The organism is Arthrobacter sp. TJ-265, from assembly GCF_058269135.1.
Map to the genome: position 1 here is coordinate 1 of NZ_JBZCND010000005.1, position 112,948 is coordinate 112,948.

114 protein-coding genes and 1 tRNA gene (1 of these 115 cut by a window edge) are annotated in these 112,948 nt (G+C 70.5%); 92 read left to right on the forward strand and 23 right to left on the reverse strand.

Annotated features, from left to right (window positions below):
• The first annotated feature begins 231 nt into the window (after window positions 1-231).
• Window positions 232-1,749, forward strand: a complete 1,518-nt coding sequence (locus AC4D2E_RS15195) for an SDR family oxidoreductase (RefSeq protein WP_490953152.1) — start codon at window positions 232-234, stop codon at window positions 1,747-1,749.
• Window positions 1,750-1,781: 32 nt separating this feature from the next.
• On the opposite strand, the gene AC4D2E_RS15200 is transcribed toward AC4D2E_RS15195, so the two are convergent.
• The gene (locus AC4D2E_RS15200) at window positions 1,782-3,011 is read right to left on the reverse strand and encodes a multidrug effflux MFS transporter (RefSeq protein WP_490953232.1); all 1,230 of its coding nucleotides are present in this window, start codon (window positions 3,009-3,011) and stop codon (window positions 1,782-1,784) included.
• 305 nt (window positions 3,012-3,316) lie between these two features.
• Between AC4D2E_RS15200 and AC4D2E_RS15205 the strand changes: the two genes are divergently transcribed.
• The 7 genes from AC4D2E_RS15205 to AC4D2E_RS15235 all read left to right on the forward strand — a co-directional run bounded on the left by AC4D2E_RS15205 (window position 3,317) and on the right by AC4D2E_RS15235 (window position 10,112).
• Window positions 3,317-4,753: a sugar porter family MFS transporter gene (locus tag AC4D2E_RS15205; RefSeq protein ID WP_490953153.1), complete on the forward strand. Its 1,437-nt coding sequence runs from the start codon at window positions 3,317-3,319 to the stop codon at window positions 4,751-4,753.
• Between the two features lie 157 nt (window positions 4,754-4,910).
• Complete coding sequence (locus AC4D2E_RS15210) at window positions 4,911-5,717, forward strand: phage holin family protein (RefSeq protein WP_490953154.1); 807 nt, start codon at window positions 4,911-4,913, stop codon at window positions 5,715-5,717.
• A 97-nt stretch (window positions 5,718-5,814) separates the two neighbouring features.
• Window positions 5,815-6,438 carry a CDP-alcohol phosphatidyltransferase family protein gene (locus AC4D2E_RS15215; RefSeq protein WP_490953155.1) on the forward strand — a complete coding sequence of 208 codons (624 nt, stop codon included), beginning with the start codon at window positions 5,815-5,817 and terminating at the stop codon, window positions 6,436-6,438.
• Complete coding sequence (locus AC4D2E_RS15220) at window positions 6,426-7,301, forward strand: DMT family transporter (RefSeq protein WP_490953156.1); 876 nt, start codon at window positions 6,426-6,428, stop codon at window positions 7,299-7,301. Before AC4D2E_RS15215 ends, AC4D2E_RS15220 begins: the two co-directional genes overlap by 13 nt.
• Before the next feature lie 49 nt (window positions 7,302-7,350).
• On the forward strand, window positions 7,351-8,580 hold the full coding sequence (locus AC4D2E_RS15225) for a glycosyltransferase (protein WP_490910655.1): 1,230 nt from the start codon (window positions 7,351-7,353) through the stop codon (window positions 8,578-8,580).
• Between the two features lie 64 nt (window positions 8,581-8,644).
• Window positions 8,645-8,718: transfer RNA gene (locus AC4D2E_RS15230), tRNA-Ile, on the forward strand.
• Between the two features lie 203 nt (window positions 8,719-8,921).
• A complete protein-coding gene (locus tag AC4D2E_RS15235; protein WP_490953157.1) occupies window positions 8,922-10,112 on the forward strand; it encodes an acyl-CoA dehydrogenase family protein in 1,191 nt (396 codons plus the stop codon).
• Window positions 10,113-10,116: 4 nt separating this feature from the next.
• Here the strand turns inward: AC4D2E_RS15235 and AC4D2E_RS15240 are convergent, their stop codons facing one another.
• Window positions 10,117-10,776, reverse strand: a complete 660-nt coding sequence (locus tag AC4D2E_RS15240) for a M23 family metallopeptidase (protein WP_490953158.1) — start codon at window positions 10,774-10,776, stop codon at window positions 10,117-10,119.
• A gap of 432 nt (window positions 10,777-11,208) precedes the next feature.
• On the opposite strand from AC4D2E_RS15240, the gene rpsB reads away from it, so the two are divergent.
• The 6 genes from rpsB to AC4D2E_RS15270 all read left to right on the forward strand — a co-directional run bounded on the left by rpsB (window position 11,209) and on the right by AC4D2E_RS15270 (window position 16,327).
• The gene (rpsB, locus tag AC4D2E_RS15245; protein WP_490953159.1) at window positions 11,209-12,171 is read left to right on the forward strand and encodes a 30S ribosomal protein S2; all 963 of its coding nucleotides are present in this window, start codon (window positions 11,209-11,211) and stop codon (window positions 12,169-12,171) included.
• Between the two features lie 76 nt (window positions 12,172-12,247).
• Complete coding sequence (tsf, locus tag AC4D2E_RS15250) at window positions 12,248-13,084, forward strand: translation elongation factor Ts (RefSeq protein ID WP_104168306.1); 837 nt, start codon at window positions 12,248-12,250, stop codon at window positions 13,082-13,084.
• A gap of 176 nt (window positions 13,085-13,260) precedes the next feature.
• Window positions 13,261-14,001 (forward strand): UMP kinase, encoded by a 741-nt coding sequence (pyrH, locus tag AC4D2E_RS15255; RefSeq protein ID WP_104168305.1) that lies wholly within the window; start codon window positions 13,261-13,263, stop codon window positions 13,999-14,001.
• Window positions 14,002-14,118: 117 nt separating this feature from the next.
• On the forward strand, window positions 14,119-14,676 hold the full coding sequence (gene frr, locus AC4D2E_RS15260) for a ribosome recycling factor (RefSeq protein WP_043447395.1): 558 nt from the start codon (window positions 14,119-14,121) through the stop codon (window positions 14,674-14,676).
• A 74-nt stretch (window positions 14,677-14,750) separates the two neighbouring features.
• The gene (locus tag AC4D2E_RS15265) at window positions 14,751-15,674 is read left to right on the forward strand and encodes a phosphatidate cytidylyltransferase (protein ID WP_490953233.1); all 924 of its coding nucleotides are present in this window, start codon (window positions 14,751-14,753) and stop codon (window positions 15,672-15,674) included.
• Between the two features lie 77 nt (window positions 15,675-15,751).
• Window positions 15,752-16,327: a DivIVA domain-containing protein gene (locus tag AC4D2E_RS15270; protein ID WP_490953160.1), complete on the forward strand. Its 576-nt coding sequence runs from the start codon at window positions 15,752-15,754 to the stop codon at window positions 16,325-16,327.
• 1 nt (window position 16,328) lies between these two features.
• Here the strand turns inward: AC4D2E_RS15270 and AC4D2E_RS15275 are convergent, their stop codons facing one another.
• Genes AC4D2E_RS15275 through AC4D2E_RS15290 form a run of 4 tightly spaced genes read right to left on the reverse strand, consistent with a single transcriptional unit; the run spans window position 16,329 to window position 20,147 of the window.
• Window positions 16,329-17,828, reverse strand: coding sequence for a sodium/solute symporter (locus AC4D2E_RS15275; RefSeq protein WP_490953161.1), 1,500 nt, complete (start codon window positions 17,826-17,828; stop codon window positions 16,329-16,331).
• The gene (locus AC4D2E_RS15280) at window positions 17,821-18,204 is read right to left on the reverse strand and encodes a DUF485 domain-containing protein (RefSeq protein WP_490910648.1); all 384 of its coding nucleotides are present in this window, start codon (window positions 18,202-18,204) and stop codon (window positions 17,821-17,823) included. The genes AC4D2E_RS15275 and AC4D2E_RS15280 overlap by 8 nt, the downstream gene beginning before the upstream one ends.
• 16 nt (window positions 18,205-18,220) lie before the next feature.
• Window positions 18,221-18,940: a LytR/AlgR family response regulator transcription factor gene (locus tag AC4D2E_RS15285; RefSeq protein ID WP_490910647.1), complete on the reverse strand. Its 720-nt coding sequence runs from the start codon at window positions 18,938-18,940 to the stop codon at window positions 18,221-18,223.
• A 19-nt stretch (window positions 18,941-18,959) separates the two neighbouring features.
• A complete protein-coding gene (locus tag AC4D2E_RS15290) occupies window positions 18,960-20,147 on the reverse strand; it encodes a histidine kinase (RefSeq protein WP_490910646.1) in 1,188 nt (395 codons plus the stop codon).
• Window positions 20,148-20,358: 211 nt separating this feature from the next.
• Between AC4D2E_RS15290 and AC4D2E_RS15295 the strand changes: the two genes are divergently transcribed.
• Window positions 20,359-20,742 (forward strand): DUF485 domain-containing protein, encoded by a 384-nt coding sequence (locus AC4D2E_RS15295; RefSeq protein WP_104168298.1) that lies wholly within the window; start codon window positions 20,359-20,361, stop codon window positions 20,740-20,742.
• A gap of 8 nt (window positions 20,743-20,750) precedes the next feature.
• On the forward strand, window positions 20,751-22,376 hold the full coding sequence (locus AC4D2E_RS15300; RefSeq protein ID WP_490953162.1) for a solute symporter family protein: 1,626 nt from the start codon (window positions 20,751-20,753) through the stop codon (window positions 22,374-22,376).
• A gap of 85 nt (window positions 22,377-22,461) precedes the next feature.
• On the opposite strand, the gene AC4D2E_RS15305 is transcribed toward AC4D2E_RS15300, so the two are convergent.
• A complete protein-coding gene (locus AC4D2E_RS15305) occupies window positions 22,462-22,938 on the reverse strand; it encodes an Lrp/AsnC family transcriptional regulator (RefSeq protein WP_490910644.1) in 477 nt (158 codons plus the stop codon).
• A gap of 187 nt (window positions 22,939-23,125) precedes the next feature.
• Here AC4D2E_RS15305 and pdhA point away from each other — a divergent pair, with 187 nt between their 5' ends.
• From pdhA to AC4D2E_RS15320, 3 genes are read left to right on the forward strand one after another with little or no spacing between them, the layout of a single operon-like run.
• Window positions 23,126-24,316 carry a pyruvate dehydrogenase (acetyl-transferring) E1 component subunit alpha gene (pdhA, locus tag AC4D2E_RS15310; protein WP_258069944.1) on the forward strand — a complete coding sequence of 397 codons (1,191 nt, stop codon included), beginning with the start codon at window positions 23,126-23,128 and terminating at the stop codon, window positions 24,314-24,316.
• Window positions 24,316-25,350, forward strand: coding sequence for an alpha-ketoacid dehydrogenase subunit beta (locus tag AC4D2E_RS15315; RefSeq protein WP_490910643.1), 1,035 nt, complete (start codon window positions 24,316-24,318; stop codon window positions 25,348-25,350). The genes pdhA and AC4D2E_RS15315 overlap by 1 nt, the downstream gene beginning before the upstream one ends.
• A 2-nt stretch (window positions 25,351-25,352) precedes the next feature.
• A complete protein-coding gene (locus AC4D2E_RS15320) occupies window positions 25,353-26,723 on the forward strand; it encodes a dihydrolipoamide acetyltransferase family protein (protein ID WP_490910642.1) in 1,371 nt (456 codons plus the stop codon).
• 25 nt (window positions 26,724-26,748) lie between these two features.
• On the opposite strand, the gene AC4D2E_RS15325 is transcribed toward AC4D2E_RS15320, so the two are convergent.
• The 3 genes from AC4D2E_RS15325 to AC4D2E_RS15335 all read right to left on the reverse strand — a co-directional run bounded on the left by AC4D2E_RS15325 (window position 26,749) and on the right by AC4D2E_RS15335 (window position 28,503).
• The gene (locus tag AC4D2E_RS15325; protein WP_490910641.1) at window positions 26,749-27,288 is read right to left on the reverse strand and encodes an SRPBCC domain-containing protein; all 540 of its coding nucleotides are present in this window, start codon (window positions 27,286-27,288) and stop codon (window positions 26,749-26,751) included.
• Window positions 27,289-27,315: 27 nt separating this feature from the next.
• Window positions 27,316-27,783, reverse strand: a complete 468-nt coding sequence (locus tag AC4D2E_RS15330; RefSeq protein WP_104168293.1) for a GNAT family N-acetyltransferase — start codon at window positions 27,781-27,783, stop codon at window positions 27,316-27,318.
• Window positions 27,784-27,891: 108 nt separating this feature from the next.
• Window positions 27,892-28,503, reverse strand: coding sequence for a TetR/AcrR family transcriptional regulator (locus AC4D2E_RS15335; protein ID WP_490910640.1), 612 nt, complete (start codon window positions 28,501-28,503; stop codon window positions 27,892-27,894).
• 136 nt (window positions 28,504-28,639) lie between these two features.
• Between AC4D2E_RS15335 and AC4D2E_RS15340 the strand changes: the two genes are divergently transcribed.
• From AC4D2E_RS15340 to AC4D2E_RS15370, 7 genes are read left to right on the forward strand one after another with little or no spacing between them, the layout of a single operon-like run.
• Window positions 28,640-30,241, forward strand: a complete 1,602-nt coding sequence (locus tag AC4D2E_RS15340) for a carboxyl transferase domain-containing protein (RefSeq protein ID WP_490953163.1) — start codon at window positions 28,640-28,642, stop codon at window positions 30,239-30,241.
• A 4-nt stretch (window positions 30,242-30,245) separates the two neighbouring features.
• A complete protein-coding gene (locus AC4D2E_RS15345) occupies window positions 30,246-32,360 on the forward strand; it encodes an acetyl/propionyl/methylcrotonyl-CoA carboxylase subunit alpha (protein ID WP_490953164.1) in 2,115 nt (704 codons plus the stop codon).
• On the forward strand, window positions 32,357-33,529 hold the full coding sequence (locus AC4D2E_RS15350; RefSeq protein WP_490953165.1) for an acyl-CoA dehydrogenase family protein: 1,173 nt from the start codon (window positions 32,357-32,359) through the stop codon (window positions 33,527-33,529). Before AC4D2E_RS15345 ends, AC4D2E_RS15350 begins: the two co-directional genes overlap by 4 nt.
• Window positions 33,530-33,570: 41 nt before the next feature.
• Window positions 33,571-34,365: a CoA transferase subunit A gene (locus tag AC4D2E_RS15355; RefSeq protein WP_490953166.1), complete on the forward strand. Its 795-nt coding sequence runs from the start codon at window positions 33,571-33,573 to the stop codon at window positions 34,363-34,365.
• 2 nt (window positions 34,366-34,367) lie between these two features.
• The gene (locus tag AC4D2E_RS15360) at window positions 34,368-35,018 is read left to right on the forward strand and encodes a CoA transferase subunit B (RefSeq protein ID WP_490910635.1); all 651 of its coding nucleotides are present in this window, start codon (window positions 34,368-34,370) and stop codon (window positions 35,016-35,018) included.
• On the forward strand, window positions 35,015-35,545 hold the full coding sequence (locus AC4D2E_RS15365) for a MaoC family dehydratase (RefSeq protein WP_104168286.1): 531 nt from the start codon (window positions 35,015-35,017) through the stop codon (window positions 35,543-35,545). Before AC4D2E_RS15360 ends, AC4D2E_RS15365 begins: the two co-directional genes overlap by 4 nt.
• A complete protein-coding gene (locus AC4D2E_RS15370) occupies window positions 35,542-36,378 on the forward strand; it encodes an HpcH/HpaI aldolase/citrate lyase family protein (protein ID WP_490953167.1) in 837 nt (278 codons plus the stop codon). The genes AC4D2E_RS15365 and AC4D2E_RS15370 overlap by 4 nt, the downstream gene beginning before the upstream one ends.
• A 181-nt stretch (window positions 36,379-36,559) precedes the next feature.
• Here the strand turns inward: AC4D2E_RS15370 and AC4D2E_RS15375 are convergent, their stop codons facing one another.
• Window positions 36,560-38,173, reverse strand: coding sequence for an HNH endonuclease signature motif containing protein (locus AC4D2E_RS15375; RefSeq protein ID WP_490953168.1), 1,614 nt, complete (start codon window positions 38,171-38,173; stop codon window positions 36,560-36,562).
• A 180-nt stretch (window positions 38,174-38,353) separates the two neighbouring features.
• Here AC4D2E_RS15375 and dxr point away from each other — a divergent pair, with 180 nt between their 5' ends.
• The 9 genes from dxr (at window position 38,354) to AC4D2E_RS15420 (ending at window position 47,326) form a co-directional block, all read left to right on the forward strand.
• The gene (gene dxr, locus AC4D2E_RS15380; RefSeq protein ID WP_490953169.1) at window positions 38,354-39,628 is read left to right on the forward strand and encodes a 1-deoxy-D-xylulose-5-phosphate reductoisomerase; all 1,275 of its coding nucleotides are present in this window, start codon (window positions 38,354-38,356) and stop codon (window positions 39,626-39,628) included.
• Window positions 39,625-40,968 carry a M50 family metallopeptidase gene (locus AC4D2E_RS15385; protein ID WP_104168283.1) on the forward strand — a complete coding sequence of 448 codons (1,344 nt, stop codon included), beginning with the start codon at window positions 39,625-39,627 and terminating at the stop codon, window positions 40,966-40,968. The genes dxr and AC4D2E_RS15385 overlap by 4 nt, the downstream gene beginning before the upstream one ends.
• 39 nt (window positions 40,969-41,007) lie before the next feature.
• Window positions 41,008-41,613, forward strand: coding sequence for a MarR family transcriptional regulator (locus AC4D2E_RS15390; RefSeq protein ID WP_104168282.1), 606 nt, complete (start codon window positions 41,008-41,010; stop codon window positions 41,611-41,613).
• Between the two features lie 85 nt (window positions 41,614-41,698).
• Window positions 41,699-42,145, forward strand: a complete 447-nt coding sequence (locus AC4D2E_RS15395) for a hypothetical protein (RefSeq protein WP_490910629.1) — start codon at window positions 41,699-41,701, stop codon at window positions 42,143-42,145.
• A gap of 10 nt (window positions 42,146-42,155) precedes the next feature.
• Window positions 42,156-42,446: a YciI family protein gene (locus AC4D2E_RS15400; RefSeq protein WP_104168787.1), complete on the forward strand. Its 291-nt coding sequence runs from the start codon at window positions 42,156-42,158 to the stop codon at window positions 42,444-42,446.
• 99 nt (window positions 42,447-42,545) lie between these two features.
• The gene (gene ispG, locus AC4D2E_RS15405; protein ID WP_247828630.1) at window positions 42,546-43,712 is read left to right on the forward strand and encodes a flavodoxin-dependent (E)-4-hydroxy-3-methylbut-2-enyl-diphosphate synthase; all 1,167 of its coding nucleotides are present in this window, start codon (window positions 42,546-42,548) and stop codon (window positions 43,710-43,712) included.
• A 37-nt stretch (window positions 43,713-43,749) separates the two neighbouring features.
• Window positions 43,750-44,568 (forward strand): GNAT family N-acetyltransferase, encoded by an 819-nt coding sequence (locus AC4D2E_RS15410; protein ID WP_490953170.1) that lies wholly within the window; start codon window positions 43,750-43,752, stop codon window positions 44,566-44,568.
• Window positions 44,569-44,708: 140 nt separating this feature from the next.
• Window positions 44,709-46,508: a proline--tRNA ligase gene (locus tag AC4D2E_RS15415; protein WP_490953171.1), complete on the forward strand. Its 1,800-nt coding sequence runs from the start codon at window positions 44,709-44,711 to the stop codon at window positions 46,506-46,508.
• A 2-nt stretch (window positions 46,509-46,510) separates the two neighbouring features.
• Window positions 46,511-47,326 carry a sulfite exporter TauE/SafE family protein gene (locus AC4D2E_RS15420; RefSeq protein ID WP_490953172.1) on the forward strand — a complete coding sequence of 272 codons (816 nt, stop codon included), beginning with the start codon at window positions 46,511-46,513 and terminating at the stop codon, window positions 47,324-47,326.
• 16 nt (window positions 47,327-47,342) lie between these two features.
• Here the strand turns inward: AC4D2E_RS15420 and AC4D2E_RS15425 are convergent, their stop codons facing one another.
• Window positions 47,343-48,395, reverse strand: a complete 1,053-nt coding sequence (locus AC4D2E_RS15425; RefSeq protein WP_490953173.1) for an aminoglycoside phosphotransferase family protein — start codon at window positions 48,393-48,395, stop codon at window positions 47,343-47,345.
• Window positions 48,388-49,734, reverse strand: a complete 1,347-nt coding sequence (locus AC4D2E_RS15430; RefSeq protein ID WP_490953174.1) for a DUF4439 domain-containing protein — start codon at window positions 49,732-49,734, stop codon at window positions 48,388-48,390. Before AC4D2E_RS15430 ends, AC4D2E_RS15425 begins: the two co-directional genes overlap by 8 nt.
• Before the next feature lie 87 nt (window positions 49,735-49,821).
• On the opposite strand from AC4D2E_RS15430, the gene rimP reads away from it, so the two are divergent.
• From rimP to rbfA, 5 genes are all read left to right on the forward strand, one after another.
• Window positions 49,822-50,448, forward strand: a complete 627-nt coding sequence (gene rimP, locus AC4D2E_RS15435; protein ID WP_490953234.1) for a ribosome maturation factor RimP — start codon at window positions 49,822-49,824, stop codon at window positions 50,446-50,448.
• Window positions 50,449-50,458: 10 nt separating this feature from the next.
• Window positions 50,459-51,448 (forward strand): transcription termination factor NusA, encoded by a 990-nt coding sequence (nusA, locus tag AC4D2E_RS15440; RefSeq protein WP_104168275.1) that lies wholly within the window; start codon window positions 50,459-50,461, stop codon window positions 51,446-51,448.
• Between the two features lie 168 nt (window positions 51,449-51,616).
• Window positions 51,617-51,916, forward strand: a complete 300-nt coding sequence (locus AC4D2E_RS15445) for a YlxR family protein (protein ID WP_490953175.1) — start codon at window positions 51,617-51,619, stop codon at window positions 51,914-51,916.
• Window positions 51,917-52,026: 110 nt separating this feature from the next.
• Window positions 52,027-54,990 (forward strand): translation initiation factor IF-2, encoded by a 2,964-nt coding sequence (gene infB, locus AC4D2E_RS15450; protein ID WP_490953176.1) that lies wholly within the window; start codon window positions 52,027-52,029, stop codon window positions 54,988-54,990.
• Between the two features lie 107 nt (window positions 54,991-55,097).
• A complete protein-coding gene (gene rbfA, locus AC4D2E_RS15455; protein ID WP_104168272.1) occupies window positions 55,098-55,535 on the forward strand; it encodes a 30S ribosome-binding factor RbfA in 438 nt (145 codons plus the stop codon).
• 78 nt (window positions 55,536-55,613) lie between these two features.
• Here rbfA and AC4D2E_RS15460 read toward each other — a convergent pair whose 3' ends face one another.
• Complete coding sequence (locus AC4D2E_RS15460) at window positions 55,614-56,792, reverse strand: pyridoxal phosphate-dependent aminotransferase (RefSeq protein ID WP_490953177.1); 1,179 nt, start codon at window positions 56,790-56,792, stop codon at window positions 55,614-55,616.
• Window positions 56,793-56,847: 55 nt separating this feature from the next.
• On the opposite strand from AC4D2E_RS15460, the gene truB reads away from it, so the two are divergent.
• The 12 genes from truB (at window position 56,848) to AC4D2E_RS15520 (ending at window position 67,615) form a co-directional block, all read left to right on the forward strand.
• Complete coding sequence (gene truB / locus AC4D2E_RS15465; RefSeq protein WP_490953178.1) at window positions 56,848-57,750, forward strand: tRNA pseudouridine(55) synthase TruB; 903 nt, start codon at window positions 56,848-56,850, stop codon at window positions 57,748-57,750.
• Between the two features lie 2 nt (window positions 57,751-57,752).
• On the forward strand, window positions 57,753-58,121 hold the full coding sequence (locus tag AC4D2E_RS15470) for a hypothetical protein (protein WP_490910619.1): 369 nt from the start codon (window positions 57,753-57,755) through the stop codon (window positions 58,119-58,121).
• Window positions 58,122-58,210: 89 nt separating this feature from the next.
• The gene (locus AC4D2E_RS15475) at window positions 58,211-58,591 is read left to right on the forward strand and encodes a hypothetical protein (protein ID WP_490911091.1); all 381 of its coding nucleotides are present in this window, start codon (window positions 58,211-58,213) and stop codon (window positions 58,589-58,591) included.
• A gap of 106 nt (window positions 58,592-58,697) precedes the next feature.
• A complete protein-coding gene (locus AC4D2E_RS15480; RefSeq protein WP_490953179.1) occupies window positions 58,698-59,369 on the forward strand; it encodes a DUF4345 domain-containing protein in 672 nt (223 codons plus the stop codon).
• A gap of 130 nt (window positions 59,370-59,499) precedes the next feature.
• A complete protein-coding gene (locus AC4D2E_RS15485) occupies window positions 59,500-60,495 on the forward strand; it encodes a bifunctional riboflavin kinase/FAD synthetase (RefSeq protein WP_490953180.1) in 996 nt (331 codons plus the stop codon).
• A gap of 103 nt (window positions 60,496-60,598) precedes the next feature.
• Window positions 60,599-60,868, forward strand: a complete 270-nt coding sequence (rpsO, locus tag AC4D2E_RS15490; RefSeq protein WP_087072138.1) for a 30S ribosomal protein S15 — start codon at window positions 60,599-60,601, stop codon at window positions 60,866-60,868.
• Window positions 60,869-61,122: 254 nt separating this feature from the next.
• Window positions 61,123-63,375 carry a polyribonucleotide nucleotidyltransferase gene (locus AC4D2E_RS15495; protein WP_104168267.1) on the forward strand — a complete coding sequence of 751 codons (2,253 nt, stop codon included), beginning with the start codon at window positions 61,123-61,125 and terminating at the stop codon, window positions 63,373-63,375.
• A 110-nt stretch (window positions 63,376-63,485) separates the two neighbouring features.
• The gene (locus AC4D2E_RS15500) at window positions 63,486-64,856 is read left to right on the forward strand and encodes a M16 family metallopeptidase (protein WP_490953181.1); all 1,371 of its coding nucleotides are present in this window, start codon (window positions 63,486-63,488) and stop codon (window positions 64,854-64,856) included.
• A gap of 133 nt (window positions 64,857-64,989) precedes the next feature.
• Window positions 64,990-65,376, forward strand: coding sequence for a PadR family transcriptional regulator (locus tag AC4D2E_RS15505; RefSeq protein WP_490953182.1), 387 nt, complete (start codon window positions 64,990-64,992; stop codon window positions 65,374-65,376).
• Window positions 65,373-66,089 (forward strand): hypothetical protein, encoded by a 717-nt coding sequence (locus AC4D2E_RS15510; RefSeq protein ID WP_490953183.1) that lies wholly within the window; start codon window positions 65,373-65,375, stop codon window positions 66,087-66,089. Before AC4D2E_RS15505 ends, AC4D2E_RS15510 begins: the two co-directional genes overlap by 4 nt.
• Window positions 66,090-66,269: 180 nt before the next feature.
• On the forward strand, window positions 66,270-66,971 hold the full coding sequence (locus AC4D2E_RS15515; protein WP_490953184.1) for a DsbA family protein: 702 nt from the start codon (window positions 66,270-66,272) through the stop codon (window positions 66,969-66,971).
• 5 nt (window positions 66,972-66,976) lie between these two features.
• A complete protein-coding gene (locus AC4D2E_RS15520) occupies window positions 66,977-67,615 on the forward strand; it encodes a vitamin K epoxide reductase family protein (protein WP_490953185.1) in 639 nt (212 codons plus the stop codon).
• Window positions 67,616-67,697: 82 nt separating this feature from the next.
• Here AC4D2E_RS15520 and AC4D2E_RS15525 read toward each other — a convergent pair whose 3' ends face one another.
• Together AC4D2E_RS15525 and AC4D2E_RS15530 are read right to left on the reverse strand one after the other, a co-directional pair.
• On the reverse strand, window positions 67,698-67,934 hold the full coding sequence (locus AC4D2E_RS15525) for a hypothetical protein (RefSeq protein WP_490953186.1): 237 nt from the start codon (window positions 67,932-67,934) through the stop codon (window positions 67,698-67,700).
• 114 nt (window positions 67,935-68,048) lie between these two features.
• A complete protein-coding gene (locus tag AC4D2E_RS15530) occupies window positions 68,049-68,513 on the reverse strand; it encodes a Fur family transcriptional regulator (protein ID WP_490910612.1) in 465 nt (154 codons plus the stop codon).
• Between the two features lie 73 nt (window positions 68,514-68,586).
• On the opposite strand from AC4D2E_RS15530, the gene AC4D2E_RS15535 reads away from it, so the two are divergent.
• The 6 genes from AC4D2E_RS15535 to AC4D2E_RS15560 all read left to right on the forward strand — a co-directional run bounded on the left by AC4D2E_RS15535 (window position 68,587) and on the right by AC4D2E_RS15560 (window position 74,441).
• Entirely contained in the window at window positions 68,587-70,248 is a 1,662-nt protein-coding gene (locus AC4D2E_RS15535) for a catalase (protein ID WP_104168999.1), read from the forward strand.
• 215 nt (window positions 70,249-70,463) lie between these two features.
• Window positions 70,464-71,306 carry a universal stress protein gene (locus tag AC4D2E_RS15540; RefSeq protein WP_490910611.1) on the forward strand — a complete coding sequence of 281 codons (843 nt, stop codon included), beginning with the start codon at window positions 70,464-70,466 and terminating at the stop codon, window positions 71,304-71,306.
• 272 nt (window positions 71,307-71,578) lie between these two features.
• Window positions 71,579-72,046 (forward strand): DUF7793 family protein, encoded by a 468-nt coding sequence (locus AC4D2E_RS15545; RefSeq protein WP_490953187.1) that lies wholly within the window; start codon window positions 71,579-71,581, stop codon window positions 72,044-72,046.
• 54 nt (window positions 72,047-72,100) lie between these two features.
• Complete coding sequence (locus AC4D2E_RS15550) at window positions 72,101-72,484, forward strand: DUF7793 family protein (protein ID WP_490953188.1); 384 nt, start codon at window positions 72,101-72,103, stop codon at window positions 72,482-72,484.
• An 83-nt stretch (window positions 72,485-72,567) separates the two neighbouring features.
• Entirely contained in the window at window positions 72,568-74,073 is a 1,506-nt protein-coding gene (locus AC4D2E_RS15555; RefSeq protein WP_490953189.1) for a CYTH and CHAD domain-containing protein, read from the forward strand.
• A gap of 14 nt (window positions 74,074-74,087) precedes the next feature.
• Complete coding sequence (locus AC4D2E_RS15560; protein ID WP_490953190.1) at window positions 74,088-74,441, forward strand: hypothetical protein; 354 nt, start codon at window positions 74,088-74,090, stop codon at window positions 74,439-74,441.
• On the opposite strand, the gene AC4D2E_RS15565 is transcribed toward AC4D2E_RS15560, so the two are convergent.
• A complete protein-coding gene (locus AC4D2E_RS15565; RefSeq protein WP_104169011.1) occupies window positions 74,438-74,689 on the reverse strand; it encodes a MoaD/ThiS family protein in 252 nt (83 codons plus the stop codon). The genes AC4D2E_RS15560 and AC4D2E_RS15565 overlap by 4 nt on opposite strands.
• Before the next feature lies 1 nt (window position 74,690).
• Window positions 74,691-75,761: a GTP 3',8-cyclase MoaA gene (gene moaA / locus AC4D2E_RS15570; protein ID WP_104168993.1), complete on the reverse strand. Its 1,071-nt coding sequence runs from the start codon at window positions 75,759-75,761 to the stop codon at window positions 74,691-74,693.
• A 190-nt stretch (window positions 75,762-75,951) separates the two neighbouring features.
• Between moaA and AC4D2E_RS15575 the strand changes: the two genes are divergently transcribed.
• Genes AC4D2E_RS15575 through AC4D2E_RS15605 form a run of 7 tightly spaced genes read left to right on the forward strand, consistent with a single transcriptional unit; the run spans window position 75,952 to window position 81,540 of the window.
• Window positions 75,952-77,505: a molybdopterin-dependent oxidoreductase gene (locus AC4D2E_RS15575; protein WP_490953191.1), complete on the forward strand. Its 1,554-nt coding sequence runs from the start codon at window positions 75,952-75,954 to the stop codon at window positions 77,503-77,505.
• 46 nt (window positions 77,506-77,551) lie between these two features.
• Window positions 77,552-78,871, forward strand: a complete 1,320-nt coding sequence (locus AC4D2E_RS15580) for a molybdopterin molybdotransferase MoeA (protein WP_490953192.1) — start codon at window positions 77,552-77,554, stop codon at window positions 78,869-78,871.
• Window positions 78,868-79,353, forward strand: a complete 486-nt coding sequence (moaC, locus tag AC4D2E_RS15585; protein ID WP_490953193.1) for a cyclic pyranopterin monophosphate synthase MoaC — start codon at window positions 78,868-78,870, stop codon at window positions 79,351-79,353. The genes AC4D2E_RS15580 and moaC overlap by 4 nt, the downstream gene beginning before the upstream one ends.
• Window positions 79,350-79,835 (forward strand): MogA/MoaB family molybdenum cofactor biosynthesis protein, encoded by a 486-nt coding sequence (locus AC4D2E_RS15590; protein WP_104168989.1) that lies wholly within the window; start codon window positions 79,350-79,352, stop codon window positions 79,833-79,835. The genes moaC and AC4D2E_RS15590 overlap by 4 nt, the downstream gene beginning before the upstream one ends.
• Window positions 79,822-80,259: a molybdenum cofactor biosynthesis protein MoaE gene (locus AC4D2E_RS15595; RefSeq protein WP_490910603.1), complete on the forward strand. Its 438-nt coding sequence runs from the start codon at window positions 79,822-79,824 to the stop codon at window positions 80,257-80,259. Before AC4D2E_RS15590 ends, AC4D2E_RS15595 begins: the two co-directional genes overlap by 14 nt.
• A 10-nt stretch (window positions 80,260-80,269) precedes the next feature.
• Window positions 80,270-81,043, forward strand: coding sequence for a 4-hydroxy-tetrahydrodipicolinate reductase (dapB, locus tag AC4D2E_RS15600; RefSeq protein ID WP_104168987.1), 774 nt, complete (start codon window positions 80,270-80,272; stop codon window positions 81,041-81,043).
• The gene (locus AC4D2E_RS15605; protein WP_104168986.1) at window positions 81,040-81,540 is read left to right on the forward strand and encodes a hypothetical protein; all 501 of its coding nucleotides are present in this window, start codon (window positions 81,040-81,042) and stop codon (window positions 81,538-81,540) included. Before dapB ends, AC4D2E_RS15605 begins: the two co-directional genes overlap by 4 nt.
• Before the next feature lie 28 nt (window positions 81,541-81,568).
• Here the strand turns inward: AC4D2E_RS15605 and AC4D2E_RS15610 are convergent, their stop codons facing one another.
• Complete coding sequence (locus AC4D2E_RS15610) at window positions 81,569-82,750, reverse strand: heparan-alpha-glucosaminide N-acetyltransferase domain-containing protein (RefSeq protein WP_490953194.1); 1,182 nt, start codon at window positions 82,748-82,750, stop codon at window positions 81,569-81,571.
• Window positions 82,751-82,852: 102 nt separating this feature from the next.
• On the opposite strand from AC4D2E_RS15610, the gene dapA reads away from it, so the two are divergent.
• The 6 genes from dapA to AC4D2E_RS15640 all read left to right on the forward strand — a co-directional run bounded on the left by dapA (window position 82,853) and on the right by AC4D2E_RS15640 (window position 90,121).
• On the forward strand, window positions 82,853-83,791 hold the full coding sequence (gene dapA, locus AC4D2E_RS15615; RefSeq protein WP_104168984.1) for a 4-hydroxy-tetrahydrodipicolinate synthase: 939 nt from the start codon (window positions 82,853-82,855) through the stop codon (window positions 83,789-83,791).
• Window positions 83,788-85,488: a ribonuclease J gene (locus AC4D2E_RS15620; RefSeq protein WP_490953195.1), complete on the forward strand. Its 1,701-nt coding sequence runs from the start codon at window positions 83,788-83,790 to the stop codon at window positions 85,486-85,488. Before dapA ends, AC4D2E_RS15620 begins: the two co-directional genes overlap by 4 nt.
• Window positions 85,489-85,565: 77 nt before the next feature.
• Window positions 85,566-88,466 (forward strand): FtsK/SpoIIIE family DNA translocase, encoded by a 2,901-nt coding sequence (locus tag AC4D2E_RS15625; RefSeq protein WP_490953196.1) that lies wholly within the window; start codon window positions 85,566-85,568, stop codon window positions 88,464-88,466.
• A 9-nt stretch (window positions 88,467-88,475) separates the two neighbouring features.
• A complete protein-coding gene (gene pgsA / locus AC4D2E_RS15630) occupies window positions 88,476-89,063 on the forward strand; it encodes a CDP-diacylglycerol--glycerol-3-phosphate 3-phosphatidyltransferase (RefSeq protein WP_043447543.1) in 588 nt (195 codons plus the stop codon).
• A complete protein-coding gene (locus AC4D2E_RS15635; RefSeq protein WP_490953197.1) occupies window positions 89,060-89,557 on the forward strand; it encodes a CinA family protein in 498 nt (165 codons plus the stop codon). Before pgsA ends, AC4D2E_RS15635 begins: the two co-directional genes overlap by 4 nt.
• Before the next feature lie 123 nt (window positions 89,558-89,680).
• Window positions 89,681-90,121: a helix-turn-helix domain-containing protein gene (locus AC4D2E_RS15640; RefSeq protein ID WP_043447546.1), complete on the forward strand. Its 441-nt coding sequence runs from the start codon at window positions 89,681-89,683 to the stop codon at window positions 90,119-90,121.
• A 64-nt stretch (window positions 90,122-90,185) separates the two neighbouring features.
• Here the strand turns inward: AC4D2E_RS15640 and AC4D2E_RS15645 are convergent, their stop codons facing one another.
• Window positions 90,186-90,695 carry a MarR family winged helix-turn-helix transcriptional regulator gene (locus AC4D2E_RS15645; protein WP_052274503.1) on the reverse strand — a complete coding sequence of 170 codons (510 nt, stop codon included), beginning with the start codon at window positions 90,693-90,695 and terminating at the stop codon, window positions 90,186-90,188.
• Window positions 90,696-90,893: 198 nt separating this feature from the next.
• Here AC4D2E_RS15645 and AC4D2E_RS15650 point away from each other — a divergent pair, with 198 nt between their 5' ends.
• From AC4D2E_RS15650 to dapF, 6 genes are all read left to right on the forward strand, one after another.
• Complete coding sequence (locus tag AC4D2E_RS15650) at window positions 90,894-91,112, forward strand: DUF3046 domain-containing protein (RefSeq protein WP_104168980.1); 219 nt, start codon at window positions 90,894-90,896, stop codon at window positions 91,110-91,112.
• A 216-nt stretch (window positions 91,113-91,328) separates the two neighbouring features.
• Window positions 91,329-92,372, forward strand: coding sequence for a recombinase RecA (gene recA, locus AC4D2E_RS15655; RefSeq protein ID WP_104168979.1), 1,044 nt, complete (start codon window positions 91,329-91,331; stop codon window positions 92,370-92,372).
• A gap of 5 nt (window positions 92,373-92,377) precedes the next feature.
• Window positions 92,378-93,313, forward strand: a complete 936-nt coding sequence (locus AC4D2E_RS15660) for a regulatory protein RecX (RefSeq protein WP_490953198.1) — start codon at window positions 92,378-92,380, stop codon at window positions 93,311-93,313.
• Window positions 93,314-93,378: 65 nt separating this feature from the next.
• On the forward strand, window positions 93,379-94,935 hold the full coding sequence (gene miaB, locus AC4D2E_RS15665) for a tRNA (N6-isopentenyl adenosine(37)-C2)-methylthiotransferase MiaB (RefSeq protein WP_490953199.1): 1,557 nt from the start codon (window positions 93,379-93,381) through the stop codon (window positions 94,933-94,935).
• Window positions 94,932-95,843 carry a tRNA (adenosine(37)-N6)-dimethylallyltransferase MiaA gene (gene miaA / locus AC4D2E_RS15670; RefSeq protein WP_490953200.1) on the forward strand — a complete coding sequence of 304 codons (912 nt, stop codon included), beginning with the start codon at window positions 94,932-94,934 and terminating at the stop codon, window positions 95,841-95,843. Before miaB ends, miaA begins: the two co-directional genes overlap by 4 nt.
• Before the next feature lie 4 nt (window positions 95,844-95,847).
• Window positions 95,848-96,798 carry a diaminopimelate epimerase gene (dapF, locus tag AC4D2E_RS15675; protein ID WP_490953201.1) on the forward strand — a complete coding sequence of 317 codons (951 nt, stop codon included), beginning with the start codon at window positions 95,848-95,850 and terminating at the stop codon, window positions 96,796-96,798.
• Between the two features lie 32 nt (window positions 96,799-96,830).
• On the opposite strand, the gene AC4D2E_RS15680 is transcribed toward dapF, so the two are convergent.
• On the reverse strand, window positions 96,831-97,439 hold the full coding sequence (locus tag AC4D2E_RS15680) for a class I SAM-dependent methyltransferase (RefSeq protein WP_104168975.1): 609 nt from the start codon (window positions 97,437-97,439) through the stop codon (window positions 96,831-96,833).
• A 121-nt stretch (window positions 97,440-97,560) separates the two neighbouring features.
• Here AC4D2E_RS15680 and hflX point away from each other — a divergent pair, with 121 nt between their 5' ends.
• Window positions 97,561-99,141, forward strand: coding sequence for a GTPase HflX (gene hflX, locus AC4D2E_RS15685; RefSeq protein WP_104168974.1), 1,581 nt, complete (start codon window positions 97,561-97,563; stop codon window positions 99,139-99,141).
• A complete protein-coding gene (locus AC4D2E_RS15690; RefSeq protein WP_490953202.1) occupies window positions 99,134-101,203 on the forward strand; it encodes an ATP-dependent DNA helicase in 2,070 nt (689 codons plus the stop codon). Before hflX ends, AC4D2E_RS15690 begins: the two co-directional genes overlap by 8 nt.
• Before the next feature lie 53 nt (window positions 101,204-101,256).
• Here the strand turns inward: AC4D2E_RS15690 and lexA are convergent, their stop codons facing one another.
• Entirely contained in the window at window positions 101,257-101,973 is a 717-nt protein-coding gene (gene lexA / locus AC4D2E_RS15695) for a transcriptional repressor LexA (protein ID WP_490953235.1), read from the reverse strand.
• 380 nt (window positions 101,974-102,353) lie between these two features.
• Here lexA and AC4D2E_RS15700 point away from each other — a divergent pair, with 380 nt between their 5' ends.
• From AC4D2E_RS15700 to AC4D2E_RS15740, 9 genes are all read left to right on the forward strand, one after another.
• On the forward strand, window positions 102,354-102,824 hold the full coding sequence (locus AC4D2E_RS15700; RefSeq protein ID WP_490953203.1) for a LysM peptidoglycan-binding domain-containing protein: 471 nt from the start codon (window positions 102,354-102,356) through the stop codon (window positions 102,822-102,824).
• A gap of 75 nt (window positions 102,825-102,899) precedes the next feature.
• Window positions 102,900-103,994: a histidinol-phosphate transaminase gene (locus tag AC4D2E_RS15705; protein ID WP_490953204.1), complete on the forward strand. Its 1,095-nt coding sequence runs from the start codon at window positions 102,900-102,902 to the stop codon at window positions 103,992-103,994.
• An 86-nt stretch (window positions 103,995-104,080) separates the two neighbouring features.
• Complete coding sequence (locus AC4D2E_RS15710; protein WP_490953205.1) at window positions 104,081-104,770, forward strand: DUF2461 family protein; 690 nt, start codon at window positions 104,081-104,083, stop codon at window positions 104,768-104,770.
• 118 nt (window positions 104,771-104,888) lie between these two features.
• Window positions 104,889-105,506 carry an imidazoleglycerol-phosphate dehydratase HisB gene (hisB, locus tag AC4D2E_RS15715; RefSeq protein ID WP_104168970.1) on the forward strand — a complete coding sequence of 206 codons (618 nt, stop codon included), beginning with the start codon at window positions 104,889-104,891 and terminating at the stop codon, window positions 105,504-105,506.
• Window positions 105,503-106,141, forward strand: coding sequence for an imidazole glycerol phosphate synthase subunit HisH (hisH, locus tag AC4D2E_RS15720; protein ID WP_490953206.1), 639 nt, complete (start codon window positions 105,503-105,505; stop codon window positions 106,139-106,141). Before hisB ends, hisH begins: the two co-directional genes overlap by 4 nt.
• A 15-nt stretch (window positions 106,142-106,156) precedes the next feature.
• Window positions 106,157-106,315: a hypothetical protein gene (locus AC4D2E_RS15725; RefSeq protein ID WP_167398985.1), complete on the forward strand. Its 159-nt coding sequence runs from the start codon at window positions 106,157-106,159 to the stop codon at window positions 106,313-106,315.
• A gap of 65 nt (window positions 106,316-106,380) precedes the next feature.
• Entirely contained in the window at window positions 106,381-107,139 is a 759-nt protein-coding gene (priA, locus tag AC4D2E_RS15730; RefSeq protein WP_104168968.1) for a bifunctional 1-(5-phosphoribosyl)-5-((5-phosphoribosylamino)methylideneamino)imidazole-4-carboxamide isomerase/phosphoribosylanthranilate isomerase PriA, read from the forward strand.
• The gene (locus AC4D2E_RS15735) at window positions 107,136-107,990 is read left to right on the forward strand and encodes an SseB family protein (RefSeq protein WP_104168967.1); all 855 of its coding nucleotides are present in this window, start codon (window positions 107,136-107,138) and stop codon (window positions 107,988-107,990) included. The genes priA and AC4D2E_RS15735 overlap by 4 nt, the downstream gene beginning before the upstream one ends.
• 26 nt (window positions 107,991-108,016) lie before the next feature.
• Window positions 108,017-109,318, forward strand: coding sequence for an MFS transporter (locus tag AC4D2E_RS15740; RefSeq protein ID WP_490953207.1), 1,302 nt, complete (start codon window positions 108,017-108,019; stop codon window positions 109,316-109,318).
• Between the two features lie 100 nt (window positions 109,319-109,418).
• Here the strand turns inward: AC4D2E_RS15740 and AC4D2E_RS15745 are convergent, their stop codons facing one another.
• Window positions 109,419-109,871, reverse strand: a complete 453-nt coding sequence (locus AC4D2E_RS15745; protein ID WP_490953208.1) for a DUF1844 domain-containing protein — start codon at window positions 109,869-109,871, stop codon at window positions 109,419-109,421.
• 334 nt (window positions 109,872-110,205) lie between these two features.
• Between AC4D2E_RS15745 and infC the strand changes: the two genes are divergently transcribed.
• The 4 genes from infC to AC4D2E_RS15765 all read left to right on the forward strand — a co-directional run.
• The gene (infC, locus tag AC4D2E_RS15750; protein ID WP_490953209.1) at window positions 110,206-111,291 is read left to right on the forward strand and encodes a translation initiation factor IF-3; all 1,086 of its coding nucleotides are present in this window, start codon (window positions 110,206-110,208) and stop codon (window positions 111,289-111,291) included.
• A gap of 106 nt (window positions 111,292-111,397) precedes the next feature.
• Entirely contained in the window at window positions 111,398-111,592 is a 195-nt protein-coding gene (rpmI, locus tag AC4D2E_RS15755) for a 50S ribosomal protein L35 (protein ID WP_104168964.1), read from the forward strand.
• A 95-nt stretch (window positions 111,593-111,687) separates the two neighbouring features.
• A complete protein-coding gene (gene rplT / locus AC4D2E_RS15760; RefSeq protein WP_104168963.1) occupies window positions 111,688-112,077 on the forward strand; it encodes a 50S ribosomal protein L20 in 390 nt (129 codons plus the stop codon).
• Between the two features lie 45 nt (window positions 112,078-112,122).
• Window positions 112,123-112,948, forward strand: the 5' portion of a protein-coding gene (locus tag AC4D2E_RS15765; RefSeq protein ID WP_490953210.1) for a TrmH family RNA methyltransferase. The gene runs 134 nt beyond the window's last position; the window shows 826 of its 960 coding nt (coding positions 1-826); it begins with the start codon at window positions 112,123-112,125; its stop codon lies off the right edge, out of view.

A 112,948-nucleotide genomic window follows, 5' to 3' on the forward strand; every position in this document is an offset into this window, starting at 1 on the left:
GGGAATCCCCAATGAGCCACTGACAAGCATGAATAGTGTCGAGCGTGTTCGGTAGGGACGAACCGGAAACCCCTGACCCTGTATCGAAGGGTTACTGGTTCAAGTCCAGTCGGAGGAGCAACAAAGGGTCGGCGACCAGGGGGTACCCAGGTCGCCGGCCCTTCTCCTTTTTCCTGGGTGAGGGAGGACAGGCTCCAGGGAGCTGTCAGAGGGCGGGCGTAGGCTTCGGCCATGAACACTGAAGGCAGTGACGGCAAGCTCATCCTGGTTACCGGGGCCACGGGGTACATCGGCGGTCGGCTCGTGACGAAGCTCGTCGCCGAGGGCCGCCGGGTCCGCGTCATCGTGCGGTCTCCGCAGAAGCTCAAGGACGTCCCCTGGGCCGGGTCCGTCGAGATCGTGGAGGGTGACCTGCAGGACCGCGAGGCCATGCGCACGGTCACCCGGGGCGTCGATACGCTCTACTACCTCGTCCACTCCATGGGCTCCGGACGGGACTTCGACAGGCGCGAGGCGGACATCGCGACCATCGTCTCCGAGGCCGCCGGCGACGCCGGAGTGCGCCGCATGGTCTACCTGGGTGGACTCCACCCCGAAGGCGTCGAACTGTCCACCCATATGCGCTCACGCACCCAGGTGGGCACCATCCTCCTCGGGTCCGGCACGCCGACCATCGCCTTCCAGGCCGGAGTGGTCATCGGGTCGGGGTCGGCATCGTTCGAGATGATCCGGCACCTCTCGGACGTCCTCCCCGTCATGCCCGCGCCCAAGTGGGTCCTGAACCACATCGAGCCGATCGCGGTCCGCGACGTCATCCACTACCTCCTCGGAGCGCTGGACCTCCCCGAGGGCCTGAACCGGACGTTCGACCTCGGGTCCCGCGAAGTGCTGACCTACGCCGAGATGATGAACCAGTACGCCGAGGCCGCCGGGCTGCCCCGCCGCAGGATCCTGGCGCTGCCGGTCCTGACGCCGCGCCTGGCCGGGCACTGGGTCAACCTCGTCACTCCCATCCCGCGAGCGATGGCCATGCCGCTCATCGAATCACTGCAGCATGACGCCGTCACCTCCGAACACGACATCGACCAGTACATCGCGGTGCCCGAGGGCGGGCTCACGGGCTACCGCCGCGCGGTGGACCTGGCGCTCGGCAAGATGCGCGGGGGAGAGGTGGAGACGAGCTGGGCCGGGGCGACACAGGTGGACTCCGAAGCCGATCCGCTGCCGTCGGACCCGCAGTGGGCCGGCCACACGGTCTTCACCGACGTCCAGACCTACAGCTCGAGCGCCTCTCCGGACAAGCTGTGGAGCGTCGTCGAGGGGATCGGCGGCGAGAACGGCTGGTACTCCTGGCCCGTGGGCTGGGCGGCCCGCGGCTGGATGGACAAGATCGCCGGTGGCGTGGGCCTCCGGCGTGGACGGCGGGACGCCAAGGAACTGCTCACGGGCGAGGCCCTGGACTTCTGGCGGGTCGAGGAGATCGTGCGCGGCGAGCGTCTGCGGCTCCGTGCGGAGATGAAGGTACCCGGCCGGGCGTGGCTCGAGTTCAGGGTCGAACCGGACGGCTCCGGCAGTTCCTTCTACCAGCGGGCGGTGTTCTTCCCGCAGGGGCTCTCCGGGCGCCTGTACTGGCTGGCGGTGCTGCCCTTCCACGGCTTCATCTTCAAGTCCATGGCCCGCAATATCGCCACGACGGCGGAGGCCCTCCCCTCGGACACCGATCCGGGGTCGAAGGCCTCGGCGGCCTGAGCCCGGATGCCCTGCGGTGGCGCGACACGGCGCTACTGCAGGGCGGGGACGGTCCTGGGCCGGACGACCGTCCAGAGGAAGACCACGCCCAGGGCGATGCACGCGGCCATGACGAGCGCCATGGGGGTGGCCGATTCGATGCCTTCGCCCAGCAGGCCGACGAGCGGCGAGATCAGGCCCGCCGTCCCGAAGGTCACCGCGCCCAAGAGGGACGCCGCCGTGCCGGCCTGCGCCCCGTTGTTGATGAGCGCCAGCACCTGCACGCACGGGAAGACGAAGCCCGTCGCCATGATGTAGAACCACAGCGGGACGGCCGTCCCCCAGAAGCCGAGACCCAGCTGGTCGAAGGCGATGATGAGCATCGCCATGGTGAGCTGGACGATCGTCGCCGCCGCGATGACCCACTGCGGACCCACGCGCCGGAGCACCCGCGCACTGATCTGCACGCCCGCGACGATGCCGAGTGAATTGACGGCGAACAGCAGTCCGTACTGCTGCTCGTTCAGTCCGTACGGTCCCTGGAACAGGAAGGGCGACGCCGAGAGGTAGGAGAAGAGCCCGGAGAAGTTCATGCCGCCGACCAGCAGGATGCCGATGAAGATGCGGTCGCTGAGGACCGTGCGGTACCGCTGGGCGACGGTGAGACCGGACTGGCGGCGGTTCTCCCGGGGGAGGGTCTCGACGATGAAGAGCGAGACCGCGGTGATCACCAGGAGGCCGTAGCCGGCGAGGAACCAGAAGATGCCCGGCCAGGGGAAGAGCAGCAGCAGCTGGGACCCGATCACCGGGGCGAAGATGGGTGCCATCCCGTTGACGAGCGCCATGTAGGACAGCATGCGCACGAGGGTGTAGCCGCCGAAGAGGTCGCGCACCATGGCCATCGCGACCACGCCGCCGCCCGCGGCGCCGATGCCCTGGAGCACGCGGAACAGCATGAGCATGTTGATGTCCTCGGAGGACGCTGCGCCGATGGAGGCCCCGACGTGCAGCGTGGTCGCGAAGATGAGGGGCAGGCGCCGCCCGATCTTGTCGCTGAGCGGTCCCACGAGGAGTTGTCCGCCGGCGAACCCGATGATCGTTCCCGTCAGCGTCAGCTGGATGGCCGCTTCGGAGACACCGAGGTCCGACCGCAGGGCCGGGAAGGCGGGCAGGTACAGGTCGATCGTGAACGGTCCGAGGGCGGTCAGGGTGCCGAGGATGAAGACGTAGATGATCTTCTCGCGGCGGGAGAGGGCGTCGCCGGGATGGGTGATGGTGCTCACGGTGGTGCTCAAGATGCTGCCTAACGGGAACGGTGGTGCGGCCAGGGTGCGGATCGGGTGGAGCAGGGGATGCATCGACTGCGGCGGCGGCCCGGCGACGACGGCGGAGCGGCTCGCGACGTGCAGCAGTCCGTCCCGATCGGACGAATTGGTTGCTGCGGCGAATCAATGGTGTTCCTATCCTACGACCCCCCGTCAAGTGTTGCCCCGTCCCTCCGGCGCTGGCCGAACGGCGGACGGGCTGCTAAGCAGGCTTCGGACTGACGTAGGGTGTTGAAGGGCCGAACGAGCAGGGAGAACCGAGCATGAGCGAGCACGACGTCGACACGGAGACCGCCGGACCACCGCGGCACCTCGCGCGGGTCATCGGCATCACGATGGCCGCCGCCGTCGGAGGCCTCCTCTTCGGTTTCGACACGGCCGTCATCAACGGTGCGGTCGATTCGATCCAGGCCGACTTCGAGCTGAGCGCGAGCGTCCTCGGGTTCACCGTCGCCATCACGCTGCTCGGCTGTGCCGCCGGTGCGTGGTTCGCCGGCGGGCTCGCCGACCGGTGGGGGCGCAAGAAGGTGATGGTCGCGGCAGCCTTCCTGTTCGCGATCAACTCCGCCGGATCCGCGTTCGCCTTCTCCGAGTGGGACCTCATGGCCTGGCGTCTCGTCGGGGGCCTGGCGATCGGTATCGCCTCCGTCATCGTGCCCGGGTACATCGCGGAGATCGCGCCGTCGAAGTGGCGCGGGGGACTCGCCTCGGTGCAGCAGCTCGCCATCACGATCGGCATCTTCGTCGCACTGCTCTCCGACGCCTCGTTCGCCAACGCCGCCGGCGGCGCCGCGAACGAGTTCTGGTGGGGGCTGTCCGCCTGGCGCTGGATGCTCCTCGTCGGAGTGCTCCCGGCCGTCGTCTACGGCGTCCTCGCGCTCATCATCCCCGAGTCGCCCCAGTTCCTCGTCCGGGCCGATCGGGACGAGGACGCCGCCCGCATCCTGTCGCGGGTGTCCGGCGTCCGGGACACCGAGGGCAAGATCCGCCAGATCCGCGAGAGCTTCGAACGTGAGGACCGGGCCGGGTACCGCGACCTGCGCGGTCCCGCGCTGGGGTTGCAGCCCATCCTGTGGGTCGGCATGGCCATCGCGGCGCTCCAGCAGCTCGTCGGCATCAACGCGATCTTCTACTACTCCACGACGCTGTGGAAGTCCGTGGGCTTCAGCGAGAGCGATTCCTTCACGACGTCGGTGATCACCTCGATCATCAATGTCACCATGACGTTCGTCGCCATCTTCTTCGTCGACCGCATCGGTCGCCGGAAGCTGCTCCTCGCCGGTTCGATCGGCATGACGGTCGGGCTCCTTGCAGCGACCCTCGCCTTCCTCCAGGCGGAGGGGACCGGCGACGACGTGGCCCTGCCCGGGGTCTGGGGTCCGATAGCCCTCGTGGGCGCGAACCTCTTCGTCATCTTCTTCGCCGCGACCTGGGGCCCGGTCATGTGGGTCACGCTCGGCGAGATGTTCCCCAACCGCATCCGTTCGATCGCCCTCGGCGTCGCGACGATGGTCAACTGGGTCTTCAACTTCATCGTCACCCTCACCTTCCCGTGGGTCAGCGCGAACCTCGGCCTGTGGGTCATGTACGCGGCCTTCACGGTCTTCGCCGTGGTGTCCTTCGTCTTCGTCCGGACCAGGCTCCCCGAGTTCGCCGGCAGGGACCTCGAGGACAACGCCGAGCTCGCGCCGGCACGATGACGGGCACCGTGGGAGCATGGCGGGCGGCAGTACCGCATCGCGGCATATCCCGCTCCCGACGGCACCGCCGCCCGCAGGCGGCTGACGTGCCCGGGCCCGATGGTAATTTTGGTTCAGCGAATGTCCAGCAAGACACCTACGAATGGAGGCAGGGCCTATGAACAGCTCGGCTAGTACGCGCGGCAAGCGGTCCACAGGCTCACTCTCGATCGTCGGACTGATCAGGCTGCTCGCCCGCCTGACGCCGCGGCAGGCCAGCGACGAGTTCTCGATCGCCGTCGCACAGCTGAAACAGAAGGGCACCAAGGCCGGGATCGCCGCCGCACTCCTCGTCGTCGCCCTGGTCTTCGTCCTGTTCTTCGCCGTGGCGCTCGTCGTCGCGGCCATCATGGGCCTCGCCGAGATCATGCCGGCATGGCTGGCCGCCCTGCTGGTCGCGCTGGTCTTCCTCGTCATCGGCGGCATCCTCGCGCTGATCGGGGTCTCCCGCCTCAAGAAGCAGCTCCCGCTGCTGCCCGAGGACGCGATCCGGGGCATCCGCTACGACCTCGGTGTGCTCAAGGAGGGCCGCAGCTTCGACCCGGCCACGCTGGACGTCAAGAAGCCCAAGGAGGAGAAGAAGCCCAAGGACGCCGACAAGGACACCCGGCCGAAGGAACCGACGCCCTCCTACGAGGAGCTGCGCGGCCGCACCGGGGAGCGCCGGACGCACATCGCCGACGCCCGCGATTCGCTCGGTGCGCGCGTGGACGTCAAGTCACGCCTCGACGGCGCCCGCCACCGCTCGCCCCAGGGCACGCCGACGGCCGGCAGCTCGACCGCCGGCGGCAGGACCGGGGCGGTCGCCGTCCGGCGCGACGTGCCCCTCAACACGAGCCTCGCCGACCGCTGGAAGCCGCTGAGTGTCCTCGCTGCGTCCGTCGCCGCGATGCTCGTCATGCTGCGCCGCCTCCTGAGCAAGTAGCAGGCAGCCCGACGACAGACGGCCGGTCCCCGATCCCCGCGAGCGGGGGACTGGGACCGGCCGTCTGCCTGCATAATGGGACCGGGAGGCACGGGTGATGAGACTGATCGGGGCTGGAGGACGGCCGGGTGGCGAGGGCCCGGTGCTCACGACGGCCTGGACCCTGCCCAACCTCGTCACGATCGTCCGGTTCCTCGGGGTCCCGCTGTTCGTCTGGTTCATCACGCAGCAGCGCTACGGAGCCGCCGTGACCACCCTGGTGGTGATCGGTTCGACCGACTGGGTCGACGGATACCTCGCGCGGCGGCTCAACCAGGTGTCCGTCGTCGGGAAGTGGCTCGATCCGGTCGCCGACCGCACCGCCATGATCGTCGTCGCCGTGACCTTCGTCGTCGACGGCATCGCCCCCGCATGGCTCGTCTGGACCATCGTCATCCCGGACCTCATCCTCATCGTCAACGCCCTCGTCCTCTTTCGCGGGCCGCTGCACCTCCCCGTCATCACGGTCGGGAAGATCCGGACCGCGCTGCTGCTGGTCGGGGCGCCGCTGCTCCTGCTGCACGAGGTCGAGGGCTTCGAGCAGGAGTGGATCTTCGTTCTCGCCCAGGCCATGCTCGCCGTGGGATGCGTCCTGCACCTCGTCGCCTTCGGGGCCTACTTCATCGCAGCACACCGCAAATACCGTCTGGAGCGGGCCGAGCAGCAGTCGTGCCCGCCCTAGCCATCGCGCTGGCGCTCCTCGGCGCGGTCTTCCTCGCGTTCGGAGCGCAGCGGCAGGGCAGTGCCGTGCGGGCGAACACGGGCGGCCTGAACCTGAGTTCCTCGGGCTTCACCCGCCTCCTCACCAACCCGCGCTGGCTGTTCGGGCTCTTTCTGCTCGTCACGGGGACGGCGCTGAACGTGATCGCCCTGTCGCTCGCCAGCCTCACCGTGGTGCAACCCATCGGGGCCATCGCGCTCGTGATCACCACGATCGTCAACTCCCGCGACCAGGGCATCCGCCTCAACCGTCCCACCGTCGCCGCGATCACCGCCTGCGTAACGGGGAGCGCCCTCTTCGTGATCCTCGCCGTGAACGTCACCCGCGAGAACCACGCGGTCGAACCAGCGCAGGAACTGTCGGTGGTGCTCCTGCTGGGGGCCGCGGTCCTGCTGTTCGGCTCCCTGGCCGTGGTGGGCCGGCACCGCCTCAACGCGTTCGCCTACATCCTCGGGGCGGGCGTCCTCTTCGGGTTCGTCGCCGTCCTGACCAAGATCGTCGCGGGCCACCTGCTGGACCCGAACGGGCGGTTCCTGCTCAACGTCCCGATCGCAACCCTGCTGGCCCTCGCCGCCGCCGTGGCGCTGGGGATCTGGTTCGTGCAGAGCGCCTACGCGACCGGCCCACCCGACCTCGTCATCGCGGGCCTCACCGTGATCGACCCGATCGTCGGCATCGCCGTGGGCATCACGATCCTCCAGGAACTCCAGCCCGATGTGCGGACGGTGACCGGGTTGGGCATGGGGGCCGCAGCCCTCGTTGCTATTGTTGGGGTCGTTGCCCTGGCCCGACACCACCCCGACGTCGTGAAGCGGCAGCGCTGATCCGAGCCATCGAAGTACTTGTCCAGCACACCGACGTAGGGATCCCTCCGTGAGTTACCCGGCTGATTTCAAGCCCCTGACCATCCTGATCGCCGCGGATACATACCCGCCCAACGTGAACGGCGCGGCTCAGTTCGGCTACCGGCTGGCGAAGGGGATGGCGGGACGAGGCCACGCGGTGCACGTCCTCGCTCCGCGCCCGTCCAACGGCCCGAGCGTCACCGAGCCGGACGGTGACTGGTCCGTCCACCGCCTCCGCTCGCACAGCGTCCCCACCCACGACTACTGGCGCATCTGCCTCCCCTGGGAGATCAAGCGGGACATCAGCCTGCTGTTCGACCGGGTCCGGCCCGACGTCGTCCACATCCAGTGCCACTACATGGTGGGGCAGTACGCGCTGTACGAAGCCGTGAAGCGGGGCATCCGGGTCGTGGCCACCAACCACTTCATGCCCGAGAACATCAACCCCTTCCTGCCCTTCCCCGAGTGGTTCAAGCGGATCGTGGCGAAGAACTCGTGGAGGGACATGGGCAAGGTGATGGGCAGGGCCGCCGCGGTCACCACCCCGACGCCGCTGGCCGCGAAGGCCATGCACGACCACGCCTTCCTGCGGGAGGTGCTGCCCGTCTCCAACGGCATCGATGCCGCAGCCTACGAGGTCCGGCCGGGCGAGGTCATCGAACCGAACGAGCACCCGACGGTCCTCTTCGTGGGCCGGCTCGCCGAGGAGAAGCACATCGACGTGCTGATCGACGCCGTCGCCCGGACCCCCGAGCACCTCGGGGTGCACCTCGAGATCGTGGGCGGCGGCGAGGTGAAGCCGGCGCTGCAGGCGCAGGCCGCCCGTCTCGGTATCAGTGACCGCGTGCGCTTCCGCGGCCTGATCGACGACGAGGAGCTGCGCCGGAGCTACATCCGGGCGTCGCTGTTCTGCCAGCCGGGTACCGCCGAACTGCAGTCGCTCGTCACCCTCGAGGCCATGTCCGCGTCCACGCCCGTGCTGCTCGCCAACGCCATGGCCCTGCCGCACCTGGTGTCCGACGGCGAGAACGGCTACCTGTTCGAGCCGGGCGACGCGGACCAGCTGGGCAAGCGCATCACGGAGATCCTCAGCCTCTCCCGGGAGGAGCAGCAGGCGATGGGCGCCGTGAGCCGGGCCATGGTGGGCAAGCACGACATCAACGCGACGCTGGAGACGTTCGAGGGCCTGTACTACGGGACCCTCTCCTCGCAGCCCCCCGCCCCCCGCGAAGCGGATCTCGCCGGCCGCATACAATGAAGGCTGCGTCCGGCGCCGGGGCGGTCGTCCCGGCGCCGGTGCACCAGGGGCCGTGCGCTCCCTGGGGGCTGTAGCTCAGCTGGTTAGAGCAGCGGACTCATAATCCGTTTGTCCTGGGTTCAAGCCCCAGCAGCCCTACGCACCCGGTCGGCGACGACCCACGAATGCGCCGCCCTCCCGGGGCGGCGCATTCGTCGTCCTCCGATCCGTCGGCCACCACCCCCGGTGCCACTGGCGCCATAAGTTACCGGCGGGTAACATAGAGCCGTGGGCTCATGCCCACAGGACTCAGAGGTCGAGGAACAGTGCTGGTCGCCGACGACCAGAGTGAGGGGCATCCCATGAGCAGGACGACGATCGACATCGACAACCTTCCGTACGCCGACGGCGACTTCCTCGCCTTCGAGGAGTTGCTGTCCGACAAGGAGCGCTCCAGGCTGCAGGAGATCCGAGGCTGGCTCACCCGCGAGGTCCGCCCGCATGCCGCCGACTGGTGGAACAAGGGTGTCTTCCCCCAGGACCTCATCCCGAAGATCGCCGAACTGGACCCGATGAGCCCGGTCTACCGCCAGGGCTACTCGAACCTCTTCGCGGGCATCACCCATGCCGAGATGACCCGCGCCGACACCTCGTTCGCCACCTTCATGGGCGTCCACGACGGGCTCTTCACGGGGTCCATCGAGGCCCTCGCCTCGAAGGAGCAGCAGGAGGAGTGGCTGCCGGACATCTACGCGATGAAGAAGATCGGCGCCTTCGGCCTCACCGAACCGCTCGGCGGCTCCGACGTCGCCGGCGGGACCCGGACGACGGCGCGCCGCGACGGAGGGTCGTGGGTGCTCAACGGCGCCAAGCGCTGGATCGGCAACGCCACGTTCTCCGACTGGGTTGTCATCTACGCGCGGGACCTCGCGGACAACCAGGTCAAGGGCTTCCTGGTGGACACCACGCTCCCGGGCTTCTCCTCGTCCAAGATCGAGAACAAGATCGCCCTCCGCACCGTCGAGAACGCGGACATCGTCCTCGATGACGTGGTCGTGCCGGACGACTTCCACCTGAAGGGGGCCAACAGCTTCCGCGACGCCAACAAGGTCCTCAAGGTCACGCGCCTCGCCGTCGGCTGGCAGGCCGTCGGCCAGCAGCTCGCGGCCTTCGACGTCGCCCGCCGGTATGCCGTGGAGCGCGAGCAGTTCGGACGGCCGATCGCCGGCTTCCAGCTCGTGCAGCAGCAGCTCGTGCAGATCCTGGGCAATGCCATGAGCTCCATGGGCATGATGGTGCGGCTGTCCCAGCTCGAGGACGCGGGCAAGGCGAAGGACGAGCAGTCGGCCCTCGCCAAGGCGTTCACCACGGCCCGCATGCGCGAGAGCGTCGCAGCGGGGCGCAACATCCTCGGGGGCAACGGGATCGTCGTGGACTACGAGATGGCGAAGATCTTCTCCGACGCCGAGGCGATCTACTCCTACGAGGGCACGCAGGAGATCAACACCCTCGTCGCCGGCCGGTCCATCACGGGCATCGCCGCGTTCGTCTAGCGCTCTACCGCCGGATCCGCACGCCGTCACCGAGCGGAAGCAGCACCGACGGCCGCCGGTCCGTCACGAAGGACAGCGGGTCCACATACTCGCCGTCCTCGCGGACGCCCCAGTGGAGGCACGGCTGACCGCAGTGCTCCCGGGCAGGTCCGTCCGCGGGTCGGCGGGCAGGGGAGGCGTCGAGCGTCGCCACCACCTGCCCCCGGCTGACGTGCTCGCCCCGGGACAGATCCGTGGAGACGGGTTCGAAGCTGCTGATCCGACCCTGGCCGTGGTCGATGGACAGGACACCCCGGTCCACCACCCTTCCCGCGAAGGACACGACGCCGTCCGCCGGACTCACCACCCCGACGGGACCGCCGGCACGGGCGGACAGGTCGACGCCCCGGTGCCCCCGCTTCCACGTCTGCGGCGGCTTCTCGAAGGGACGGAGGACCTCGGGCGCAGGGTCCAGGGGCCAGGTCCACTCGGGCACGAACGGTGCCGGAGTGGACCCCACGCCGGCAGCGGAAGCAGGGCGGGAGGTGCCGGCTCCGGACGGGACGCAGAGCAGCACCGTGAGAAGGGCCACCGCGACGGCGGGGGCGGCGCCCTCCCGGACGCCAGCGCGACGGCGGCCCGGCTGGTGCATCGGGGGATCGAGGGAATCGAGGGGATCGCTCATGGCCCCAGCCTGCATCTCCCGTCCGCCGGGCGCGCACCCCGGGCCCGTATGTGGACATCACGCGTCGGAGCCGAGGGGTGGAGGCACCCCCGGAGCGTCGCCGGGACCGCTCCCCGACCGCCGTCGCCGGCCCGATCCGCCACCGCCGCTGTAGTACACTGGATCCAGCAGTCTGCTGCTCCCACATCCGTATGCCACTGGCATCAATGGGTCGTGGAATCCGCAGGCTGACTACGCGTACCTGCGATTCTGCGCCGACGAACGGCGCCGAAGTGCCCACCCTGCGGTCCGGACCAGTCCGGTTGGGGAGGGCGCGTCCATCGGACGACCCGGTACCAGGACGTACCGGCCACCCCGGCCGGCACCGAGACAACCGTCAACAAGCTTCAGGCGGCGCTCCGCGCCCGAGCCGAAGCTGAGGAAAGGCAGAACATGCCAGTCGTAACCATGCGCCAGCTGCTCGACAGCGGCGTCCACTTCGGTCACCAGACCCGCCGTTGGAACCCGAAGATGAAGCGCTTCATCTTCACCGAGCGCAACGGCATCTACATCATCGATCTCCAGCAGTCGCTGGGCTACATCGACCGCGCCTACGAGTTCGTCAAGGCCACCGTCGCCCACGGCGGAACCGTGCTCTTCGTCGGCACCAAGAAGCAGGCCCAGGAAGCGATCGCCGACCAGGCCACGCGCGTCGGCCAGCCCTACGTCAACCAGCGTTGGCTCGGCGGCATGCTCACCAACTTCCAGACGGTCTCCAAGCGCATCCAGCGCATGAAGGAACTCGAAGAGATCGACTTCGACGACGTCGCCGGTTCGGGCCACACCAAGAAGGAGCTCCTGCTCCTCAAGCGTGAGCTCACCAAGCTGCAGAGCAACCTCGGTGGTATCCGCAACCTGACCAAGGCCCCTTCGGTCGTGTGGGTCGTCGACACCAAGAAGGAGCACCTCGCCATCGACGAGGCGAAGAAGCTCAACATCCCCGTCGTCGCGATCCTCGACACCAACTGCGATCCCGACGAGGTCGACTTCCCGATCCCCGGCAACGACGACGCCATCCGCGCCGTCAACCTGCTGACCCGGGTCATCGCCGACGCCGTGGCCGAAGGCCTCATGGCCCGCCACAACCGCTCGGGCAACAACGAAGCCACCGCCGACGAGCCCATGGCCGAGTGGGAGCGTGAGCTGCTCCAGGGCACCTCGGACGCCGCCGCTGCCGCGCCCGAGGCGACCGAAGCCGCAGCTCCGGAAGCCGCCGCCGAAGCACCCGCCGTCGAAGCACCCGTCGTCGAGGCTCCCGTCGTCGAGGAGGCGCCTGCAGGCCTGCAGGCTCCCATCGCCGAGGAAGTCCCCGAAGCAGTAGCTCCCGCCACGGAAGCCGCCAGCGACACCAAGTAGTCCTCGATGCGTAAGGGGTGTGGGTCAAACCATGCCCCTTACGCATGTTCCGATCCACCTCAACTTAGGAGTTCATATGGCAAATTTCACTGCCGCTGACATCAAGGCCCTGCGCGAGCGCACGGGCGCAGGCATGATGGACGTCAAGAAGGCCCTCGACGAGGCCAATGGCGACGCCGACAAGGCCCTGGAACTGATCCGGATCAAGGGTCTCAAGGGCGCGACCAAGCGCGAAGGCCGCTCGACCGCCGAGGGCCTCGTCGCCGCTCGCGTCGACGGCAACGTCGGGGTCATGATCGAGGTCAACTGCGAGACCGACTTCGTCGCCAAGGCCGGCCCCTTCATCGAGTTCTCCAACAAGGTGCTCGGCGCAGCCGTCGCGTCCGGCGCCACCGACGTCGAGACCCTCCTGGCCTTCGAGCTGGACGGCAAGCCCGTCTCGGAGCACGTCATCGAAGCTGGTGCGCTGCTCGGCGAGAAGGTCGACGTCCGCCGCATCGCCCGCGTCGAAGGGCAGATCGTCGACGCCTACCTGCACAAGACGTCCAAGGACCTCCCCGCCCAGGTCGGCGTGCTCTTCGCCGTCGAGGGCTCGGGGGACGCCGCCGTCGCTGCGACGCACGACGTGGCCGTCCACATCGCCGCCTACTCGCCCACCTACCTGACGCGCGAGGATGTCCCCGCCGAGCTCGTCGAGTCGGAGCGTCGCATCGCCGACGAGACGGCCCGCGCCGAGGGCAAGCCCGAGCAGGCCCTCGCGAAGATCGTCGAAGGACGCCTCACCGGCTTCTTCAAGGAGGGTGTCCTGGTGGACCAGGCCTTCGCCAAGGACGCGAAGAAGTCCGTCGCCGCCGTCCTCACCGAGGCCGACGCCAAGGCCACGGCCTTCGCGCGGTTCCGCGTCGGCGCCTAGTACCTCAGGCCAGGTCGACAGCACAACTGTGAAGGGCGGCCACCCTCGAGGTGGCCGCCCTTTCCTGCGCCCGGGAGGCGCGCCGTATCCTGTAACGGGTCCGGCACCATCCCACCTTCGCACCATCGGCCGTCCGCCCAGGACCGGCCCACAGCACTATGCCCGGGAGGCACTTCATGGACACCACATCCACTGCTCCGACGGGTGGTCCCACGGGGCGGCGCCGGGTCCTGCTCAAGCTCTCCGGTGAGGTCTTCGGCGGCGGCAAGCTGGGCGTGGACCCGGACACGGTCCGCGGTATCGCCCAGCAGATCGCCGCGACCGTCGGCGACGTCGAGGTGGCGATCGTCGTCGGCGGCGGCAACTTCTTCCGCGGCGCCGAGCTGTCGCAGAGCGGCATGGACCGCTCCCGCGCCGACTACATGGGCATGCTCGGCACGGTCATGAACTGCCTGGCCCTGCAGGACTTCCTCGAGCAGGCCGGTGTCGAGACGCGCGTGCAGAGCGCGATCACCATGGGCCAGGTCGCCGAGGCGTACATCCCGCGGCGCGCCATCCGACACCTCGAGAAGGGCCGCGTGGTCATCTTCGGCGCCGGCGCGGGCCTGCCCTACTTCTCCACCGACACGGTCGCGGCCCAGCGTGCGCTGGAGGTGCACGCGGACGAGGTCCTCATGGCGAAGAGCGGCGTCGACGGCGTCTACACCGCCGACCCGCACAAGGACCCGACGGCGGAGAAGCTCCAGACCCTGTCCTACGACGAGGCCCTGCGCCGCGACATCCGCGTGATGGACCAGACGGCCATGACCATGTGCAAGGACAACAACCTGACGATGGTGGTCTTCGGGATGCAGGGCGAGGGCAACGTGACGCGTGCCATCCGGGGGGAGAAGCTCGGCACCCTCGTCACCACCTAGCCCCCGGGCGGGAACGGCGGTGCCGCCCGGGCCGCGCCCGGGTGCGGCGCGCCGTTGAACTAGGATTGACCACTGGAACGGTTGCCGTGCAGCCGACTGCGGATCGAAGGAGACATTGTGATCGAAGAGACCCTGCTGGAAGCCACCGACAAGATGGACAAGGCCGTGGAGGTCGCAAAGGAGGACTTCGCGACGGTCCGCACCGGCCGAGCCAACGCCTCCCTGTTCTCCAAGGTGGTCGTCATGTACTACGGCGCCCCCACCCCGCTGCAGCAGCTCGCGTCCTTCCAGAACCCGGAGGCGCGCACCCTGCTCATCACCCCGTTCGACCGCGCCTCCCTCAACGACATCGAGCGTGCGCTGCGCGACTCCGACCTCGGAGCCAACCCGTCCAACGACGGCAATGTGATCCGGGTGGTCCTGCCCGAGCTGACGCAGGAGCGCCGCAAGGAGTACGTGAAGCTGGTGAAGACCAAGGCCGAGGACGCCAAGATCTCCATCCGCAACGTCCGCCGCAAGGCCAAGGACGGCATCGACAAGGCCGTGAAGGACGGCGACGCCGGTGAGGACGAGGGCTCACGCGCCGAGAAGGAACTCGACGCCATGACCAAGGCGCGCGTGGACCTCATCGACGAGCTCCTGAAGCGCAAGGAAACGGAGCTGCTCGAGGTCTGATGGCAGATCCTAATCCAGCCGGTCCCGGCGTCGGGCCCGTCCCGAAGCCCGACGCCGGGACAGCGACCGCCGCGGTGCCCGAGGCAGGTGCCGCCCCTGCGTCCCGCCGATCGCGGCGTACCGGCTGGACGCCCGGTCCCGGACTGCTGAAGCGGCGACGATCCGCCCGGGAGCCCGGTGCGCCGTCGCGCGCCGGCCGCAACCTCCCCGCGGCCATCGGTGTGGGCGCCGGCCTCCTCATCCCGGTCCTGGTCGGCCTGCTGTTCTTCCCGGTCGTCTTCGCGGGCATCGTCACCCTGTTCGCTGCCGTGGGCGTCTGGGAGATCTCCCGGGCGCTGGGGCTGCGCCGCATCCGCGTGCCGCTCGCGCCCACCCTGGCGGGAACGCTCGTGCTCCCGTTCTCCGCCTACTTCGGCGGAGCGGAGGGGCTCGCCGTCGCCACCGTCGCCGCCGTCGTCGGCATCTTCCTGTGGCGCTCGCTCGACCCCGCCCCGGATGCCGCGAAAAGCCTCATGGCCGGTACGTTCACGCTGCTCTGGGTGCCGTTCATGATGAGCTTCGCGATGCTCCTGATGCGCGCCGAGGGAGGCTACCTCGTCATCGCCACGCTCCTGCTGCTCGTGGTCGCGAACGACACCTTCGGGTACCTGGTCGGGGCGTTCTTCGGGAAGCACCCCATGGCGCCCAAGATCAGCCCGAAGAAATCCTGGGAGGGTTTCGGCGGCTCCATCGGCGGCGCGATGATCATCGGCGGGCTCTGCGCGGTGCTCCTGCTCGGGCAGCCGCTGTGGATCGGCCTCGCCCTCGCCGTCGTCGTCGTCGCCTCCGCCACCGCCGGCGACTTCGCCGAATCGATGATCAAGCGGGAGCTCGGCGTCAAGGACATGGGCACCATCCTCCCCGGCCACGGCGGCGTGATGGACCGGCTGGATTCGATCGTGCTGGCCTGCCCGGTCGCCTATCTGCTGTCCGCTACATTGGTACCGGGACTGCTCTGACGACGGGCCGACGGCGGAATCCCGGGGCCCGCGGGTTCCTGAACTGTCCCTCGACGGCCTAGGCGGAAGGATCATCCATGGACCTCGCTCGGCCCGGCACCTCCCCGTTCACGCGTGTCGGACGGCGGGAGTTCGGCTACAACACCCGCCAGGTGGACCGGTTCCTGGCCAGGGCGCGCGGCTACTACGACGCCGAGGATCCGGCGGCGGCCATCACGAGCAGGGACGTCCGGTCCATGGCCTTCGACCCGGCCCGCGGCGGGTACGACCCGCAGGCCGTCGACGCCGCGCTGGACCGCCTCGAGGACGTCTTCGCGCAGCGGGAACGCGACCACCTGATCCGGACCGAGGGCGAGGACGCGTGGCTCCGGCAGATCGGTCGGACCGCCGCCGTACTGCGCCGCAGGCTCCACCGCCCGGCCGGCGAGCGTTTCCGCCGGCCCGCGAAGCAGGGCAGCCCGAGCTACGACATCGAGGACGTCGACCGCCTGTGCGACGACCTCCTGCAGTACCTGGAGAACCATGTGCCGATGAGCGTCGACGTCGTCCGCCGTGCGGTGTTCCGCGAGGCCCGGGGAGCGGACGGCTACGAGGAGACCCAGGTGGATGCGTTCCTGGACCGCGTCATCGAACTGATGGCCGGGATCGACTGACCTAGCGCGGCTCGGGGGTGTGGAGGCGCGCCAGCACGCGCGACGCCGTCGTCGGCCGCCGTCCCGCCGTCGCGCGCGACACGAGCACCATGGTGAGGAACGCCGCCGGTACCGTCCACAGGGCCGGCTGGCCGAGCCAGACCCAGCGGTCGCCCGCCCCCGCTCCCAGCGCCGCTGTGGCGGCGATCGCGCCGCCGCACAGGATCGCGCCGACGGCCATCCCCGCGATCGCGCCGGCGTCGGTGAGGCCCCGCCACCAGATGCCCAGCAGCAGCAGCGGGCAGATGGTGGAGGCGGTGAACGCGAAGACGGACCCGACGCTGCCGGCCAGTGCCAGGGTGTCGGTGAGGAGGGCGATCACCAGGGGGACGATCGTGGACAGCAGCGCGGCCCGCCGGAACCCCGTCACGCTGCCCTGGAAGAACTCCTGGCTGATCACACCGGCGAGGGAGACCACGAGGCCGCTCGTCGTGGACAGGAACGCGGCGAACGCGCCCGCCGTCACCAGGGCAGACAGCAGGTCGCCGGTCGCGCCGTCGAAGATGCGGCCGGGGAGCAGGAGGACCGTCGCGTCCGCGGCGCCGCCCGCCGCGAGCTCCGGCGTGTGGATGCGCCCCAGGATGCCGTACACGGTGGGGAACAGGTAGAAGACCGAGAGCAGGCCGAGCACGAGCACCGTGGTCCGCCGCGCCGACGCCCCGTCCGGATTCGTGTAGAAGCGCACCAGCACGTGGGGGAGCCCGAGGGTGCCGAACAGGAGCGCGATGACCAGCGAGATCGTGCCGTAGAGGGAGGCGTGCGCCGTCGTGTTCAGGTCGGTGGTGAACACGCTGCCGCCCGCCGTGACCGACGCGCCCTCGGCGCCCAGGCGGAACAGGATGAACACCGCCGGGACGGCGAGGGCCGTCAGCTTGAGCCAGTACTGGAACGCCTGGACGAACGTGATGGAGCGCATGCCGCCCGTGACCACGCTCAGGCACACCACGACGACGACGGCGAGCGGTCCCACCCACGACGGCAGGCCCGTGGTGATCTGCACCGTCAGGGCGGCGCCGTGGAGCTGCGGCACGATGTACAGCCAGCCGACGACGACGACGAGCATGCTCGTCACGCGGCGCACCAGCAGCGAGTCCAGCCGCGCCTGCGCGAAATCGGGGATGGTGTAGGCACCCGAGCGGCGCAGGGGAGCGGCGACGAACAGCAGGAGCATCAGGTACCCGGCGGTGTACCCGATCGGGAACCAGAGGGCGTCCACGCCCGAGATGAGGATGAGCCCGGCGACGCCGAGGAAGCTCGCGGCGGACAGGTATTCGCCGCCGATCGCGGAGGCGTTCCACCAGGGGCGCACCGTCCGGGAGGCGACGTAGAAATCCCCGGTGGTCCGGGAGATCCGCAGACCGAAGATGCCGATGAGCACGGTGCTGAGGGCCACGAGGAGCAGGGCCGTGTAGCCGACGGCGGGGCTGAGGTGCAGGCTGCCGGCGTCGAGCGCGTCAGTCATCGTCCACGAGGTCCTGGAAGCGCCGCTCGTTGCGGGAGGCGCTGCGCACGTACAGGATCGCGCAGCCGATGACGAGCGGGTACACCCCGAGGCCGAGGATCAGCCACGGGAGGGGCACCGTCAGCACGGTCATCGACTCGATGTCCGGGAACACCGCGAGCAGCACCGGGATGCCCATCAGGATGACCAGGAAGCCGCCCGCCACCACGAGGGCGAGGCGCAGCTGCGACCGGATCAGCGAGGCGACGAACAGCTGGCCCAGTTCGGACTGTTCGGCCATCTCGCGGGCCACGGGGAAGGACGCACCCGTCGCGCGGGCGGCCGTCCGCGGGGCGGTCACCCGGACACGGCGGGGCGGCTCGGACGGCTGCGTCATCGGCGGTCGTCGGGGGTCACTGGCCCGGCCGGAGGCGGGTGGCCTCCAGCTTCTCGCGGACGTCGGGCAGGTGCCGCCGGCTGACCGGCAGCTCGGCGTCGCCGACGAACAGGCTCGCCCGGCCTGCGCTGATCCGGACCTTCCGGACCTGGTCCATCGCCACGAGGTAGGAGCGGTGGGTGCGGAGGAACCCCGCGGTGGCCCACTGGCGCTCGAGGTCGTTGAGCGGGATCCGGATGAGGTAGCTCGCCTCGGAGGTGTGCAGCCGCGCGTAGTCGCCCTGCGCCTGGACGTAGCGCACGTCGTCGCGCCTGATCATGCGGCTGATGCCGCCCTGGTCCACGGTGATGACCTCCGGCGCGGCCGTCGAGCCCTCCATCAGCTCGCACACCCGGCGGACGGATTCCGCGAGGCGTTCGGTGCGCACGGGCTTCAGGAGGTAGTCGACGGCGCGCAGTTCGAAGGCCTCCAGGGCGCGGTCCTCGTCGGCGGTGACGAACACGACGGCGGGCGGACGGCTGAAGCGGGAGATCTCCCGGGCGATGTCCAGCCCCGAGAGGGACGGCATGTGGATGTCGAGGAACAGGGCGTCGACGGTGTGCTGCTCGAGGACCTTCAGCGCCTCCGTGCCGCTCGAGGCGCGGTGGATGGTCCCGACCCGCGCGTCCCTGCCGAGCAGGAACGCCAGTTCCTCGACGGCGGGGAGTTCATCGTCGGCGACGAGCACAGAGAGCATGCTCCCTAGATTACGCGCCTCACGCCCGGTGGTCGGGCTGCGACTTGGGGACGCGCATCGTGATGAGAGTGCCGGCGCCGGGCGCGGTGTCGATGATCAGCCCGTGGTCGTCGCCGTACACCTGCCGCAGGCGGGAATCGACGTTGCGCAGGCCCACGTGCACACCCTCGGTGTGCCCGGCCAGCACGGACCGGAGGTGCTCGGGCTCGATGCCCACGCCGTCGTCCTCGATGGTCACCTCCGCGAAGGGACCGACGTCGTGAGCGGTGATGGTGATGTTCCCGATGCCGTCCTTGGAGTCGAGGCCGTGGCGGACCGCGTTCTCGACGAGCGGCTGGAGGCTGAGGAACGGGATGACGGTGCTGAGGACCTCCGGGCCGATCTCGAGGCTGACCTTCAGCCGGTCGCCGAACCGGGCGCGTTCCAGCAGCAGGTAGCGGTCGATGCTGCGCAGTTCCTCCGCCACGGTCGTGAAGTCGCCGTGGCGGCGGAACGAGTAGCGCGTGAAGTCGGCGAACTCGACCACGAGGTCGCGGGCACGCTGCGGGTCGGTGTTGATGAAGGACGCGATCGCGTTGAGCGAGTTGTAGATGAAGTGCGGGCTGATCTGGGCCCGGAGGGCACGCACCTCCGCCTCCGCGAGGAGCCGGCGCGAATAGTCCAGTTCGGCGAGTTCCACCTGGGTGGACACCCACCCGGCGAGCTCGTTCGTGGCCCGGACGAGGCCGGCGTTGACGTCCTCGGCCACCGCCCCGACCGTGCCGACGACGCGGTCGTCCACGCGGATGGGGGAGAGCACCAGTTCGCCGGGTTCCGCCAGCCCCGCGGCCTCGAGGCGCTGGCGGCGGAAGATCTGCGTGCGGCCGCTCTCGAGGACCTGCCGCACCAGGGGCATCACGTCCGGCGGCGTCCCGCGCCCGCCGTCCCAGGCGAGCACCCCGGCGTCGTCACTGATCATGAGCACGTCGCACCGCAGGAGTCCGTGCAGGTAGCGGCTCGCCTTCGAGGCCCCCGACGGCGTCAGGCCCTCGCGCAGGTGTTCGGAGGCGAGGGCCGCGGTGTGGAGGGTGGCGTAGGTGGCGCGGTCGGCGTCGGACCCGAGGTCCCGGTACGAGCGCGACAGGCGGAAGCCGAGCGAGGCCACGACGGCGAGGGTGACGACGACGACGGCGCACACCAGGGCGGTGTCGACGGCGGCGCTGAACATTGCTCCAGAGTATCCGCCCGGACCTGCCGCTCATCGCGCCCGCTGACCGTTCACCGCACCCACCCGCGCGCTCGGCGACGAACGGCCGTGTCCGGCTGGTGGAGTCGGCGGCCGTCCAGCACAGTGATGGGAGTCACACCGACATGCCTTCCTGCGCTGCGACGGTGCCGCCCTCGCGGCTGGAGTGACTCCCGACCAAGAAGGAGGAACCATGGGCTCGCACCCAGGAGAGCCGGCCGCCGGCTCCGGTCCTGCTGTCGACTTCACCGAAGTCCAGCAGACCGAGCAGTTCAGGGAACTGCGCAAGCGCCACCGCAGTTTCGTCTTCCCCATGGCAGTGTTCTTCCTGCTCTGGTACTTCGCCTACGTGCTGCTCGCCGCCTACGCGATCGACTTCATGGCCACGCCGGTGTTCGGCAACATCAACATCGGCATCATCCTCGGGCTGCTGCAGTTCGTCAGCACCTTCGCCATCACCATGTGGTACGTCAGCTACGCCAACCGGCGCCTCGACCCCATCGCCGCGAACCTCCGGCACGAGCTCGAGGAAGCGGCACCCGAAGCGTTCATCGACCCGTCAGGCGGAAAGAAATGATCCCTCTCATGAGTGCGGGCGTCCGCGTGCCGCTCCAGACCACCGAGACGACGACGGTCGGCTCGCCGCTGCTCAACATCACCATCTTCGGACTGTTCGTCGCCGTCACCCTGGTGATCGTGCTCAGGGCGAGCCGCAACAACAAGACCGCGGCCGACTACTACGCCGCCGGCCGCTCCTTCACCGGCGGGCAGAACGGCACCGCCATCGCGGGGGACTACCTCTCGGCGGCGTCGTTCCTCGGCATCGTCGGCGCGATCGCCATCAACGGTTATGACGGGTTCCTGTACTCGATCGGGTTCCTCGTCGCGTGGCTCGTGGCGCTGCTGCTGGTCGCGGAACTCCTCCGCAACACCGGCAAGTTCACCATGGCGGACGTGCTGTCCTTCCGCCTGAAGCAGCGTCCCGTCCGCATCGCGGCGGCCATCACCACGCTGGCCGTCTGCTTCTTCTACCTCCTCGCGCAGATGGCGGGCGCCGGCGGGCTCGTCTCGCTCCTGCTCGGCATCGACGACCGCCTCGGCCAGTCCCTCGTCATCACCGTCGTCGGCGTGCTCATGATCATGTACGTCCTGATCGGCGGCATGAAGGGCACCACCTGGGTGCAGATCATCAAGGCCTGCCTGCTGATCTCCGGCGCGTTCATCATGACCGTCTGGGTCCTCGCCCTGCACAACTTCAACTTCTCCACGCTGCTCGGCGCGGCGATCGAAACCTCGGGCAACGCGGCCATCACGAGCCCCGGCCTGCAGTACGGCCTCAGCGCCATCACGCGCCTCGACTTCCTGTCGCTGGCGCTCGCGCTCGTCCTCGGTACCGCGGCCCTGCCGCACGTGCTCATGCGCTTCTACACCGTCCCGACCGCGAAGGAGGCCCGCCGGTCCGTGGTCTGGGCCATCTGGCTCATCGGTGCGTTCTACCTCTTCACGCTCGTGCTCGGCTACGGTGCCAGCGCACTGATCGGTTCGGAGCGCATCCTGGGCGCTCCGGGCGGCGTGAACTCGGCGGCCCCGCTGCTCGCCTACGAGCTCGGCGGGTCGATCCTCCTCGGCCTCATCTCGGCCGTCGCCTTCGCCACGATCCTCGCGGTCGTCGCGGGCCTGACCATCACGGCCGCGGCCTCCTTCGCCCACGACATCTACGCGAGCGTCATCCGCAAGGGCAAGGTCAACCCGGACGGCGAGGTCAAGGTGGCCCGCCGCACCGTCATCGTGATCGGCCTGCTCTCGATCGCAGGCGGCATCGGCGCGCAGGGCCAGAACGTCGCGTTCCTCGTGGCGCTCGCCTTCGCCGTGGCGGCCAGCGCCAACCTGCCGACCATCCTCTACTCGCTGTTCTGGAAGAAGTTCAACACCCAGGGCGCGGTCTGGAGCATGTACGGCGGCCTCGGCTCGGCGATCCTGCTGATCGCCCTCTCGCCCGTCGTCTCCGGCGGCGAGAAGTCCATGATCCAGGGCGCCGACTTCTCCCTCTTCCCGCTCAGCAACCCGGGCATCGTCTCGATCCCGCTGGCGTTCTTCCTCGGCTGGCTGGGCACCACGCTCTCCCGGACCCCGGAGGACCCGATGAAGCAGGCCGAGATGGAGGTGCGCTCGCTGACCGGCGTCGGAGCCGAGAAGGCCACCGACCACTGATCGGTCGACCCACGCACGATCGAGGCCGCCCCACCGCACGGTGGGGCGGCCTCGTCCGTTCCGGGCGGGCGGTCAGGACCGTTGATCAGGAAGGCGGTCGGGGTCCGCGGGCGAGCAGCGGCTCGACCCGGAACGGGATGAGTTCACCCATGGCCAGGGAGGTGTCGCAGCGCTCCACGCCGTCGCAGGCGAGGATCTTGCCGTTGATCCGGAAGAGGTCCTCGGCGTCCACGGCGACCACGCGGACCAGGATGTCCGCCTGCCCGGTCAGGCCGAAGGCCTCGATGACCTCGGGCACCGCGGCGATGCTGCGGGTGACGGCCGCGAGCTTCTGCTGCTGCACATGGACGTGGATGAACGCCGTCAGGGGGTAGCCCAGGGCCACGGTGCTGATGCGCCGCTCGAAGGAGAGGAAGACCCCCTTCTTCTCGAGCTGCGCCATCCTCGCCTGGACCGTGTTCCGGGAGAGGCCGAGCTTCTGGGCGAGGGCGACGACGGTGCGTCGGGGGTCCTTCGCCAGGGCCTGCAGCAGGCGTGTGTCGGTGAGGTCGAGGGGGTGCATAGTGCGCAACGCTAACACGGTCGTCGAGGCTCCTACAGGGCACTCTGCTCAGTCGGAAGCGCTACGGTTGTGCCGCCTGTGCGGTGTGAGTAGGGTCACAACCACTCCGGGCAACGGCGCCCGGGGCCCTTCCAGCCGTGCGGACCGCCGGCGGAAGGGTCCTCTGCAAATGCGAAGGTTGCGTGCAATGGCTCAGGACGGCACCCGGCCAGGACCGGGATCCACCGGCGGGAACGACGACGCCGGGCCCGCGAGCGGGACCGTGCTCCCGGGCCCCGCCCATGCCGGGGCGGACGACCTCGTCCAGCTCATCGACCACCACGGCGTCCGGCACCCGCACGGACACTACGACGCGCTCGTGGCCGACGTCGACGGCGCCGCGCTGCAGAGGCTCTACGAGGACATGGTGGTGGTGCGGCGCATCGACGCCGAGGCCACCGCGCTCCAGCGCCAGGGCGAGCTCGCCCTCTGGCCGCCGCTGCTGGGACAGGAGGCGGCGCAGATCGGGTCCGGACGCGCCCTGCGCTCCGACGACTTCGTGTTCTCCAGCTACCGGGAGAACGCCGTCGCGTACTGCCGCGGCGTGGACCTCGCCGACATCCTGCGGGTCTGGCGCGGCAACGCGTCCTCCGGCTGGGACCCCTACACGATCAACATGGCCACCCCCCAGGTGATCATCGGGGCGCAGACCCTCCACGCCACCGGGTACGCGATGGGCATCGTCAACGACGGCGCCGACTCCGTGGCCGTCGCCTACTTCGGCGACGGCGCCACGAGCCAGGGCGACGTCAACGAGGCCATGGTCTTCGCCGCGAGCTATCAGGCGCCGGTGATCTTCTTCTGCCAGAACAACCACTGGGCCATCTCCGAACCGGTAGGGCTGCAGGCGCACGTGCCGATCGCGCGCAGGGCGCCGGGCTTCGGCATCCCGTCGGTGCGCGTGGACGGCAACGACGTCCTCGCGTGCCTCGCCGTGACCCGGGAAGCCCTCGCCCGCGCCCGCTCCGGCGGCGGACCCACTTTCATCGAGGCCGTCACCTACCGCATGGGTCCGCACACGACGGCGGACGATCCCACGCGCTACCGGGACGCCAACGAACTCGAGGACTGGGCGGCGCGCGACCCGCTGGCCCGCCTCGCGACCCTGCTCGACTCCCTCGGCCTGCTGGACGCCGGGTACACGGACTCCGTGAAGGCCAGGGCCGACGCCGTGGCCGCCGAACTGCGGGAGGGCTGCCTGTCGATGCCCGAACCCGCGCCGTCGGACGTGTTCAAGCACGTGTACAGCACGCCGAACTCCTGGCTGGACCGCCAGCAGGACCACTACGAGCGCTACCTCGCCTCCTTCGCCCAGGCGCCCCAGGAAGGACCCCGCTGATGTCCACCATGACCTTCGGCCGCGCGATCACCGCCGGTCTCCGCCGCGCCATGGACGAGGACCCCAAGGTGATCCTCATGGGAGAGGACATCGGCAAGCTCGGGGGCGTCTTCCGCATCACCGACGGACTGCAGAAGGACTTCGGGCCGCACCGCGTCATGGACAGCCCGCTCGCCGAGGCCGGCATCATGGGCACCGCCGTCGGCATGGCGTACCGCGGGTACCGGCCCGTCGTCGAGATCCAGTTCGACGGTTTCATCTACCCCGCCTTCGACCAGATCGTCTGCCAGGTGGCCAAGCTGCACTACCGCACGCAGGGCGCCGTGAAGATGCCGATCACCGTCCGCGTGCCCTTCGGCGGCGGCATCGGATCCCCGGAGCACCACTCCGAGTCGCCCGAGGCCTACTTCACGCACACCTCAGGCCTGCGGGTGGTCAGCGTCTCCGACCCGCAGGACGCCTACACGATGATCCAGCAGGCCATCGCGAGCGACGATCCCGTCCTCTACTTCGAGCCCAAACGGCGCTACCACGTCAAGGGCGAGGTGGACGAGGGCGTGGATCCGGCGTCGTCGGACATGGGAGCCGCGCGCGTGGTCGCTCGTGGCACCGACGTCACGCTCGTGACCTACGGCCCGCTGGTCCCGACGGCCCGCGACGCCGCCGTCGCGGCGTCCGACGACGGCATCTCGATCGAGGTGATCGACCTGCGCTCGCTCGCACCGATCGACTTCGCGACGGTCGAGGCCTCGGTGCGGAAGACGGGCCGGCTCGTCGTCACGCACGAGGCCGCGCAGTCCGGCGGGCTCGGGGCGGAGATCGCCGCGAGCATCACCGAGCGGTGCTTCGACTACCTGGAGCACGCGCCCGTGCGCGTCACGGGCTTCGACATCCCCTACCCGTACTCGAAACTCGAATTCCACCACCTCCCGGACCTCGACAGGATCCTCGACGGAGTGGACCGTGCCCTGCGCCGGCCGAACTCCCTCAGCGGACTCGACCGCCCGGACAGCAGCCAGGGAGCAGGACAGTGACCGTGACCGCGTCGAGGACGAACACCAGGATCCGCGAGTTCCGCCTGCCCGACCTGGGGGAGGGGCTGACGGAGTCGGAGATCGTCCAGTGGCACGTCGCCGAAGGCGACACCGTGGAGCTCAACCAGATCATCGCCGACGTCGAGACCGCGAAGGCCGTCGTCGAACTGCCGTCGCCCTACGCCGGCGTGGTGGTGCGGCTGCACGAGGCGGCGGGAACCGTGGTCGACGTCGGAGCCCCCATCGTCTCGTTCGAGGTGGCGGCCGGGCCCGACGACGCCGTCCCGGTCCCGGCGTCGTCCCCCGACGAACCGGTGCCCGACGAGCCGGCGCCCGCCCGGCGTGAGCCGAACCTCGTCGGGTACGGAGCCGCGGTGGAGAAGGGCGGGCGCCCGCAGCGGCGTGGTCGTTCGCTCCCGGCGGCGAACGCCCCGCAGCCCCCTGCAGTCCTCCAACCGGCAGCGGCCCCGCAGCCACGCGAGCGGCCGCGGTCGACGCCGCCCGTCCGCAAGCTGGCGCGTGACCTCGGCCTCACCCTCGACACCCTGACGGGAACCGGTCCCGGCGCGCTCATCACCCGGGCGGACGTCCTGGCCGCACTCGCGGGAACCCCTTCGTCCGCGGCGGAGCCCGCCTCCCCGGGGCCCCACCCTCGGGCGGTCCGCTCGAGCACCGGAGAGATCCGGACGCCGATCCGTGGCATGCGGAAGCACACGGCCGCCGCCATGGTGGCCAGTGCGTTCTCGGCCCCGCATGCAACCGAGTTCCTCACCATCGACGTCACGCCGACCATGGAGCTGCTCGCGGAGCTGAAGGCGGGCCGCGCCTTCGAGGGCACCCGGGTGACGCCGCTGACCGTCGTGTCGAAGGCGGTGTGCATCGCGATCGCGCGCAATCCGACCCTCAACTCGTCGTGGGACGAGCAGGCGCAGGAGATCGTGCAGTACGCGGACGTGAACCTGGGGATCGCCGCCGCGACGCCGCGAGGGCTGCTCGTGCCGAACATCAAGGCCGCGCAGTCGCTGACCCTGAAGGACCTCGCGCAGGCCCTCGGTGCGCTGACCGAGACCGCACGTGCCGGCCGGACGCCGCCGGCAGATCTCGCGGGCGGCACGATCTCGATCACGAACATCGGTGTCTTCGGCATCGACGCCGGCACGCCGATCCTCAATCCCGGGGAGGCGGCGATCCTCGCGATGGGCGCCGTCCGCAGCACGCCCTGGGAGTACCGGGGCGAGATCGCCCTGCGCTCCGTGATGACGCTCAGCCTGTCCTTCGACCACCGGCTCGTGGACGGCGAGCAGGGTTCGCGCTTCCTGGCGGACGTCGGCACCATCCTCAGGAATCCGGCGATGGTCCTGACGATGGTGTGACGCGGTCCGACGAGTGGGCCGGGCGCTAGGAGAAGAGGTCGCGGTACCCGTCGGAGCGCTCGAGGTAGGGCTCCCACAGGATCGCGTCGGGGTCGGCGCCGCCGATCGCGGCAGCGAGCCGGTCCAGGTAGTAGTCCCAGCCCGGTCCTACGCTGCCGGCCAGCGCCGCTCCTACCGGCCCGTCGGGGACGGCCTGGGTGAAGGTGAGGGTGGTCGAGCCCGCTGCCTCGGTGAGCTCCAGGGTGTGCTGCCAGGTCACGCGCGGGCCGGATCCGTCGGCCGAGAACGGAGCACTGTCACGGCTGCGCACCACGAGCCGGCGCGGCGGCTCGCAGGCCTCCACGAGGTAGACCTCCTCGGGGACGTCGTCACCTTCGGCGGTCATCCGGAACACGACCTCGCCGGCGGCCGGGTCCCCGCTCCAGGTGCCGATCCAGCGCTCCATCCGCCGCGGCTCGGTGCAGGTGGCCCAGACGTCGGCGATCGGCGCGGCGAACGAGCGGGTGAGGACGAGCTGCTCCTCGCCGTCGCGTGTCGCGCGGCGGCCGAGCGGTGTGGTGTCCATGCGGTGTCCTCCTGGGAATCGGTGGGGCTACGGCAGTTCGAGGATGAGCTCCCTGACCACGGCGCCGCGGGCGGGAGCGAAGCCCTGCGTCTCGCCGACCTGCCGGAATCCCCAGCGCTCGAGGATGCGGATGGAGCTCACGTTGTCGGCGACCGCACGGGCCCGGATGGGCCGCTGCGTCACCTCGCTCAGGAACTGGCCGACGGCGGCGGTGGTGATGCCCTGCCCCCAGCGGGAACGGTCGATCCAGTAGCTGATCTCGGGTGTCTCGTCGTCGTGATAGGCGAGGATGCTGCCCACGACGTCGCCGTCGGAGAGGATGGTCCGCACCGTGATCCGGCTGTCGTTGAGGATGTCCTGCCAGTGGTTGTCGAACACCCCGCGGTCGGAGGGGTTCTTGGCGCCGAAGGCGGCCATGTGGTTGGCGCTCGGGTCCAGCTGGTGCGAGAAGAACTCGTCGAGGTCGGTGGCTTCAACGGGACGTAGCGTGATCACGGCGGTACCTTCAGTCGGTGGAGTGGCCGGGCGGTCGGCGCGGCGGGAACTTCTCGTGCTTCAGCGTACTAGGCGGCGCGGCCCGCGGAGCGGGTGGGACGCGGTCCCTCATACCGTCAGCGCCGCCCACGCCATCTGCTCCAGCAGGTCCCGGAACAGGGCCAGTTCACGCGCGGAGCTGGGTCGGTGGGTGGTGTGCGGGGTCGAGTTGATCAGCCCGAAGACGGCGTGCACCTTGCGGCGCAGCAGCGAGAGGTCGGCGTCCGGCCGATAGGCGGCGAGCTCGTCGACCCACACCTGCACGTAGGTGCGCTGCAGGGACCGCACGGCGCGCTGGTCGTCGGCCGCCAGCGCGCCGAGGTCGCGGTCCTGGACGCGGATGACGTCGGCGTGGCTCACGGCGAACTCCACCTGGAACCGGATGAGGCCCTTCAGGGCCTCCTCGGGTGACGCGGCCGCCCCGGCGACCTCCCGTCCGCCGTCGAGCAGGTCCTCGCTGACCCCGGTGAGCAGGGCGGAGAGCACGGAGGGCTTGCCCGCGAAGTGCCGGTAGACGGCGGGCCCGCTCACGCCCGCTGCGGCGCCGAGGTCCTCGATGGACACACCGTTGTAGCCCCGTTCCGCGAACAGCTGGGCGGCGGCCTCCAGCAGCGCGGCACGCCGCGTGGCCTTCGCGATGCTCCGGCCGGTCACGCGCTCTTCGATGGGCGATGCCTCCATGCGGGTCCTCGTCTGCTGTGGTTCCGGTCTTGTCCAGGGGAACGTCTCCCTCATTCTGATGGACTTCCGGGTTAATGACCACTAACCTGAAACCGGTTAGCGCGTGCTAACTGAACCGTGCTCGAGGAAGTTGTCGATGGAGACCCTCACGTCGAAGGTGGATCCGCTCTCACCGGCGTTCACCGCGAACCATGCCGCCCAGACCGCGCTCGTCGAGGACCTCCGCTCGCGCCTCGCCACCGCCGCCCTCGGCGGGCCCGAACGGTCGCGCGAGCGGCACGTCGCCCGCGGCAAGCTCCTGCCGCGTGAGCGCATCGACCGGCTCCTCGACGACGGCAGCCCGTTCCTCGAGATCGCGCCGCTGGCCGCGAACGGCATGTACGACGACGAGTGCCCGGGGGCGGGCGTGATCGCCGGGATCGGCCTCGTGCACGGTCGCCACGTCCTCGTGATCTCGAACGACGCGACCGTCAAGGGCGGCACCTACTACCCGATGACGGTGAAGAAGCATCTCCGCGCACAGGAGATCGCCCTCGAGAACAACCTGCCGTGCGTCTACCTCGTGGACTCCGGCGGAGCGTTCCTGCCCCGCCAGGACGACGTGTTCCCCGACCGCAACCACTTCGGCCGCATCTTCTACAACCAGGCCACCATGTCCGCGCGCAAGATCCCGCAGATCGCCGCAGTGCTGGGGAGCTGCACCGCCGGCGGCGCCTACGTCCCCGCCATGAGCGACGAGACCGTGATCGTCCGCAACCAGGGCACCATCTTCCTGGGCGGACCACCGCTGGTGAAGGCCGCGATCGGCGAGGTGGTGACGGCCGAGGAGCTCGGCGGTGGCGAGGTGCACTCCCGGATCTCGGGCGTCACGGACCACCTGGCGGATAACGACCAGCACGCGCTCGAGATCGTCCGCGACATCATCGCCACTTTGCCGCCCGCCACCACCGTGCCGACCGCGCCGGCCCCCGAGCCGGCCGTCGTGGAGGACGAGCTGTACGGGGCCGTGCCGACGGACGTCAACGCCTCCTACGACGCCCGCGAGATCATCGCGCGCATCGTGGACGGGTCGCTCTTCCACGAGTTCAAGCGCGAGTACGGCACCACGCTCGTTACGGGCTTCGCGACCATCCACGGCCACCGGGTGGGCATCGTTGCGAACAACGGCGTCCTGTTCAGCGAGTCCGCGCTCAAGGGAGCCCACTTCATCGAGCTCTGCGACCAGCGCGGCGTCCCCCTGGTCTTCCTGCAGAACCTCTCCGGCTTCATGGTCGGCAAGGACTACGAAGCCGGCGGCATCGCGAAGAACGGCGCCAAGATGGTCACCGCCGTGGCCACCGCGCGGGTGCCGAAACTGACGGTCGTGGTCGGCGGGTCCTTCGGTGCCGGCAACTACTCCATGTGCGGCAGGGCGTTCTCGCCGCGGTTCCTGTGGATGTGGCCCGCCAGCCGCATCTCCGTCATGGGAGGCAACCAGGCGTCCTCGGTCCTCGCCACCGTCCGCCGCGACCAGCTCGAGGCCCGCGGCGAGGAATGGGCGCTCGAGGACGAGGAGGCGTTCCGTGCGCCCATCCGCGACCAGTACGAGGCGCAGGGCAACCCCTACTACTCGACGGCGCGGCTCTGGGACGACGGCGTCATCGATCCCGCCGACACCCGCACCGTCCTCGGCCTCGCCCTCGAGGTCTGCGCCAATGCGCCCCTGCCCGATACCTCCTTCGGCCTCTTCCGGATGTGACCCGATGATCTCCAGCCCGACCTCCAGCCCGATCTCCAGCGCCATCCCCACCACGGCCGCGTGGCCCTTCGACACCGTCCTCGTGGCCAACCGGGGGGAGATCGCCTGCCGTGTCATCCGCTCCGTCCGTGCGCTGGGCCTGCGCTCGGTCGCCGTGTACAGCGACGCCGACGCCGGTGCCCGGCACGTCCTCGAGGCGGACGTCGCCGTCCGTCTCGGTGCCGCAGCACCGTCGGAGAGCTACCTCTCCATCCCCGCCGTCGTCGACGCCTGCCGCCGCACGGGAGCCGGGGCGGTGCACCCCGGGTACGGGTTCCTCAGCGAGAACGCCGCCTTCGCGGACGCGCTGCAGGAGGCCGGGATCGTCTTCATCGGCCCCAGCGTCCACTCCCTCGACGTCATGGGGGACAAGATCCGGTCCAAGAACCACGTGGCCGGGTTCGGGGTGCCGGTGGTCCCGGGCATCGCCGAGCCGGGACTGACGGATCCGGACCTCCTCCGCGCGGCCGACGACGTCGGGTTCCCCCTCCTCATCAAGCCGTCCGCGGGAGGCGGGGGCAAGGGCATGCACGCCGTCCACCGCGCCGAGGACCTGCCGGAAGTGCTCACGACCGCCCGCCGCGTCGCCGCCCGCGCCTTCGGCGACGACACCCTGTTCCTGGAACGCCTCATCGAGAGGCCCCGCCATATCGAGGTGCAGGTCCTCGCCGACACCCACGGCACCGTGATCCACCTCGGCGAGCGCGAGTGCTCGCTGCAGCGCCGTCACCAGAAGGTGATCGAGGAGGCGCCGTCGGCCCTGCTCGACGAGGCCACGCGCCGGAGGATCGGCGAGGCCGCGTGCAACGCCGCCCGCAGCGTGGACTACACGGGAGCAGGGACGGTCGAATTCCTCGTCTCCGATGCCGCACCGGACGAGTTCTTCTTCATGGAGATGAACACGCGCCTGCAGGTCGAGCATCCCGTCACGGAGCTCGTCACCGGGGTGGACCTGGTCGAGTGGCAGATCCGCGTCGCCGCGGGGGAGCGCCTACCGCTCGCGCAGGACGACGTCGTCCTCACCGGCCACGCGGTCGAAGCGCGCGTCTATGCGGAGAACCCGGAGGCGGGCTTCCTGCCGTCCACGGGCAGTATCCTGGCACTCGCCGAACCGGCGGGGGACGGGATCCGTGTGGACAGCTCGCTGCTGCCCAGCGGGACCGTCTCGTCGTCGTACGATCCGATGCTCGCCAAGGTGATCGCCTGGGGAACCGACCGTGCACAGGCGCTGGACCGTCTCGACGCGGCGCTCGCCGGCACCGTGGTGCTCGGTGTGGACACCAACATCGAGTACCTGCGCCTGCTGATCGGGGACGACGACGTCCGGGCCGGACACCTGGACACGACGCTGATCGAGCGGAAGCTCCCCGCGCTGGCCTTCCGGCACGTCTCCGCGCAGGACCTGGCGCTCGCAGCCGTCCTCCTCGTCGAGGGCGAGGGCGAGGGCGAGGCCGGGTCCGGACTGGGCAGCGGGTCCCCGTGGAGCCGCGGGGACGGCTTCCGCCTCGGCCCGGCGCGCCCGCGCTCCGTGCCCCTCGAGTACGACGGCGGGACGGCGACCGTCTCGTTGCTGCGCCACGGCGCCGGATGGACCGCGACGGTCGACGAAGTCACCGTCGCCGTCGCCGTCCCGACCGGCGAGGGCGCCCCCGGCGCGACGATCGACGGCGTCCGGTCGCTCCGCCCGTACGCGGTCGAGGGGGACACCGTCTGGATCGGCGACGCCGGGTGGTCCACACGCCTCCGCCGTCCCGGCCGCCGCGAACTCGTCGATGCCGCACGGTCCCGCATCACGCGGGAGGAGGGCGCCGCTGATCCGTTGGTCCGCAGCCCCATGCCCGGGACGGTCGTGTCCGTCGCGGTCGCGGACGGAGCCACGGTCGAGGCCGGCGACGTCCTCGTCGCCGTCGAGGCCATGAAGATGGAACACCAGCTCACCGCCGGCCTGTCCGGCGTCGTCCGCCTGTCCCTCAAGCCCGGGGACCTCGTGAAGGCACAACAGATCGTCGCGACCATCGAGGCCGCCACCACCTCCAAATCCAGCACCGCACCCGGTTCCACGGAAGGGAACGCAGCATGAACTTCGAACTGAGCGAGGAATACCAGAGCCTCGTGGATACCGTCCGCGAGTTCGCCGACGAGGTGGTGGCACCGGTCTCCGCCAAGCACGACGCCGAACACAGCTTCCCGTACGAGGTCGTCAAGCAGATGGGCGACATGGGCCTCTTCGGGCTCCCGTTCCCCGAGCAGTACGGCGGCATGGGCGGCGACTACTTCGCGCTGTGCCTGGCCCTCGAGCAGCTGGCCCGCGTGGACCAGTCGGTCGCCATCACGCTCGAAGCCGGTGTCTCCCTCGGGGCCATGCCCGTGTACCGGTTCGGCACCGAGGAGCAGAAGCAGCAGTGGCTGCCGTCCCTCGCGTCGGGTTCGGCCCTGGGCGGCTTCGGCCTCACGGAGTCAGAGGCAGGCTCGGACGCGTCCGGCACGAAGACGACCGCGAAGCTCGAGGAGGGGGTCGACGGTTCCGAGTGGGTGGTCAACGGCACGAAAGAATTCATCACCAACTCCGGCACCGACATCACCTCCCTGGTGACCGTCACGGCCGTCACGGGCACCTCCGACCGGCCCGACGGCACGGTGAAGAAGGAGATCTCCACCATCCTCGTGCCCACGGACACGCCCGGGTTCACCGCGGAGAAGGCCTACAACAAGGTGGGCTGGAACGCCTCCGACACGCACCCGCTGACCCTGAAGGACGTCCGCGTCCCGGAGGCGAACCTGCTCGGCACCCGCGGCCGCGGCTACGCCAACTTCCTGCAGATCCTCGACGAGGGCCGCATCGCCATCGCGGCACTCGCCACCGGCGCGGCCCAGGGGTGCGTGGAGCAGTCCATCCGGTACGCCGGGGAGCGCATGGCCTTCGGCAGCAACATCGGCGCCTACCAGTCCATCCAGTTCAAGATCGCCCGCATGCAGGTCCGCGCCCACACCGCGCGCCTCGCCTACTACGACGCCGCGTCCCGCATGCTCGCGGGCAAGCCGTTCAAGACGCAGGCGTCCATCGCGAAGCTCGTGGCCGGCGAGGCCGCCATGGACAACGCCCGCGATGCGACACAGATCTTCGGTGGTTACGGCTTCATCAACGAGTTCGTGGTGTCCAGGCACTACCGTGACTCGAAGATCCTCGAGATCGGTGAGGGGACCACCGAGGTCCAGCTCATGCTCATCGCGAGGGAACTCGGCCTCTAGGTCCATCCAGCCGACGACGGCGGCGACACGAAGGAGAAGCAGTGATCAACAAGGTGGTTGGCAGCGCGGCGGAGGCCGTGGCGGACATTCCCGACGGCGCGTCGCTCGCGGTCGGCGGGTTCGGCCTCTGCGGCATCCCGGCGACCCTGATCGGTGCCCTGCACGCGCAGGGGACGGCGGAGCTGGAGACGGTGAGCAACAACTGCGGCGTGGACGACTGGGGGCTCGGGATCCTCCTCTCCGACCACCGCATCCGCCGGACCATCAGCTCCTACGTCGGGGAGAACAAGGAGTTCGCCCGCCAGTACCTCGCCGGCGAGCTCGAGGTGGAGCTCACACCGCAGGGCACCCTCGCCGAGAAGCTGCGCGCGGGGGGCGCGGGCATCCCGGCGTTCTATACGACGGCTGGCGTCGGCACCCAGGTCAGCGAGGGCGGCCTGCCGCAGCGCTACGACGCCGAGGGGAACGTCGCCCTCGCTTCGGAACCCAAGGAGGTGCGGTCCTTCGACGGCGTCGACTACGTGCTCGAGGAGTCCCTGCGTCCGGACTACGCGCTGGTCCACGCGTGGAAGGGCGACCGCCACGGCAACCTCGTCTTCCACGCGACCGCCACGAACTTCAACCCGCTGTGCGCCCAGGCCGGGCGCATCACCATCGCGGAGGTGGAGGAGCTCGTCGAACCGGGCGAGCTCGACCCCGGCGAGGTCCACACGCCCGGCATCTTCGTCCAGCGCGTCGTCGTCGCGCCGGACCCCGAGAAGCGCGTCGAGAAGCGGACGGTCTCGCTGGCCGTACCCGCCGGATCCGCTGCACCCGCCGCCTCCGAAGGAGCATGACCATGGCACTGACACGCAACGAACTCGCGGCCAGGGTCGCGCAGGAGCTCGAGAACGGCCAGTACGTGAATCTCGGGATCGGCATGCCGACCCTCATCCCCAACTACATCCCGGACGGCGTCGAAGTGGTGCTGCACTCCGAGAACGGCATCCTCGGCGTCGGGCCGTACCCGGCGGAGGACGCCGTCGATCCCGACCTCATCAACGCCGGCAAGGAGACCGTGACCGCCAACGCCGGGGCCGCGTTCTTCGACTCCGCGTCCTCCTTCGGCATGATCCGCGGCGGGCACGTGGATGTCGCAGTGCTCGGCGCCATGGAGGTGGCACGGAACGGCGACCTCGCGAACTGGATGGTGCCCGGCAAGATGGTCAAGGGCATGGGCGGCGCCATGGACCTGGTGTTCGGGGCCAAGCGCGTGATCGTCATGATGGAGCACGTGGACCGTGCCGGGCGGCCGAAGATCGTCGAGTCCTGCTCCCTGCCGCTCACCGGCAAGGGCTGCGTCGACAGGATCATCACCGACCTCGCCGTGATCGACGTCGAGGCCGACGGCCTCGTGCTGCGCGAGACGGCGCCCGGCGTCAGCACCGACGACGTCCTCGCGGCCACCGGCGCGCCGCTGCGCGTGGAGCTCGGGGGAGCCGCGGCGTGAACGATCAGGAGAGCGGTGCTCGGGATCCCGCGCCGTTCAGGCACACTGTGATCGAGCAGCGCGGCCTGTACTTCGACGAGCTCGAGGTCGGGTCCGTGTATGCGCACCGGCCGGGCCGCACGCTCACCGAGGCCGACAACGTCCTGTTCACCACGCTCACCATGAACACGCAGGCGCTGCACCTGGACGCGGCGTGGTCGGCGGGGCAGCCGTTCGGGCAGCGGCTCGTGAACTCGATGCTGACCCTGGCGACGCTCGTCGGGCAGTCGGTGTCCCAGCTGACGCAGGGCACCATCGTGGCGCAACTCGGGCTCACCGACGTCGCCTTCCCGAAGCCGCTCTTCCACGGGGACACCCTGTACACCGAGACCGAGATCACCGGCGTGCGTCCGTCGTCGTCCCGACCGGGGCAGGGCATCGTCACCATGGCCCACACCGGGCGGAACCAGCACGCGGACGTCGTGGCGACGGCGACCCGCAGCGTGCTCATGTGGTCCTCGACGGCGCCCCGGGACGGCCTGGCATGAGCGCCACCGTTATCCCCATTGCACTGGGCCCGGCCCTGCTGTTCTGCCCGGCGGACCGCCCGGAACGCTACGGGAAGGCAGCAGACCGCTCCGACACCGTCATCCTCGACCTCGAGGACGCTGTCGCGCCGACGGCGAAGGACGCCGCTCGGGAGGCGCTCGTCGCGTCCGCCCTCGACCCCGAACGCACCGTGGTGCGTGTGAACGCCGTCGGCACACCTGATTTCGCACTCGACTGCGACGCCGTCCGCCGCACGCCCTACCGCACGGTCATGCTCGCGAAGACGGAATCGCCCGACGACGTCGCCGCCGTCCGAGGGGCGCTCGGCGCCATGGACGTCATCGCACTGTGCGAGACCGCGCGCGGAGTCGTGAACGCGGTGGAGATCGCCCGCGCCGAGGGCGTCGTCGCTCTCATGTGGGGCGCCGAGGATCTCGTGGCCTCGCTCGGCGGGACATCGAGCCGGTATCCGGACGGTGCCTACCGTGCAGTGGCCCTCCACGCGCGCTCGCAGGTGCTGCTCGCCGCCGGGGCCGCGAACCGGAAAGCTATCGATGCCGTGTACGTGGACATCGCCGATCTCGAGGGCCTCGCGGCCGAGACCGACGACGCCGTCGCCTCGGGTTTCGCGGCGAAGGCCTGCATCCACCCCGGCCAGGTCGCGGTGGTCCGGGCAGCCTTCGCCCCTGCCGAGGCCGACGTGGCCTGGGCCCGCGAGCTGCTCGCTGCGGCCGAGAACGAGCGAGGGGTCTTCACCTTCGGGGGGCGCATGGTGGACGAACCCATCCTTCGCCACGCCCGGAGTGTCCTGGGCAGGGCATCGGGCAGCTGACAGTCCTTGCCGCACATGCTGCGGCGCGGGTCGTGCTCCGCGGTGATCGTCGTCCGCCGGGGCCGGACGGTCCGGGGCCCGCGTGGACCGAGCCCATCGCCCGCATCATCGATGCGGCGACAGGTGATCGGACGGCGCTGCGCTCGCCAGACCTGCCGTGGTGCCGCCGTCCGCCCGACTGTCAGAAGGGTGGCAGGGCTTCCGCGTCTGGCACCCGCCCAGTGCGCATCGCTGTCTCGAGCTCGTGCAGTATCCGGGCGGTCGCCGACGAGTGCGGGTCGCCCGGCGGCGGTTCGGGCGGCGTCGTATAGGTCCGACCGCCAGGTGACAACCAGCTCAGGCCGCCGCCGGGATTGGGCATCGGCGTCCAGTCCGTCCGGTGCTTCATCATGTGGTGCCGCTTGCAGGCGGGGTAGAGATTGTCCGCACTGGTGGATCCGTCGTCGGCCCAGGACACCAGATGATCGAGATCGCACCGGCTCGCGGGACGGGGACACCCGTAGAAGCTGCAGGTCTTCTCCCGGAGCTGCACCCAGGTCCGCAGGTCCTCGCTCGGGCGGTACCGGGTCCGGTCCAGACCGAGCACGGCACCCGTGTACGGATGGGTGAGCAGGCGCATCCACGACGTGGCGTCGGCAGCCAGATGGCGGGCCGCGTCGGCCGGGATCGGGCCGTAGCCCTCGAGCTCGGCCGGTTCCTCGGTGAGCCCCATCAGCGAGAACACCGGGACGGTGACCACGATCTTCGCCGTGGAAGGACGCACGCCCTGGCCGGCGCTGCTGCCCGCGGCGCCACGTTGGCCGACATTGCTGCCCGCGGCGCCACGCTGGCCGACATTGCTACCCGCGGCGCCGCGCCCTTCGCTGCCTCCGCAACGGCAGCTGCCGTTGGTGGACGGCATCCCGGCGGGCCGGCCGGCGCCGAGCAGCATGTCGGCCAGGACATCGGCCCGCAGCTGCGGCAACGTCCGCGGATCATCGCCACTGCGGAGCGTCCGGGCAACCGCGTCCACCGACGTGTGGAGCGCCAGGGCCTGTTCGGCCGGCAGATAGGCACTGAACCACGCCATGCCGTCGCGGTCCGGCTCGAACGCGACGCACCGGTCCGCCGCCGCCCTCATCCGGCGTGCGGTCAGCGTCTCGGGGTGGAGCTTCTCCCGCAGCCGACGGCACCGTGCGGTGAGTTTCGGCCGGTTCAGGCTGCCTGCGACCTTCAGGATCTCGGTCTCGAACGCGGGCACGGCCTCGTCGGGGAGGGTGCGGGACTGCTCCACGATGACCGACGCGCGCGCGGGGCAGATCGTGCCCTTCTCCAGGGCCGCCAATGTGGTCGTCAGGTCACCGGTCAACGCCAGCGACTCCGAGACGAGCCGTGCGGCGGACCCTTCGGACATCGTGAGCAGCGCTGCGGTCTCGGCGACCGTCTCGGTGAAGGCCAGGGACGAGGCAGAGCCCGACCAGGAATGATGGTAGGGATTGCTGAAGGTGTGGACCCGGGCGACCAGGCGGGCCCGCTGCGCGGCGGCCCATGACGTGAGCCGGTCCGCAGCCCGCACCAGATCGAGGATGGCGGCGAGACTGGAGGGATCGAGCGCACCGCGCGCCGCGCCATCCAGGTGGCCGACGAGGCCGTACGGCGATGCATTCTCAATGCGCGCGCGGGCATGCTCGTCGACCCCGTCGTCGTTGAACTCCCCGTCAGAACCGAGGAACTCCTCGAACGCATCCACGGGCCAGCCCTCGAGCGCCTCGCTGTACGCGTCCTCGAGGGTCAGCAGCACCGCCTCGGTGGTCATGGCTCCAGCCAATCACCTCGCACGGACAAAATAAGGGGCCATCGCGGGCCCGGAAAAGCGCTGATTCTTGGACTTGAATGCCTGACCGCGGAGTGAAGAGGTCGACTGCCGTACACCCCGAACGACCACCACCGCGCAGCCTGGACGGTCAGCGTCGGCAGTCTGCGGGATACTGGGGCCATGGATTTCAGCAACCCCACCCGCGGGCACCGGCGCGTCACCATCCTCGGTTCGACCGGCTCGATCGGCACCCAGGCGCTCGACGTCATCGCCGCCGCCCCGGACCGCTTCAGCGTTGCGGGTCTCACGGCGGGTGGACGGAACCTCGGACTCCTCGCGCGCCAGGCCGTCGCCGTCCGTGCCGCCGCCGTCGGCGTCGCGTCCGGAACCGAAGCAGACCTCGAGCATGCCATCGCCCGCGCTGCCGACGACGCCGGTGTCACCGGCTACGCACCGCACCTGTTCGCCGGCGACCGCGCCGCAGCGGATGTCGCCGCCTGGCCTGACGCCGACGTCGTGCTCAACGGGATCACCGGGTCGATCGGGCTTGAGCCCACCCTCGCCGCGCTCGGCGCGGGGCACCTCCTCGCGCTCGCGAACAAGGAGTCGCTGATCGCCGGGGGAGCCCTGGTGCGGGCGGCGGCCGCCCCGGGGCAGCTCGTCCCGGTCGACTCCGAACACTCGGCGATCGCGCAGGCGCTCCGCGGGGGGACGGCGGACGAGGTGGACCGGCTCATCCTCACGGCGTCGGGCGGACCGTTCCGCGGCATGACCCGCGCGCAGCTGCAGCACGTGACCCCCAGCCAGGCCCTCGCCCACCCCACCTGGGACATGGGGCGCGTGGTCAGCACCAACTCGGCGTCCATGGTCAACAAGGCCCTCGAGCTGGTGGAGGCTCATCTCCTCTTCGACATCCCGCTGGAGCACATCGACGTCGTCGTGCACCCGCAGTCCGTGATCCACTCGATGGTCCAGTTCGTCGACGGGTCCACCCTGGCGCAGGCTTCGCCGCCCGACATGCGCCTCCCGATCGCCCTGGGCATGGGCTGGCCGTTCCGCGTACCCGGGGCCGCGAGGGCCTGCGACTGGAGCCGCCCCGAGGAGTGGACCTTCGAGCCGCTCGACGACGACGCCTTCCCGGCCGTCGCCCTGGCCAAGCGGGCAGCAGCCGAGGGCGGCACCCGCATGGCCGTCTTCAACGCCGCGAACGAGGAGGCCGTGGATGCCTTTCACAGGGGGGTCATAGGTTTCACTGACATCGTGGACACGGTCTCCGCGGTCGTCGACGAGCAGCGTGCCCACGACCCGGGCACTGCCGGTGGCGAGCTCACCCTGGACGCCGTGCTGACGGCGGAGCGCTGGGCACGCCGGAGCGCCCGCGCCCGTTGTGGGCTCGAGGAGTCGTCCCTGCCGGACGGTGCAGGGGATATGCAAGGCCAGAAGGAAACGCTGTGACTGTTCTGCTGTTCATCATCGGAGTGCTCGTCGTCGTCGTCGGCATCGCCGCGTCGATCGCGCTGCACGAGGTGGGCCACCTGGTGCCCGCGAAACTCTTCCGGGTCCGCGTCACCCAGTACATGGTCGGGTTCGGCCCCACCCTCTGGTCGAGGCGCCGCGGCGAGACCGAGTACGGGCTCAAGGCGATCCCGGCCGGTGGCTACGTCGCCATGGTGGGCATGTTCCCGCCCGCGACGACGGAGGCCGGCGCCGTCCGCCAGTCCAGCACCGGCGTCTTCCAGCAACTGTCCGACGACGCGCGGCGCGCCGCTGCCGAGCAGCTCCAGCCCGGCGACGAGGACCGCGTGTTCTACAAGCTGCCCATCTGGAAGCGCATCATCATCATGCTCGGCGGGCCGCTCATGAACCTCCTGATCGGGACCGTGCTCTTCGCGGTCCTCATCATGGGCTTCGGCGCCGCCCAGGCCACCACCACGGTCTCCGAGGTGTACCGCTGCGTCGTGCCCGCCAGCCAGCAGGCAGCCACGGGCCAGACCGACTGCGGACCGGACGACCCTGCCGCACCGGCGTTCGAGGCGGGCCTGGAACCCGGCGACCGCGTCGTCGCCTTCGACGGCCGGGAGGTCACCGACTGGGACGAGCTGTCGGGCTGGATCAGGGACGCCGCCGGGCGCGAGGTCGCCATCTCCTACGTCCGCGACGGCGAGACCATCGACTCCAGGATCACGCCGCTGCTGACGGAACGGCCCGTCGCGGCGGAGGACGGCACGCCGGCGGTCGACGACGACGGCACCGCGCTGACCCAGGAGGTCGGCTTCATCGGCGTCGGCTCCACGCAGGAGCTCGTGCCCCAGCCGGCCACCGAGGTGCTGCCCGCCGTCGGCGACTCCCTGGCGCGCGTGGCCGGCGTGGTGCTGAACCTGCCGCAGCGCGTGGTCGAGGTGGGCCAGGCGGCGTTCTCGGACGCCCCCCGCGACCCCGAGGGGCCCATCAGCGTGGTCGGCGTCGGCCGGATCGCAGGGGAGATCTCCGCGATGGAGGAGGTCCCCGTGGCCTCCCGCGCCGCGACCCTCATCGGACTCGTCGCGGGCGTGAACCTCGCCCTGTTCGTGTTCAACCTGATCCCGCTCCTGCCGCTCGACGGCGGCCACGTGGCAGGGGCCCTGTGGGAGGGGCTCCGCCGCGGCATCGCCCGCCTGTTCAAGCGCCCGGATCCGGGACCGTTCGACATGGCGAAGCTGCTACCCCTCACCTACGCCGTCGCGATCCTGCTCATGGGCATGGGCGTCCTGCTGATCTACGCCGACATCGTGAAGCCGGTCGATCTCTTCGGCTGATCGGTTGTAAATCGAAATTCAACCCCATACGGTTGAAGAATGTTCGTCCTCACGATCGATCAGGCCGCAAGCCGCACCTCCCCGGACCGGATCCCCGAGTTGCTGGACCTCCTGCAGCCCTTCCGGGCCGTGCTCCCCTGGGAGCGCTCGGTGGGGGACGAGGCGCAGGGCGTCCTGGCCGATCCGGCCGACGTCGTCGACGCCGTGCTGCTCTGCCTGCGCGCGGGGGGCTGGTACGTGGGGATCGGCGTCGGCGGGGTCGAGGAGCCGTTCCCGTCCTCTCCACGGGAGGGCCGCGGCTCTGCGTTCGTCGCCGCCCGGAAGGCCGTGGACCGCGCCAAGAAGACCGGTGACCGCGCGCCGCTGGCCGTCGAGGGGCCGGACGGCCGCACTGACGTGGCAGCGGAGGCCGAGGGCGTGCTCGCGCTGCTCGGCCGGCACGTCATGGCGCGGTCCGAGGCAGAGTGGCGCATCCTCGATCTCCTGCAGCCCGGCGAACGCGGCACCCAGACCGTCGTCGCGCGGAGCCTCGGCATCAGCCCGCAGGCCGTGAGCAAGGCGGCCGCCCGTGCGGCCTGGCACGAGGAGCGCGCGGTCCGCCACGCGGCCGCACGCCTCCTGGCCTGGACCGACCGGCCCGGTTGAGTCCTCGCTCCCGCAGGGGGTGGCGTGCGATAGACATGACGGACGACGGTGAGCGACACGGTCGACGACGGTTCGGGAGGTATCGGTGGACGCACTGTGGATCGCGGTGGCCCTCGTCGCAGCGGGAGGCCTGGGCTCGCCCGTCACCATGCTCGTGCTGCGCCTGGCGCGATCGGTGGACACCGCGGAACGGCGCCGGGAACTCCCCGAGCCCGCGGACCAGCCGCAGCTCGAACTCCCGGAGCCCCCGGCCCACCCGCCCCAGGCTCCGATCGACGCGCTGCCCCCGGGCGTGCTCCGCGGCGGACTGGTCATCGGCGTGCTCGAGCGACTCTCCGTCACCCTCGCGATCCTCGGCGGCGAGCCCGTCGCCATCGCCTATGTCGTGGCGGTCAAGGCCCTCGGACGCTACGCCGAGCTGAAGGAAACCCCTGCCGCGGCGGAACGGTTCATCATCGGCACGCTGACCTCCCTGCTGTGGGCCGCCGGCGTCGCGACGATCGTCAAGGTCTACCTGCTGGGAGTCACGTAGGGTGAAACCCATGAGTATCTACGCCGTCGAGTACGTGTACAACCCCGACCATGACCACCTCCGTGCCGAGCACCGGCCGGCACACCGCCAGTGGCTCGAAGGACTCGTCGGCGACGGCCGCGTCCTCGCCTCGGGTCCCTTCGCCGACGGCACCGGGGCGCTCCTGCTCTTCGCCTCCGAGACCGAGGCGGACCTCAACCAGCTCGTGAGCGAGGACCCGTTCGCGCAGGCCGGGGCGATCTCCGCCGTCAAGACCACCGCCTGGAACCCCGTGATCGGAGCCTTCCGGGACCTCGTGTGACCTGTGTCCCGGCAGGACGACGCAGCGCCACGCCGGGTGGATAATGAAATCAAGTATGTCGTCACACGTGCGGCCAGGGCCGCCAGCATGGAGGATGTTTTGACCTCGGTCAACCTAGGAATGCCAGCAGCACCGCCGCCCGTCCTCGCTCCCCGGCGCAAGACCCGCCAGATCAAGGTCGGCTCGGTGGGCGTGGGATCCGATTCCCCGATCAGCATCCAGTCGATGACGACGACGCCGACCACCGACATCAACGCGACGCTCCAGCAGATCGCCGAACTGACGGCCACCGGCTGCGACATCGTCCGGGTCGCCTGCCCCTCGGCGGACGACGCCGCGGCGCTGCCGATCATCGCGAAGAAGTCGCAGATCCCGGTGATCGCGGACATCCACTTCCAGCCGAAGTACGTGTTCGCCGCGATCGACGCCGGCTGCGCGGCCGTCCGCGTCAACCCGGGCAACATCCGCAAGTTCGACGACCAGGTCAAGCAGATCGCCGACGCCGCGAAGGCCGCCGGGACCTCGATCCGCATCGGCGTGAACGCCGGGTCGCTCGATCCGCGCCTCATGGAGAAGTACGGGAAGGCCACCCCGGAAGCGCTCGTCGAATCCGCCGTCTGGGAGGCGTCCCTGTTCGAGGAGCACGACTTCCACGACTTCAAGATCTCCGTGAAGCACAACGACCCCGTGATCATGGTCCGGGCCTACGAGCTCCTGGCCGAGCGCGGCGACTGGCCCCTGCACCTCGGCGTGACCGAGGCCGGGCCCGCCTTCCAGGGCACCATCAAGTCCGCCACCGCGTTCGGCGCGCTCCTGTCCAAGGGCATCGGCGACACCATCCGCGTGTCCCTCTCCGCGCCGCCGGTCGAGGAGATCAAGGTGGGCAACCAGATCCTGCAGTCCCTCAACCTGCGCCCCCGCAAGCTCGAGATCGTGTCATGCCCCTCGTGCGGCCGGGCGCAGGTCGACGTCTACACCCTCGCCGAGGAAGTGACCGCCGGCCTCGAAGGCATGGAGGTCCCGCTGCGCGTGGCCGTGATGGGCTGTGTCGTCAACGGACCCGGTGAAGCCCGCGAGGCCGATCTCGGTGTCGCCTCCGGTAACGGCAAGGGACAGATCTTCGTCCGGGGCGAGGTCATCAAGACCGTGCCCGAGGACCAGATCGTAGAGACGCTGATCGAGGAAGCCATGCGGCTCGCGGAGGAGATGGGGGAGGCTGATGGCGAAACTGCTGGCCAGGGTGGCCCCATGGTTACCGTTAGCTAGGCCCCAGCCAGACCCGGAAGGGCCGTGGTCCTTCCGGGTGCTCGGCGAGGCGGACACCCCGGACCTCTGGACCCTCGTCAACGCGGATCCCGTGGCCAACGTCTTCGTCGCCTCGCACCTCGAAGTCACAGGCAGCGCCGCGCCGTCGTTCGCCGGCGGCGAGGTCATCGGTATGTTCCGCCACCACGAGCTCCGCGCCGCCTGCTGGGCCGGCGTCAACCTCGTCCCGGTGGGCGTGACGGACGAGACCGGTGCCATCTTCGGTGACCACCTCGGCCGGTCGGGGCGCACCTTCTCCTCGATCTTCGGCCTGTCCGAGGGTGTCATGGACCTGTGGTCCACCCTCGAGGACTACAGCGCCGAGCCGTTCGACGTCCGGCCCACCCAGCCCCTCATGGCCATCGACACGGACCCCCTCATCAGCCCCGCTCCCGATCTGCGCTTCACGCGCCCTGATGAGCTCGACCGCCTCCTGCCCGCCTGCGCCGCGATGTTCGAGGAGGAAGTGGGCTACTCGCCGTTCATCGGAGGGTCCGACCACTACCGCCGGCGGGTCGCCTCGCTGATCGGCCGCCGGCATTCGCTCGCGGCGTTCGACGACGACGGCACCGTGATCTTCAAGGCCGAGCTCGGCACCGTGTCCTCGCAGGCGGTCCAGGTGCAGGGAGTCTGGGTGAACCCCGATCACCGGGGCAGGGGACTCAGCGCCGCCTACATGGCCGGCGTCGTCGTCGCCGCCCGCTCCCTGGCACCCACCGTGAGCCTCTACGTGAACTCCTACAACGCGCGCGCCATCGCGGCGTACAAGCGCGTGGGATTCGAGCAGGTGGACACCTTCGCGACGATCCTCTTCTGAGGGCGGGTCCTCCGCGCAGGTGACGGCGGCGGGGCAGGCGGACCGGCTAGATTGGTACCTGTTGTTTCCCGCCGGACGGCGGGGGAGTGAATGGCAGTGCTCGATTCAGCAGTGCTCGATGAATACGAACGGACACCCGCGTGGTCTTACGACTCTCCACCCTTTTCCTGCGCACCCTGCGTGAAGATCCAGCCGACGCCGAAGTCGCCAGCCACCGCCTGCTGGTCCGGGCCGGCTACATCCGGCGCGCTGCCCCGGGCATCTACAGCTGGCTGCCCCTGGGCCTGAAGGTCCTCGCACGCGTGGAGGGCATCATCCGTGAGGAGATGGAGGCCATGGGCGCCCAGGAGGTCCACTTCCCGGCGCTGCTGCCCAAGGAGCCCTACGAGGCGACGAACCGCTGGACGGAGTACGGCGAGGGCCTGTTCCGGCTCCAGGACCGCAAGGGCGCGGACTACCTCCTGGCGCCGACGCACGAGGAGATGTTCACGCTGCTCGTGAAGGACCTGTACAGCTCGTACAAGGACCTGCCGCTGAACCTGTTCCAGATCCAGACCAAGTACCGCGACGAGGCACGCCCACGGGCCGGGCTCCTCCGGGGCCGCGAGTTCATCATGAAGGACTCCTACTCCTTCGACATCGACGACGAGGGCCTCGAGGCCAGCTACCACCTGCACCGGGCGGCCTACCTGCGCATCTTCGAGCGGCTGGGCCTCGAGGTGATCCCCGTGACGGCGACCGCCGGAGCGATGGGCGGATCGAAGAGCGAGGAGTTCCTGCACCCGACGCCCATCGGCGAGGACACCTTCGTCCGCTCCGCGGGAGGCTACACCGCGAACGTGGAGGCCGTCACGACCGTGGTCCCGGACGCCGTCGACTACTCCGACGCTCCTGCGGCCGAGGTGCGGGACACCCCGGACACGCCGACCATCGACACGCTGGTGGCCGGCGCCAACACCATGGCCCCCCGCGGGGACCGTCCCTGGACGGCCGCCGACACCCTGAAGAACGTCGTGCTCGCCGCCGTCCTTCCCACCGGGGAGCGCGAGATCGTCGTCGTCGGCGTGCCCGGCGACCGCACCGTGGACCTCAAGCGCATCGAGGCGAACATCGCGGGCCACCTGGAGACCGGCGGGGAGGTGGCCGTCGAGGCCGCCACCGACGAGGACCTCAGGAAGCACCCGGGCCTCGTGAAGGGCTACATCGGCCCGGGCCTGACGCCGGACGCCGCCGTCCTCGGTGCCGGGTCCACCACGGGCCTGCGGTACCTCGTGGACCCCCGCGTGGTCAGCGGCACCCCGTGGATCACCGGCGCCAACGAGCACGGGAAGCACGTGTTCGGCCTGGTCGCCGGCCGCGACTTCACCTGGGACGGCGTCGTCGAGGCCGTCGAGGTGCGCGAGGGCGACGAGGCACCCGACGGCTCCGGGCCCCTGGTCGCGGCCCGCGGCATCGAGATGGGCCACATCTTCCAGCTCGGGCGGAAGTACGCCGACGCGCTGGGCCTGAAGGTCCTCGACCGCAACGGCAAGCTCGCCACGGTCACCATGGGCTCCTACGGCGTCGGCGTGACACGCGCCCTCGCCGCCCTCGCCGAAGCGAACCATGACGACCGCGGCATCATCTGGCCCCGCAACGTCGCGCCCGCTGACGTGCATATCCTCGCCACGGGCAAGGGGTCCGAGGTGTTCGAGGCGGCCGAGAAGCTCGCGGCCGAGCTCGAGTCCTCCGGCCTGACCGTGCTGTACGACGACCGTCCCAAGGTTTCCCCGGGGGTGAAGTTCGGCGACGCCGAGCTCATCGGCGTGCCCACCATCGTGGTCGTCGGGCGCGGGCTCGCCGACGGCGTGCTCGAGGTCAAGGACCGGCGCACGGGCGAGGCGCAGAACGTGGCCGTCGACGAGGCCGCCGCGCTGCTGCGCGAACTCACCGCGCACTGACCTTGGGGGGTTCGGGACTCGAGGAGCTGCACCTCGCCACGATCCTGCTGGTGCTCGTCGCCGGGTTCGCCGCCGGCTGGGTGGACGCCGTCGTCGGCGGGGGCGGCCTGCTGCAGCTGCCGGCGCTGCTCCTCGTGCCCGGCATCGCGCCCGTGGAGGCCCTGGCCACCAACAAGATGGGGTCCATCTTCGGGACGACGACGAGCGCCGTCACCTACTACCGGCGCGCCCACCCGGACCTGCGGACGGCGCTGCCGATGGCGGGGGTCGCGCTGCTCGGCAGCTTCGGCGGGGCCGTCCTCGCGTCGTCGCTGCCCTCGTCGGTCTTCAAGCCGATCATCGTGGTGGCGCTCATCGGCGTCGCGGTGTTCACCGCCCTGAAGCCCTCCGTCGGGACGCTCACCAGGCTGCGGTACGAGGGCGCCCGGCACTACGGGACGGCGTGCGCCATCGGCCTCGTCATCGGCTTCTACGACGGGCTGATCGGCCCCGGCACCGGGTCCTTCCTGATCATCGCGATGGTCACGCTGCTGGGCTACAACTTCCTCGGTGCCAGCGCCAAGGCCAAGATCGTGAACATGGCGACCAACTTCGGAGCCCTTCTGTTCTTCCTGCCCAACGGGTCCCTCCTGTGGGGCCTCGGGCTGCTGCTCGGCGTCGCCAACATGGCCGGCGGCTACACCGGGTCCCGCATGGCGATCAGCCAGGGCAGCCGGTTCATCAGGATCGTGTTCCTCCTGGTCGTCGGTGCCTTGATCGTCAAGCTCGGCTACGACGTCTGGGTCGAGAACCTCCGCCCGCTGGTCGCCGGAGGCTGACGCCCGGCCGGGCCCGTCAGAGGGACGGCAGCGCTCCGACGGGCGGCAGTCCGTCCAGCGTCCGGCCGAGCACAGAGCTCGCCACCCACAGCGACCGGTCGGCGTCGCCTTCGTGTCCGTGCGCCAGGTAGGACAGGGCGTTGCGGACCTCGCGGACCACGGTCCACCCCCGGGCCAGCTCGGCATCGAGGCCCGCGGCCGCCGCCAGCGCCCGGCAGTGCGCCTGCAGGTGGCCGGCGGGGTCGGCAGGATCGAGTTCGGTGAGCCTGTTCCACAGCATGGGGGCCACCGCGTACTCCGCGTCACCCAGCACGGGCTTCGGATCGATCGCGACGAAGTCCCCGAGGCGGTCCGGCGAGGACGGCAGGAGATTGTCGTAGTGCAGGTCCGAGTGCACGAGGACGTCGCGCTCCGACCGCCGGCCGAGGACTCCGCGCGACTGGCAGACCTCCAGCGCGGCCTCCATGAGCCAGCGGGGGAACGGCTCGCCGAGGTCGTCCCACTGCGCGGGCAGCGTGTCCGTCCACTGCTCGGCCTCCGACGCCAGGTGGGGGAAGACCGCCCAGGACGCACCGACGTCGGGCCGGACGCACAGCTGCCGCAGCACCGCCCCCCACGGCGCGGGGGTCTCGTCGAGCGGCACGTCCCGCAGCGAGTGGTCCCCGTCGAGGCGCTGCAGCAGCAGCGCGTAGTCGGGGCGCGACGACGCCAGCAGGCGGACCGCGCCCGTCCCGTCCCACAGCGTCAGCGCATCGGGCTCGGGCAGGGCCTCGTCGTGGGGGATGCTCAGTTTGAGCACGGCGTCGGGCGCACCACCGGTGCGTTGCAGCACCGGCACGACGACGGCGCACCGGCCCGCCCAGGCGGCCTGTCCCGGACGGAGGTCGAGGTCCAGGTTCCAGGCGTCGAGTCTCTCCGCGAGGAGACCGTGCCACGTGCGCGTCCATCGGGCACCGCCCTCGATCGTCCTCGCGGAGTGGACCAGGGCCGGCGGGAGGTCCGGGAGGTCCGCGAGCCGGCCGGCGGCCGACGACCGCCCGCTCGTCCCGGCCCCGGCGTCGCTACCCACCGGGCTGCTCCGTCGCCCGCGCGGGGACCTTCTCGGGAGTCTGCGCGGGGGCGGCGTCCGGTGCCGGAGCGCTGCCGGCCAGGCCGGGGAGGGTTTCCAGCGGCGCGCCGGCGTCGAGGCTGCGCTGGGCGGCAGCGCTGAACGAGGTGACGGCCCAGGCCCGGGCTTCCGGACCGACCGTCGCGATGAGGCCCGCGTACAGCTCGGTGTGGTCCTGCTCGATCGCCTGCATCGCGGCGACGGGATCGTCGCGGAAGTCCGGCCCGATCGCATAGCCGGCCGGCGTCGGGCCCGTGGGCACGCACAGGGCGGCGAGGCGGTCGGCCGCGGCATCCGCTGCCTCCCGGTGGGTGGACGCCGCGTCCAGGGCCCGCGCGGGCTCCGGGATCAGTGCTGCAGCGACCTCGTACGCGTACCGCGCCTGATCCTCCGCGGTCCTGGCATTGAGGAGGGCCTGGCGGTCGGCGTCGGGGCCGAGCGGGGTCCCGGCGCACTCGGCGGGAGCCGTGGAAACAGGAGCCGTGGGAACAGGAGCGGTGGGAACAGGAGCGGTGGGAACAGGAGCCGTGGGGACGGCGGACCCGGTGGGTGCGGCGCCGGCCTGTCCTACCGGTGCGGCCAGGGCCGCGAACGGGCCGGTGCCGGCGGTGAGGTCGACGGGGGACAGCGAGCCGGCCGCGGGCAGTCCGGGGTCCATCCCCAGGGTGTGGCCGAGCTGCAGGGCGTGCCGCCATTGGTTCACGCCGGCGGCCGCGAGCACGCGGCCGGGACCGGGGTCGGCGAGGGCTGCATCCCGGAGGCTCCGGAGTGCGCTGTCGCGCAGGGCCGTCAGCACGGCGGGCGCATCGGCAGGCGCGGCGTCGGCCGAGCCATCGGTGCCCGCTGCCGGGGCCGTCGCGGGACCCGGGCGGTCCGACTGACCGTCCGGATGCGGGGTGGCGTGGGGCGAGGACCCGTCCTCCGTCGTCGGACCGGAGGAGCGCGGGAGGGCGACGGCGTCCGCCTGCTCGTCGAGGTCGACGGCGACCGCGGCCAGTTCCGCCGTGGTCTCCGGGGGCAGTCCGGGGTCCGCAGCCGCCCTGCGCGCCCGGTCGGCGGCGGCACGGTAGCGGTACTCGGCGTCGAGCTGCGCCTGTTCGGGGACGGAGTGGACGCGCTCCTGCGGCTCCGGGGACCGGACGCCCAGCCCGACGCCGACCACGAGGAGCATCACGGCGAAGAGACCGACGAGGCCCAGGGAGCGCCGCGCCAGGCGTCCGGCGCGGGATCCGCGGCGTCCTCCGCCGCCCTGCTGCCTGTCCGTCTCCGCCCGCTTCATCACAGTTCCCGATGATGTCATGGCGCTCCCCGTTTCGGCCGCCGATACCGCCGGTGCCGCGGAATGTCGGTACTCTTGGAGCACAACATCATCGAGTGGGAGGCAGCCATGGCGGTCCGGTCCGGGAACGAAAATCATGCCTCGACCAGCAGGTCGGCCTCAGAGGTCGAACTGCAGGCCGAAGCGCAGCGCCTCAGGACCAGACTGAAGCCGGTGGTCGACCAGCACAACCTGTACCTGGAGGACGTCGAGGTCAAGGTCGCAGGGTCCCATCGCACGGTCCACGTCGTCGTGGACCTGCCCGAGGAGAGCACGGGGAGCGTCGGTTTCGATGTGATCTCCGCCATCTCCACGGACCTCTCCACGGCGATGGACAGCCTGGAGGACGACGATCGTCCGTACAACCTCGAAGTGTCGTCCCCCGGGGTCTCCCGTCCCCTCACCGAACCGCGGCACTGGCGCCGCAACGTGGGGCGCATGGTCGAGGTGAAGCCCGTGACCGGCGACGTGATCCTCGGCCGCCTGCAGGAGGTGTCCGACACCGGGATCCGGCTGACCCCGCAACTGCCGGTCAAGAAGGGCATGAAGCCCAAGCAGGGCGAGCCGCTCGCCCTCGAGTTTTCCAAGATCCGCAAGGGGACCGTGCAGGTCGAATTCGCGCATCTCGAGGATGAACACCACGATGACAGCGATGGGGCCGATCCGGAGATCTCCGGCGCCGTGCACCACGCGTAAGGAGACCCACATGGATATTGATATGAGCGCGCTGAGACTCCTCGAGCACGAGCGCGAGATCCCCCTCGACAAGCTGGTTCCCACGATCGAGCAGGCACTGCTCATCGCGTACCACCGCTCGCCCGGCTCCCACGAGACCGCCCGCGCCGAGCTCGACCGCCGGACCGGGCACGTCACCATCTGGGCGACGGAGAAGGACGAGGACGGCGCCCCCGTCGGCGAATTCGACGACACGCCCACCGGCTTCGGACGCATCGCGGCGAGCACCGCACGCCAGGTCATCCTCCAGCGCCTGCGGGACGCCGAGGACGACAACATCCTCGGGGAATTCCGCGGCAAGGAAGGCGAACTCGTCGCCGGGATGATCCAGCAGGGCACCAACCCGCACATGATCCAGGTCAACCTCGGCTCGGTGGAGGCGGTCCTGCCTCCGCCGGAGCAGGTACCGGGGGAGAAGTACCTGCACGGCACCCGGTTGCGCGCGTTCGTGGTCGACGTGCACCGCGGCATGAAGGGACCCTCCATCACCCTGTCACGCTCGCACCCCGGCCTCGTGCGCAAGCTCTTCGAGCTGGAGGTGCCCGAGATCGCCGACAGGACGGTCGAGATCGTCGCCCTCGCCCGCGAAGCCGGGCACCGCACCAAGATCGCGGTGAAGGCGAACATCCCGGGCGTCAACGCCAAGGGGGCCTGCATCGGCGAGATGGGCAGCCGCGTCCGTGCGGTCATGAACGAGCTGAACGACGAGAAGATCGACATCGTGGACTACAACGACGACGCCGCCGCCTTCATCGCGAGTTCACTCTCGCCGTCGCGCGTGACCTCCGTGACGATCACCGACGAAGCCACCCGCTCGGCGCGCGTCGTCGTCCCGGACTACCAGCTCTCCCTGGCGATCGGCAAGGAAGGCCAGAACGCCCGCCTCGCCGCCAAGCTCACGGGCTGGCGGATCGACATCGTGTCCGACGCCGCGCAGCAGGCCGCGTCGGCGAAGGCCTAGGCCGGCGGGTCGGGCAGCGGCATCGGAAGGGGTAGAATGGAAGGGACTGCTGCCCAGTCGCGCCCGGAAGTGGCTGTACGCCGCAACGATTCCGGGCACCGACCGATGGACGCACATCCGATACGCACCTGCGTGGGATGCCGCCGGCGGGACCGCCAGTCACACGTGATGCGGGTTGTTGCACGACCGATCGACGGCCAGATTACTGCCGTCATCGATGAGCGGCGCCGGCTATCCGGACGGGGTGCTTGGCTGCACCCCGACCCGGCATGCATGGAAACAGCGGTCAAGCGGAAAGCCTTCAACAGGGCCTTCCGCGGGCCGGTGGACACTGCCCAGTTCGCAGCGTCCTTCCACGCATACCTGGAGCGTCGAGACGGACGCCCCGTACCCACCGTCCTCCCTGAAAGCGGGTCAGTACCCTCATGGAAACCCGATGAGCACCCAGCGATGAGTGCGCAACGATGATCAATCCGTTGCGCTCGGCATTCGATCTGCCAGACGCGCTTGCGACTGGGATCAGCAGTAGGAAATAGACGGTTCGTGCCTGACTCGGTGCGGACCGAGACAGGAGAAATGTGGCCAAGGTCCGCGTACACGAGCTCGCGAAAGAGCTCGGTATAACCTCGAAGGACGCAGTTGCAAAACTGCAGGAACTGGGCGAATTCGTCCGTTCCGCGTCATCCACCATCGAAGCCCCCGTCGTGAAGAAGCTTCGCGGCGCCTTCCCGAATGCCGGCGCCTCCCAGGCCGCGGCAGCCCCCGCACCGACGCGACCCTCGGCGCCTTCGCCGGGTCCGAAGCCCGGTGCCGCGCAGGCGGCTCCCGAGACGCCCGCACCGGCTGAGCCCGCAGCACCGCCCGCCCCGGCCCCGGCCGCGCCGGCTGCACCCCAGGCGTCGCCGTTCTCCAACGGCTCCGTTCCCGCTCCGGCAGCACCGGAAGCCCCGGCTCCGGCCGCACCGAGCACCCCTGCACCGGCAGCGCAGGACGCACCCGCGTCGGCGCAGCAGACCCCCCGGGCCGAGGACTCGAGCGAGGGCACCCGTCCCGCGCCCCGTCCGGCAACCCCTCCCGCCGCACCGTCGGCGGGGACGACGCGCCCGTCGGGTGCCCGTCCCGGCGGCGCACCCCGTCCCGGCAACAACCCGTTCGCGCCCTCGCAGGGCATGGGCTCGCGCCGCGGCGACACCGATCGTGGTGCCGAGCGCGGGTCGGATCGTCCCCCGCGTCCGGGCAACAACCCGTTCGCCCCGTCGCAGGGCATGCCCCGCCCCGGTCGTCGTGACGATGCACAGCAGCGTCCCGCCGCCGGCGCCGGTGGACCCCGTCCGGCAGCCGGTGCGGGTGGACCCCGTCCGGCCGCCGGTGCCGGTGGACCGCGTCCCGGCGCTCCGCGTCCGGGTGCACCCCGACCCGCAGGAGCCCCGGGCTCGCGTCCCACTCCCGGCATGATGCCGAACCGCACCGAGCGTCCCGCCGCCCCCGGCCGTGGAGCCCCCGGTGCCGGAGCCGGTCCGCGCCGCGGACCCGGTGGAGCACCCAACAGCCCGAGTGGGGCACCCGCCGGCGGCGGCTTCGGCAAGGGCGGCCGCGGACGCGGCGGCACGGCCGGCGCCTTCGGCAAGGGTGGCGCCGGTCGCGGCAAGCAGCGCAAGTCGAAGCGTGCCAAGCGGCAGGAACTGGAGCAGATGTCGGCTCCTTCGCTGGGTGGCGTGAGCGTACCCCGTGGAGACGGCAACACCATCGTCCGCCTGCGCCGCGGTTCGTCCATCACGGACTTCGCCGACAAGATCGAGGCGAACCCCGCCGCACTGGTCACCGTGCTGTTCCACCTCGGTGAGATGGCGACGGCGACGCAGTCCCTCGACGAGGACACCTTCCAGGTGCTCGGCACCGAGCTGGGCTACCTGATCCAGGTCGTCTCGCCCGAGGACGAGGAGCGCGAGCTCCTCAGCAGCTTCGACATTAACTTCGATGCGGAGCTGGAAGCCGAGGGCGACGAGCAGCTCGAGGCACGTCCGCCGGTCGTCACGGTCATGGGCCACGTCGACCACGGTAAGACGCGACTGCTCGACGCCGTCCGCAACACCAAGGTCGTCGAGGGCGAGCACGGTGGCATCACCCAGCACATCGGTGCCTACCAGATCCAGCACGTCCACGAGGACGCGACCCGCGCCATCACCTTCATCGACACCCCCGGCCACGAGGCGTTCACCGCCATGCGTGCCCGTGGTGCGAAGGTCACGGACATCGCGGTGCTCGTCGTCGCGGCCGACGACGGCGTCATGCCGCAGACGGTCGAGGCGCTGAACCACGCACAGGCGGCCAACGTGCCGATCGTCGTGGCCGTGAACAAGATGGACAAGGAAGGCGCGAACCCGGACAAGGTGAAGGGCCAACTCACCGAGTACGGCCTCGTTCCCGAGGAGTACGGCGGCGACACCATGTTCGTGCACGTCTCGGCGCTGCAGGGCATGGGTATCGACGAACTCCTCGAGGCCGTCCTGCTCACCGCCGACGCCGCGCTGGACATGCGGGCCAACCCGAACAAGGACGCCCGCGGTATCGCGATCGAGGCGAACCTGGACAAGGGCCGCGGTGCGGTTGCCACCGTCCTCGTCCAGTCCGGAACGCTGCACGTCGGTGACACCATCGTCGCCGGCACGGCCCACGGCCGTGTGCGGGCGATGTTCGACGAGAACGGCGACGTCGTCACGACGGCGGGACCCTCGCGTCCGGTCCAGGTCCTGGGCCTGTCCAACGTGCCCCGTGCAGGTGACACGTTCTTCGTCACCGACGACGAGCGCACCGGCCGCCAGATCGCCGAGAAGCGTGAAGCGGCGGACCGGAACGCGGCCCTCGCGAAGCGCCGCAAGCGCATCAGCCTCGAGGACTTCGACCAGGCGGTCGCCGAGGGCAAGGTCGACACCCTCAACCTCATCCTCAAGGGTGACGTGTCGGGTGCCGTCGAGGCCCTGGAGGACTCGCTGCTCAAGATCGACGTAGGAGAAGGCGTGCAGCTGCGCGTCATCCACCGTGGCGTCGGTGCCATCACGCAGAACGACGTCAACCTGGCCACTGTCGACAACGCGATCATCATCGGCTTCAACGTGAAGCCGGCGGAGCGCGTGGCGGACCTCGCCGAGCGTGAAGGCGTCGACATGCGCTTCTACTCGGTCATCTACGCCGCGATCGACGACATCGAGCTGGCCCTCAAGGGCATGCTCAAGCCGGAGTACGAGGAGGTGCAGCTCGGTACCGCAGAGGTCCGCGAGGTGTTCCGCTCCTCGAAGTTCGGCAACATCGCCGGTTCGATCGTCCGTTCGGGCATCATCCGACGCAACACCAGGGCCCGTGTCCTGCGCGACGGCAAGGTCATCGGAGACAACCTCTCCGTGGATTCGCTCAAGCGCTTCAAGGACGACGCCACGGAGGTCCGTACGGACTTCGAGTGCGGTATCGGCCTCGGTTCGTTCAACGATGTCAAGGAAGGCGACACCATCGAGACCTTCGAGATGCGGGAGAAGCCCCGCGCCTAGCAGGTAGGCAGGTCGGGCGCCCTGGTCCTCCAGGGCGCCCGACCCGTCGGACCGCCGGAACCCCTCGCGGATTCCTCTTCAGACCAGCTTCAGTAGGAGTAACAGCAATGGCAGATCCGGCCCGCGCCGCGCGGCTCGCGCAGCGCATCAAAGTCATCGTCGCCGAGGCGCTGCGGCGCCGCGTGAAGGACCCCCGGCTGGAAGCCGTGACCATCACGGACTCCCGCGTCACGAACGACCTCCAGCACGCGACCCTGTACTACACCGTGCTCGGCGACGCGGAGGAGCAGCAGGCCACGCGGATGGCGCTCGAGTCCGCCCGCGGCGTCCTCCGGTCCGAGGTCGGCAAGAACATCACGGCGCGCCTCACGCCGACCCTCGAGTTCGTCCCCGACGAGGTGCCGGTCAACGCCAGCCACCTCGAGGAACTCCTGCAGAAGGCGCGCGAGCGCGACGCCGAAGTGGCGGCGATCGCGCAGGGCGCCAACTTCGCGGGTGACGCCGATCCGTACCGCACGTCGGAGGACGACGAGGCAGCGCGCTAGTCCCTGACCCGTCCGGGATGACGACGCACAAGGCAGCCGACCCCACGGGGCGGCTGCCTTTCGCGTCCTCGGAGCCGGTCAGGTCCGCGGCGGGGAGGGGAGCCGGGAGAGTCCTTCCACGAGCTCCTCCGTCCGGCCGCAGAGGGCGATCCTCACCCATCCCTCGCCGCGGGCGCCGAAGGCCGTGCCGGGGGCGAACGCCACCCCGTGGTCCGCGAGGAACGAGCGCGTCCAGGCACGGACGTCGCCGCCGGTCGCGTGCGAGAGGTCGGCCCACAGGTAGAAGGCGCCGCGGGCGTCCAGATAGCCGATGCCCAGACCGTCGAGGACCGCGGTTGCCGCGTCCCGGTTGGCACGGTAGTGCCGCAGCGCCGTGGACACGTAGTCCTGGGGCCCGGTGAGGGCGGCCACGGCGGCATACTGCGACGCCGCGGAGACGCAGGACACCGTGGCCTCCATGATGTTGCTGAGCAGCGGCTCCATGCCCGGCGGAGTGACGAGCGCCCCGATCCGCAGGCCCGTGAGGCCGTAGGTCTTGGACAGCGTCAGCGACGTGATGACGCGTGGCTCTCGGGCCTCCGGTACCGCCTCCGGCCCGCCGGCGTCGAAGCGTGCCGGGCTGACGTGGGGGACGTCGTAGGTGAAGGCCTCGTAGCATTCGTCGGACACGACCCACAGATCCTGTTCGTGCGCGAACCGCACGAGCTCGCGCGTGAGTTCGTGGTCGAACACCGAGCCCAGCGGATTCGAGGGGGAATTCAGCAGGAGGACCTTCGTCCGTCCGGTGACGAGTCCCCGCAGGTCCTCGATCCGCGGCTGGAAATCGTGCTCGGGCACCAGGGGGTAGGGCACCGGCACGCCGCCGAGCAGGCCGACGGTCATGGTGAACGTGGGATACCCCGGATCCGGGAGGAGCACCTCGTCCCCTGCCCCGATCAGCGTGCTCAGCGCCAGGTGCAGTCCCTGCTGCGCGCCGGCGACGACGAAGACGCGCGACGGATCGTCGTCGACCCCCGACGATCGCGCGAACCGTCCGGCGAAGGCAGCCCTGGCCGGCGCGATCCCGGCGTTGGGGGTGTAGTTGGTGTCGTCCCTGTCCAGCGCGGCCATCCCCGCCTCGAGGACGTGCCGTGCCACCGGGAAGGCCGGCTCGCCGATGCTGAGCACGATGGCGTCGGGTGTGGCCCAGGCCGCCTGCGTGATCTCGCGGATCTGGTTGACCGGGACGTTCACCACGTGGGCTGGAGGGGAGGGCATACGGAGGATGCTATCGCGCACAGGGGGTCCCGATACGGACCATATACTGGGAGGCGTGAATGCCGGGCAGGTCCACTCAGGGCTGATTATCGTGGACAAGCCGCAGGGCTGGACCAGTCATGACGTCGTCGGGCGCCTGCGCCGACTCGCCGGGACGCGGAAGGTCGGCCATGCCGGCACCCTCGATCCGATGGCCACCGGGGTCCTCGTCGTCGGGATCAACCGCGCCACCCGGCTCCTGACCTTCATCGTGGGCACCACCAAGACGTATACCGCCACCATCCGGCTGGGACAGTCCACCCTCACCGACGACGCCGAGGGCGAGGTCACCGGCGGGAGTATCGCCGCAGCGGTGACGGAGGAGGAGATCCGCACCGCCGTCGCCGCGCTCACGGGCGAGATCCAGCAGGTCCCGAGCAGCGTGAGCGCCATCAAGGTCAAGGGCGAGCGATCGTACGCACGGGTCCGCTCCGGCGAGCAGGTCGACCTCCCCGCGCGTCCGGTGACCATCCACCGCTTCGACATCCACGCGATCCGCCGCGTGAGCAACGGCCGCCTCCAGGACGTCGACGTCACCGTCGAGTGCAGCTCCGGGACCTACATCCGTGCCCTCGCCCGGGACCTGGGTGCGGCGCTCGGGGTGGGCGGCCACCTCACGGCCCTCCGACGGACCCAGGTGGGCCCGTACACCATCGGGCAGGCACGCACCCTGGAGCAGCTGGCCGAGGAGCTGGAAGTCCTCCCGCTCGACGACGCCGGGCGGGCCCTGTTCCCGGTCAGGGAACTCTCGGACACCGAGACCGCCGACGTGTCCCACGGCCGGAAGGTGGCTCCGAACACGGACCCGGACGAACCGGTCGCTGCTTTCGCGCCGGACGGCACGCTCGTTGCGTTGCTCGAGAACCGCGGGGGAGCGGCCCGGACCGTCCTGGTCTTCGCTCCGGGCGGCAAGGAGTAGGCGTGGATCCCTTCCTCCTCGTCGGCGTGATCGTGTGCGCCGTCTCCGCGGCACTCTGCCTCGGGGCCGGTGTGCTGCGCCGGCCGCCCAACGACATCACGATCCTCTCGATCGCCGCCGTAGAACTCTTCCTCCTCGCCTACGCCGTCGGAGCCGTGATCCGGCAGCTCGCGGGGGAGCCGGTCCTCGGGGAAGCCTGGGAGTTCTGGGGCTACCTCCTCACCGCGCTCCTCGTGCCCGTCGGGGCGTTCTGGTGGGCCATCCTCGAGAAGACCCGCTGGAGCAATTTCGTGCTGGCCGCGGCGGGGCTGACGGTCTTCGTCATGCTCTTCCGCATGGAGCAGATCTGGGACGGGGTGGCTGGACTGTGACCAGGCAGAGGAGCAGGCAGGGGAACGGGGCAGCATCCGCCGCGACCGCTCCGGACGGCGCCGGCCGCGCGAGCGGGCCCGGGCGGCTCCTGATCGCCGTGTACGGCGTGTTCGCCCTCGCGGCGACCGCCAGGGCCGGGTTCCAGATCGCGACGAAGTTCGGTGAAGCCCCGCTCGCGTACCTGCTCTCGGCGGTCGCAGCCGTGGTGTACATCGTCGCCACCGTTTCCCTCGCACGGCCCGGCGCCCGGGCGTATCGGATATCCGTCATCGCCGTGACCACGGAACTCGTGGGCGTCGTCGCGGTGGGGCTCCTCAGCGTCTTCGACGCACAGGCGTTCCCGAGCGAGACGGTGTGGTCGGCCTTCGGCCGCGGTTACGGGTTCGTCCCGCTCATCCTGCCGGTCCTGGGCCTTCTCTGGCTGCGCAGGAACCAGCCGGGCCGGACCCCGCGCGACGGCAGATCGTAGCCGAACACGTGGTCCGGGGGATTCCGTCGCATCCGCCCCTGGGCGCACGCCGCACCGTGAGAGTATGGCGGAAGAGCACCATCCAGCCTGCCTCCAGGGAGCCGACATGACCAGCAACACCCCCGAGCACGACAACTCCTCCGCGCCCGGCGGGCGGCCCGCGGGGTCCGACGCCAACGGGCGCGACGGCGCCGGATCGGCCCCCTCCTCGTCGCGCGCCGCGACCCCCGCGACCGGTAGCGGGACCTTGGGCACCGGGACGTCGCGCACCGGGACATCGGCCTCCGGGCCGGCGGCGGGCACGTCCACGTCCGGGGCCCCGGCCAAGGGGAAGAAGGCAGGCAAGGCAGCGTCCACGGGTGGTGACTGGAACGTGTTCCGCACCGTCGTCGTCCTGGTGGGACTGGCCCTCGCCGCCTTCGGCGTCTACTACCTGATCCTCGGCACGGCCGGCCTGCCGGACACCGAGGGCACCCCCGTCAACCCCACCCTCGAAAGCCAGTTCCGGTTCTACTCGGCCATGATGGTGGGTGTCGGCGCGGCCTTCATCACCATCGCCATCAAGTTCCAGTGGGCCAACATGCTCTGGCTGGTGTGCCTCATGGTGTTCGTCGGCGGTATCGGACGCGTCCTGTCGTGGGCGTTCTCCGGCACCCCCAACTACCTCCTGATCATCCTCATGGTCATCGAACTGGCCTTCCCGGCGGCCCTGCTCGTCTGGCACAAGTACATCGCGAAGACCAGCGAGCTCCGCAAGGAGTTCTCCCAGCGCACCTAGCGGGGACCGCACCCCGGGAGCGGGTGCGCGATGCCGTCCGGGACGGGGCCGTCGGCCATAATGGGATCGGCGATCGACCCGCCGGACCACACCGCGGTCCCGGGGTCCGGCCGAATCGCGAAGGAGATGCGTGTACTACTGGAGAGACCTGGACAGCGTGCCCGAGGACTTCGGGCCCTCCGTCCTGACGCTCGGCAACTTCGACGGCGTGCACCGGGGGCATCAGCGCGTCCTGCAGCAGGTCGTCGAAGCGGCGCGGCAACGATCCGCTGCGGCCGTCGTCGTGTCCTTCGACCCGCATCCCGCACAGGTCCACCGTCCCGACTCCGCGCCCGAACTGATCATGGGGCTCGACGACCGCGTCGAGACCCTCGCCGAGACCGGCATCGACGCCCTGCTGATGATGCACTACACGCTCGACCTCGCCTCCAATTCGCCGGAGGAATTCGTGGAGCGCGTGTTCGTGCGGGCGCTCAGGGCCAAGGCCGTGGTCATCGGCCACGATGTCCGGTTCGGCAGGGGCAACAGCGGGGATCTCGACACGATGCGCGAGCTCGGCCGCACCCTCGGCTTCGAGGTCATCACCATCGACGACTTCGGTGCCAGCTATCCGGCGGATGCCACGGACGCCGACGGCGACCGTCGCTGCTCGTCGACCTGGGTCCGTGAGGCGCTGGTGGCCGGTGACGTGGGGACCGCGGCGCGCGTCCTCGGACGGCTCCACCGCATGCGCGGCGAAGTGGTGCACGGGGCGGCCCGGGGCAGGGAACTCGGTTACCCGACGGCGAACCTGGCCCCGTCCGCGCAGGGGTTCATCCCCGCCGACGGCATCTACGCAGGCTGGCTCATCGACCAGGCCGGGACGTGCTGGCCCGCCGCCATCTCCGTCGGATCCAATCCCACGTTCGACGGCGTGGACCGCCAGGTCGAGGCGCACGTCATCAACCGTCCGCCGGAACGTGTGCAGGATTTCGACCTGTACGGGCAGTCCGTGGTCGTCGAATTCGTCGAGCGGCTGCGCGGGCAGGTGACCTACACGGGGCCCGAGGCGCTGATCGAGCAGATGAGGCTCGACGTCGACCGCGCGCGCGGCCTGCTTTCGACAGAACATCAGCCCAGACGCTAGACTTGGGGAAGATCCGGCTGCAGTCCGTGGTGGCTGGATTTTTCTGTGTCGTCGTGCAAGCGATGCTCAGCACATGTTCACGGTACAACTCTAGGAGTTACTCGTGGCCCTTGACGCCGCCATCAAGCAGGAAATCATCAAGGAATACGCTCTGGCCGAAGGTGACACCGGTTCACCCGAGGTGCAGATCGCGATGCTTTCCCGCCGTATCCTCGACCTGACCGAGCACCTGAAGATGCACAAGCACGACCACCACACGCGTCGTGGCCTGCTTCTTCTCGTCGGTCGTCGCCGTCGCCTGCTGGACTACCTGCGGGACACCGACATCACGCGCTACCGGTCGCTCATCGAGCGCCTGGGTCTGCGTCGATAAGTAGCATCGGAAGGCGGCACCCTCTCCCCGGGAGGGGGAGCCGCCTTCTTGCTGGAAACAGCATCGAAGTACCCCACGCATAACAGGAGTCAACCGGCACCACGCATTCGCGGTCCTCGGTAGTGGTCTCCGGAACGCCGGACCGGCAGTTCCGTGGATCTCGATCGAAGACCGGGTGCTGTGGGCCGTCCATGAGGGACGGGCCACGTCGGGTGCCGATTGCCTCCGCCTACCAGGAAACGGAGGTGACTCTCTTGGAGGGTCCCGAAATTCAGTTCGCCGAAGCAGTGATCGACAACGGTCGCTTCGGAACACGCACCGTCCGGTTCGAGACCGGGCGTGTCGCCCAGCAGGCCGCCGGCTCCGCCATGGTCTACATCGACGAGGACACCGCGCTGCTCTCGGCCACGACAGCCGGGAAGCACCCGCGCGAAGGCTTCGACTTCTTCCCGCTGACCGTCGACGTCGAAGAGCGCATGTACGCCGCGGGCCGCATCCCGGGCTCGTTCTTCCGTCGCGAAGGCCGCCCGTCGACCGAAGCCATCCTGGCCTGCCGCCTCATGGACCGCCCGCTGCGTCCCGCCTTCGTCAAGGGACTGCGCAACGAGGTCCAGGTCGTCGTGACCATCCTCGCGATCAACCCGGACGTCCGCTACGACGTCGTCGCCATCAACGCGGCGTCGATGTCCACGCAGCTCTCCGGCCTGCCCTTCTCGGGACCGATCGGTGGCGTCCGCGTCGCCCTCGTCTCCGACGGCAGCGGCTCCGACCAGTGGATCGCCTTCCCGAAGCACTCCGAGCTCGAGAACTCGGTCTTCGACATGGTGGTCGCCGGGCGCATCGCCGGTGACGACGTCGCCATCATGATGGTCGAGGCTGAGGCCACCGACAACTCGTGGACCCTCATCAAGGAGAACGGCGCCACCGCCCCCACCGAGGAGATCGTCGCTGACGGCCTCGAGGCCGCCAAGCCGTTCATCCGCGCGCTGTGCGAGGCGCAGGCCGACCTCGCGGCCCGCGCCGCGAAGCCGACCGTCGAGTTCCCCGTGTTCCTCGACTACCAGGACGACGTCTACGCCGCCGTCGAGTCCGCCGGAGCCGAGAAGCTCGGGCAGGTCTTCCAGATCGCCGACAAGCAGGAGCGCGAAAGCGCCTCCGACGCCCTCAAGGGCGAGCTCATGGACGCCCTCGGCGCGCAGTTCGAGGGACGCGAGAAGGAGCTCTCCGCAGCCTTCCGCTCGCTGACCAAGGCCGTCGTCCGCCAGCGCATCCTCAAGGACCAGGTCCGCATCGACGGCCGTGGCCTGAGCGACATCCGCAAGCTCACCGCCGAGGTCGAGGTCCTGCCGCGCGTGCACGGCTCCGCCATCTTCGAGCGCGGCGAGACCCAGATCCTGGGTGTCACCACGCTGAACATGCTCAAGATGGAGCAGCAGATCGACTCGCTGTCGCCCGTCACGCGCAAGCGCTACATGCACAACTACAACTTCCCGCCCTACTCCACCGGTGAGACCGGCCGCGTCGGTTCGCCGAAGCGCCGCGAGATCGGCCACGGAGCACTGGCGGAGCGCGCCCTCGTGCCCGTCCTGCCCACCCGCGAGGAGTTCCCGTACGCGATCCGCCAGGTCTCCGAGGCGCTGAGCTCCAACGGCTCGACGTCGATGGGCTCGGTCTGCGCCTCCACGCTGTCGCTGCTCAACGCCGGTGTCCCCCTCCGCGCGCCGGTCGCCGGCATCGCCATGGGCCTCGTGTCCGACGTCGTCGACGGCCAGACCCGCTACGCGGCGCTGACGGACATCCTCGGTGCCGAGGACGCCTTCGGCGACATGGACTTCAAGGTCGCCGGAACGTCGGAGTTCGTCACGGCCATCCAGCTGGACACGAAGCTCGACGGCATCCCCGCGTCCGTGCTCGCCGCCGCCCTGAAGCAGGCCCGCGAGGCGCGCCTGCACATCCTGGGCGTGCTGCAGGCCGCGATCGACACCCCGGACGAGCTCTCCGAGTTCGCACCCCGGATCATCTCGGTGAAGATCCCCGTGGACAAGATCGGCGAGGTCATCGGCCCCAAGGGCAAGATGATCAACCAGATCCAGGAGGACACCGGAGCGGACATCTCGATCGAGGACGACGGCACCGTGCTGATCGGCGCGACGAACGGCGAGTCGGCGGAAGCCGCCCGCGCCGCCGTCAACGCCATCGCCAACCCGCAGGTCCCCGAGATCGGTGAGCGCTACCTGGGCACGGTGGTCAAGACCACGACCTTCGGCGCCTTCGTCTCCCTCACCCCCGGCAAGGACGGCCTGCTGCACATCTCCGAGCTCCGCAAGCTCGCCGGTGGGAAGCGCGTCGACAACGTCGACGAGATCGTCTCCGTGGGCCAGAAGATCCAGGTCGAGATCACCAAGGTCGACGACCGCGGAAAGCTCTCGCTCTCGCCCGTCGTCGCGGAGGATCTCTCCGAGGACGCCGGCATCGAGCTGCCCGAGGCCACCGAGGGCGACGACTGACCTGTTGCCCCGCTCGTCCTGAGCACCGTACGGCCCCGACGCCGATCGATTCGATCAGCGCCGGGGCCGTCTGCCGTTCCCTGCCCAGTCGACAGACCAGAAAGACCAGGATGTCCCTGTCCTCCGTAGTGTCCCTTCCCCTGCTGCCCACCACCCACACCGGTGCGGAGGGTGCCGATCCCACGTTCGTGGCCGGTGATCCCGGCGGCAACGTGGTGCGGCGCAGCGTGCTGGCCGGCGGCGTGCGCGTGCTCACCGAGGCGATGCCGGGCCAGCGCTCCGCGACCATCGGCTTCTGGGTGGGCGTCGGGTCCCGCGACGAGGCCGACGGCCAGCACGGCTCCACCCACTTCCTGGAGCACCTGCTGTTCAAGGGGACCACGCGTCGCAGCGCCATGGACATCGCGTCCGCCTTCGACGAGGTGGGCGGCGAATCCAATGCCGCCACCGCGAAGGAGAACACCTGCTACTACGCGCGGGTCCTCGACTCGGACCTGCCGATGGCCATCGACGTCATCGCGGACATGGTCACCTCCGCCGTGCTCGACCCCGAGGAACTCGAGCAGGAGCGCGACGTCATCCTCGAGGAGATCGCGATGGACAGCGACGATCCCGCGGACGTGGCGCACGAGCGGTTCGTCGAGCTGGTGCTGGGGGAGCACCCCCTCGGCCGGCCGATCGGCGGAACCCCCGAGGCGATCCGCGCGGTGCCGCGCGAGTCCGTCCTCGCCCACTACCGCCGCTACTACACGCCCGCCGAGCTCGTCGTCACCGCCGCGGGCGGGTTGGACCACGACGTCGTCTGCCGTCTCGTGCAGGAAGCGCTCGTGTCCGCCGGGTGGACCCTCGACGAGGGTGCCCTGCCCGTCCCGCGCCGCCGGACCACCGAAGTGCCGGTCAGGGGGGCGACGGGCGTCCACGTGATCCGGCGCGCCGTCGAACAGTCGAACATCCTGATCGGATGTCCTTCCCTCACGGCGACCGACGAGCGCAGGTTCGCGATGAGCGTCCTGAATGCCGTCCTCGGGGGCGGCATGTCCTCGCGGCTGTTCCAGGAGATCCGCGAGAAGCGCGGCCTCGTCTACTCCACCTACTCGTTCTCGGCGGCCTACGCGGACGCGGGCTACTTCGGCATGTACGCGGGGTGCTCGCCGGCCAAGACCGCCCAGGTCATCGATCTGCTCGGCGCCGAACTGGACCGGCTCGCCGCCGACGGCATCGACGCCGAGGAGCTCCGCAAGGCCGTCGGGCAGCTCTCCGGCGGACTGGTCATGGCCCTCGAGGACAGCAGCTCCCGCATGTCGCGGCTCGGCCGGTCCGAGCTCGTCTCGGGCGAGTTCGTCGACATGGACACCTCCCTCCAGCGCATCCGGTCCGTCACCGCCGAGGACGTCCAGGCGCTGGCCCGGGAACTCGCCGCGGCGCCGCGCACCACGGTCGTCGTCGGGCCTTTCGACTCGGAAGCCGACCTCGCCGGGTAGATGCCGGGGCCCCGCCGCAGAACGGATCAGCGCAGGCCGGGCATGCTGCTTCCCTTCCTGGAGGTGCGGTCCACGATCACGGACCGCACGATGCGCTCTTTACAGGCTAACTACTTAGATAGACAATCTAGTCATGGATGTCCCGAGTGCCGATCGCCCGACCCCGGGCAGCGTGGACTGGCCGAGCGACTGGCTGCGAGCCACGCTGGGTCTCCTGGTCCTTCGCGCCCTGTCCGCGGGACCGTCCTACGGCTACGCCATCATCAGCGAGCTCGAGCGTCACGGGTTCGGCACCATCAAGGGCGGGACGCTGTACCCGCTCCTGTCCCGCTACGAGACCGCCGGGCTGGTGACCACGGAATGGCGCGCCGGCGACGGAGGTCCCGGCCGCAAGTACTTCGCACTGACGGATCAGGGACGCACCGAACTCACCCGTCTGTGTGCTGACTGGCGGCGTTTCGCCGATACCAGTACCGGTTACCTCGACCCCGAGCGGCTCACGAAGGAGACCCCGGCATGACGCAGGAGACCAGCGACAAGAAGTGGTTCGATCAGCTCGTCATGGAACTCCGCCTGCGCCAGGTGCACGGGAGCGCCATCGGTGACACCGTCGCAAGCGCCCGGGAACTCCTCGGCGACACCGGCCAGCGGGCCGAGGAGGCGTTCGGGCCCGCCCGGGACTACGCAGCCGCGCTCGAGCTCCCGGCCGCACCGAAGCACGACTGGATCCGCACCGCACTGTGGCCGTCGCTCCTGGGGCTCCTGGCCTTCCTGCTCTTCAACCAGGCGGTCGTGTCCTGGACGCGGTCGGAGCTGCTGCTGGTGTCCCCGGCGCAGACGGCCTTCCTCGCCACGCCGGTCGTGCTTGTCGCTCTCCTGCCGTTCTACCTCGACGCCGTCGTCCGTCGCATCTGGGTCTGCGTGGCCCTTGCCGCTGCCTGTGCTGTGGCGGGGATCCTCTCGGCGGTCGTGACCCCCACGAACCAGGCCGAGGCCTGGCTGTCCATGGATCCGCTGCCCTGGGTGGTCGGCAGCGCCCTGGTCATGGTGGCCCTGTCGATCACGAACACCGTCCGGTCATCTCGCCCGGGGAGCGCCGACGACGTCACCGATCCGCTCTCCGGGACGGCGGACGGCACCGGGACGGGGGCGCGGCTCATGGTCCAGGTGACCGACTGGCTGTTCCCCCTCCTCGCCCTGGCCATGCTCGGCCTCGCGCTGTCCTTCCGCTAGGTCAGCAGGGGGTCCTTCACCGCCTGGGCCCGTCCTCCGTGAGGGAGTAGCCGGCTCTTCCCGGCGCCCCGGGTCAGTACATGATGCCGGGTACTGTTGAAGATGCTCAGGAGCAATGACCGCCGAACCGTCCGAAGCACCTGCGCGACGACGCCGTTCCATGACCAGGAGACACCCACCGTGCCGACCCCCGCCCCCGCTCCCAGCGCGACGCCCGACACGACGAAGGGCCTGAGCCTGCCGAACCGGATCGCGATCGGCCTGTTGGCAGCCGCCGCCGTCGTCGTCGGCCTGGTGCTCCTCTTCAACGCGCTGGGCGCGGACGACAGCCCGACGGCCGGTACGACCGCTGCGGAGGTCGTGCGTGAGGACAGCCACCGCGTGTCCCAGGCGCCGGACGAGAAGGCCGTGCTGGTCGAGTTCCTCGACTTCGAATGCGAATCCTGCCTGGCCGCATACCCCGTGGTGGAGGACCTCTCCGAGGAGTACGGGGAGAACCTGACGGTGGTCTCCCGATACTTCCCACTGCCCGGCCACCCGAACTCCGAGACCGCGGCCGCGGCCGTCGAGGCCGCCGCGCAGCAGGGCAGGTTCAAGGAGATGCACGCGCGCATGTACGAGACACAGCCCGAGTGGAGCCATACCTCCGAGGACAGGTCGCCGGTGTTCCGGGGCTTCGCGGAGGATCTCGGCCTGGACATGGCGGCCTACGACGCAGCGATCGCCGACCCGGCGACCATGGAGCGCGTGAACGCCGACAAGAACGACGGCATGGCGCTGAACGTCGAGGGGACCCCGACGTTCTTCCTCGAGGGACGGAAGATCCAGCCGGCCACGCTCGAGGAATTCCGCAGCCTCATCGAGACCGCCATCGCGGACTGAGCATCATGGCTCACACCACCAGCGACGTCACATCATCCCCGGGAAGTGGGCAGGATGACGTGTCCGTGCCCGGGTTCGCGCGCAGGGTCCCGTTCGGGGCCATGCTCGTCGCCACCGGTGTCATCGGGTGGGCCGCCGCCGGGATCCTGATCCTCGAGAAGCTCGAGCTCTACCGGAACCCCGACCACGTCACCAGCTGCGACATCAACCCGTGGGTGTCCTGCGGGCAGGTCATGGAGACCTGGCAGTCCGAGCTCTTCGGCTTCCCCAACCCGTTCATCGGGCTCGTGGGCTTCACCGTCGTCATCACGACCGGCATGGCCCTGCTCGCCGGGGCGCGGTTCAGCCGCTGGTACTGGGCGGGCCTGCAGGTGGGCGTCACCCTCGGTGCGGTGTTCGCGGCCTGGCTGTGGAGCCAGGCCCTGTTCGACATCTACATCCTCTGCCTCTACTGCATGGTCGTGTGGTCGGCGATGGTTCCCCTGGTCATCCTCACCACCGTCCGCAACCTGGTCCACGGCATCATTCCCGCCCCCGCCGGCCTGACGCGCAGCCTGGCGGCCTGGGTGGCACCGATCATCGTCCTGACCTGGATCGCCGTCGCCGCCTCCGTGTTCCTCCGCTTCCTCCACGTCTTCACCTGAGACTCCGAGGGCCGGTGCCGGAGCGGACGCTCCGGCACCGGCCCTCACCGACGTCGTACTGCCGGTCGATGCCGCGGCCCTGCTAGCCGACGTAGGTGTACGAGCCGCCGGACACCGGGCGTCGGACCTCGGTGGTGACATAGCTGCCGAAGGTGGCGGGTGCGGGCCCGTTCGACGTGACGTAGGTGCCGGGCGCCCGGAAGCTCCTGGGTGTCGTGCGGCTCGTCGTGATGTAGCTCCCGCCGAGCGGGGACGCCGGCAGCCTGCCGGGGGAGGCGGGGCGGACATCGGGGCGGGTGGTGGGGGCGATGAGGGTCAAGGGTTCTTCCTTCTCGGTCGATTTCGGGCATGACCGCACCAGGCTGGTGGGTGGGTGCCCGTACGGTGGGTCACCGGACCGATGATCGGCCGGTGGTTGGTGGGTGTTTCCCGGCTACGGGTCGTCGGTGGCCGAGGCGGCGGCGCGGCATTGCTCACACAAGCCGTTGAACGTCACTTCGGCGGCGAAGACGGTGAACCCGGAATCGTCGGACGGCTCCAGGCAGGGCGCTTCCCCGATCACGCAATCCACGTCCCTGATGGTCCCGCACGCCACGCAGACGAGGTGGTGATGGTTGTCCCCGACCCTGCATTCGAACAGGGCGGGGGAACCCGGAGGATCGAATCGACGGACGATGCCGGCTCCCGTGAAGGCCGCCAGGATTCCATATACCGCCTGCGGGGACGTCCCGGACAACTCGTCCTTCACGCGGTCAAACACGCGTTCGGCGCTCGAGTGCGGGAGGTGCTGCAGGGTGCGCAGCACCGCGACCCGGGGCGCCGTCACCTTCAGCCCCGACGCCCGGATCGTGTGCTTTAGCACATCGATGTCGGGGACGGAAGTGGATGCAGTCGGCATGGTTACCACTGTACCGTTTGTTTTGAACTACTCAAAACAACCGTTGTTGAGAGTCCACCGTGAGGAGCACCGCATGACTGATGTCGCCAGCCAGCCGCCCGCCGAAGGGGACGACCGGCCCGTCCTGACCAACCGCCAGGGCCACCAGGTGTACGACAACCAGAATTCCCGGACCGTCGGTGCCCGCGGCCCGGCCACCCTGGAGAACTACCAGTTCCTCGAGAAGATCAGCCACTTCGACCGCGAGCGCATCCCCGAGCGCGTGGTCCACGCCCGCGGGTTCGTGGCGTACGGCGATTTCGAGGCCACCGGGAAATGCGGTGACGAGCCGATCGCCACCTACACCCGTGCGAAGCTGTTCTCGGAACCGGGCAAGAAGACCGATGTCGCCATCCGCTTCTCCTCCGTCATCGGCGGCCGGGATTCGTCCGAGGCGGCCCGGGATCCCCGCGGCTTCGCGGTGAAGTTCTACACGGAGGACGGCAACTGGGACCTCGTGGGCAACAACCTCGCGGTGTTCTTCATCCGCGATGCCATCAAGTTCCCCGACGTCATCCATTCCCTGAAGCCGGACCCCATCACGTTCAGGCAGGAACCGGCCCGCATCTTCGACTTCATGTCGCAGACCCCCGAGGCCATGCACATGCTCGTGAACCTCTTCAGCCCGCGCGGCATACCGGCTGATTACCGCCACATGCAGGGATTCGGCGTCAACACCTACAAGTGGGTCGATGCCGATGGTGCCACCAAGCTCGTGAAGTACATCTGGCAGCCGCGCCAGGGCGTGAAGAGCCTGACCGAGGAGGACGCCGCCAACATCCAGGCGACGGACCTCGGCCACGCGTCGAAGGACCTGTACGAGGCGATCGAGCGCGGCGACTACCCGAAGTGGGACCTGTACGTGCAGCTGATGGACGACGGCGACCACCCGGAGCTCGATTTCGATCCCCTCGACGACACGAAGACCTGGCCGGAACAGGACTTCGAGCCGAAACTCATCGGCACCATGACGCTGAACCGGAACGTCACGGACCACCACAACGAGAACGAGCAGCTCTCCTTCGGGACCGGCGTCCTGGTGGACGGCCTCGACTTCTCGGACGACAAGATGCTCGTGGGGCGCACCTTCAGCTACAGCGACGCCCAGCGCTACCGCGTCGGCCCGAACTACCTCCAGCTCCCCGTCAACTCGGCGAAGAACGCCTCGGTCCACACCAACCAGGGCGGTGGCCAGATGTCCTACGGGACGGACCGGGCGCCCGGGCAGAACCCCCACGTCAACTACGAGCCCTCCATCACCGGTGGCCTGCGTGAGGGGCAGTACCCCACGCACGACGACCAGGGCCCGGAGATCCAGGGGCGACTGACGCGCAAGCGCATCCCGCTCACCAACGACTACCTGCAGGCGGGCCAGCGGTACCAGCTGCTCGAGCAGTGGGAGAAGGACGACCTCGTCGGCAACTTCGTCACGCTCATCGGGCAGGCGGCACGCGCGGTGCAGGAGCGCATGGTCTGGCACTTCTACCTCGTCGATGACGAGCTCGGAGCACGTGTCGGTGAGGGCCTGGGCATCGGCGTCGACGAGGTCAAGGACCTGCCGCCCCTCGCGAGCCAGACCCTGTCCGAGGACGAGCTGATGCGATTGAAGAACCTCGGCAGCAACGGCCCCCGCGACGTCGAGGGACTGACCATGACGCACTGCGTGCCCAACGAGCACGTGGTGGTCACCCGCTGAGCGGACGGCCGTAACCAGCTGAAACCCGGACCCGACAGGCCCTACCCTGCGAAGGGTGGGGCCTGTCATCGGTCCGGGAGGCGGACAGTCCTACCGATCTGGGCCGGAGTGGGTCATGCTCAGGCAGGACCTCTGCTCGGACAAGGACTCACCATGCATGCAACACTGCCGCCCTATCGCCCCCTTCAGTCACTGCTAATCGTCGGTGCATCAGCGTGAGCCCGGCTGAAGCGCCGGTCAAGCCTGTCCTTGTCGGGTATGACGGCTCGGACGGCTCCCGCCGGGCGGTGCTGTGGGCGGCCCACCACGCGGCTGTCTCCGGACTGCCTCTCGTCGTCGTGCACTGCTGGGTCTGGCCGTTCTTCACCCAGGACCTCGGCCCGGTCGGCGACATCAAGGACAGCGGCCTCCAGCGGGCCGCCGAGCGCACCAGCGCCGAAGGCCTCGATCTCGCGAAGCAGGCGGAACCGGACCTCGAGGTCAGCGTGCGGCTCATCACCGGCTTTCCCTCAGAAGTACTCACCCGGCTCTCCGCCGACGCTGCCCTCCTCGTCACCGGCACTCGCGGGCTCGGCGGGTTCGCAGGCTTGGTCATCGGCTCGGTCAGCCTCCACCTCGCCGCGTCCTCCTCCTGCCCCATCGCGGTCATCCGCGAGGATCAGCCCGGCAAGGGCGACGTCCTGGTCGCGGTCGACGGATCACCGGAGAGCGATCGCGCCGTCACCGAGGCAGCGGTCCTCGCGACGACCCTGCACGCGCCGCTCCGCGTCCTCCACGTCCGGCCCTACACGCGGCACGCCCGGACGCGGCAGCCCGACCCGGAGCACGACCCCGTCATCCAGCAGGCCCTGAACCTCCTGCCTGCGGATACGGACCTCACCGTCATCGAGGACTCCTTCGCGGAACCGTCCGTCCCCGGGGTCATCATCCACCAGGCGCATCGGGCCGTCTGCGTCGTCCTGGGCGCGAAGGGCACCAACACGCTCGGTGCCCGCCTCGGGTCCACGGTCCACGCCGTCCTCCACCACGCCCGAGGCAACGTCATCGTCGTCCGGTAGGACATGTGTCCCGAAGCACGGCGAGAAGGACCGCCGAGGCCGAGCTCGCTCGTCTTCGCCCTCGCCCGAGCCGGCAAGAGGGTGGAACGCTACGGAGCACGACGACGGGCTGCCGGCCGTTCCCCGCGCCGGGTCGGCCCCGGAGGGGCTCCCCGTTGTGCAGCTCTCGCTCCCATGCGGACAATCTGCGGATAAGTTGCGGGTGCCCGGTACGTCATGGGACCCGCTGGTTCGTAGGATGGGGAGCTGACGACCATTGTGGCTGGGAGCTGGTGGGTATCGACGATCGACGGACCGAGCAGGCGGTGCTGCCGGGTGCGGACACGGTGCCGGCGTCCGGTTATGGCCGGGCGGTCAGGGTTTCCGCGGCCGAGGGCAGGGCGACCCTCAGCCTGCTCCGTCCTGCCCTGCTCCGCCTGACCTGGGTGCCGGGAACCGAGGTCCAGGAAGCCGACGCCAGGGACGTCCTCAAGCAGAGCCTGGAGCTGGTGGGTCATGTCCCGTACGCGATCCTGGTGGACATGCGCCACATCAAGATCATCAACGCCGGTGCGAGGGCAGCCTACGGTTCCGAGATCATGGTCCTGGCTGCTGCGATGCTGGGGGTCACCCCCGTGGACCGGGTCAACGCCGCATCCGTGCAGCAATCGGTGCACGAGGTCCGGTTCTTCACCGACGAGGACGCGGCGCTGGCATGGCTGACGAGTCATCTTCCCGATCCGTCGTCCCGCCTCGTGTAGCGGCCCGGGCGTGGTCTGCGACCGGATGCCGAGCAATCTGATGGAGAGGGAGCGATGATCGACGAGGAACAGCTGGCGGCCGAGGCCTTCACGGCGACGATGCGTGACGGGGTCCTGTGGGTCGAATGGCTTGCCGGCATGAGTGTCGGCGAGGCGGATGCGATCGCCCTCGTCGAGCGGGCCGATGTGATCAGCAGGAACGTGTGTCCGCCGATGCTGGTCGAGCTCAACGGCATGGTGACCCTCAGCCGGACCGCCCTCCGCCGGTTCGCCGGGGAGCTCAACATCGCGGCGATGGCGATCGTAGGACCGACGGCGGTGGACAGGGCCCTCGCGGCGTTCTTCGCCGAGGTCCATGATCCGCCCTATCCGACCCGGTACTTCCGGCACCGGGCTAAGGCCCTGCCCTGGCTCACCGGTTGCCCCCACGCACCCTGACGGCGTCGCGGTGACGGGGCCGCCCGCGGGTTGCTGACGCGGGCCGGTGTCCCGATATACAGTGCCCTATGCGTCCTGATGCCGTGGTTGAGATTGAGCGGAAATTCGACGTCGACGACGACGCCGGGGTTCCTTCGCTGCACGACCTTCCCGGGATCGGGACGGTGGACCAGCCGGTCGAGCATCGGCTCGAGGCCGAGTACTTCGATACCGAGGACTTCAGGCTGGCCTCCCGGCGCATCACGCTGCGACGACGATCCGGGGGTGAGGACGCCGGGTGGCACCTCAAGATCCCGGCGGGTCCCGACGAACGGCACGAACACCATGAGCCGTTGGGCAGGAAGGCCGACGGCGTCCCCGAGGCACTGCTGGACCTGATCCGGGTGCACGTCAGGAGCGGGGCGCTGGTGCCGGTCGCCCGGCTGACGACGCGGCGCATCGTGCACCACCTCCGCGACGAGGGAGGCAGGATCCTGGTCGACCTCATGGACGACCGTGTGCAGGCCGAGGCGCTGCGGCCCGAACCCACCGGCCTGCACTGGCGTGAATGGGAGATCGAGCTCGTCGACGGGTCGATCGACCTGCTCGATGCCGTGCAGACCCGGGTCGCGGACGCCGGTGCGCGCCCCGCCGCCCACAGCTCCAAACTGGAGCGGACCCTCGGCTCCCTGCTCCGCACCGTCGCCGACACGCGACCCACACCGACACCGGGCGGTCCGGCCGGGGACATCCTGCTCGCCTACCTCCACGAGCAGATGGCCGCGCTCGAGGAGCAGGACCCCCAGGTGCGGCAGGACGCACCCGACGCGGTCCACCGGATGCGGGTCGCCACCCGGCGCGTGCGGTCGGTCCTGGGCACGTACCGCTCCCTGCTGGAGGACGCCGACGCCGTACGGCTCCTGCGTGAGGAACTGAAGTGGCTCGCAGGCGTGCTCGGCAAGGCGCGGGACGCCGAGGTCATGCACGCACGGCTCAGGGAGATGCTGGCCGACGAACCGCCGGAACTGGTGCTGGGCCCGGTCCGGCGCAGGGTCGACCTGGAGCTCGGGGACGGTTACAGAAAGGCCCACGCCCGGGCCCTCAAGGCGCTGCGCGGGCGCCGCTACTTCCTGCTGCTCGACACCCTCGAATCCGTGCTGGCAGCCCCGGCACTGACGGCCCGGGCCGCCGAGCCGGCCGCTCAGGTGATCCCGGATCTCCTGAACCGGGACATCCGGCGCCTGCGCTCGGCAGTCGACGAGGCCAGGCAGCACCCCGCGGGCGTCGGAGACCACCCAGCCCTCCATGAGGCGCGCAAGGAGGGCAAGCGGCTACGGTACGCGACCGAGGCCGCGGCCCCGCTCGGCCGGAAGAAGGTCGCCCGCATCGGGGAGGCGGCCGTGGGGATCCAGAAGATCCTCGGCGAGCATCAGGACAGCGTCGTGACCCGGGACCTGCTGCGCCGCCTCGGTGCCGCTGCGTTCAAGCAGGGTGAGAACGGATTCACCTACGGTCGGCTGCATGCCCTGGAACAGGTCGCAGCCCTTCGTGCGGAATCCCGCTTCCGCCGGGAATGGAAGCACTTCCCCTCGGACCTTCGCGCGAAGTAGGAACGGCCCCCGCTATGAGGACCTACCCGCGGTACGAGACCGTCAGCTTCCTGCGAGCCGCGGGTGCCGGCTACCTCGAAGGTCTGGTGCTGATGCGCTACGCGCGGAAGGCGGTCGAGGACCGCGGTCTCCCTTGTCACGAGCGGGTCGTCCACGTCGAGGTCTGGGGCGAGGAGACCTGCGGCATGAGCCACCACCAGGGGCATCCGGTGGACCTGACCGTCGGTCACAAGGCCATCTACTGGTACCGCGTCACCATCGACCGGCAGCACGAGGATCGACGCCTGCTGCCGGAGGCGGCAGTCCCGGCAGGCGCCGCGGCCGACGGCGTCGACCGGGTGCAGGTCGAGGGCTCCGCTGCCTCCTAGCCGCCGGCGAAGGGCGGCAGGACGTCCAGCACGTCGTCGTCCGCGAGGACGGTCGAGGTGTCCCGCAGCGCGACCTCGTTCAGCAGGAAGCTGCTGCGCCCGAGGACCGTCACCAGGGACGGGGCGCCCGGGGAGGCCGGGCGTGCGCGCAACTCGTCGAGCACGGCTGCCAGCGTGCGTCCGCCGGGCAGCCGTTCCTCACCGACACCGGTGGCGGCCTTCGCCGCCCCGAAATACCTCACCAGCACCTCAGCCACCGATGGCGCTCATCGACCGGTCGGGCTGGACGAAGTCCTCGGCACCGAGCCCCGTGTGGCTCATGCCGTGCGCCCGCGGCTTGAGCCACATGGCGTCGCGCCAGCGCTGGGCCACGGCCTCGTCGTCAGCGTCCGAGCGCAGGAGGCCGCGCAGGTCCGTCTCCTCGCGGGAGAAGAGGCAACTCATGATCTTGCCCTCGGCCGTCACGCGCGTCCGTCGGCAATCGGCGCAGAACGGTTCGGTGACCGACGCGATGATGCCGACGGTCCCGAGGACGACGTCGGGGGCGGTCCTCGCCCGGACCTCCCACCGCTCGGCGGGCGCGCCGTCGCGTCTCCGGGGGTCCGGGGTGAGGACGAAGCGGGTCTCGACCAGCGCGCGCATCTCCGCGGCGGTCACCATGCCCTCCTTCGTCCAGCCGTGGTCGGCGTCGAGGGGCATCTGCTCGATGAAGCGCAGTTCGAACCCGCGGGACACCGCCCACTCCACGAGATCGGGCGCCTCGTGGTCGTTGATGCCGCGCATCAGCACGGCGTTGATCTTCACGAGGCCGAGTCCGGCGTCGGCGGCCGCTTCGATGCCCCGGAGCACGCGGTCCAGGAAGGGCCGGCGGGTCAGCTGGGCGAAGGTCTCCGGGTGCAGGGAGTCCATGGACACGTTGATCCGCGTGAGCCCGGCGTCCTTCAGCTGCACGGCACGGCGCTCCAGGCCCAGGGCGTTGGTCGTCATCGAGATCGGCAGGTCGGCGTGATGCGCGCGGATGTCCCGGATGATGTCGAGCAGGTCGGCCCGGACCAGCGGTTCCCCGCCCGTCAGTCGCAGCTCACGGATGCCGAGCAGGTCCACGCCGATGCGCACCAGCCGGACGATTTCCTGGCGGGACAGCACCTGGTCCTTCTGCAGCCAGTTCAGTCCCTCGGCGGGCATGCAGTAGGTACACCGCAGGTTGCACTTGTCCGTCAGCGACAGGCGCATGTCCGTCGCCTGCCTCCCGTGGGTGTCCAGGAGGCCTTCGATCGTGCCCCCGCGGGCGACGCGGGGCATTCCTAGTTGGATTCCCATGCACTCGAGGTTACGCCCTCCATCGGCCCGGACCCTACCCGGGGGCGCCCGGACGGGCGAGGCTTCCACCCGGCGTCACGACCCTGTAGAACGCGGGGAACCTCCCTCCCCCCGTGGTCGTGTAAGGAACGGACCCGACCGGCCGGACGGCGGAGCGGTCGGGACATGACGGAAAGGCAGGAATTGCCCCGTGAGCATACGACGCCCGGCGTGGGCCGCCGTCTCGGGCGCGCTGGCGGTGGGGCTGGGGGTGATCGCCGGTGAGCTGGCGGCAGCCGCACTGAGCCCCTCCGTCACCCCGGTCAGCGCCGTGGGGTCCGCCGTCATCGACGTCGTCCCCCCGGCCGTCAAGGACTGGGCGATCGCCTGGTTCGGCACGGCGGACAAGGCCGTCCTCCTGGCGACGATCGCCGCGGTCATCGTCGGGATCGCCCTCGCCGCCGGCACGCTCGAGTACCGGCGGGCCTTCGCGGGCCGGGCCGTCGTCGTCTGCTTCGGGATAGCGGGCGCGCTCGCCGTGGCCTCACGGCCGCAGTCCTCCACCGTCTCCCTCGTGGCTCCCGCGGTGGCGGCACTCGTCGCGATCCTCGTCCTGGCCGCGCTCATCCGGGCGTTGGGCACGTGGTCCAGGGCGGCCGACGACGGCGGGGAGGTCTCGCTCCCGGCGCGCCGCCGGTTCCTCCAGGGGGCCGGCGGCACCGCCGTCGTCGCCGCCGCCACCGGCGCGGCAGCCACCGGGGTGCGCTCCTCCCAGACCGCCGTGACGCAGCAGCGCTCGTCCATCACGCTGCCCGCGCCCACCGGGGCGGCGCCGCCGCCGGAGGGCTCCTTCGTCCCCGAGGGTGCGGACCTCGGCATCGAGGGCATCAGCGAGCTCGTGACGCCGACCGCTGACTTCTACCGGATCGACACCGCACTCGTGGTGCCCGTCGTCGACGCCGCCGGATGGTCCCTGAAGGTCACGGGACTCGTGGACCGCGAGCTCGAGATCACGTTCGACGAACTGCTCGCCCTGCCCCTGATCGAACGCCACGTGACCCTGGCCTGCGTGTCCAACACCGTCGGCGGGGACCTGACGGGCAACGCCCGCTGGCTCGGCTGGCCCGTGCGCGCGCTCCTCGCCCGAGCCGGCGTGCGGCCCGAGGCCGACATGGTGCTGTCGCGGAGCGTGGACGGCTTCACGGCCGGCACGCCCCTCGAAGCGCTGACCGACGCCCGGGACTCGCTGCTCGCCGTCGGCATGAACGGGGAGCCGCTGCCCGTGGAACACGGCTTCCCGGTCCGGCTCGTGGTCCCGGGTCTGTACGGCTTCGTGTCCGCCACGAAGTGGGTGACCGAGCTCAAGGTGACCCGCTTCGCCGACGACACCGCGTACTGGTCCACCCGAGGCTGGTCCGAGCGCGGCCCCGTCAAGACGTCCTCCCGGATCGACGTCCCGCGCCCGAACGCGAGCGTCCCCGCCGGGGACGTCGTCGTCGGCGGGGTGGCCTGGGCGCAGCACAGGGGAGTCGGGGCCGTCGAGGTGAGGGTCGACGGCGGGCCCTGGCAGCGTGCCACGCTCGCGACGCCGATCTCCGACGACACGTGGTGCCAGTACGGCGCCACCCTGCGGCTGCAGGCCGGATCGCACACCCTCCAGGCGCGCGCGGTGGACCGGGAGGGCGCGGCGCAGTCCGTGGACACGGTGCCCCCGGCCCCCGACGGCGCCGAAGGGCTGCACACGGTAACGTTCTCCGTGACCTAGGCCACGCCCGCCGGGCGGTCCCGGCACCAGCGCGCGGAAGGCAGCCATGAGACGAACCGTCGCCGAACACCAGGCCGCCGTGGCCGGACTCCTGCACGCAGGCAGCGGGTACTCCCGAGCGGCCGCGGAGGTGCTCGCGCTCCGCGACGCCCTCGGCCGGGCACTGGTGGAGGACGTGCCCGCGCCGGTGAGCCTCCCGCCGTTCGACAACTCGCAGATGGACGGGTACGCCGTCCACGCCGCCGACCTCGCGGGCACGGCCACGCTGACGGTGGCGGAGCCCATCCCGGCGGGCATCGCGCCGCCGCCGCTCGAGCCGGGAACGGCGGCCCCGATCATGACCGGCGCCATGCTGCCGGCGGGCGCCGCCGCCGTCGTGCCCATCGAACGGGCAGAGCCCGCCCGGTTCCACTCGGCCGCGGAGCGGGCGGACGGGACCGCGGCCGTGCGACTCCCCGGCGGCATCGACGCCGGACTGTTCGTGCGGCGGGCCGGCAGCGACATCGCGGAGGGCGGGCTCGCACTGCCGGCGGGCACGCTGCTCGGCGCCGCCCAGCTCGGGCTCCTCGCCGCCTGCGGGGTCGGCGAGGTCCGCGTGGCCCCGCGCTTCCGCGTGCTGCTCCTGTCCACCGGCGACGAGGTGGCCGAGCCCGGCTCGGACCTCGCCCCGGGACGGATCTACGACGCCAACACGACCCTCCTCGAGGCGGCGCTGCGGGAGGCGGGCGCCGAGGTCACCCGCCACCGCCTGCTCGGGGACGATCCGGCCGTGCTCCGCGAGGCCCTCGCGGGTATCACGGCGGACAGCACCGACCTCGTCCTCAGCAGCGGAGGCATCAGCCAGGGCGCCTACGAGGTGGTGAAGCAGGCGCTAGCGGACAGCAGCGTCGAGTTCTCCTCGGTGGCCCTGCAGCCGGGCGGACCCCAGGCGCACGGGACCCTCTCCGGCGTCCCGTTCCTCGGCTTCCCCGGCAATCCCGTGAGCGCGATCGTCTCCTTCGAGATGTTCCTGCGGCCGGCCCTCCACCGGCTGACCGGGGTCCCGGCGCCCCGCCCCGTGCTGGGGGCGGTCCTCGCCGAGGGCGTCGACAGTCCTCCCGCCAAGCACCAGGTACGCCGTGGCGTGTACCGGGACGGGAGGGTGACGCTCGTGGGCGGCCCCGAGTCCCATCTGCTGCACGCCCTGGCCGCCGCCAACTGCCTCGTCCACCTGCCCGAGGGCGTCGCCTCGCTCGCCCGGGGGGACCGCGTCGACGTCACCCTCATCGGTCCCATACCGGCGGCCCCCCTGGCAACCGGGGACCCGGTGGCGGAGGATCGGGCCGGATCTGGTGGAATGGACTCCGCAGAAAGGACCCCATCATGAGCACTCCACCCCCCACCGAGGGGCTCTCCCACGTCCGCTCCGACGGCACCGCCCACATGGTCGACGTCTCCGGCAAGCAGGCGACCGTCCGCCAGGCGGTCGCCGAGGCGACCCTCGAGACGACGCCCGACGTCGTCGCGCTCATCACCGACGGCGGCCTGCCGAAGGGCGACGCCCTCGCCGTCGCCCGCGTCGCCGGCATCATGGCGACCAAGCAGACCTCCACGCTGATCCCCCTGTGCCACCCGCTGCCGCTGTCGAAGGTGACCGTCGACTTCGAGCCCGACGGCGGCCGCGTGCGGGTCGTGGTCCTCGCGAAGACCACCTCGCTCACCGGCGTGGAGATGGAGGCCCTGACGGGCGCGTCCGTCGCCGCCCTGACCCTCTACGACATGATCAAGGCCGTGGACAAGCACGCGGTGATCACCGGCATGCGCGTGCTCTCGAAGTCCGGCGGCAAGAGCGGTAACTGGGCCGTATGACACCCCTGCGCACCGCCGCCGTCGTCATCGCCTCCACCCGCGCCGCCGCCGGCACCTACGAGGACGAGTGCGGCCCTGCCATCGCCCACTGGCTCTACGACCACGGCTACGCCGTCGCCGACGCCGTCGTGGTTCCCGACGGTGACGCCGTCGGCGCCGCGATCGGTGCCGCCCTCGAGGCCCGCCCGTCGGTGCTCATCACGAGCGGGGGGACGGGGCTCAGTCCCGACGACGTCACGCCCGAACAGACCGCGCCGTACCTGACGCGCAGCCTGCCCGGCATCATGGAGGCCATCCGCCGCGCCGGCGCGGACGCCGTCCCCACGGCGGTCCTCAGCCGCGGGCTGGCGGGCACCGCGGGCTCCACCTTCGTCATCAACCTTCCCGGATCGCCCGGGGGAGTCCGCGACGGCCTCGCCGTCCTCTCCCCGCTCATCGACCACATCTGCTCCCAGCAGGAGGGCCACAATGACCACCGGTGAAGTCGTGCACGCCGCCGTCGCCGACACCCCCATCACTCCCGAGGAGGCGCACGCCGGCGTCGACTCCCCGTACTGCGGGGCCGTGGTCGGTTTCAGCGGCGTGGTGAGGGACCACGACGGCGGCCGCGAGGTGAGCTCGCTGAGCTACTCGGCGCACCCGAGCGCCGACCGCGTCATCCGGGAGGTCGCCGAGGAGATCGCCGCACGGCACGACGGCATCCGGATCTGGGTGGCGCACCGCGTGGGACCCCTCGCGATCGGGGACCAGGCGCTCGTCGCCGCGGTCGGGGCCGCGCACCGCGGCGAGGCGTTCCGGGCCTGCTCGGATCTCGTGGACCTCGTGAAGGAGCGTGTCCCCATCTGGAAGGAACAGTTCTTCGCGGACGGCAGCGTGGAATGGGTCGGGGCAGGCGCGGAACAGTAGGCTTGAGGGCATGACTGAACTACTGCCGGTGGCCGTACTGGGTGCCAGGGGACGCATGGGGTCCGAGGCAGTCCGCGCGGTCGAGGCGGCGGACGACCTCGAGCTCGTCGCCGCCCTCGGCAGCAGCGACCCGCTCGACTCGCTCGTCTCCGCCGGTGCCCGCGTCGTCGTCGACCTCACCGTCCCCGACGCGACCGCCAGGAATGTCGGCTTCGCCGTCGAACACGGCATGCACGCCGTCGTCGGGACCACGGGCTGGACCGCGGACCGCCTGGACGGCCTGAAGGCCCTCCTGGCCGCCACCCCGTCCACGGGCGTCCTGATCGCACCGAACTTCGCGCTCGGGTCCGTGCTCGCCACGGCGTTCGCCGCCGCCGCGGCCCGCTACTTCGACTCCGTCGAGATCGTGGAGCTCCACCATCCGGACAAGGTCGACGCCCCCTCCGGCACGGCCGTGCGCACCGCCCAGCTCGTGGCCGCGGCGCGGGCCGGCGCGGGCGTGCCCGCCGCCCCGGACGCCACGCGGGACCAGCTCGACGGCGCGCGCGGCGCGAGCGTGGACGGCGTCCCCGTGCACTCCGTGCGGCTCCGCGGACTGACGGCCCACCAGGAGGTCCTGTTCGGGAGCGCGGGAGAGCAGCTGACCATCCGCCATGACTCCTTCGACCGCGCCTCGTTCATGCCCGGCGTCCTCCTCGGGATCCGCTCGGTGGCCCGGTACCCCGGGTTGACCGTGGGACTGGACGGCTATCTGGACCTGCAGACCGGGGGGGCGGGGTCATGACCCCGCCCCCGAACCCGGTGCTCGGGTTCTACCGGCAGCACAAGGTCAAGGTCGGCGTGCTGCTCGTCACGGCGCTCCTCGTGTTCTGGCTCGTGGTCGCCTTCCAGCGCAGCTTCCTGCTCCTCGGCGACCCCGAGCCCGTGGCGAAAGCCCTGGGCGTCGGGTACCTCCTGCTGCCGTGCATCGGCGCGTGGGCCCTGATCCGGGAACTGCTCTTCGGCGCCCGGACGGAGCAGATGGCGCGCCGGCTCGACGCCGAGGGTGGCCTGCCCGTCGACGACCTCCCGAGGACACCCGCCGGGCGGATCGTGCGGTCCGCAGCCGACGCCGCCTTCCCCGCCTTCCAGGCCGAGGTGGAAGCGGATCCCGGGAACTGGCGGAGCTGGTTCAGGCTCTCCTGCGCCTATGACGCCGCGGGCGACCGCAAGCGCGCCCGCCGCGCGATGCGCGACGCCGCCAAGCTGTACCGGCAGCACGGGGCCGGCGCCGCGCTCTAGCAGGGGACCGGCGCACGCGCCGAGGGCGTCAGTGCCGGGCGTCGGCACGTCCGTCCCGCGCCGCGTTCGCCGCACCGGAGGCGAGCAGTTCCAGGGGTCCGCGGGAGCGCAGGCGCTGGAACAGGATGCCGATCGCGACCGCGGCGGCGACCTGCAGCCAGAACAGCAGCAGGGGTTCCGGCAGCGGGGTCAGCTTGTCCGCCCAGCTCATGACGCAGATGTGGAGGGCGTACAGGGTCAGGGTCATCGCCCCCGGCGCCGAGAGCGGCAGGAGCGCCTGCGGGAACCGGCGCGTGAGCAGGAGGCAGGCCGCGACGACCGCGGCAGCGGATCCCGCCACGTGCACGAGGTCGAGCGTGGTCCCCGAGTGGGGTGCGCTGACCGCGAGCCACCACCACGAGCCCGACTGGTCGATGCTCGCGAGCCCGACGTCGAGCATCGCCTCCAGCGGGTAGCGGCTGCCGTCCGGGGTCGCCAGGAGGGCGGCGAGACCGCCGCCGGGCCCGAGGAGCTGGGTGCTCAGCAGCCGGGCCCCGACCGCGGCGAGCACGCCCGCGCCGAGGAGTCCCAGCTGCACGCCGAACCGCGACAGGTCCAGTCGTCCGATCACGAGGCCCACGAGGATGAAGCCGAGCCATTGCAGCACCGGGTAGTAGCCGGTCAGGAAGAGGTCCGCGGCGAGCGTCGCCGGTGCGAGGAAGTGCTCGAAGACGGGGTTGCCCCCGACGGAGGGCGGGTCCACGGCCGCGGTGACCAGGGGTCGCAGCAGGTAGGCGGCCACGGGGGCGAGCAGCAGCCAGCCGGCCGTCCACGCCGCCAGCGCCCTCAGCCGCAGCCCCACGAACGGCAGGGCGAGGAGGAACAGCAGCCCGTAGTGGACGAGGATGATGGCGATGTTCGTCTCGACGCCGCCGAGGACGAGCCCGATCAGGGCGATCACGAGGGCGCGGACCGCGATGCCCGTGCGGTCGGCGGAGAGCGCCCGGTCGCGGTGGGGGGAGCGCCCCCCCGTCAGGAGGGCCAGGCCGATGCCGGCGACGACGGCGAACAGGCCGGACGCACGGCCGGAGAACACCAGGGCCGTCCACGTGGCGTCCGTGGTGCCCGGGGCGTAGAGGGGCAGGATGTGCGTGCTCATCATGCCGAAGAGGGCCACGCCGCGCGCCGCGTCGATCCCGGTCAGGCGGCGGGGCGCGGACGTCGTGTGCATCCAGCCATGGTCCCACAGGCACCTCCCGCGTCCCCGGCGCGGCGGCCCGGGACTGCGTGCCCGGTCCCACCGGGTCCCGCCCGACCGGGTAACGTTTTACCCATGGCTGAAACCCCCTCCCGCATCCTCCCGTTCGGTTCGCTCGTGGCCGCGATGGTCACGCCGTTCACCGACGACGGCGGCGTCGACTTCGATGCCACCGCCGCCCTCGCCGCGAAGCTCGTCGACGACGGCTGTGACGGCCTCGTCGTCTCGGGCACGACGGGGGAGACCTCGACGCTCGAGGACTCCGAGAAGGAGGACCTCTACCGCGTCGTCGTCGAGACCGTGGGGGACCGCGCCCGGGTCATCGCCGGCACGGGCACCAACCACACCTCGCACTCGGTGGAGATGGCACGCCGTGCCGAGCGCGCCGGGGCCCACGCGCAGCTCGTCGTGACGCCCTACTACAACAAGCCCACCCAGTCCGGCGTGCTCGCCCACTTCACGGCGGTGTCCGAGGCGAGCGACCTGCCGATCATGATCTACGACATCCCGGGCCGGTCCGCCATCCCCATCACCACCGAGACGATGCTCCGGCTGGCGGAAAACCCGAAGATCGGCGCCCTGAAGGACGCGAAGGCGGACTTCGCCGCCGTGACGCGGGTGCTCGCCGCCACCGACCTGGACGTGTACGCGGGCGACGACGGCCTCACCCTGCCGTGGATGGCCGCGGGCGCCGTCGGGGTCGTCAGCGTCAGCGCGCAGGTCGCCACCGTCGCCTTCCGTGCGCTGGTCGACGCCGCGGCGGCGGGCGATCTCGACGAGGCCCGCCGCATCCACTTCGGCCTCGACCCCGTGGTGCGCGCCGTGATGACCCACATCCCGGGCGCGGTCTCCGCGAAGCAGATCCTGCGCCTGCAGGGGGTGCTCACGAACGCCGTCGTCCGCCTGCCCCTCGTCGAACCGGACGGTGCCGAGCTGGAGCCGGTCCTCGCCGACCTGGCCGAGGCCGGATGGGACATCGGGTCCCCGGGGACGCGCCGGGTCGCCCGGGCATGAGCGACGCGGCCGGCGTCGTCCCTGCCCAGCGAAGCCTGCCCCCGGCGCTGGAACCGGGCACGCTGAGGATCGTGCCGCTCGGCGGGCTGGGCGAGATCGGGCGCAACATGGCGGTGTTCGAGATCAGCGGCAAGCTGCTGATCGTCGACTGCGGCGTGCTCTTCCCCGAGGAGACCCAGCCCGGCGTGGACCTGATCCTCCCCGACTTCTCCTCCATCGAGGACCGGCTCGACGACGTCGTCGGCCTGGTGCTCACGCACGGCCACGAGGACCACATCGGGGCGGTGCCCTACCTCCTGCGCCTCAAGGCCGACATCCCCCTCGTCGGCTCGCAGCTGACCCTCGCTCTCGTCGAGGCGAAGCTGCAGGAACACCGGATCCGCCCCTACACCCTCACCGTGTCCGAGGGGCAGATCGAGCAGCTCGGGCCGTTCGAGTGCGAGTTCGTCGCCGTCAACCACTCGATCCCGGATGCCCTCGCGGTGTTCATCCGGACCGAGGCCGGCAACGTCCTGCACACGGGCGACTTCAAGATGGACCAGTTGCCGCTCGACGGGCGCATCACCGACCTGCGGGCCTTCGCGCGCCTCGGCGAGGAGGGCGTGGACCTCCTCATGGTCGACTCCACGAACGCCGACGTCCCGGGCTTCACGACGGCCGAACGGGAGATCGGTCCGGTCCTCGAGAACCTCTTCGGACAGGTCCGGAAGCGCATCATCGTCGCCTCCTTCTCCTCCCACGTGCACCGCGTCCAGCAGGTGCTCGACGCCGCCCACGCCCATGGCCGCTTCGTGTGCTTCGCGGGCCGCTCGATGGTGCGCAACATGGCGATCGCCGCGAGACTCGGGTACCTGAAGGTGCCGGACGGCATCCTCGTGGACATCAAGAACGTCGACGACCTCCCGGACGACCGCGTGGTTCTCATGTCCACCGGCTCCCAGGGCGAACCCATGGCGGCGCTGTCCCGCATGGCCAGCGGCGACCACCGCATCACCGTGGGCAAGGGCGACACCGTGATCCTGGCGTCCTCGCTCATCCCCGGCAACGAGAACGCCGTGTACCGCGTGATCAACGGGCTCCTGAAGCTCGGCGCCGACGTGATCCACAAGGGCAACGCCAAGGTGCACGTGTCCGGTCACGCCGCGGCCGGGGAGCTCCTCTACTGCTACAACATCCTGAGACCCAGGAACGTCATGCCGGTGCACGGCGAGATCCGGCACCTCATCGCCAACGGGAAGCTCGCGCAACAGACGGGCGTCCCCGCGTCGAACGTCCTGCTCACCGAGGACGGCTCGGTCGTCGACCTCGTGGACGGCAGGGCACGCGTGGTGGGAGCCGTCGAGTGCGGCTACGTCTACGTGGACGGCTCCAGCGTCGGGGAGATCACCGACGCCGACCTCAAGGACCGGCGGACCCTCGGCGAGGAGGGCTTCATCTCGATCATCACCGTGGTCAACCGCACCACCGGGACGATCGTGTCCGGCCCGGACATCCATGCCCGCGGGTTCGCCGAGGACGACGCCGTGTTCGACGAGATCAAGCCGAAGATCGCACGGGCCCTCGAAGAGGCCGTGACGAACACGCCGGACCACACCACCTACCAGTTGCAGCAGGTCGTCCGGCGCATCGTCGGAACCTGGGTCAACCGGGGGTACCGACGGCGCCCGATGATCATCCCGGTGGTCCTGGAAGCCTGAGCGCAGCGGTCCCCGAAGGCCTCGTCGGCGCGCGGGAATTCGACGGATGGGGGCAGTGGTCCGGTACCGTGAGGACCATGGCCACTCGAACGTCCCCTGCCCCGCGGGGCCAGCACCAGACCCGCAGCAAGGGAGCGTCCGCCGTCACGGCACCCTCCCGGACCAAGGGGCCCGCCAAGCCGCCGGCCAAGGGGGCAGGCCGCGCTCCGGCCAGGACCCGCCAGGTCCCGGTGACACCCGAGCCGCGGGACGAGGACCACCTCGCCCTGCCGCTGAGGGCCGTCCGGGCGGTGTGGATGGGTACCGCGCGCGTCGTCGGTTCCGGTGTCCGCACCTTCGGCCACGACGTCAACCCGGACCGTGAGCTCCGCCGGGACGGTTCCGGCTTCTTCCTCCTCCTGCTGGCCCTGGCCGTCGCCGCCGTCGAGTGGTGGGCCCTCCACGGCATCGCCGCCGACATCGTGCACGCGGCCGCCGGCGGCACCTTCGGCTGGATGGCCCTGCTCGTCCCCTTTATGCTCGGCATCGGCGCCATCCGTCTGTTCCGCTACCCGGAGCGGCACCGGGCCAACAACCGCATCGCCATCGGCCAGCTCGTCCTCCTCTTCGCCGGCTCCGGCATCGCCCACCTCGTCGGCGGCAGGCCCGGCCTCTCCGACGGGCTCGACGCCCTCTGGCGCGCGGGCGGCGTCGCCGGGTTCCTCGTCGCGGGCCCGCTCAGCAGCGTCCTCACGGCCTGGCCCGTGGGCATCCTGCTCGCGGCGGCGATCTTCCTCGGCCTGCTGATCGTCACGGCCACGCCCTTCCGCCACATCCCCGACCGCCTGCGCACCCTGTACGAGCACCTGATGGGCCAGGACCCGAACGGCGCCGAGGCGCGGCGCGACGACGGCCACGACCAGAGCTACCTCTACGAGACCCACGGCGCCACGGCGAAGCCCGAGCCGAAGCGCCGCAAGCGCCTGTTCGGCAAGGACAAGCCCGAGGCGTCCGGCAACGACCACGACCAGCACGACGACGGTGACGGCTACGTCGGCGACGAGGCGTTCGAGCGCGCCGTCATCGAGGACGAGGAGCGCCGCGCCCGCGAGGCCGAGGCCGCCGTCCCGCCCGGCGTCCGGCGACCCACACGGCAGGAACTGGCCGCCGAGGAACTCAAGCGGTCGCAGGGGATCGGCACGCCGGAGCCTGCGCCCGGGCGTGAGCCGGAGGGTGCGACCGAGGCCATCGACGTCGTCCCCGCCGCGAAGGCGCTGATCGTCCCGTCGACGCCGGTGCAGCCGCAGGTCCCGCCCACGCCCATCCCGCAGCGCACCGAGCAGCTGCAGCTCGCCGGCGACGTCGCGTACACCCTGCCGCCGTCGGACTACCTGCCCGCCGGTACCCCGCCCAAGGAGCGCTCGGAAGCCAACGACGCCGTCGTCGCCGCCCTGACCCACACCATGGACCAGTTCAACGTGGACGCGAAGGTGACCGGGTTCTCGCGCGGCCCGACCGTCACGCGCTACGAGATCGAACTGGCCCCGGGCACCAAGGTGGAGCGGGTGACCGCGCTCTCGAAGAACATCTCCTACGCCGTCGCCAGCTCGGACGTGCGCATCCTCTCGCCCATCCCCGGCAAGTCGGCCATCGGTATCGAGATCCCGAACACGGACCGCGAGACGGTCTCCCTCGGCGACGTGCTGCGCTCCGGCAACGCCCGCAAGACGGACCATCCCATGGTGATGGGTGTGGGCAAGGACGTCGAGGGCGGGTTCGTCGTCGCCAACCTCGCGAAGATGCCCCACCTGCTGGTGGCCGGTGCCACGGGTGCGGGCAAGTCCTCGTTCGTGAACTCCATGATCACCTCGATCCTCATGCGCTCCACGCCGGACGAGGTGCGCATGGTCATGGTGGACCCCAAGCGCGTGGAGCTCACCGCGTACGAGGGCGTACCCCACCTCATCACACCCATCATCACGAGCCCCAAGAAGGCCGCCGAGGCGCTGCAGTGGGTGGTGCGCGAGATGGACACCCGCTATGACGACCTGGCGAACTACGGCTACAAGCACATCGACGACTTCAACAAGGCCGTCCGGAACGGGAAGGTCGTCCCGCCCGAGGGCTCCAAGCGCGTCGTCCGCCCCTACCCGTACCTGCTGGTCATCGTGGACGAGCTCGCCGACCTGATGATGGTCGCCCCGCGCGACGTCGAGGACTCGATCGTCCGCATCACCCAGCTGGCGCGCGCCGCCGGTATCCACCTCGTCCTCGCCACGCAGCGGCCGTCGGTCGACGTCGTCACCGGCCTGATCAAGGCCAACGTGCCGTCCCGCATGGCCTTCGCGACATCCTCGGTCACCGATTCCCGCGTGGTGCTGGACCAGCCGGGCGCCGAGAAGCTCATCGGGCAGGGCGACGCGCTGTTCCTGCCCATGGGTGCGTCCAAGCCCATGCGCGTGCAGGGTGCCTGGGTCACCGAGTCGGAGATCCACCGCGTCGTGGAGCACGTGAAGGGGCAGCTGCAGGCCGTCTATCGCGAGGACGTCGCGGTCGACGCGCCGAAGAAGCAGATCGACGACGACATCGGGGACGACCTCGAGGTCCTGCTCCAGGCGACAGAACTCGTGGTCACGACCCAGTTCGGGTCCACCTCGATGCTGCAGCGCAAGCTCCGCGTCGGGTTCGCGAAGGCCGGACGCCTCATGGACCTGCTCGAATCGCGCGGGGTGGTCGGACCGTCCGAGGGGTCGAAGGCCCGTGACGTGCTGGTCAAGCCCGACGATCTCGCCCCCGTGCTCGCCGCCATGCGCGGTGACGAGCCGTCCGCGCCGGCGCCGTCCCAGCCGCAGCCCCAGGCGCCGATCGACCTCGTCGCGGACGATCTCGCCTCGCGGGCGCAGGCGGTCGACTACTACGACGGCGCCGACGCGTCGGGGGGCTCCGACGACGGCGACGACGGCGAGAACTCCGACGCCTGGAGCCTCACCGGCAGGTAGCCTGAGAGAGTGACTAGCTCCCCGAGCCCGGCCGTGCCGGTCCTGAACATCGCGAACGTCCTCACCGTCGTGCGCATCCTGATGGTGCCGTTCTTCGTCTGGTTCCTCCTGCTCGACGACGGCCGCGACGGGCTGTTCCGCTGGCTCGCCGTCCTCGTCTTCGCGGTCGCGATCTACACCGACAAGCTCGACGGCGACCTGGCCCGCAGCCGGGGCCTCATCACGGACTTCGGCAAGATCGCGGACCCGATCGCGGACAAGCTGCTCATCGGCTCCGCCCTCGTGATGCTGTCCGTCCTGGGCGAGCTCTGGTGGTGGGTCACGATCGTGATCCTGGTCCGCGAGATCGGGATCACGCTCCTGCGGTTCGCCGTGATCCGGTACGGGGTCATGCCGGCCTCGCGCGGGGGAAAGCTGAAGACGGTCGTCCAGACCGTCGCCATCCTGCTGTTCCTCATCCCGCTGCAGTCCATCGCCGGCGACTGGGCCTGGTGGCCCGCTGCCGCGGTCATGGCGGCCGCCGTCGTGATCACGGTGGTGACCGGCGTCGACTACGTGGTCCAGGCCATCCGGCTCCGGGCCGCAGCCCGCTCGTGACCGGCGCGGGACCGGCCGCCGACGTCGTCGACCTCGCCACGCGGCGGGGTCTCACGGTGGCCACGGCCGAATCCCTGACGGCCGGCCTGGTCGCCGCCACGCTGGCCGACGTCCCGGGCGCCTCCGCGGTCCTGCAGGGCGGAGTAATTGCCTACCAGATCTCTGTCAAGCAGAACCTGTTGAACGTCGACGCCGAACTTCTTTCGAGCGCCGGCGCCGTGGATCCGCGCGTCGCCGCGGCGATGGCCGACGGCGCCAGGGCGGCGTTCTGCTCGGACATCGGCGTCGCAACGACCGGCGTCGCGGGGCCCTCCCCGCACGAGGGGAAGCCGGTGGGGACCGTATTCACGGCGATTTCCACCTCCTCGGGCACGGAGACGTTCGAGCACCACTTCGTCGGGGACCGCGACACGATCAGGACCGCTTCCCGTGACGCGGTGCTCGTCGAGCTCCGCGAGGCGCTCCTCGGGGGAACAAACAATCGCCGGGGGTAGTTATAAACACTGCCGGCCATTGATAGGGTTGGCGACTCAAGCTCTAGCAGAACGGGCAGGTCATCATCACGGGGCGGACGTCCATCGGGCGCCGCCGCATTATGAGGGAGCAAGGCGATACAGATGGTAAAGCAGCCCGTATCCGTAAACGGCGTGGTCCGTTGGCGTGATGTGGGGTTGGCGGATGATGCACAACGCAGGCCCAAGGAGCGCAAGCTGGTGGTTCTCCGCCACGAGATCGGCGACGTCCTGCGCGACGTCCGCCAGCGCCAAGGCCGTACCCTGCGCGAGGTGTCGCACAGTGCGAGGGTTTCCCTCGGATACCTCAGCGAGGTCGAGCGTGGACAGAAGGAAGCATCGTCCGAACTCCTCTCATCAATCTGCAGTGCACTCGAGGTGCCGCTCTCCTCGATGCTGCGGGAAGTCAGTGACCGCCTGGCAGAAGCAGAAGGCGTATCCATCCCGGACACCATCCCCCAGGAGTTCTCCCGCGAATTCGGGGACGACCTCACGGACGAACTGAACGACGACTTCCGTCGGGGGCTCGCGGCCACGAACCGCTAGTCACCCCACGTCAAGGAAGGCCCGTCCCCGACACGACCGAGGGGGCGGGCCTTCCTGCTGTTTGCTACCAGTTGTCCCGGGTGTAGGTGTTGTTGAGCTGGGCGATGAGCGTGCCCAGGCGCGTGAGGTCCTCCACGTCCCAGTCCTCCATGAGCTGGTGGAAGGCCTGCTTGCGGGCCGTCTGCGCAGCCACGAGCTGCCGGGTGCCGGCGTCCGTCAGCGAGATCGACTGCGCCCGGCCGTCGAGCGGGTCGGCTTCCTTCCGGACCAGGCCCAGCTGCTCCAGCATCGCGATCTGCCGGCTGACGGAGGGCTTGCCCACTCCCACGCTTGCAGCAATGTCGGTGAGACGCATGGAGCCCTCACGCTGCAGGATCACCAGCAGCCCGTACGCCGCGGGTTCCATGTCGGGATGCACCCGACGCGCCACCTTGTAGGAGTTCGAACGGGCGCGCCGCCACAGCATGCTCAGCTGCTGTTCCAGGGCCTCGATGGCCGCATCGGTGTCGGCATCCTCCCCGGGGTAGCCGGTACGGCCCGCGCCGGGGTCGGTGATGCTCGGCTTCGCGTTCATGGGGCCATTCTAGGGCGCACCGGCGGAATCACCATGCCCCACAGCCTGTTTCCTCCGCCCGGCCGCGAATTCCGCTCGCGGGTCGTCCTCCCGGGTGATTCCACCGCGGCCCTCGGTGCCGGCCTCCGTGTCGAGGACCCAGAATGGTAGGAGAGGTGTGACGGATGATCGGCCCACGACGAGAGCGAAGGACAGTGCATGCGGTTGAGCGACTTCTGGCGATTGATGGACGACGAGTTCGGGGAGCGGTACTCGCGGACCCTCGCGCGGGACCTCGTCGTGGACCAGCTGGGTGACAGGACGGCGTCCGAGGCGCTGGGCGCAGGTGCCGATCCGAAGACGGTCTGGGAAGCGGTGTGCCGGGCGCAGGATGTACCGACGAGCCGCTGGCTCGGCCGCGACGTCAAACCGCGCTGACCCGATGCGTCGGCACGCCCACGGCCGGGCTGCACGGGACACACAGAGGAACCGCGAATATTCGAATACCTGTTCGGACGGGGATACAATGGGACACGGCCCGAGCGCTGTTACGCACATGGTGGCGGCCCCGCCCCAAAGTGTCGGTGCGGGCCCCTACAGTCGAATCGAACACGTACACACAGGCCAGTTGGCCATGAACAACCGAGGTGAAGAATGGCCGCTCCAGACCGCGAGAAAGCCCTAGAAGCTGCTCTCGCCCAGATCGACAAGCAGTACGGCAAGGGTTCGATCATGCGCCTCGGCGACGAGACCAGGGCGCCCATCGAGACCATCTCCACGAGCTCCATCGCGCTGGATGCGGCTCTCGGCATCGGCGGCCTGCCCCGCGGCAGGGTCGTGGAGATCTACGGTCCCGAGTCGTCGGGCAAGACCACCGTCGCCCTCCATGCGGTGGCCAGTGCCCAGCGCAACGGCGGGATCGCCGCCTTCATCGATGCCGAGCACGCCCTGGATCCCGAGTACGCGAAGAGGCTGGGCGTCGACACCGACGCACTCCTCGTCTCGCAGCCGGACACCGGTGAGCAGGCGCTGGAGATCATGGACATGCTCATCGGTTCCGGATCGATCGACATCGTCGTCATCGACTCCGTCGCCGCCCTCGTGCCCCGCGCCGAGATCGAGGGAGAGATGGGTGACAGCCACGTCGGCCTGCAGGCCCGGCTCATGAGCCAGGCCCTCAGGAAGATCACCGGCCGGCTCGCCCAGACCAAGACCACGGCCATCTTCATCAACCAGCTCCGCGAGAAGATCGGTGTGTTCTTCGGCAGCCCCGAGACCACCACGGGCGGCAAGGCGCTGAAGTTCTATGCGTCCGTCCGCATCGACGTCCGACGCATCGAGACCCTGAAGGAAGGCGTCAACCCGGTCGGCAACAGGACGCGCGCCAAGATCGTCAAGAACAAGATGGCCCCGCCCTTCAAGCAGGCCGAGTTCGACATCCTGTACGGCTACGGAATCTCCCGTGAGGGCGGACTCATCGATGTCGGTGTCGAGAACGGACTGGTCAAGAAGTCCGGCGCCTGGTTCACCTATGACGGCGACCAGCTGGGGCAGGGCAAGGAGAACGCCCGGAAGTTCCTGAAGGACAATCCGGGCCTGGCCGACGAGCTCGAGCAGAAGATCAGGGTCAAGCTGGGCATCGGGGTGCAGCCGGAGGAGCCGGACGTACCGAAGCTCAAGGCCGTCAGCAGCGAGTAGGCGCCGTGGCATCGGAGATCGGGCCGGAAGCGGCAGGATGGGGGATCTCCTACGGTCTGTTCGGTTCGGACAGTTCAGCCGACCCGGACGGGTCAGAGCCGCCTGCCCGGTCCCGATCCACGCGCCAGAAGCCGTCGCGGTCGGCGTCCTCCTCCTTCGGCAGGACGACGTCGGCGAAGGGGCGCGGAGCGCCACAGGCCCGGCGTCGAAGCGGCTCGCCAGGCCGGGCATCCTTCGACGATCCGTTTGCACCGGTCGTCGGTGCCTCGGCCGACGCCGCCGAGGCACCCGATGCTCCCACGACGGGGGACGGCACCGGTCGGCGGCGGGCACGCGACGGAGGAGGCCAATCCTCACCCCGAGGTGCGCGGCGCGGGCGGCGTGATGCCGCCGCAGGTCCGAGCGACGACGTCCCCGAGGGTGACGGGACGACGGGGGAGGACACCCCCGTCCGGAGCGACGAGGAGTGGACGTCGCTGGCCCGCTCCGTGCTGCTCCGCCAACTGGCCATGGGCGCCCGGAGCCGCCACCAGCTCGATCGCAAGCTCGCCGAGCGTGAGGTACCGCGGCCGATCGCCGCGGCACTCCTCGATCGGTTCGAGGAAGTGCAGCTGATCGATGACGCCGAGTTCGCCCGGATGTGGGTGCGCACCCGCACCGCCGCCAGGTCGCTCTCCCGGTCCTCGCTGCGGCGCGAGCTCGCGGACAAGGGCATCGACGCGTCGCTGGCGGAGGACGCCCTGCTGCAGCTCTCCGACGAGGAGGAGGACGAACAGGCCCGGGAGGTGGTGCGCCGGAAGCTCCGCCGCGGTGCCGATCTGTCCGATCGTGCCGTGCGGGACAAGGAGATGCGGCGCCTCGTCGGGGTGCTCGCCCGCAAGGGGTACAGCCCCGGGACCGCGTTCTCGATCGTGAAGGACGTTCTCGCCGAGGGGGAGTGACCGCGCCGGTCGACCCGGCGATTGTGGGCGCCCAGCGTGCCGGTCGTACGCTTGAGGGCGTGAGCATGACACTTCCTGTATCCCTCGACGAGACGCCCCGCAGTACCCCGGCCGGCGCAGCCGGACAGCGCACCTACGAGGTGCGGACGTTCGGCTGCCAGATGAACGTGCACGATTCCGAGCGGATCTCCGGGCTGCTCGAGGGTGCCGGACTCGCGCGCGTCGAGGGCGGCCAGGCGGACGTCGTCGTCTTCAACACCTGCGCCGTCCGCGAGAACGCGGACAACAAGCTGTACGGCAACCTCGGGATCCTCAAGGCGGTCAAGGAGGCCCGGCCGGATCTGCAGATCGCCGTGGGTGGGTGCCTCGCCCAGAAGGACAGGGAGACCATCCTCAAGAAGGCACCCTGGGTGGACGCGGTCTTCGGGACGCACAACATCGGCGCGCTGCCCGCCCTGCTCGAGCGTGCACGCCACAACCAGGACGCGCAGCTGGAGATCCTGGAATCCCTCGACGTGTTCCCCTCCACCCTGCCGACACGGCGCGAGTCGGTCTACGCCGGCTGGGTCTCGATCTCCGTCGGCTGCAACAACACCTGCACCTTCTGCATCGTGCCGTCCCTGCGAGGCAAGGAGCGCGACCGCCGGCCCGGGGAGATCCTCGCCGAGATCGAAGCCCTCGTCGCCGACGGCGCCGTCGAGGTCACGCTCCTCGGCCAGAACGTGAACTCCTACGGCATCGAGTTCGGCGACCGCGGTGCCTTCGCGAAGCTGCTGCGCGCCTGCGGGTCGATCGAGGGCCTCGAACGGGTCCGGTTCACGAGCCCGCACCCCGCAGCGTTCACCGACGACGTGATCGACGCGATGGCCGAGACGCCCAACGTGATGCCGCAGCTGCACATGCCCCTGCAGTCGGGCTCGGACCGTGTCCTGAAGGCGATGCGGCGGTCCTACCGGTCCAGCCGCTTCCTCGGCATCCTCGAGAGGGTCCGCGATCGGATGCCCCACGCCGCCATCTCCACCGACATCATCGTGGGCTTCCCCGGCGAGACGGAGGAGGACTTCCAGGCCACCCTCGACGTCGTCGAGCAGTCCCGCTTCGCCACGGCCTTCACCTTCCAGTACTCGAAACGCCCCGGTACCCCGGCGGCGGACCTGCCCGACCAGCTGCCCAAGGCCGTGGTGCAGGAGCGGTTCGAGCGGCTGACGGCGCTCCAGGACCGCATCGCCCGTGAGGAGAACGCGAAGCAGGTCGGGACGGTCGTCGAGGTGCTCGTGACCGACCAGCAGGGCCGCAAGGGCGGCGAGACGCATCGGCTCACCGGGCGTGCGCGGGACCAGCGGCTCGTCCACTTCTCCGTCCCCGAGGGTGCGGCCGTGCCCCGACCGGGCGACGTCGTGACCCTTCCCGTCACCGAGGCGGCCTCCTTCCACCTGCTGTCGGATCCCGCGCCCGAGCAGTACGCCGTCCGCCGCTCCCGCGCCGGCGACGCGTGGGACAGGAGCCAGGCCGACTCCTGCGGCGTCCCGGCGCCGTCCGACGGCACGGCCGGTCCTAACGGTGCTCCCCGCCCCGTGTCGCTGGGCATGCCGTCCCTGCCGGTCCGCGGAGCGCGTTCTTGACCCTTCCCGTGGTCGCGGTCGTCGGTCCCACGGGGTCCGGCAAGTCCGAGCTCGGTATCGCCCTGGCCCAGCGCCTCGACGGCGAGATCGTCAACGCCGACGCCCTCCAGTTCTACCGCGGCATGGACATCGGGACGGCCAAGCTGGCCCCGACGGAGCGGCAGGGCATCCGGCATCATCTGCTCGATGTCCTCGACGTCACGCAGGAGGCGAGCGTCGCCGCCTACCAGGAGGACGCCCGCCGGATCGTCGAGGACATCCGCGCCCGCGGGCGGGTGCCCATCCTCGTCGGCGGGTCCGGCCTGTACATCCGTGCGGCCCTCGATCGGCTCGAGTTCCCGCCGACCGACGCCGGCGTCCGCAGCCGGCTCGAGGCGGAACTCGCCACCACCGGGAGCGCGGCGTTCCGCCGACGGCTCCGGGAGGTCGACCCCGCCTCCGCGGAACGGATCGACGACGACCGCCGCCTCGTCCGCGCCCTCGAGGTGTACGAGATCAGCGGACGGCCCTTCAGCGCCTTCATGCCGCGGCGCGAGTACCACCAGCCCGCCGTGCAGATCGGCCTCGCCGTCGACCGGGACGTCCTGCGCGCACGGCTCGCCGAGCGGGTGCACGCGATGGTGGCCGGCGGGCTGGCCCACGAGGTCGGACGCCTCGCCGCCAGCGGGCTCCGGGACGGGCGGACGGCGTCCCGCGCCCTCGGGTACGGGCAGTTCCTCCGGGTGCTCGACGGCTCCATGACGGAGCAGGACGCCGTCGAGGACACGATCGCCGCGACCCGCCGGTTCGCCCGGCGCCAGCTGACCTGGTTCCGGGGCGATCCGCGCGTGGCCTGGACGGACTGGCAGGCACCCGGTCTCGTCGACCGGGCCGTCGGGATCGTGCGGCAGCGTGGGGACATATCCTAGGACGGTGACCGACTACCGCGCCCATGCCACCGATTCCCGGCCGTCCGCCGGCCTCTCCTTCACCAAGGGCCACGGCACCGGCAACGACTTCGTCCTGACGCTCGACCCGGACGCGGCAGCCCCGGACGACGCCGCCTTCGTCGCCTCGCTCTGCGACCGCCACCGGGGGATCGGCGCCGACGGATACATCCGCGCCGTGCGGTCGTCCGCCCTTCCCGAAGGGCGGGCGCTCCTGCAGACGGAGCCCGCCGCGGATTGGTTCATGGACTACCGCAACGCCGACGGCTCGGTGTCCGAGATGTGCGGCAACGGCGTCCGCGTCTTCGCGCACTTCCTCCTCGCCTCCTCGGTGGCCGACCTGCCCGAGGGCGGCGAGCTCGCCATCGCCACCCGCGCGGGTGTCAAGCGCGTGACCCGCTCGTACGACGGGTACGCGGTGGACATGGGGCCCTGGGAGTTCATCCACCCCGAGGCGGCCGTGGCCCGGGGCATGGACTCGCTCGTGGAGATCGGCGGACTCGATGTCGACCGCCCGGCGCTGTCGATCAGCATGGGCAATCCGCACACCGTCGTCGCGCTGGCCGAGGCCGCCGAACTGCAGAGGACCGAACTGCACCGGGCTCCGGGTGTCCAGCCGGTGCCGCCGGAGGGGACCAACGTGGAACTCGTGGTGCCCTCCGATCCGCTCGTGGGGGACGACGGCGTCGGCCGGCTCAGTATGCGCGTCCATGAGCGGGGCGTCGGCGAGACGCAGTCGTGCGGCACCGGCGCCTGTGCCGCCGCCGCGGCCACACGCTTCTGGGCGGGCGCGGGAGCCCCCGCGCGGTGGCAGGTGACCGTCCCGGGCGGCGTCGTCGGGGTCACCTTCTTCGACGGCCCCGACGGCCGTGAACACGTGCTGCTCAGCGGCCCGGCCGCCCTGGTGGCGGAGGGCGTACTCCTCCCCGCCGGCTGAGCCGGTCGAACGGGATGAGCCCGCCGGGGCGGTCACTCCGCCCGGTGCACCTCGAGGATGCGGAAGGACTTGGACGTCTCGGCGCGCCGCACCGTGAAGCCTTCGGGCAGCTCCTCGGACAGCCAGCGCTGCAGGGAGTCCGCGCCCAGGTTCTTCTGCACCACGAGCCAGGCCCGGCCGCCCGGGGCGAGGCGCGGGAGCCAGCGCAGGAGCAGCGCATGCAGTTCCTGCTTGCCGATGCGGATGGGCGGATTGGACCAGATGGTGTCGTACTCGAGTGCGTCGTCCACGGCGTCGGGGGTGCTCGCCGCCACGTGGCCCAGTCCGAGGCGCGCGGCGTTCTCCGCGGTCAGTGCGACGCACCGCTCGTTGACGTCGACCGCGTGGACCTCGGCGTCGGGCGCCTTCAGGGCCATGGTGAGGGCGAGCGGCCCCCACCCGCAGCCGAGATCCAGCATCCGCCGTCCCTGCGGGTCCGGGACGGCGTCGAGCAGGATCGCCGTGCCCTTGTCCACGCCGTCCGGGCTGAACAGGCCCGACGACGTCACGAGGTCCCTGCGTGCGCCGGCCAGGACGACGGAGAGCGGTCGGCGCGTGTCCGGTCCCGCCGGCTGGGCGCTGAAATAGTGCTGAGACTCCATGGACAGAAGCCTAGTGGCACACCGGAGGCACCCGGCGCGGGCAGGTTTCGCGCTGGGAGAATACGCTGGAGCAGGCCGGGCCGTCAGCCGTAGGATTGAGGGACATCCATCTAGGGAGACTATGACCGAGAACCACGGACATTCCACCGGCGCCGACATGGGCCCGGAGGAGATCCAAGCCGTCATCGACCGGATCCTCGCCAGCGACGAAGCTGCCGTGGCCAAGGCGAAGAAGGGGACACCAGCGCCGGACACTTCCGCGCCGATCGAGAAGACCTGGCGATCACGGGCACAGGCCCTGTCCCAGGACGAAGAGCCGTCGGACGCCGACGGAGACCAGCAGGACCTGGCCGAGCGCCGGGCGCTCCGACGTGTCGCAGGACTGTCCACCGAACTCGAGGACGTCACCGAGGTCGAGTACCGGCAGCTCCGGCTGGAACGCGTCGTCCTCGCCGGCCTCTGGAGCGAGGGAACGGCGCAGGACGCCGAGAACTCACTCCAGGAGCTCGCGGCACTGGCGGAGACGGCCGGTTCGGAGGTCCTCGACGGCATCGTGCAGCGACGCCTCAAGCCGGACCCCGGGACGTTCCTCGGCTCGGGCAAGGCCCAGGAGCTCAAGGGGATCGTCCAGGCGACCGGAGCGGACACCGTGATCGTCGACAGTGAGCTGTCGCCGTCGCAGCGCCGCGGACTGGAGGACATCGTGAAGGTCAAGGTGATCGACCGGACCGCGCTGATCCTCGACATCTTCGCCCAGCACGCCAAGAGCCGCGAGGGCAAGGCGCAGGTCGAACTCGCCCAGCTCGAGTACCTGCTCCCGCGCCTCCGCGGCTGGGGCGAATCCATGTCCCGCCAGGCCGGTGGCCAGGTCGGCAGCGCAGGCGCCGGCATGGGCTCGCGTGGCCCGGGCGAGACGAAGATCGAACTCGATCGGCGCAAGATCCGTACACGGATGGCGAAGCTCCGCCGCGAGATCGCGGGGATGAAACCCGCGCGGGAGACAAAACGCTCCAACCGCCGCCGGAACCAGGTACCGTCCGTCGCCATCGCCGGCTACACGAACGCCGGCAAGTCGTCCCTGCTGAACCGGCTCACCGACGCCGGCGTCCTCGTCGAGAACGCGCTGTTCGCCACGTTGGATCCGACGGTCCGCAAGGCGGAGACACCCGACGGCATCGGCTACACCCTCGCGGACACGGTCGGCTTCGTGCGGTCGCTGCCCACCCAGCTCATCGAGGCGTTCCGCTCCACCCTGGAGGAGGTCGCCGACTCCGATCTCATCCTGCACGTCGTCGACGCGTCCCACCCCGACCCCGAGGGCCAGATCGCCGCGGTCCGTGCCGTGCTGACGGAGGTCGACGCCCGCAAGGTGCCCGAGATCATCGTGCTGAACAAGGCCGACGCCGCCGATCCGTTCGTCATCGAACGGCTGCGGCAGCGCGAACCACGCTCCGTCGTCGTCTCCGCACGGACGGGCGCAGGGCTCACCGAGCTGCGCCAGCTGATCAGCACGAGCATTCCCCGCCCGGGCGTGAAGCTGGACCTGATGGTGCCCTACGAGCGCGGGGAGATCCTCAGCCGCCTCCACGAGGAGGACGTCGAGATCCTCGGCCTCGAGCACGTCGGCGAGGGGACCCGCCTCGAAGTGATGGTCCGGGAGGGCCTGGCCGCCGAGCTGGAGGCGTACGTCCGGCATGAGTGAGAGCACGCGGTCCGGCGCCGTGGCGCCGGACCCGGCTCCCCGCTCGGACGAAGCACGGCAGGCCCTCGAACTGCTCGACACCGCGGTGGCGGCCATGGGCGGGGAGATGCGCTCCGGCCAGCACGAGATGGTCCGGCAGGTCAGTGAGTCCATCCGCTCGGGCGAGCACCTGCTCGTCCAGGCCGGCACCGGGACCGGGAAGTCGCTCGCGTACCTGGTCCCGCTGATCGCCCACGCCATGGACAGCGACCGGCCCTCGATCGTCTCCACGGCCACGCTCGCCCTCCAGGCCCAGATCGTGGGAAGGGACCTCCCGCGCCTCCTGGACGCCGTGCGGCCCGCGCTCACGCGCCCCGTCGACGTCGCCCTGCTCAAGGGCCGGTCGAACTACGTCTGCCTCCACAAGACCGGGGGCGGATTCCCGGAGGAGGACGCGCCCGGCACCCTCTTCAGCCTCGGCGAGGACGCCACGCCACACCCGTCCCCCGCGGCCGACGGTCCGTCCTCGGCACTCGGCAGGGACGTCGTGCGACTGCGTGAATGGGCAGAGGAGACCGCGACGGGCGACCGCGACGACCTCGTGCCCGGCGTGAGCGATCGCGCGTGGCGCCAGGTGTCCGTCTCCAGCATGGAGTGCATCGGTGCCGCCCGCTGTCCGATGGCCCGGGAGTGTTTCAGCGAGAAGGCGCGCGCCGCAGCAGCGGACGCCGATATCGTCATCACCAACCACGCGATGCTCGCGATCAGCGCGTTCGAGGGGCTCGCCGTCCTGCCGGAGTACGACGTCGTCGTCATCGACGAGGCGCACGAACTCCACGACCGGGTGACCGGAGCCGTCTCCGGCCAGCTCTCCGCCCCGATGGTGAGCGCGGCGGCCACGGCGCTCCGCCGCCACGCCTCCATCAGTACGGCCGCCCTCGACACGGCCGCCGACGCCTTCGAGGCGGCCGCCGAACTCGTCCCCTCGGGCCTGCTGCCGGGAGGCCTCCCGGAGGATCTCGAGCAGGCCCTCGCCCAGGTCCGGGACGCGTCCCGCGCGGCGCTGTCGGACACGAAGACGGACGGCAAGTCCGAAGCCGACGTCGACGGCGGCCGGCAGGTCGCCCGCTCACGCACCACGCTGGTCTTCGAGCTCGCCGAGCGGATCCTCGCGGCGTCGGACCTCAACGAGGTCGTGTGGGCGTCGCGTCCCAGCAGCTTCACGCCGGGCTCCGGCTACACGCAACCCGACGAGACCGCGCCCGCGACGCTGAACGTCGCGCCGCTGTCCGTCGCCGGACGGCTGCGGGAGGGACTGTTCGAGGACCACACCGTGATCCTGACCTCCGCGACCCTCGCGATCGGTTCCGAGTTCGGTCCCGTCGCGGGGTCGCTGGGACTCAGCGGTCCCGGTGCGCCCGCCTGGACCGGCGTCGACGTCGGGAGCCCCTTCGACTATCCACGCCAGGGCGTGCTCTACGTGGCGAAGGACCTGCCGAAGCCCGAGCGCGGAACCTCCGGTGCGCAACTGGAAGAGCTCCTGGGACTCCTCACCGCGTCCCGAGGGGGTGCGCTGGGACTGTTCTCGTCCAAGCGTGCCGCCGAGGAGGCGGCGGAGGCATTGCGTCCGAAGGTCGACTTCGAGATCCTGTGCCAGGGGGAGTCCTCGCTCAACGCGCTGGTCACGCAGTTCGCGGACGAGCCGGACACCTGCCTGTTCGGCACCATGTCCCTCTGGCAGGGCGTCGACGTGCCGGGGTCCTCGTGCCGGCTGGTCGTGATCGACCGCATTCCGTTCCCGCGGCCGGACGATCCCCTGATGACCGCCCGCACGCGGGCGGTGGCCCGGAACGGGGGCAACGGCTTCATGAGCGTGTCCGCCACGCACGCGGCCGTCCGGCTCGCGCAGGGCGCGGGACGCCTGATCAGGGCGGCGGAGGACAGGGGCGTGGTCGCCGTCCTCGACAGCCGACTCGCCAACGCCCGGTACGGCGGCTTCCTCCGGGCAGCCCTCCCGCCCTTCTGGGCGACGACGGACCGCGCGACCGTCACCGGGATCCTGGAGCGGCTCTCAGGGCGCTGAGGCGTCCCTCCGGCCGCGACACGACAGCTGCGACACGACGGTCGCCGCGAACGCTACAGCGCGCGCATCACCGAGACGACCTTGCCCATGATGCTGGCATGGTCACCCAGGATGGGCTCGTAGCGGGTGTTCTGCGGCAGGAGCCACGTATGGCCGTCCCGCTGCCGGAAGGTCTTCACGGTGGCCTCCTCGTCGAGCAGCGCCGCGACGATGTCGCCGTTCTGCGCGCTCTGCTGCCGGCGCACCACGACCCAGTCGCCGTCGCAGATGGCGGCGTCCACCATGGAGTCGCCCGAGACCCTGAGCATGAAGAGATCACCGTGGCCGACGAGCTGGCGGGGCAGGGGCATGACGTCCTCCACCACCTGGTCCGCGAGGATCGGTCCGCCGGCGGCGATGCGCCCCACGAGCGGCACGAGGGCGGTGTCGACGGCGATCCGGTGCTCGGCGGTGGGCTTCCCGTCCGGGGACGGACCGGCCTGAGCGCCGGACGTGTCCGGGGCCAGGGTCAGGGGGAGCAGGACCTCCATGGCGCGCGGGCGCTTCGGGTCCCTGCGCACGTAGCCCAGCCGCTCGAGCTGCGACAGCTGGTGGGTCACGCTGGACAGGCTCGCGAGGCCCACGGTGTCGCCGATCTCCCGCATGGACGGCGGGTACCCCTTGTCGGCGATCGACCGCTGGATCGTCTCGAGGATCGTCAGCTGCCGGGCGGTCAGCCCCTTGGACACGGAGCGGCCGCGCGGCCTGCCCCGGCCCGCGGAGATGGGCACGGCGTCTGCCGGAACGTCGGCAGTGTTCGATTCCTGCCGGGCTGCCGCTGGTGATTCCGCCACTGTTGCGCCTTTCGCCTGGGATCGCTGATCCCGTCGTCGCCGCCGGTCGGCTTCCGTGGTCCGGAAACCGTTTTGTCAGAGGCGGCTGGTTGTGTGAGATGCATCGACCACGGAACGGCCCTCGGAGAGCAGCATCCGTCGACGATGTCCTGATCTCTTCACGCTAGGACAGTCGAGGGCAGTTTTCAAACATATGTTCGACCGAGTCTCGACACGGGTCGATCGTAGATGCTAGAAATAGGCAGATGCTTATTAGAACGTGTGTTCGAACCCGGTGCTTCGCCCGGTCAGGGCATTCGAAGGAAAGAGGAACGGCAATGGTTACACCCGTACTGCATGGCAGCTCGCTGTGGACGCCCGCTCGCCCCGACAGCCACCTCAGGCTCGTCCCCACGCCTGAATCGCCCGCGTCCCCCGCCGCCTCCCCGACCTCGAGCTTCATGGCGCCGTCCCGTCCCTCCACGCAGCGGAGTGCGGACCGCCCCCTGACGCTCACGCGGCGAGGGCGCCTGCTCCTGGTCGGCCTGCCCATCGCCCTGGGCGTCGCGGCCCTGATCCTCCTCGCGGCGTTCCTGACCTCCCACGCCCAGGCGGGGGAGTCGGCACCCACGGCCACGGCCACGGTCGAGGTGAGTGTCGTCACCGGGGAGACCCTGTGGGATCTCGCCGTGCGCCACGCGCCGGAGCGTGATCCCCGGGACGTCGTCGCCGAGATCGTCGAACTCAACGACCTGCCCAGCTCCGTGGTGCAGGCAGGGCAGAGCATCGCGGTACCGGCCGCGGGGTGAGCGGCTCCCGCTTCCCGCCAGCGCCGGACCATGGGCCGTTCCTGCAGGAACTGCCGCGTCCCTTAAACTGAAGCAGTGCCCTCCTCCGTTGAAGCCCTAGCCAATCTCCCCCTGCGCGACGACCTCGTCGGGCTGCACCCGTACGGTGCGCCGCAGTTGGATGTCCCGATCCTGCTCAACGTCAACGAGAACACGTACGGCGTGCCGGCAGATGTGTACGCGGCCATCGTGGAGGCGGTCGCGAAGGCCACCACAGGCCTCAACCGGTACCCCGACCGCGAATTCTCCGACCTGCGGAAGAACCTCGCCGACTATCTGGGGCACGGCCTGACGCCCGATCAGTTGTGGGCTGCCAACGGGTCCAACGAGGTGCTCCAGCAGGTCCTCCAGGCCTTCGGCGGACCCGGGCGCACCGCCATCGGTTTCCCGCCCACCTACTCGATGTACCCCCTGCTCGCGAGCGGGACCGGCACGCGCTACGTCACCGCCGCCCGCGGCGCCGCCTACTCCATGACGCCGGAGGACACCGCCCACGCCGTCCGCGCATCGGGCGCGAACATCGTGTTCCTGTGCTCGCCGAACAATCCGACCGGCACGGCGCTCGGCCTCGACGTCGTGGAGGCGGCCTACGAGGCCGGCGAGGACGCGCGTGCCATCATCATCGTGGACGAGGCCTACGGCGAGTTCGCACAGGAGGGCACCGCGAGCGCCCTCACCCTGCTTCCCGGACGTCCGCGGTTGCTCGTGTCGCGGACCATGAGCAAGGCCTTCGCCCTCGCCGGGGCGCGCATCGGCTACCTCGCGGCGGCGCCGGAGGTCGCCGACGCCCTGCGGCTCGTCCGACTGCCCTACCACCTCTCCGCCATCACCCAGGCGACCGCGAACGCGGCCCTCACCCACGCGGACACGCTCCTGGCGAACGTCGAGGCGATCAAGGTGCAGCGCGACCGCATCGTCCGGGAGCTCGAGGCCCTCGGACTCTCGCCTGCGCCGTCGGATGCGAACTTCGTGTTCTTCTCGGGCCTCGAGGATCCGCACCGTGTCTGGCAGGGTCTCCTGGACGCGGGTGTCCTCATCCGTGACGTCGGCATCCCGGGATCCCTGCGGGTCACCGCGGGTACGGAGGAGGAGACGACGGCGTTCCTGACGGCCCTGGCGACGCTGCTCTGACCGTCGATCCCGGGTCGGTCCGGGGGTGTCGGGGCCACTCGATGCGGGCCTTGCGCCGCCCGGGCGCATCGCCGATCATGTGTCGCATGGATCGGCCGATCTTCGATGAGGCTCAATCGTTCTTCGCGCGGCTGGAGGCGGACAACACCCGCGAGTTCTGGGCCCGCCAGCGCAGGCTGTACGACGTCGGCATCCGGCCGGTCTTCGCCGCGGTGTGCGCGGCCCTGACGGTCTTCTCGGACTGGCGGATCTACCGCCCGCACAACGACGTCAGGTTCCGGCCGGACAGTCCGCCGTACAAGACCTTCATCGGAGCGGTCGCCGAGCGGCCCGACGGTGTGGGCGCTTTCCTCCGCGTGAGCAGCATCGGCCTCCTCGTGGCAACCGGCCTGCCGCTTCCCGCACCGGACCAGCTCGCCGCTTTCCGTGCCGCGGTGGCGGACGACGTCGCGGGCCCGGCCCTGGTGGCCGCGATCGGGACGATCACCGCGCGGGGGATGATGGTCCGTCCCGGACGGGCGCAACCGCTGAAGCGTGTGCCCCGCGGCTACCCGGCGGACCATCCCCGGGCGGATCTGCTGCGGTGGAAGGGCATCGAGGTCAACCACCGCGTGCGCCGGCCCGCGTGGACGGACGTCGCCTCCGCGTCGTCGGGCATCGACGAGCTGCTGCGCGAACCCGCCGCGCTGCACGAGTGGCTCGCCCGCTACGTGGGAGCATCGGCACTCACCGCGGAGCAGCGGTTCGGCCCGCGCCGCCGGACCGCGGCCCCGTGATCGGCGTGCAGGGCGGGTACACCTAGAATTGAAGGGCAGGACCGCCCGGCGGCTCGCGCCGTCCGTCCTGTTCCCACGTCGATCCGCGCGTGAACGACGCGCACAGAAGGAAGATGCCATGACAGTTGATGCCGCCCGCGGCCGTACGGCCCGTATCGAGCGCGTCACGAGCGAGTCCAATGTCCTCGTCGAGATCGACCTCGACGGCACCGGGGCGTCGTCGATCGACACCACGGTGCCGTTCTACGACCACATGCTCACCGCGCTGTCGAAGCACTCGCTCATCGACATGACCATCAGGTCCTCCGGGGACACCCACATCGACGTCCACCACACGGTGGAGGACACGGCCATCGCGATCGGCGAGGCCCTGCGGATCGCCCTCGGCACGAAGGCCGGCATCCGACGCTTCGGCGAGGCCACCGTCCCCCTCGACGAGGCACTCGCCAGCGCCGTCGTCGACATCTCCGGGCGTCCGTTCCTCGTGCACGGCGGGGAGCCGGCCGGCCAGGAGTACCACCTCATCGGCGGGCACTTCACGGGGTCCCTGACGCGCCACGTGTTCGAGGCGCTCGCCCTGCACGCCCAGATCTGCCTGCACGTCACCGTCCTCGGCGGCCGCGACCCGCACCACATCGTCGAGGCCCAGTTCAAGGCCCTCGCCCGGGCGCTCCGTGCGGCGGTCGAACCGGACCCGCGGGTCGAGGGAATCCCCTCCACGAAGGGAGCGCTATGAGCGCGCGCACCGTCACCGTCCTGGACTACGGGTCGGGCAACGTCCGGTCCGTGGTGCGCGCCCTCGAACACGTGGGCGCCGACGTCGTCCTCAGTGCCAAGCCCGACGACGTCCTGAACGCCGACGGTCTGCTCGTCCCCGGGGTCGGCGCGTTCGCAGCCGTCATGAAGGGCCTCAAGGACGTCGACGCCCTGCGCATGATCGGGCGCCGGGTCGCGGGCGGTCGGCCCGTGCTGGGGATCTGCGTGGGCCTGCAGGTCCTGTTCGACGAGGGCGTGGAGCACGGCGTGCGCACGCCCGGCATAGGCGAGTGGCCCGGCACCGTCGAACGCCTCAAGGCCGACGTCGTGCCCCACATGGGCTGGAACACCGTGGAACCGCCGGAGGACACCGTCCTGTTCGACGGACTCCGCGACGAACGGTTCTACTTCGTGCACTCCTACGGCGTGCAGGACTGGTCCTTCGACGTCACCCAGCCCGCCATGAAACCGCCGCAGGTCACCTGGTCCGACCACGGTGGCCGGTTCATCGCCGCCGTCGAGAACGGTCCGCTCAGCGCCACCCAGTTCCACCCCGAGAAGTCCGGTGACGCGGGGGCCCGGCTCCTGCGCAACTGGATCGACGGGCTGCGCTGATCCGGTGGTGACCCGATGCTGAGCCTCGTGCTCATGGGAGTCGCCGGTCTCCTCATCGGCGGCGCCTTCTCCCTGCGCGGCCAGGAGTTCCCGCGCTGGGTGTGGATCGCCTTCCTCGCCCTCGCCGGCCTGGCGCTCCTGGCCGCCTACCTGTTCACGCTGCCCGGCGACTGACCCCGCCCCGCACCGCCACACCCCGCCCCTCCACCGCGGCGCCGCCGCCCGTACGAAAGCAGACCATGAGCCCCTTCACCGAATCGCCCACCCTCGAGCTCCTCCCCGCCGTCGACGTCGCCGACGGCCAGGCCGTGCGCCTGGTGCAGGGCGAGGCGGGCAGCGAGACCAGCTACGGGGATCCGGTGGACGCGGCCCGCGCCTGGCAGGACGCCGGCGCCGAGTGGGTGCACCTCGTGGACCTCGACGCAGCCTTCGGCCGGGGGTCCAACAAGGACCTCCTCGAGCGCGTCGTCAGGAACCTCGACATCAAGGTGGAACTCTCCGGGGGCATCCGCGACGACGCATCGCTCGAGGCGGCGCTGGAGCTGGGAGCGACACGCGTCAACCTCGGCACCGCGGCGCTCGAGGACCCCGAGTGGACCGAGCGGGCGATCGCCCGGTACGGGGATGCCGTCGCCGTCGGGCTCGATGTCCGCGGGACCACGCTCGCGGCGCGCGGCTGGACCGAGGAGGGCGGGGACCTGTGGGAGGTCCTCCAGCGCCTGGAGGACGCCGGCTGCGCCCGCTACGTCGTGACCGACGTGACGAAGGACGGCACCCTCAAGGGCCCGAACCTCGCCCTCCTGAAGGACGTCCTCGCGAAGACCACGCGCCCCGTCGTCGCCTCGGGCGGTATCTCCAGCCTCGACGACATCGCGGCCCTCCGCGAACTCGTGCCCCTCGGGCTCGAAGGCGCGATCGTCGGCAAGGCCCTCTACGCCGGGGCCTTCACCCTGCCGCAGGCCCTGGACGTCGCAGGGCTGCCCGCCTCGGACACGTGAGCGGCCGGCAGCTCCCCGCGCACATCGCCGCCGCTCTCGCCGGTAACACGGCGGATTCCGCCGGGCAGCCGTGGGCGGGCCGCGACCTGTCCGGTCCGGAGAACCCGCTGCACGCCTTCGACGACGACGACGGTGCGGCGGACCCGGGGCTCCTCGCAGCACTTGCCGGGCTCCTGGGACCCGCGGGCCGGCCCGGCGATGCCGAGCGGGCCGTGTTCGGGGCCCTCACCACGGCCCGGGTGTTCATCCCGATCGTCGCACGGCTCAGCGACCAGGCGGAGGCCGCCACCGGGCTGCACTCCGACAAGGAGGCCGAGATGGCGCTCGTCACGCTGACGGCGCCCGACGGCCGCAAGGCCCTCCCGGTCTTCTCCTCGACCGAGGCGCTGGGCCGCTGGCACCGTGACGCGCGACCCGTCGCGGCCTACGCGTCCCGGGCAGCCCTCGCGGCCGCCGCCGAGGATGCGCAGCTGATGGTGCTCGATCCGGGGGCCGATCTCACGTTCGTGCTGCGGCGCCCTGCCCTCTGGGCCCTGGCCCAGCAGGTCCCGTGGACGCCGTCGTACGAGGACCCGGCACTGGCGTCGCTCGTCGAGGAAGCGGCCGGGCTGGAGGAGGACGTCCTCGGGGTGGGCCTGCGGCCGGCGGGCGGAGTGCTGACACGCACGGCCGGCGGTAGCATTGCCTCGGGTGGGGGACCGGGCCCCGAACTGCGCATGGATCTCCGGCTCCGCCCGGGCCTGTCTCCCGACGGGGTGCGCGACGCCGTCGCCTCCTTCCGCGGGAAGCTCCTCGGCCTCACCGGCTTCGTGGAACGCGTCGACTCGCTCGACATCAAACTCACCCGCTGACGGGTCGTCGGCCAGAAAGACGAACAGTGAACTTCGCCGTATACCGGGACCTGCTGCGCATCCGCTCCGTCCGGAGGCTGCTCCTCGTCGGGATGATCGCTCGCTTCCCGCACTCCGCCGCCGGGGTGCTGCTCACGCTCCACGTCGTCCAGACCCTCGACCGCGGCTACGCGGAAGCGGGCGCCGTCGCCGCCGTCGTCACGATCGGCATCGCGGTCGGCGCGCCGTGGCGCGGCCGGCGGATCGACAGCGCGGGACTGCGGCGCGCGCTCATCCCGTCCGTCGTCGCGGAAGCCGTCATCTGGTCCGTGGCACCGCACCTGTCCTACCAGTGGCTGCTCGTCGCGGCGCTCGTCGGCGGACTCTTCACCCTGCCCGCCTTCTCCGTGATCCGCCAGGCGCTCGGGGTCCTCGTGGACGGCGACCGGCGGCGCACGGCCTTCACGCTCGACGCCATCTCCACCGAGGTCATCTTCATGGCCGGCCCTGCGGTGGGCGTCGTCCTGGCCACCCAGGTGTCCACGGTGCTCGGCCTGACGCTGGTCGGGATCGCCACCGCCTCGGCGGGCCTGTTCCTCATGTGGTTCAACCCGCCCACGCGGTCGGACCAGCTGCCCGACGCCGTCACGGTCGCGGCCTCCGCGCCCGCCGGCATGAACGAGGCCGCGGCGGACCTCATCGGCGCCCGGAACTCCGGCACGCAGGAGCGGCGCCCTGCCTCGGTGCTGCGCCGCGGAGTGCGGAGGGTGCTGCCCTGGATCACCGTGCCGCTGGTCATGGTCATGATCACGGCCGCCGGTGCCGGGCTGCTCCTCTCGGGTACCGAGGTGGGCATCGTCGCCGCGCTCGAGCAGACGGGGAACGAGAGCCAGCTCGGCCTCGTCTTCGTGGCGTGGTGTGCCGCGTCGGTGGTCGGCGGACTCGTCTACGGCGCCCTGCACCGGCCGATCCCGCCGTCGCTCCTCCTGCTCGGCATGGCCCTGCTGACACTCCCCATGGGGTTCGCCGAGACCACGCTGTCCCTGGCCCTGCTGTCAATCCCGGCGGGCCTGCTCTGCGCGCCCGTCCTCTCCGCCGCCTCCGAGAAGGTCGCGGACCTCGTGGCCGAGGACCGGCGGGGCGAGGCGATGGGCTGGTACGGCTCCGCGCTGACCTCCGGCGTCGCGCTCGGAGCGCCGGTGGCCGGGCTCCTCATCGATGCCGTCGGTCCGTGGGGCGGTTTCACCGCGGTGGGCGTCGTCGCCGCGCTCATCGGCGTCGCCGGGTTCCTGGCACGGGACCTCGGCAGCCGGACGCCCGCGGTGGATACCGCCGGCGCCTCCCGCTAGGCGGGCGCGTCCACCCGCACACCGCCTCCCTCGAACGCGAACGGCCCGTGCCCGGTGGGGCACGGGCCGTTCGAAGCCTGGCGGCCGCGGGACGACGGGATCAGTTGACGGGACCCGTGTACTTCTCTCCGGGGCCCTGGCCGGGCGCATCCGGGATGATCGAGGCCTCACGGAACGCGAGCTGCAGCGAGCGGAGCCCGTCGCGCAACGGCCCTGCGTGCTGGGACCCGATCTCGGGGGCGGCCGCCGTCACGAATCCGGCCAGCGCGGTGATCAGCTTCCTGGCCTCGTCGAGGTCCTTGAGCTGCTCGGCGTTCTCCTCGTGGCCGAGGCCGCACTTCACGGCCGCGGCGCTCATGAGGTGCACCGCCGACGTCACGATGACCTCCACGGCGGCCACCTCGGAGATGTCCCGCATCTGCTGCCGGACGCCCTGCTCGGCCTCGTCCGAGGCAGCGTGGCCGTGGTCCTGCTCCTCGGCGAAGCTGCGGCGGGAGGAGCCGGCCGGCTCCTCGGAGGGGGCGTGCTGCGGGTTGTCGTGTGGCGTGTTCATACTGGTAAGCTTGGCATAGACCAACCGGTCGCTGTTAGCCGCTGTGCTCTTCGAGCAGGCTCACGCGCCGGTCTGCAAGCGGAGTCCTCTCCCACCCGCGTTTGCCTGGTGCGACCTCAGGTCGCATTGCAGGTAGCCGGGTTCCTGGTCGGTGCTGCCGCTGATCGCGCAGGAAGCCCAGGCTTCCCCGACGGCGGACGACCGGTCGACGAGGCCTCCGATTGCGCATGCAATGGGAGGCCTTCTTTCGTCTGCAGGCGGTTTTCAGCTCGAGAATCCACAGGAGTCACACATTAGCGAGCCAAGAATCAATGATCGTATCCGCGTTCCCGAGGTGCGGTTGGTCGGACCTGCCGGCGAACAGGTAGGAATCGTCCGTATCGAGGACGCACTCCGACTTGCCGCCGAGTCCGACCTGGATCTTGTCGAGGTAGCACCGCAGGCGAAGCCTCCGGTGGCCAAGCTCATGGATTTTGGTAAGTACAAGTACGAAGCGGCCGTCAAGGCGCGCGAGGCGCGGAAGAACCAGACCAACACGGTCCTGAAGGAGATCCGCTTCCGCCTCAAGATCGATACGCACGACTACGAAACCAAGCGTGGGCACGCCATGCGCTTCCTCGGCGCCGGCGACAAGGTCAAGGCCATGATCCAGTTCCGCGGACGTGAGCAGCAGCGACCCGAGATGGGTATCCGCCTGCTGCAGAAGTTCGCGGACGACGTCGCCGAGGTCGGTGTCGTCGAGTCGACGCCGCGCATCGACGGACGCAACATGGTCATGGTGATCGGTCCCACGAAGAACAAGGCCGAGGCCAAGGCGGAGGCCCGCCGGGAGACCCAGCGTGCCGAGGCGAAGGCTGCCAACGAGGTCGCGAAGTCGGGGGGCGAGCCCAAGCGGGTCGATACCTCCGGGTCCAGCGGTGCACCGCTGACGCAGTCCCTCGCGGACCTGCTGCCCGAGGGCTACGAGATCAGGAGCGAGCCCGAGGCTCCGAAGGCTCCCGTCGAGGAAGCTCCCGTACAGGAGACTCCGGAGGCGACCGTGCAGCAGGCACCCGATGCTGCGGCGGCCACCGAGGCTCCGGCCGCGGCGGCACCTGCCCAGGCCGCTCCTGCCCGACAGGCCGCACCGGCTCGTCAGGCTCCAGCCCGGACGTCGTCGGCCCCGCGGTCGACGTCGTCGAGGCCTGCGGCCGAGCGGCCCGCACCCTCCCGTTCCTCCGCCCCGGCGGCGAAGACGGAGGCCGCAGCCCCGGCATCGACGCCGGATGCTGCGCCGGCGCCGAAGCCGGCCGTGGCAGCCAAGCCCATGGCCATGCCGAAGCCCGGAGCGCCCAGGCCGCCGGCACCCCCCAAGCCCGCGGGACGAACGGCTCCGACCAAGAGCCCGACCAGCCGCCCCAAGCCCGGAAGCACAGACTAGGGCCCCGGCCCCGTCCTACCACCGGGCACGATCGAAACCAGCAGGCACCCTCGGGTGCCGAACTCCGGGTGCACCCGCCCCGGCTATCCAAAGGAGATCGGTTCCCATGCCGAAGATGAAGACCCACAGTGGCGCCAAGAAGCGCTTCAAGCTCACCGGTAGCGGCAAGCTCAAGCGCCAGCAGGCCAACCGCCGCCACTACCTCGAGCACAAGTCCTCGACCGTGACGCGCCGTCTCGCCGGCGACAAGATCGTCTCGAAGGCCGACAGCAAGGTCATCAAGAAGATGCTCGGCGTCTAACCACCAATCCACCCCCTCCCGGGAAAGCGCACGCACCCACGGTGCGGCGCTCACGGCCGAAGCCGTGACCGGAGAAGAACTGAAGGAGTACGCACGTGGCACGTGTGAAGCGGGCAGTCAATGCCCACAAGAAGCGTCGGGTCATCCTCGAGCGCGCCAAGGGTTACCGCGGCCAGCGTTCGCGCCTGTACCGCAAGGCGAAGGAGCAGCTGCTCCACTCGTTCGTCTACAGCTACGGTGACCGCCGCAAGCGCAAGGGCGACTTCCGTCGCCTGTGGATCCAGCGCATCAATGCTGCGTCCCGCGCCAACGGCCTGACCTACAACCGCCTGATCCAGGGCCTCAAGGCCGCCGACATCCAGGTCGACCGCCGTATGCTCGCCGATCTCGCCGTCACCGACGGCGCAGCCTTCGCGGCCCTCGTGCAGATCGCCAAGAACGCCCTGCCGGCGGACACCTCGGCACCGCTCAAGGCCTCGGCCTAGGCGCATCGGCTGCTGCGGGCCATGCGGCCTGCACACCGGAACACGATGACTGTGAACGGACGCCCCCAGGCGCCACTGATGACCAACACCCACGCTGACCGGGTGAAGGAGGTGGCACGCCTGGCCGGGCGTCCGTCGCGTTTAAGGCGGCGGGAGTTCCTGGCCGAAGGTCCCCAGGCGGTCCGGGAGGCCCTCCGCCTGCACCTCACCCGCCATGCGGCGGGGGAGGGCGGCGTCGTCGTCGACGTGTACGCCACGGCAGACGCGCTCGAGCGCCACACCGACATCGCGGACCTCTCCGGGCAGGACGGCGCCCCGACCGTGCGTCTCGTCACCGCCGACGTCCTCGCCGCCATGTCCTCCACCGTCACGCCCCAGGGCTTCGTCGCGGTGTGCCGGTTCGTCGACGTCCCGCTCGACGACGTGCTCTCTACCGCGCCGCGCCTCGTGGCAGTCCTCGTCGAGGTGCGGGACCCGGGTAACGCGGGCACCATCATCCGGGCGGCGGATTCGGCGGGGGCCGACGCCGTCATCCTGACCGGCGCGAGCGTGGATCCCTACAACCCCAAGACCGTACGGTCCACCGTCGGGTCGCTCTTCCACCTCCCGCTGGTCCTCGGCGTCGAACCCGAGGGGCTGCTGGACCGCCTGCGGGACGCGGGCATGACCGTCCTCGCGGCCGACGGCTATGGCAGCACCAGCCTCGACGACCTCCAGGACGCCAGCGCGCAGCGCAGGTTCGCCACGGTGCACCCCCCGCAGGACCGGCCGGACGGCGAGCCGGGCGGCGACATCGGCAGCAGCGGCGGCGCCGGCACGGTGCGCCTGGAGGACGCCGGCGCCTGGCTGTTCGGCAACGAGGCGCAGGGCC

Coding starts and splice junctions, on each gene's coding strand:
- AC4D2E_RS15195 (WP_490953152.1), top strand. CDS start 232: ATGAACACTGAAGGCAGTGACGGCAAGCTCATCCTGGTTACCGGGGCC.
- AC4D2E_RS15205 (WP_490953153.1), top strand. CDS start 3,317: ATGAGCGAGCACGACGTCGACACGGAGACCGCCGGACCACCGCGGCAC.
- AC4D2E_RS15210 (WP_490953154.1), top strand. CDS start 4,911: ATGAACAGCTCGGCTAGTACGCGCGGCAAGCGGTCCACAGGCTCACTC.
- AC4D2E_RS15215 (WP_490953155.1), top strand. CDS start 5,815: ATGAGACTGATCGGGGCTGGAGGACGGCCGGGTGGCGAGGGCCCGGTG.
- AC4D2E_RS15235 (WP_490953157.1), top strand. CDS start 8,922: ATGAGCAGGACGACGATCGACATCGACAACCTTCCGTACGCCGACGGC.
- AC4D2E_RS15240 (WP_490953158.1), bottom strand. CDS start 10,776: ATGAGCGATCCCCTCGATTCCCTCGATCCCCCGATGCACCAGCCGGGC.
- rpsB (WP_490953159.1), top strand. CDS start 11,209: ATGCCAGTCGTAACCATGCGCCAGCTGCTCGACAGCGGCGTCCACTTC.
- tsf (WP_104168306.1), top strand. CDS start 12,248: ATGGCAAATTTCACTGCCGCTGACATCAAGGCCCTGCGCGAGCGCACG.
- pyrH (WP_104168305.1), top strand. CDS start 13,261: ATGGACACCACATCCACTGCTCCGACGGGTGGTCCCACGGGGCGGCGC.
- AC4D2E_RS15270 (WP_490953160.1), top strand. CDS start 15,752: ATGGACCTCGCTCGGCCCGGCACCTCCCCGTTCACGCGTGTCGGACGG.
- AC4D2E_RS15275 (WP_490953161.1), bottom strand. CDS start 17,828: ATGACTGACGCGCTCGACGCCGGCAGCCTGCACCTCAGCCCCGCCGTC.
- AC4D2E_RS15280 (WP_490910648.1), bottom strand. CDS start 18,204: ATGACGCAGCCGTCCGAGCCGCCCCGCCGTGTCCGGGTGACCGCCCCG.
- AC4D2E_RS15285 (WP_490910647.1), bottom strand. CDS start 18,940: ATGCTCTCTGTGCTCGTCGCCGACGATGAACTCCCCGCCGTCGAGGAA.
- AC4D2E_RS15290 (WP_490910646.1), bottom strand. CDS start 20,147: ATGTTCAGCGCCGCCGTCGACACCGCCCTGGTGTGCGCCGTCGTCGTC.
- AC4D2E_RS15295 (WP_104168298.1), top strand. CDS start 20,359: ATGGGCTCGCACCCAGGAGAGCCGGCCGCCGGCTCCGGTCCTGCTGTC.
- AC4D2E_RS15300 (WP_490953162.1), top strand. CDS start 20,751: ATGAGTGCGGGCGTCCGCGTGCCGCTCCAGACCACCGAGACGACGACG.
- AC4D2E_RS15305 (WP_490910644.1), bottom strand. CDS start 22,938: ATGCACCCCCTCGACCTCACCGACACACGCCTGCTGCAGGCCCTGGCG.
- pdhA (WP_258069944.1), top strand. CDS start 23,126: ATGGCTCAGGACGGCACCCGGCCAGGACCGGGATCCACCGGCGGGAAC.
- AC4D2E_RS15315 (WP_490910643.1), top strand. CDS start 24,316: ATGTCCACCATGACCTTCGGCCGCGCGATCACCGCCGGTCTCCGCCGC.
- AC4D2E_RS15325 (WP_490910641.1), bottom strand. CDS start 27,288: ATGGACACCACACCGCTCGGCCGCCGCGCGACACGCGACGGCGAGGAG.
- AC4D2E_RS15335 (WP_490910640.1), bottom strand. CDS start 28,503: ATGGAGGCATCGCCCATCGAAGAGCGCGTGACCGGCCGGAGCATCGCG.
- AC4D2E_RS15340 (WP_490953163.1), top strand. CDS start 28,640: ATGGAGACCCTCACGTCGAAGGTGGATCCGCTCTCACCGGCGTTCACC.
- AC4D2E_RS15345 (WP_490953164.1), top strand. CDS start 30,246: ATGATCTCCAGCCCGACCTCCAGCCCGATCTCCAGCGCCATCCCCACC.
- AC4D2E_RS15350 (WP_490953165.1), top strand. CDS start 32,357: ATGAACTTCGAACTGAGCGAGGAATACCAGAGCCTCGTGGATACCGTC.
- AC4D2E_RS15360 (WP_490910635.1), top strand. CDS start 34,368: ATGGCACTGACACGCAACGAACTCGCGGCCAGGGTCGCGCAGGAGCTC.
- AC4D2E_RS15370 (WP_490953167.1), top strand. CDS start 35,542: ATGAGCGCCACCGTTATCCCCATTGCACTGGGCCCGGCCCTGCTGTTC.
- AC4D2E_RS15375 (WP_490953168.1), bottom strand. CDS start 38,173: ATGACCACCGAGGCGGTGCTGCTGACCCTCGAGGACGCGTACAGCGAG.
- dxr (WP_490953169.1), top strand. CDS start 38,354: ATGGATTTCAGCAACCCCACCCGCGGGCACCGGCGCGTCACCATCCTC.
- AC4D2E_RS15390 (WP_104168282.1), top strand. CDS start 41,008: ATGTTCGTCCTCACGATCGATCAGGCCGCAAGCCGCACCTCCCCGGAC.
- AC4D2E_RS15400 (WP_104168787.1), top strand. CDS start 42,156: ATGAGTATCTACGCCGTCGAGTACGTGTACAACCCCGACCATGACCAC.
- AC4D2E_RS15430 (WP_490953174.1), bottom strand. CDS start 49,734: ATGACATCATCGGGAACTGTGATGAAGCGGGCGGAGACGGACAGGCAG.
- rimP (WP_490953234.1), top strand. CDS start 49,822: ATGGCGGTCCGGTCCGGGAACGAAAATCATGCCTCGACCAGCAGGTCG.
- nusA (WP_104168275.1), top strand. CDS start 50,459: ATGGATATTGATATGAGCGCGCTGAGACTCCTCGAGCACGAGCGCGAG.
- AC4D2E_RS15445 (WP_490953175.1), top strand. CDS start 51,617: ATGCGGGTTGTTGCACGACCGATCGACGGCCAGATTACTGCCGTCATC.
- rbfA (WP_104168272.1), top strand. CDS start 55,098: ATGGCAGATCCGGCCCGCGCCGCGCGGCTCGCGCAGCGCATCAAAGTC.
- AC4D2E_RS15460 (WP_490953177.1), bottom strand. CDS start 56,792: ATGCCCTCCCCTCCAGCCCACGTGGTGAACGTCCCGGTCAACCAGATC.
- AC4D2E_RS15480 (WP_490953179.1), top strand. CDS start 58,698: ATGACCAGCAACACCCCCGAGCACGACAACTCCTCCGCGCCCGGCGGG.
- AC4D2E_RS15500 (WP_490953181.1), top strand. CDS start 63,486: ATGTCCCTGTCCTCCGTAGTGTCCCTTCCCCTGCTGCCCACCACCCAC.
- AC4D2E_RS15505 (WP_490953182.1), top strand. CDS start 64,990: ATGGATGTCCCGAGTGCCGATCGCCCGACCCCGGGCAGCGTGGACTGG.
- AC4D2E_RS15510 (WP_490953183.1), top strand. CDS start 65,373: ATGACGCAGGAGACCAGCGACAAGAAGTGGTTCGATCAGCTCGTCATG.
- AC4D2E_RS15520 (WP_490953185.1), top strand. CDS start 66,977: ATGGCTCACACCACCAGCGACGTCACATCATCCCCGGGAAGTGGGCAG.
- AC4D2E_RS15530 (WP_490910612.1), bottom strand. CDS start 68,513: ATGCCGACTGCATCCACTTCCGTCCCCGACATCGATGTGCTAAAGCAC.
- AC4D2E_RS15535 (WP_104168999.1), top strand. CDS start 68,587: ATGACTGATGTCGCCAGCCAGCCGCCCGCCGAAGGGGACGACCGGCCC.
- AC4D2E_RS15550 (WP_490953188.1), top strand. CDS start 72,101: ATGATCGACGAGGAACAGCTGGCGGCCGAGGCCTTCACGGCGACGATG.
- AC4D2E_RS15560 (WP_490953190.1), top strand. CDS start 74,088: ATGAGGACCTACCCGCGGTACGAGACCGTCAGCTTCCTGCGAGCCGCG.
- moaA (WP_104168993.1), bottom strand. CDS start 75,761: ATGGGAATCCAACTAGGAATGCCCCGCGTCGCCCGCGGGGGCACGATC.
- AC4D2E_RS15580 (WP_490953192.1), top strand. CDS start 77,552: ATGAGACGAACCGTCGCCGAACACCAGGCCGCCGTGGCCGGACTCCTG.
- moaC (WP_490953193.1), top strand. CDS start 78,868: ATGAGCACTCCACCCCCCACCGAGGGGCTCTCCCACGTCCGCTCCGAC.
- AC4D2E_RS15590 (WP_104168989.1), top strand. CDS start 79,350: ATGACACCCCTGCGCACCGCCGCCGTCGTCATCGCCTCCACCCGCGCC.
- AC4D2E_RS15595 (WP_490910603.1), top strand. CDS start 79,822: ATGACCACCGGTGAAGTCGTGCACGCCGCCGTCGCCGACACCCCCATC.
- dapB (WP_104168987.1), top strand. CDS start 80,270: ATGACTGAACTACTGCCGGTGGCCGTACTGGGTGCCAGGGGACGCATG.
- AC4D2E_RS15605 (WP_104168986.1), top strand. CDS start 81,040: ATGACCCCGCCCCCGAACCCGGTGCTCGGGTTCTACCGGCAGCACAAG.
- AC4D2E_RS15610 (WP_490953194.1), bottom strand. CDS start 82,750: ATGCACACGACGTCCGCGCCCCGCCGCCTGACCGGGATCGACGCGGCG.
- dapA (WP_104168984.1), top strand. CDS start 82,853: ATGGCTGAAACCCCCTCCCGCATCCTCCCGTTCGGTTCGCTCGTGGCC.
- AC4D2E_RS15620 (WP_490953195.1), top strand. CDS start 83,788: ATGAGCGACGCGGCCGGCGTCGTCCCTGCCCAGCGAAGCCTGCCCCCG.
- AC4D2E_RS15625 (WP_490953196.1), top strand. CDS start 85,566: ATGGCCACTCGAACGTCCCCTGCCCCGCGGGGCCAGCACCAGACCCGC.
- AC4D2E_RS15640 (WP_043447546.1), top strand. CDS start 89,681: ATGGTAAAGCAGCCCGTATCCGTAAACGGCGTGGTCCGTTGGCGTGAT.
- AC4D2E_RS15645 (WP_052274503.1), bottom strand. CDS start 90,695: ATGAACGCGAAGCCGAGCATCACCGACCCCGGCGCGGGCCGTACCGGC.
- AC4D2E_RS15650 (WP_104168980.1), top strand. CDS start 90,894: ATGCGGTTGAGCGACTTCTGGCGATTGATGGACGACGAGTTCGGGGAG.
- recA (WP_104168979.1), top strand. CDS start 91,329: ATGGCCGCTCCAGACCGCGAGAAAGCCCTAGAAGCTGCTCTCGCCCAG.
- miaB (WP_490953199.1), top strand. CDS start 93,379: ATGACACTTCCTGTATCCCTCGACGAGACGCCCCGCAGTACCCCGGCC.
- AC4D2E_RS15680 (WP_104168975.1), bottom strand. CDS start 97,439: ATGGAGTCTCAGCACTATTTCAGCGCCCAGCCGGCGGGACCGGACACG.
- hflX (WP_104168974.1), top strand. CDS start 97,561: ATGACCGAGAACCACGGACATTCCACCGGCGCCGACATGGGCCCGGAG.
- AC4D2E_RS15690 (WP_490953202.1), top strand. CDS start 99,134: ATGAGTGAGAGCACGCGGTCCGGCGCCGTGGCGCCGGACCCGGCTCCC.
- AC4D2E_RS15700 (WP_490953203.1), top strand. CDS start 102,354: ATGGTTACACCCGTACTGCATGGCAGCTCGCTGTGGACGCCCGCTCGC.
- AC4D2E_RS15710 (WP_490953205.1), top strand. CDS start 104,081: ATGGATCGGCCGATCTTCGATGAGGCTCAATCGTTCTTCGCGCGGCTG.
- hisB (WP_104168970.1), top strand. CDS start 104,889: ATGACAGTTGATGCCGCCCGCGGCCGTACGGCCCGTATCGAGCGCGTC.
- hisH (WP_490953206.1), top strand. CDS start 105,503: ATGAGCGCGCGCACCGTCACCGTCCTGGACTACGGGTCGGGCAACGTC.
- AC4D2E_RS15725 (WP_167398985.1), top strand. CDS start 106,157: ATGCTGAGCCTCGTGCTCATGGGAGTCGCCGGTCTCCTCATCGGCGGC.
- priA (WP_104168968.1), top strand. CDS start 106,381: ATGAGCCCCTTCACCGAATCGCCCACCCTCGAGCTCCTCCCCGCCGTC.
- AC4D2E_RS15745 (WP_490953208.1), bottom strand. CDS start 109,871: ATGAACACGCCACACGACAACCCGCAGCACGCCCCCTCCGAGGAGCCG.
- rpmI (WP_104168964.1), top strand. CDS start 111,398: ATGCCGAAGATGAAGACCCACAGTGGCGCCAAGAAGCGCTTCAAGCTC.